Source organism: Pseudoalteromonas sp. NZS71 (assembly GCF_015864715.1).
Taxonomy (GTDB): domain Bacteria; phylum Pseudomonadota; class Gammaproteobacteria; order Enterobacterales; family Alteromonadaceae; genus Pseudoalteromonas; species Pseudoalteromonas arctica.
The window spans coordinates 1-104,394 of the sequence record NZ_JADYWS010000020.1 but is presented as its reverse complement, the minus strand read 5'-3'; the positions used below and the strand labels follow the sequence as shown (position 1 = coordinate 104,394).

93 protein-coding genes and 1 pseudogene are annotated in these 104,394 nt (G+C 39.1%); 60 read left to right on the top strand and 34 right to left on the bottom strand.

What is annotated here, in order from left to right; genetic code table 11:
• Positions 1 to 153: 153 nt before the first annotated feature.
• Positions 154 to 759, bottom strand: coding sequence for a TIGR04211 family SH3 domain-containing protein (locus I6E85_RS14240; RefSeq protein WP_007584830.1), 606 nt, complete (start codon positions 757 to 759; stop codon positions 154 to 156).
• Positions 760 to 1,053: 294 nt separating this feature from the next.
• Here I6E85_RS14240 and I6E85_RS14235 point away from each other — a divergent pair, with 294 nt between their 5' ends.
• From I6E85_RS14235 to I6E85_RS14220, 4 genes are all read left to right on the top strand, one after another.
• Positions 1,054 to 2,577: a CYTH and CHAD domain-containing protein gene (locus tag I6E85_RS14235; protein ID WP_197237037.1), complete on the top strand. Its 1,524-nt coding sequence runs from the start codon at positions 1,054 to 1,056 to the stop codon at positions 2,575 to 2,577.
• A complete protein-coding gene (locus tag I6E85_RS14230; protein ID WP_024589295.1) occupies positions 2,578 to 3,243 on the top strand; it encodes an START domain-containing protein in 666 nt (221 codons plus the stop codon). It abuts the gene before it with no gap.
• An 87-nt stretch (positions 3,244 to 3,330) separates the two neighbouring features.
• A complete protein-coding gene (locus I6E85_RS14225; protein WP_024589294.1) occupies positions 3,331 to 4,140 on the top strand; it encodes a phosphate/phosphite/phosphonate ABC transporter substrate-binding protein in 810 nt (269 codons plus the stop codon).
• The gene (locus tag I6E85_RS14220; RefSeq protein ID WP_024589293.1) at positions 4,127 to 6,358 is read left to right on the top strand and encodes an ATP-binding protein; all 2,232 of its coding nucleotides are present in this window, start codon (positions 4,127 to 4,129) and stop codon (positions 6,356 to 6,358) included. Before I6E85_RS14225 ends, I6E85_RS14220 begins: the two co-directional genes overlap by 14 nt.
• Before the next feature lie 39 nt (positions 6,359 to 6,397).
• Here I6E85_RS14220 and I6E85_RS14215 read toward each other — a convergent pair whose 3' ends face one another.
• Entirely contained in the window at positions 6,398 to 7,915 is a 1,518-nt protein-coding gene (locus tag I6E85_RS14215) for a S10 family peptidase (protein WP_024589292.1), read from the bottom strand.
• Between the two features lie 365 nt (positions 7,916 to 8,280).
• Between I6E85_RS14215 and I6E85_RS14210 the strand changes: the two genes are divergently transcribed.
• The 4 genes from I6E85_RS14210 to mrcB all read left to right on the top strand — a co-directional run bounded on the left by I6E85_RS14210 (position 8,281) and on the right by mrcB (position 13,795).
• Entirely contained in the window at positions 8,281 to 9,504 is a 1,224-nt protein-coding gene (locus I6E85_RS14210; RefSeq protein ID WP_024589291.1) for a response regulator, read from the top strand.
• A gap of 220 nt (positions 9,505 to 9,724) precedes the next feature.
• Positions 9,725 to 10,063 carry a P-II family nitrogen regulator gene (locus I6E85_RS14205; protein ID WP_004587162.1) on the top strand — a complete coding sequence of 113 codons (339 nt, stop codon included), beginning with the start codon at positions 9,725 to 9,727 and terminating at the stop codon, positions 10,061 to 10,063.
• Between the two features lie 9 nt (positions 10,064 to 10,072).
• Complete coding sequence (locus I6E85_RS14200; protein ID WP_010555509.1) at positions 10,073 to 11,302, top strand: ammonium transporter; 1,230 nt, start codon at positions 10,073 to 10,075, stop codon at positions 11,300 to 11,302.
• Between the two features lie 150 nt (positions 11,303 to 11,452).
• Positions 11,453 to 13,795 carry a penicillin-binding protein 1B gene (mrcB, locus tag I6E85_RS14195; RefSeq protein WP_197237036.1) on the top strand — a complete coding sequence of 781 codons (2,343 nt, stop codon included), beginning with the start codon at positions 11,453 to 11,455 and terminating at the stop codon, positions 13,793 to 13,795.
• Between the two features lie 65 nt (positions 13,796 to 13,860).
• On the opposite strand, the gene I6E85_RS14190 is transcribed toward mrcB, so the two are convergent.
• The 5 genes from I6E85_RS14190 to I6E85_RS14170 all read right to left on the bottom strand — a co-directional run bounded on the left by I6E85_RS14190 (position 13,861) and on the right by I6E85_RS14170 (position 20,620).
• Positions 13,861 to 15,702 carry a methyl-accepting chemotaxis protein gene (locus tag I6E85_RS14190; protein WP_197237035.1) on the bottom strand — a complete coding sequence of 614 codons (1,842 nt, stop codon included), beginning with the start codon at positions 15,700 to 15,702 and terminating at the stop codon, positions 13,861 to 13,863.
• 178 nt (positions 15,703 to 15,880) lie between these two features.
• Complete coding sequence (hemL, locus tag I6E85_RS14185; RefSeq protein WP_024589288.1) at positions 15,881 to 17,161, bottom strand: glutamate-1-semialdehyde 2,1-aminomutase; 1,281 nt, start codon at positions 17,159 to 17,161, stop codon at positions 15,881 to 15,883.
• A gap of 33 nt (positions 17,162 to 17,194) precedes the next feature.
• Positions 17,195 to 18,211 (bottom strand): aspartate carbamoyltransferase, encoded by a 1,017-nt coding sequence (locus I6E85_RS14180; RefSeq protein ID WP_007584862.1) that lies wholly within the window; start codon positions 18,209 to 18,211, stop codon positions 17,195 to 17,197.
• Positions 18,212 to 18,487: 276 nt separating this feature from the next.
• Positions 18,488 to 18,922: a CopD family protein gene (locus I6E85_RS14175; protein WP_024598293.1), complete on the bottom strand. Its 435-nt coding sequence runs from the start codon at positions 18,920 to 18,922 to the stop codon at positions 18,488 to 18,490.
• Between the two features lie 15 nt (positions 18,923 to 18,937).
• Positions 18,938 to 20,620: a chloride channel protein gene (locus tag I6E85_RS14170; protein ID WP_076925158.1), complete on the bottom strand. Its 1,683-nt coding sequence runs from the start codon at positions 20,618 to 20,620 to the stop codon at positions 18,938 to 18,940.
• A gap of 322 nt (positions 20,621 to 20,942) precedes the next feature.
• On the opposite strand from I6E85_RS14170, the gene erpA reads away from it, so the two are divergent.
• Positions 20,943 to 21,281, top strand: coding sequence for an iron-sulfur cluster insertion protein ErpA (gene erpA / locus I6E85_RS14165; protein WP_002958911.1), 339 nt, complete (start codon positions 20,943 to 20,945; stop codon positions 21,279 to 21,281).
• Between the two features lie 49 nt (positions 21,282 to 21,330).
• Here the strand turns inward: erpA and I6E85_RS14160 are convergent, their stop codons facing one another.
• Complete coding sequence (locus I6E85_RS14160; RefSeq protein WP_024598292.1) at positions 21,331 to 21,519, bottom strand: hypothetical protein; 189 nt, start codon at positions 21,517 to 21,519, stop codon at positions 21,331 to 21,333.
• 451 nt (positions 21,520 to 21,970) lie between these two features.
• On the opposite strand from I6E85_RS14160, the gene I6E85_RS14155 reads away from it, so the two are divergent.
• On the top strand, positions 21,971 to 22,210 hold the full coding sequence (locus I6E85_RS14155; RefSeq protein WP_007584874.1) for a helix-turn-helix domain-containing protein: 240 nt from the start codon (positions 21,971 to 21,973) through the stop codon (positions 22,208 to 22,210).
• Between the two features lie 68 nt (positions 22,211 to 22,278).
• On the opposite strand, the gene I6E85_RS14150 is transcribed toward I6E85_RS14155, so the two are convergent.
• The 4 genes from I6E85_RS14150 to I6E85_RS14135 are packed head-to-tail and all read right to left on the bottom strand — an operon-like array spanning position 22,279 to position 26,034.
• A complete protein-coding gene (locus I6E85_RS14150) occupies positions 22,279 to 23,658 on the bottom strand; it encodes an MFS transporter (protein WP_170072009.1) in 1,380 nt (459 codons plus the stop codon).
• A 49-nt stretch (positions 23,659 to 23,707) separates the two neighbouring features.
• Positions 23,708 to 24,328 carry a peptidylprolyl isomerase gene (locus I6E85_RS14145; RefSeq protein ID WP_024598289.1) on the bottom strand — a complete coding sequence of 207 codons (621 nt, stop codon included), beginning with the start codon at positions 24,326 to 24,328 and terminating at the stop codon, positions 23,708 to 23,710.
• Positions 24,329 to 24,330: 2 nt separating this feature from the next.
• Positions 24,331 to 24,891, bottom strand: coding sequence for a YajG family lipoprotein (locus I6E85_RS14140; RefSeq protein WP_197237034.1), 561 nt, complete (start codon positions 24,889 to 24,891; stop codon positions 24,331 to 24,333).
• Positions 24,892 to 26,034 (bottom strand): methyltransferase, encoded by a 1,143-nt coding sequence (locus I6E85_RS14135; protein WP_024598287.1) that lies wholly within the window; start codon positions 26,032 to 26,034, stop codon positions 24,892 to 24,894.
• A gap of 42 nt (positions 26,035 to 26,076) precedes the next feature.
• Between I6E85_RS14135 and I6E85_RS14130 the strand changes: the two genes are divergently transcribed.
• The 17 genes from I6E85_RS14130 to cyoE all read left to right on the top strand — a co-directional run bounded on the left by I6E85_RS14130 (position 26,077) and on the right by cyoE (position 42,757).
• Positions 26,077 to 26,688, top strand: a complete 612-nt coding sequence (locus I6E85_RS14130) for an alpha-ketoglutarate-dependent dioxygenase AlkB (RefSeq protein ID WP_076925155.1) — start codon at positions 26,077 to 26,079, stop codon at positions 26,686 to 26,688.
• Positions 26,689 to 26,750: 62 nt separating this feature from the next.
• On the top strand, positions 26,751 to 27,062 hold the full coding sequence (locus tag I6E85_RS14125) for a BolA family transcriptional regulator (protein WP_024598285.1): 312 nt from the start codon (positions 26,751 to 26,753) through the stop codon (positions 27,060 to 27,062).
• A gap of 107 nt (positions 27,063 to 27,169) precedes the next feature.
• Positions 27,170 to 28,363: an enoyl-ACP reductase FabV gene (gene fabV, locus I6E85_RS14120; RefSeq protein ID WP_024598284.1), complete on the top strand. Its 1,194-nt coding sequence runs from the start codon at positions 27,170 to 27,172 to the stop codon at positions 28,361 to 28,363.
• Between the two features lie 629 nt (positions 28,364 to 28,992).
• A complete protein-coding gene (locus tag I6E85_RS14115) occupies positions 28,993 to 30,336 on the top strand; it encodes a Na(+)-translocating NADH-quinone reductase subunit A (protein ID WP_010555190.1) in 1,344 nt (447 codons plus the stop codon).
• A gap of 4 nt (positions 30,337 to 30,340) precedes the next feature.
• A complete protein-coding gene (locus I6E85_RS14110; RefSeq protein WP_007584889.1) occupies positions 30,341 to 31,543 on the top strand; it encodes an NADH:ubiquinone reductase (Na(+)-transporting) subunit B in 1,203 nt (400 codons plus the stop codon).
• Positions 31,536 to 32,288, top strand: coding sequence for a Na(+)-translocating NADH-quinone reductase subunit C (locus I6E85_RS14105; RefSeq protein ID WP_007584890.1), 753 nt, complete (start codon positions 31,536 to 31,538; stop codon positions 32,286 to 32,288). The genes I6E85_RS14110 and I6E85_RS14105 overlap by 8 nt, the downstream gene beginning before the upstream one ends.
• Entirely contained in the window at positions 32,288 to 32,920 is a 633-nt protein-coding gene (locus I6E85_RS14100) for an NADH:ubiquinone reductase (Na(+)-transporting) subunit D (RefSeq protein ID WP_007584891.1), read from the top strand. Before I6E85_RS14105 ends, I6E85_RS14100 begins: the two co-directional genes overlap by 1 nt.
• Before the next feature lie 10 nt (positions 32,921 to 32,930).
• Complete coding sequence (gene nqrE / locus I6E85_RS14095; RefSeq protein ID WP_007584892.1) at positions 32,931 to 33,539, top strand: NADH:ubiquinone reductase (Na(+)-transporting) subunit E; 609 nt, start codon at positions 32,931 to 32,933, stop codon at positions 33,537 to 33,539.
• A gap of 19 nt (positions 33,540 to 33,558) precedes the next feature.
• Positions 33,559 to 34,788 (top strand): NADH:ubiquinone reductase (Na(+)-transporting) subunit F, encoded by a 1,230-nt coding sequence (gene nqrF, locus I6E85_RS14090; protein ID WP_007584893.1) that lies wholly within the window; start codon positions 33,559 to 33,561, stop codon positions 34,786 to 34,788.
• Between the two features lie 109 nt (positions 34,789 to 34,897).
• Positions 34,898 to 35,929, top strand: a complete 1,032-nt coding sequence (locus tag I6E85_RS14085) for an FAD:protein FMN transferase (RefSeq protein WP_024589279.1) — start codon at positions 34,898 to 34,900, stop codon at positions 35,927 to 35,929.
• 101 nt (positions 35,930 to 36,030) lie between these two features.
• Positions 36,031 to 36,243: a (Na+)-NQR maturation NqrM gene (gene nqrM, locus I6E85_RS14080; protein ID WP_007376137.1), complete on the top strand. Its 213-nt coding sequence runs from the start codon at positions 36,031 to 36,033 to the stop codon at positions 36,241 to 36,243.
• A 950-nt stretch (positions 36,244 to 37,193) separates the two neighbouring features.
• The gene (locus I6E85_RS14075; RefSeq protein WP_007581161.1) at positions 37,194 to 37,613 is read left to right on the top strand and encodes a hypothetical protein; all 420 of its coding nucleotides are present in this window, start codon (positions 37,194 to 37,196) and stop codon (positions 37,611 to 37,613) included.
• Positions 37,614 to 37,933: 320 nt separating this feature from the next.
• Positions 37,934 to 38,893, top strand: a complete 960-nt coding sequence (cyoA, locus tag I6E85_RS14070) for a ubiquinol oxidase subunit II (RefSeq protein ID WP_024589278.1) — start codon at positions 37,934 to 37,936, stop codon at positions 38,891 to 38,893.
• A 2-nt stretch (positions 38,894 to 38,895) separates the two neighbouring features.
• Complete coding sequence (cyoB, locus tag I6E85_RS14065) at positions 38,896 to 40,884, top strand: cytochrome o ubiquinol oxidase subunit I (RefSeq protein ID WP_007581166.1); 1,989 nt, start codon at positions 38,896 to 38,898, stop codon at positions 40,882 to 40,884.
• Positions 40,881 to 41,507, top strand: coding sequence for a cytochrome o ubiquinol oxidase subunit III (gene cyoC, locus I6E85_RS14060; RefSeq protein ID WP_024589277.1), 627 nt, complete (start codon positions 40,881 to 40,883; stop codon positions 41,505 to 41,507). Before cyoB ends, cyoC begins: the two co-directional genes overlap by 4 nt.
• Positions 41,507 to 41,863, top strand: a complete 357-nt coding sequence (gene cyoD / locus I6E85_RS14055; RefSeq protein ID WP_024589276.1) for a cytochrome o ubiquinol oxidase subunit IV — start codon at positions 41,507 to 41,509, stop codon at positions 41,861 to 41,863. Before cyoC ends, cyoD begins: the two co-directional genes overlap by 1 nt.
• A 9-nt stretch (positions 41,864 to 41,872) precedes the next feature.
• Positions 41,873 to 42,757 carry a heme o synthase gene (cyoE, locus tag I6E85_RS14050; protein ID WP_007581172.1) on the top strand — a complete coding sequence of 295 codons (885 nt, stop codon included), beginning with the start codon at positions 41,873 to 41,875 and terminating at the stop codon, positions 42,755 to 42,757.
• 60 nt (positions 42,758 to 42,817) lie between these two features.
• Here the strand turns inward: cyoE and I6E85_RS14045 are convergent, their stop codons facing one another.
• Entirely contained in the window at positions 42,818 to 43,405 is a 588-nt protein-coding gene (locus I6E85_RS14045) for an FMN-binding negative transcriptional regulator (protein WP_024589275.1), read from the bottom strand.
• The gene (locus I6E85_RS14040; protein WP_024589274.1) at positions 43,405 to 43,980 is read right to left on the bottom strand and encodes a GNAT family N-acetyltransferase; all 576 of its coding nucleotides are present in this window, start codon (positions 43,978 to 43,980) and stop codon (positions 43,405 to 43,407) included. Before I6E85_RS14040 ends, I6E85_RS14045 begins: the two co-directional genes overlap by 1 nt.
• Before the next feature lie 106 nt (positions 43,981 to 44,086).
• Between I6E85_RS14040 and I6E85_RS14035 the strand changes: the two genes are divergently transcribed.
• Entirely contained in the window at positions 44,087 to 45,544 is a 1,458-nt protein-coding gene (locus I6E85_RS14035; protein ID WP_024589273.1) for a PLP-dependent aminotransferase family protein, read from the top strand.
• On the opposite strand, the gene I6E85_RS14030 is transcribed toward I6E85_RS14035, so the two are convergent.
• The 5 genes and pseudogenes from I6E85_RS14030 to ettA all read right to left on the bottom strand — a co-directional run bounded on the left by I6E85_RS14030 (position 45,545) and on the right by ettA (position 49,997).
• Complete coding sequence (locus tag I6E85_RS14030) at positions 45,545 to 46,210, bottom strand: hypothetical protein (RefSeq protein WP_024589272.1); 666 nt, start codon at positions 46,208 to 46,210, stop codon at positions 45,545 to 45,547.
• 85 nt (positions 46,211 to 46,295) lie between these two features.
• Positions 46,296 to 46,774: pseudogene (locus I6E85_RS14025) on the bottom strand (TlpA family protein disulfide reductase).
• 62 nt (positions 46,775 to 46,836) lie between these two features.
• A complete protein-coding gene (locus tag I6E85_RS14020; protein WP_024589271.1) occupies positions 46,837 to 47,745 on the bottom strand; it encodes a histone deacetylase in 909 nt (302 codons plus the stop codon).
• Positions 47,746 to 47,798: 53 nt separating this feature from the next.
• Positions 47,799 to 48,167, bottom strand: a complete 369-nt coding sequence (locus tag I6E85_RS14015; protein WP_007581201.1) for a PilZ domain-containing protein — start codon at positions 48,165 to 48,167, stop codon at positions 47,799 to 47,801.
• A gap of 156 nt (positions 48,168 to 48,323) precedes the next feature.
• A complete protein-coding gene (ettA, locus tag I6E85_RS14010) occupies positions 48,324 to 49,997 on the bottom strand; it encodes an energy-dependent translational throttle protein EttA (protein ID WP_007581203.1) in 1,674 nt (557 codons plus the stop codon).
• 333 nt (positions 49,998 to 50,330) lie between these two features.
• On the opposite strand from ettA, the gene I6E85_RS14005 reads away from it, so the two are divergent.
• The 9 genes from I6E85_RS14005 (at position 50,331) to I6E85_RS13965 (ending at position 64,042) form a co-directional block, all read left to right on the top strand.
• The gene (locus tag I6E85_RS14005) at positions 50,331 to 50,978 is read left to right on the top strand and encodes a porin family protein (protein WP_024589270.1); all 648 of its coding nucleotides are present in this window, start codon (positions 50,331 to 50,333) and stop codon (positions 50,976 to 50,978) included.
• Between the two features lie 214 nt (positions 50,979 to 51,192).
• Positions 51,193 to 52,140, top strand: coding sequence for a homoserine O-succinyltransferase (gene metA, locus I6E85_RS14000; protein WP_007376156.1), 948 nt, complete (start codon positions 51,193 to 51,195; stop codon positions 52,138 to 52,140).
• Positions 52,130 to 53,203 carry a homocysteine S-methyltransferase family protein gene (locus tag I6E85_RS13995; protein WP_197237033.1) on the top strand — a complete coding sequence of 358 codons (1,074 nt, stop codon included), beginning with the start codon at positions 52,130 to 52,132 and terminating at the stop codon, positions 53,201 to 53,203. Before metA ends, I6E85_RS13995 begins: the two co-directional genes overlap by 11 nt.
• 9 nt (positions 53,204 to 53,212) lie before the next feature.
• Complete coding sequence (gene metH / locus I6E85_RS13990; RefSeq protein WP_024589268.1) at positions 53,213 to 55,843, top strand: methionine synthase; 2,631 nt, start codon at positions 53,213 to 53,215, stop codon at positions 55,841 to 55,843.
• Between the two features lie 199 nt (positions 55,844 to 56,042).
• Positions 56,043 to 56,669: a DUF2971 domain-containing protein gene (locus tag I6E85_RS13985; protein WP_024589267.1), complete on the top strand. Its 627-nt coding sequence runs from the start codon at positions 56,043 to 56,045 to the stop codon at positions 56,667 to 56,669.
• A 10-nt stretch (positions 56,670 to 56,679) separates the two neighbouring features.
• The gene (locus I6E85_RS13980) at positions 56,680 to 57,435 is read left to right on the top strand and encodes a hypothetical protein (RefSeq protein WP_024589266.1); all 756 of its coding nucleotides are present in this window, start codon (positions 56,680 to 56,682) and stop codon (positions 57,433 to 57,435) included.
• 210 nt (positions 57,436 to 57,645) lie between these two features.
• Positions 57,646 to 60,744, top strand: a complete 3,099-nt coding sequence (locus tag I6E85_RS13975) for an Ig-like domain-containing protein (protein WP_197237032.1) — start codon at positions 57,646 to 57,648, stop codon at positions 60,742 to 60,744.
• Between the two features lie 542 nt (positions 60,745 to 61,286).
• Positions 61,287 to 61,784, top strand: a complete 498-nt coding sequence (locus I6E85_RS13970; protein WP_002958127.1) for a (2Fe-2S)-binding protein — start codon at positions 61,287 to 61,289, stop codon at positions 61,782 to 61,784.
• Complete coding sequence (locus I6E85_RS13965; protein ID WP_197237031.1) at positions 61,781 to 64,042, top strand: xanthine dehydrogenase family protein molybdopterin-binding subunit; 2,262 nt, start codon at positions 61,781 to 61,783, stop codon at positions 64,040 to 64,042. The genes I6E85_RS13970 and I6E85_RS13965 overlap by 4 nt, the downstream gene beginning before the upstream one ends.
• A gap of 69 nt (positions 64,043 to 64,111) precedes the next feature.
• Here the strand turns inward: I6E85_RS13965 and I6E85_RS13960 are convergent, their stop codons facing one another.
• Positions 64,112 to 64,309: a CsbD family protein gene (locus tag I6E85_RS13960; protein ID WP_007581220.1), complete on the bottom strand. Its 198-nt coding sequence runs from the start codon at positions 64,307 to 64,309 to the stop codon at positions 64,112 to 64,114.
• A 280-nt stretch (positions 64,310 to 64,589) separates the two neighbouring features.
• Between I6E85_RS13960 and I6E85_RS13955 the strand changes: the two genes are divergently transcribed.
• The 5 genes from I6E85_RS13955 to I6E85_RS13935 all read left to right on the top strand — a co-directional run bounded on the left by I6E85_RS13955 (position 64,590) and on the right by I6E85_RS13935 (position 70,425).
• Positions 64,590 to 65,003: a group II truncated hemoglobin gene (locus tag I6E85_RS13955; RefSeq protein WP_024589263.1), complete on the top strand. Its 414-nt coding sequence runs from the start codon at positions 64,590 to 64,592 to the stop codon at positions 65,001 to 65,003.
• 83 nt (positions 65,004 to 65,086) lie between these two features.
• Complete coding sequence (gene hrpB, locus I6E85_RS13950) at positions 65,087 to 67,513, top strand: ATP-dependent helicase HrpB (RefSeq protein WP_024589262.1); 2,427 nt, start codon at positions 65,087 to 65,089, stop codon at positions 67,511 to 67,513.
• 91 nt (positions 67,514 to 67,604) lie between these two features.
• Positions 67,605 to 68,069 (top strand): nuclear transport factor 2 family protein, encoded by a 465-nt coding sequence (locus I6E85_RS13945; protein WP_024589261.1) that lies wholly within the window; start codon positions 67,605 to 67,607, stop codon positions 68,067 to 68,069.
• Positions 68,070 to 68,117: 48 nt separating this feature from the next.
• Complete coding sequence (locus tag I6E85_RS13940; protein ID WP_024589260.1) at positions 68,118 to 68,462, top strand: hypothetical protein; 345 nt, start codon at positions 68,118 to 68,120, stop codon at positions 68,460 to 68,462.
• A 397-nt stretch (positions 68,463 to 68,859) separates the two neighbouring features.
• Complete coding sequence (locus I6E85_RS13935; RefSeq protein ID WP_231388418.1) at positions 68,860 to 70,425, top strand: diguanylate cyclase; 1,566 nt, start codon at positions 68,860 to 68,862, stop codon at positions 70,423 to 70,425.
• Positions 70,426 to 70,474: 49 nt separating this feature from the next.
• Here I6E85_RS13935 and I6E85_RS13930 read toward each other — a convergent pair whose 3' ends face one another.
• Positions 70,475 to 70,690: a hypothetical protein gene (locus tag I6E85_RS13930; RefSeq protein WP_197237030.1), complete on the bottom strand. Its 216-nt coding sequence runs from the start codon at positions 70,688 to 70,690 to the stop codon at positions 70,475 to 70,477.
• Between the two features lie 170 nt (positions 70,691 to 70,860).
• On the opposite strand from I6E85_RS13930, the gene I6E85_RS13925 reads away from it, so the two are divergent.
• The 4 genes from I6E85_RS13925 to I6E85_RS13910 all read left to right on the top strand — a co-directional run bounded on the left by I6E85_RS13925 (position 70,861) and on the right by I6E85_RS13910 (position 76,130).
• Positions 70,861 to 72,768, top strand: coding sequence for a DUF1800 family protein (locus I6E85_RS13925; RefSeq protein WP_024589258.1), 1,908 nt, complete (start codon positions 70,861 to 70,863; stop codon positions 72,766 to 72,768).
• A 9-nt stretch (positions 72,769 to 72,777) separates the two neighbouring features.
• Positions 72,778 to 74,118: a DUF1501 domain-containing protein gene (locus I6E85_RS13920; RefSeq protein ID WP_010555167.1), complete on the top strand. Its 1,341-nt coding sequence runs from the start codon at positions 72,778 to 72,780 to the stop codon at positions 74,116 to 74,118.
• Between the two features lie 108 nt (positions 74,119 to 74,226).
• Positions 74,227 to 74,940 carry a DUF1499 domain-containing protein gene (locus tag I6E85_RS13915; RefSeq protein WP_024589257.1) on the top strand — a complete coding sequence of 238 codons (714 nt, stop codon included), beginning with the start codon at positions 74,227 to 74,229 and terminating at the stop codon, positions 74,938 to 74,940.
• A gap of 143 nt (positions 74,941 to 75,083) precedes the next feature.
• Positions 75,084 to 76,130 carry an NAD(P)-dependent alcohol dehydrogenase gene (locus I6E85_RS13910; protein ID WP_007581239.1) on the top strand — a complete coding sequence of 349 codons (1,047 nt, stop codon included), beginning with the start codon at positions 75,084 to 75,086 and terminating at the stop codon, positions 76,128 to 76,130.
• Positions 76,131 to 76,206: 76 nt separating this feature from the next.
• Here the strand turns inward: I6E85_RS13910 and I6E85_RS13905 are convergent, their stop codons facing one another.
• Complete coding sequence (locus I6E85_RS13905) at positions 76,207 to 77,412, bottom strand: MFS transporter (protein ID WP_024589256.1); 1,206 nt, start codon at positions 77,410 to 77,412, stop codon at positions 76,207 to 76,209.
• Between the two features lie 357 nt (positions 77,413 to 77,769).
• Between I6E85_RS13905 and I6E85_RS13900 the strand changes: the two genes are divergently transcribed.
• The 3 genes from I6E85_RS13900 (at position 77,770) to I6E85_RS13890 (ending at position 82,553) form a co-directional block, all read left to right on the top strand.
• Positions 77,770 to 79,068 carry a PAS domain-containing methyl-accepting chemotaxis protein gene (locus tag I6E85_RS13900; protein WP_024589255.1) on the top strand — a complete coding sequence of 433 codons (1,299 nt, stop codon included), beginning with the start codon at positions 77,770 to 77,772 and terminating at the stop codon, positions 79,066 to 79,068.
• A 154-nt stretch (positions 79,069 to 79,222) separates the two neighbouring features.
• Positions 79,223 to 81,379: a TonB-dependent receptor gene (locus I6E85_RS13895; RefSeq protein ID WP_024598260.1), complete on the top strand. Its 2,157-nt coding sequence runs from the start codon at positions 79,223 to 79,225 to the stop codon at positions 81,377 to 81,379.
• Between the two features lie 211 nt (positions 81,380 to 81,590).
• Entirely contained in the window at positions 81,591 to 82,553 is a 963-nt protein-coding gene (locus I6E85_RS13890) for a TDT family transporter (RefSeq protein ID WP_024598259.1), read from the top strand.
• A gap of 2 nt (positions 82,554 to 82,555) precedes the next feature.
• On the opposite strand, the gene I6E85_RS13885 is transcribed toward I6E85_RS13890, so the two are convergent.
• A complete protein-coding gene (locus I6E85_RS13885) occupies positions 82,556 to 82,747 on the bottom strand; it encodes a DUF2986 domain-containing protein (protein ID WP_024597023.1) in 192 nt (63 codons plus the stop codon).
• A gap of 249 nt (positions 82,748 to 82,996) precedes the next feature.
• On the opposite strand from I6E85_RS13885, the gene I6E85_RS13880 reads away from it, so the two are divergent.
• The gene (locus I6E85_RS13880) at positions 82,997 to 84,484 is read left to right on the top strand and encodes a dipeptidase (protein WP_024597024.1); all 1,488 of its coding nucleotides are present in this window, start codon (positions 82,997 to 82,999) and stop codon (positions 84,482 to 84,484) included.
• Between the two features lie 70 nt (positions 84,485 to 84,554).
• Here the strand turns inward: I6E85_RS13880 and I6E85_RS13875 are convergent, their stop codons facing one another.
• On the bottom strand, positions 84,555 to 85,340 hold the full coding sequence (locus I6E85_RS13875) for a putative porin (protein WP_024597025.1): 786 nt from the start codon (positions 85,338 to 85,340) through the stop codon (positions 84,555 to 84,557).
• Between the two features lie 114 nt (positions 85,341 to 85,454).
• A complete protein-coding gene (locus I6E85_RS13870) occupies positions 85,455 to 86,222 on the bottom strand; it encodes an EAL domain-containing protein (RefSeq protein WP_197237029.1) in 768 nt (255 codons plus the stop codon).
• A 218-nt stretch (positions 86,223 to 86,440) separates the two neighbouring features.
• On the opposite strand from I6E85_RS13870, the gene I6E85_RS13865 reads away from it, so the two are divergent.
• A complete protein-coding gene (locus I6E85_RS13865; protein ID WP_081709133.1) occupies positions 86,441 to 86,620 on the top strand; it encodes a 2TM domain-containing protein in 180 nt (59 codons plus the stop codon).
• 404 nt (positions 86,621 to 87,024) lie between these two features.
• Here I6E85_RS13865 and I6E85_RS13860 read toward each other — a convergent pair whose 3' ends face one another.
• From I6E85_RS13860 to I6E85_RS13850, 3 genes are all read right to left on the bottom strand, one after another.
• Entirely contained in the window at positions 87,025 to 87,465 is a 441-nt protein-coding gene (locus I6E85_RS13860) for an OsmC family protein (protein WP_197237038.1), read from the bottom strand.
• Between the two features lie 124 nt (positions 87,466 to 87,589).
• Positions 87,590 to 87,730 (bottom strand): DUF2256 domain-containing protein, encoded by a 141-nt coding sequence (locus I6E85_RS13855; RefSeq protein WP_081709132.1) that lies wholly within the window; start codon positions 87,728 to 87,730, stop codon positions 87,590 to 87,592.
• A 2-nt stretch (positions 87,731 to 87,732) separates the two neighbouring features.
• Entirely contained in the window at positions 87,733 to 89,256 is a 1,524-nt protein-coding gene (locus I6E85_RS13850; RefSeq protein ID WP_024589248.1) for a cryptochrome/deoxyribodipyrimidine photo-lyase family protein, read from the bottom strand.
• A 120-nt stretch (positions 89,257 to 89,376) separates the two neighbouring features.
• On the opposite strand from I6E85_RS13850, the gene I6E85_RS13845 reads away from it, so the two are divergent.
• From I6E85_RS13845 to I6E85_RS13825, 5 genes are read left to right on the top strand one after another with little or no spacing between them, the layout of a single operon-like run.
• Positions 89,377 to 89,985: a flavin reductase family protein gene (locus I6E85_RS13845; RefSeq protein WP_024589247.1), complete on the top strand. Its 609-nt coding sequence runs from the start codon at positions 89,377 to 89,379 to the stop codon at positions 89,983 to 89,985.
• Positions 89,986 to 90,017: 32 nt separating this feature from the next.
• Positions 90,018 to 91,685, top strand: coding sequence for a YHYH protein (locus I6E85_RS13840; RefSeq protein ID WP_024589246.1), 1,668 nt, complete (start codon positions 90,018 to 90,020; stop codon positions 91,683 to 91,685).
• 9 nt (positions 91,686 to 91,694) lie between these two features.
• A complete protein-coding gene (locus I6E85_RS13835) occupies positions 91,695 to 92,225 on the top strand; it encodes a hypothetical protein (RefSeq protein WP_024589245.1) in 531 nt (176 codons plus the stop codon).
• The gene (locus tag I6E85_RS13830) at positions 92,225 to 93,670 is read left to right on the top strand and encodes an ATP-binding protein (protein WP_024589244.1); all 1,446 of its coding nucleotides are present in this window, start codon (positions 92,225 to 92,227) and stop codon (positions 93,668 to 93,670) included. Before I6E85_RS13835 ends, I6E85_RS13830 begins: the two co-directional genes overlap by 1 nt.
• A 39-nt stretch (positions 93,671 to 93,709) precedes the next feature.
• Positions 93,710 to 94,384 (top strand): response regulator, encoded by a 675-nt coding sequence (locus tag I6E85_RS13825; RefSeq protein ID WP_024589243.1) that lies wholly within the window; start codon positions 93,710 to 93,712, stop codon positions 94,382 to 94,384.
• A gap of 27 nt (positions 94,385 to 94,411) precedes the next feature.
• Here the strand turns inward: I6E85_RS13825 and I6E85_RS13820 are convergent, their stop codons facing one another.
• Positions 94,412 to 95,269 carry a PA4780 family RIO1-like protein kinase gene (locus I6E85_RS13820; protein ID WP_007376869.1) on the bottom strand — a complete coding sequence of 286 codons (858 nt, stop codon included), beginning with the start codon at positions 95,267 to 95,269 and terminating at the stop codon, positions 94,412 to 94,414.
• A gap of 311 nt (positions 95,270 to 95,580) precedes the next feature.
• Between I6E85_RS13820 and I6E85_RS13815 the strand changes: the two genes are divergently transcribed.
• Both I6E85_RS13815 and I6E85_RS13810 read left to right on the top strand, forming a co-directional pair.
• Entirely contained in the window at positions 95,581 to 95,856 is a 276-nt protein-coding gene (locus tag I6E85_RS13815) for an EF-hand domain-containing protein (protein ID WP_007581281.1), read from the top strand.
• Between the two features lie 12 nt (positions 95,857 to 95,868).
• Positions 95,869 to 96,330, top strand: coding sequence for a hypothetical protein (locus I6E85_RS13810; protein WP_024589242.1), 462 nt, complete (start codon positions 95,869 to 95,871; stop codon positions 96,328 to 96,330).
• 88 nt (positions 96,331 to 96,418) lie between these two features.
• Here the strand turns inward: I6E85_RS13810 and I6E85_RS13805 are convergent, their stop codons facing one another.
• From I6E85_RS13805 to I6E85_RS13785, 5 genes are all read right to left on the bottom strand, one after another.
• Positions 96,419 to 97,798 carry a VCBS repeat-containing protein gene (locus I6E85_RS13805; RefSeq protein ID WP_024589241.1) on the bottom strand — a complete coding sequence of 460 codons (1,380 nt, stop codon included), beginning with the start codon at positions 97,796 to 97,798 and terminating at the stop codon, positions 96,419 to 96,421.
• A gap of 520 nt (positions 97,799 to 98,318) precedes the next feature.
• On the bottom strand, positions 98,319 to 100,259 hold the full coding sequence (locus I6E85_RS13800; RefSeq protein ID WP_024589240.1) for a bifunctional diguanylate cyclase/phosphodiesterase: 1,941 nt from the start codon (positions 100,257 to 100,259) through the stop codon (positions 98,319 to 98,321).
• 262 nt (positions 100,260 to 100,521) lie between these two features.
• The gene (yghU, locus tag I6E85_RS13795) at positions 100,522 to 101,367 is read right to left on the bottom strand and encodes a glutathione-dependent disulfide-bond oxidoreductase (protein ID WP_024589239.1); all 846 of its coding nucleotides are present in this window, start codon (positions 101,365 to 101,367) and stop codon (positions 100,522 to 100,524) included.
• Positions 101,368 to 101,444: 77 nt separating this feature from the next.
• Positions 101,445 to 102,026 (bottom strand): rhomboid family intramembrane serine protease, encoded by a 582-nt coding sequence (locus I6E85_RS13790; protein WP_010555361.1) that lies wholly within the window; start codon positions 102,024 to 102,026, stop codon positions 101,445 to 101,447.
• Positions 102,027 to 102,142: 116 nt separating this feature from the next.
• Positions 102,143 to 102,826, bottom strand: coding sequence for a type 1 glutamine amidotransferase domain-containing protein (locus tag I6E85_RS13785; protein ID WP_024589238.1), 684 nt, complete (start codon positions 102,824 to 102,826; stop codon positions 102,143 to 102,145).
• Between the two features lie 157 nt (positions 102,827 to 102,983).
• Here I6E85_RS13785 and I6E85_RS13780 point away from each other — a divergent pair, with 157 nt between their 5' ends.
• Together I6E85_RS13780 and I6E85_RS13775 are read left to right on the top strand one after the other, a co-directional pair.
• Positions 102,984 to 103,907 (top strand): LysR family transcriptional regulator, encoded by a 924-nt coding sequence (locus tag I6E85_RS13780; RefSeq protein ID WP_010555363.1) that lies wholly within the window; start codon positions 102,984 to 102,986, stop codon positions 103,905 to 103,907.
• A 106-nt stretch (positions 103,908 to 104,013) separates the two neighbouring features.
• Positions 104,014 to 104,394: helix-turn-helix domain-containing protein (locus I6E85_RS13775; protein WP_197237028.1), on the top strand; the 381-nt coding region annotated here is incomplete at its 3' end.

The following is a 104,394-nucleotide window of genomic DNA, read 5'->3' as shown; positions in this document are numbered from 1 at the left end:
TTCGTTAATCATAATGTGCCCTCAAACAAGATTTGAAGATCTGATCATGACATTGAGATTTAGTTCAAAAAAATCCCCGCTAATTTCTTAGCAGGGATTTGTGTATAAGAGACAGCTATAAAGCGGCTTTTTTGTATTCAATAGAAAGGAGGATTATGCCCAGCCTTCGTAGCGCTTACGACGCGACAACACTATCGTTAATATAATACCTAAAAACAGGCCTAAAAACGCAATAGCACCACCGTAAGTAAGTAGCTGACGTTTCTCTTTTGAGCTAGCAGCTTCTTTTTGGGTGCGCTCTTGTTCTAGTGTCGTTTTAAGCTTAGTAATTTGGGCCGATAACTGCAGGTTTTGATCAGTTAAAGTTTGGTTTTGCTCTTGTAGCTGCGGAAGTTCTATTTGAGCTTGGCGCAGGTTTTCTTGCATAGTGCTCATTTCGCTACTTAGTGTTTTGTACTGTTGGTGTAAGCCTGCCGTTTTGGTAACAAACTTAGTTTCTATCCAACCTTCGCGGTCTTTATCATCTTTAATTTTAATAAAGCCGTTTTCTTCAGCAGATAACAAGGTTAACTTTGTTCCAGCATCTACAGAGCCGAGTAGTCGATAATTCTTACTCGCACCAGAGCGCATAAAAGTATATAAATTATCGATAATATAAGCGGTGTTTGCATTAGTTGAATTTGCAGGTTTTGCTTCTTCTGCATAACTCATAAATGTGGTGGCTGTTAAAAGTAGCCCTAATAAACAATGTTTTAGCATTTATCTACCTTGTTGATCTAACTGCGTCCGTTATGAACGTGATTTTCATTTCACATAAGTAGTTAGATAGTATGGATTAAATAGCTCAATAGCAAGACTGATATTGTAACCCAGTAGCAGTTACCTAGCCCACTAGGTTACAAACCTCGCCCCGCGATTAAATTGCCTCTAGATAGAACGAATTTTAATCCACAAAGGTCAACAGGCACTAAAATAAGGCTAAAAAATTTGCATTGTTAGTGTGCTTTGTTTATTTTGAGCACTTATTTATTTTAAAGGTAATCCGCAAACCGAATGGATACTGAGATAGAACTGAAATTTTTGGTATCAGATGCCGTTATTCCACTGATCCCCTCGTTAATTACTCAATTTGCAAAAACGGTGAAGAATAAACCGTCACGCAGCTTACAAAATGCATACTACGACACGCCAAGCCGAGAGCTTAGAGCGCTTGACATAGGTTTTAGAACTCGCTGTTCTGACAGCGAATGCGAGCAAACTATAAAGCTTGCCGGTGAAGTTGTAGGTGGTTTACACCAACGTCCAGAGTACAATTTACCAATTGAATCAAGTCGCCCTAATTTAATGGCGTTTGATGCTGATATTTGGCCTCATGGCATGCAAATAAGCGCAATCTCAAAAAACTTGTATCCAATATTTAGTACTAACTTTATTCGTCGTACTTGGTTAATTGAAACCGAAAGTGGCGCTAAAATTGAAGTTGTACTCGATAAAGGTGAAATTGCGGCTTCGGGTAAAATTGAAATTATTAGCGAGCTTGAAATTGAGCTTGTTGAGGGCAGTCGTAATGAGTTGTTTGCGTTTGCAGATGTACTGGTTAGCCAGAACTGTATCCGTTTAGGATTATACTCTAAGGCCGCGCGTGGTTATCGCCTTGCAGATGAAAAACCTTTAACACCAAGCAAATCTATTGGTTTTGTTCAATTACCAAAGTCGACTACCCAAGAGCGTGCTTTAGTTGAAGCCATGAACTTTGGTATTCGCTTTGTGCAAAAGCATGAGCAATGCTATTTCGATAAGCCAAGTTTAAAAACGCTTAAACGCGTAACTGACGGCATTAGCCTAATACGCCATACTTTTTGGCTGTACGACGATATAGTATCCAAAGAAAGTACAGAACATTTACGTACAGAGCTTAAATGGTTATTAAGCGAATTAGCGTGGGTAGAAAACGCGATTCAATTAAAAACGTACACGTCTAAACGCCATGCTTTTTATAAAAAAATTAATGCAGCTCCAGCACTTACTCAAGTCATTGGTGATTTAAAAGAGTTACAGCCAAGCATTAACGATATAAATGCACTGTTTCATAGCGCGCGTTATAATCGTTTATTACTGTCGTTAACTACGTGGTTAATTGATAAACAGTGGCGTAAAGATTGGGGGCAAATAGAGCTTCAAGCGGCTGAGCAAAACGTGTCTTCCATTGCGAGTAGGCTTTTTAATAAAGACTGGAAAAATCTGCACGAATTACTCCCTAAAGAACAAACACTCGATGTCGCTTCGTATTTAAACCTGCGCACTCAACTTGAAAATAGCCTACTGAGCGGTAACTGTTTAGGATCGTTATTTGATAAAGAAGAACGCCTAGAGTTTAGATTGCCTTGGCTTGATATTTCTCATGGTATTTATGAATTAAGTACGCTTGAGTATTTAAAGCAATTATGTGCAGGGCAAGAAGACGAACAGCTTGCTAAAATCCAGTCATGGCTTGAACAAAAGTCTGAATATTTGGTCAGTGCCATGGAGCAAAGTCGCCTTGCTTCACTTGACATAGAACCTTACTGGCAAAAATAAATGATGCGCTTTTGTAATAAAATTCAATTGCAAAAGTGTTTATTCGTTATTTTTTTATTAGTTAGTTTTAACACTTACGCTGAGCCCATGTGGCATTTGTATAAAAACAAAAATGGCGTAAGTGTGTATTATCAAAGCCACAGTGATAATACCTTTGAAGTAAAAGCGCAGATGAGCGTGACAGGCGTATCCACCAATGAGTTTTTAGAATTACTTAGTGATACCGATGCCGCACCCCAATGGCTCGAAAATATATCTCAGGTAAAGGTTATTAAGCACATAAGCCCATCAGAAAATTTAGTGTACAGTTATTTTAATTCTCCTTGGCCTGTTAGAGATAGAGATAGCATTACTTATTCTTGTTATTCACAGTTAACTGCAAATAAAAGCCAATTGCTTATTAATGCTCGCCCTAATAAGCTGCCCAGAAATAATGGCGTTATAAGAATTACTACTTTAAATGCACGCTGGCTACTGAGTGAGGACAAAGGCCGCCTTGATATTGAGTACCAAGTATATGCTTTGCCTGATGGGGCAATACCTACTTGGCTAAGCAATAAGGTCGGATTGAAAAGTACTTACACCACATTTATGAACTTGCATCATATGCTCACAGATAAAAAATACACTCCAAAACTACCTGTAATCAAAGCAGGTCAATGCTAAATATCGAATATATAATAATTTAATGGTGTGTTGAGTAGTCTTTAACTACGCTTAAGCAATAATGACACGCTATTATTTGGAGAATTGATGAAGTATTTAGTGGCTATATTATGTTTGATACACAGCTCATTCTTATTAGCTCAAGAATATACCTTTGGTGTAGTGCCGCAATACGAGCCGCAAAAGCTAAATACTATTTGGCAACCTTTGTTAAAGCAAGTAAGTAAGCAAACGGGAGTAACAATAAAGCTAATTACAGTTGAGTCTATTCCTGTATTTGAAAAAGCCTTTGCTAATGGCGAGTACGACTTTGCATACATGAACCCATGGCATAGTGTTGTAGCATACGAAAAACAGGGATATTTACCATTAATAAAAGATGCAGGGCGAAAGCTGCAAGGTATTTTGCTCGTAAACAAAGACAGTGATATTGATAATTTAAGTCAACTAGAGGGCGCCGAAATAGCATTCCCTGCACCTAACGCATTAGGTGCGTCATTATTAATGAGAGCTGATTTAGCATTGTTATACGGGCTAACAATAAAGCCTGTATATGTCCAAACTCATCCATCGGTATATTTAAATGTTGCACTGCACTCAACAATGGCGGGCGGTGGTGTAATGGGCACATTTAAACAACAACCAGAAAGCTTACAAAATAAACTCAAAATTCTTTATAAAACGCGTGAAATTAGTCGCCACCCAATTGTCGCCCACCCAAGGGTTGATGCTGCAATACAGTTAAAAGTGCAACAAGCTATTTTAGATATAGGGCAAAGCCCAGAGCATAAACATTTGCTTGCAGGTATCCCAATTATTAAACCTAATATTGCAACTTTAGCTGAGTATCAGCAGTTAACTCAGTGGGGCTTACGCTCTTTTTATGTTGAAAATTAGAGGGTTTCGTAGCCTAAGGGCGCAAAGCTTTATTGTGGTATTGCTTTGTGGCTTGCTTATGGCCTGTCTTTTTATGTTTTACGCCTTACCTGAGCAAGCGCGTTGGGTAAACGATGGCCTTTCAAAGGCTGCTCAGCGTTCTTTAGCGCAGTTGTCGACTTCTATAACGACTCCGTTGTTAACTAGGCAATATGCAGAGCTATATGAAGAAATAGACAGTCAACTTCAAACTCGCCCTAATTGGAAAAGTATTAAAATTGTTGATGTTGATTCAAAAAACCAATTGTATCCGCTTGAGAATTGGGTTGGAGCAAATGAAAACGGCGACATGCTGTTATCTCAACAGGTGGAGTTTTTAGACAAACCGCTGGCTAATATTAGCTTGGTTGTTAATTTTACGAATGAAATTAACGAATCTTCAAAACTTCATTACACCTTAATATATATACAATTTATTATTTTAGTTATCGTTTTTATAGGTTTAGCTTGGCTGGTGGATTACAGGGTTACATCGCCTTTGAGGACGCTAAAACTTGGGTTTTCACGTTTAGCCAAAGGCGACTTTGATTGCCATATAGACAAACAACAACAAAATGAAGTGGGCAGTGTAATAAATGCATTTAATAATATGGTTGATGAGGTTGCGAATAACCATCAAAAATTAAATGCATTACGAATTCAAGCTGAGTCTGCAAGTAAAGCAAAGTCAGATTTTATGGCCAGTATGAGCCACGAATTAAGAACTCCATTAAATGCAATTTTAGGCTTAGCCCAGCTGTATGGATATGATGAGAATGCTAATAAAGTACAAAAAGAAAACGCGAAAAGCATTTATCAAGCTGGAGAGCATTTACTATTACTCATAGACGATGTGCTTGATTTAACGGCTATTGAGTCGGGTAATATGCAGTTTAGTTTTTCTTATGTGCCTATTAAAAGCATATTAGAAGAGTCAGTAGAGCTTGTCACTGAGCTTATTAAAGGGCAATCAATAACACTGCAAACTCACGGTTTTGAGTCCTTAGAAGGATTGAGTATTTATATTGATCAGCGCCGCTTTAAACAAGTGATGCTTAACTTGCTTTCAAATGCGATTAAATACAACAAACCAAATGGCAGCATTAATATTAATTGTCGGGTGTTAAGTAATAAACAATGCGAAATAGATGTAATAGATACCGGATGTGGATTTTCTCCAGATGACATTTCTCGCCTATTTAAACCTTTTGACCGCTTAGGCGCTGAAACCAGTAAAGTAAATGGAACCGGTATTGGTTTAGTGATAACTAAGCAGCTGGTAGAGCGTATGCAAGGGTCTTTGAGCGCACAAAGCGAGCAGCACAAAGGTTCTTGTTTTACGCTAAACTTTAACAGTTTTGATCAAACTGACTTGCCAGCACAAGTGCAAGCCCCTCAAATAACACAGCAAAGCTTAAATGCGGTAACGCTTCCTACGCTTGAGGTTTTAGTGGCAGAAGATCAAGTTACAAATCAGCAAGTGTTAAAACAGCAATTAACTATGCTTGGAGTGTGCTCTACTTTTGTAAGTAACGGTGAGCAAGCTTGGGAGGCCATACAAAATAAACGCTTTGATTTTTTACTAACCGACATTCAAATGCCCTTACTCGATGGGTTAGGGTTAGCCAAAAAAATACGCGAAAACACTCATTTTGATGAACTGATTATAATTGCAATTACGGCCAACATTACCAAAAACAACATAGATAATTGTTATGCTTGTGGAATGAATGGCTTTTTAACAAAGCCCATTGAGCTTGTTAAATTAAAGTCGTTATTGATGGAGCATTCTCAAACTATGGTCAATACACGTTCAGAAAAATCAGATGGTGAAAATATAGCTTCAGATAGTTTTGATCAATTAGATATTACGCTACTAAAAGCAATGCTTGGTGATGATCCTAGCGTACATTGCATGGTATTTAATGCGTTTTTACAAACAGCAGGGGAGCAAATTAAATTAGCTAACGCGTATGCTAAGAGTAAAAACTATGTTGATTTAGCTTTTCAGGCTCATGCATTAAAGTCGTCTTCAAAGTCTGTGGGGGCTATTGAGTTGGCAAATATATGCCAGCAGATAGAAACACAGGCAGAAAACGAAACAGTCAAAAATGAATATATACAGCAGCTGGAAGAGCGCTTTAACGATGTAGTCACACAACTTAAAAGCTATTGTTTACGATATGAAAAACGCACATAAAAAATGGCTCTTAAAGAGCCATTTTTTGTTTTAGGTATATTAGTATTTAGCCGCTTGCCCTTTTTTGGGTAAAGCGTGCTGTATAAAGTCACGTAAATCGTTATTAGAGCTTTCTAAATCAGCGTGGCGAAGGTACATCATGTGTCCGCTTCTGTAGCCTTTAAAGCTCAAACGGTCTTTCATTTTACCGCTTGGGTCTAATTGCCATAACGTATATTTAGCGTCAAAGTAATTGGTTGCGCCATCAAAGTATCCTGATTGGATCATCACGTTTAAGTAAGGGTTTTGCGCCATTGCTAAACGTAGATTTTCGCCTGTATTATTACCGGTTCTATCCCATGGATGGACATTACCAAATAAGTTATATTTTACATCAGTTTTATAGTTTAACTCTTCACGTAAGTAGTGATTAATTGCAGGAGTGAAAGAGTGTAACCAAGAGGTAAGTTCAGCCCAGTAGTCTGGGGACTCACCTGCGTCGCGTTTATCCATTCCTAAATAACGAGAATCTAAGCGACCTATAGTTTGACCACGTTCACGTAGTAGCTCTTTCCAGAAAAACTGAGTTGGAATATCTAAGTTATTTTGTTCAACAAATTTTTCTGATAAGCCAGCGTAGTGCGCCATTTTTGTAATTATGCGTCGCTTTTCATCAGCATTAATAAAGCCACCTTTAGCAAGCGCAGGGATTAACTCATTTACAGTAAACTCTTCAACTTCAGGTAATAACTCATCAAGATCTTTAGCTTGTAAATCGGCGTTAAGTGCTTTGTGATACCAAGCAGTCGCTGCAAAGTAAGGTAGGCGGTTAGCGGCTTTAATCGGGCCGTCGCGCTTAATACCAATATCAGTAGGTGATACGAGAACAACACCGTTTATGTACATCCATTGACTATTTTGAAGCTCATGAGCAAGACCTGATACACGTGTTGTACCGTAGCTTTCACCAATTAAAAATTTAGGCGATCGCCAGCGCTCAGCTCTATTTACAAAAGTATTTAACCACTCAGCAAGGTATTTAATATCGGCATTAACACCAAAAAATATCTCTTTTTGTTTTGCTTTAGAAGGAAGTTCGCCTTTTTCGTTTTCAAGTACGCGAGAGTAGCCTGTATTTACAGGGTTTACGTAAACAATATCGGCAATATCAAGTACAGAATATGGGTTGTCTTTTACGCCATAAGGTTGAATTGGATAGCCTTCGTCATCAATTTTTAATACGCGAGGGCCAGTATAAGCAAGGTGCATCCATACAGAAGCCGAACCTGGCCCGCCATTAAATGAAATAAGTAATGGGCGAGTTGTCCTGTCGTCAACTTTGTCGCGTGTATAGTAGGTGTATTGCAATGTCGCAACCGCGTCGCCTTTATCATCCCATACAGGTTGTGTGCCTGTGGCAACGGTGTAATTAAAGCGTTGACCGTTGATTTTAGCTTTATGTTGAGTAACAACTTTGCTGTCTACATCAATACGACGTTGGTTATCGGCAAGCGTGCTTGTACTGATTATTAATGCAATAACAGTTATCGGTAAACTGATAATACGACTAAGCTTCATTAGGTGTCCTTATTATTGTTGATACACCATTAAAGACATTAATGAGTTAAATAACAAAAGTATTGAGACTAGTGGCCGATAATACTAGTTAAGTAAGGTATTAATGCGCTTAGAGACGCACGCTAACCACTTTTATAGTTATTTGGGATTTGGTTTCTTTATTTAGTTAATCACAGAATTCAGGTATATTGCGGGCCTACTTGTATTGATTTTATATACAGGCTATCACCAAAAAAATCTAATGGATTACGCTTTCAAGCACATAAGTGCACTCTACACCGGATGTTTATGACTAATGCTATTGCAGTAATAGCGTTGTATTTGTCGTTTTGTTACAAAATTAATTAAAGGTAAAGAGAAGCTTTATGCAAAGAGTATTAGTGGTTGAAGACAGTAAAGTAGTGCAGCAGGTGCTTCGCCACTTAACTGCACAATACCTTGATGTAGCAATTGATTTTGCTTGGTCTTTAGCAGAATGCGCTACGTTCGTAGAAAAGCACGATTATACGCTTGCGTTAGTTGATTTAACTTTGCCAGATGCTCCGCACGGTGAAGTTGCAAAATATACTTTATCTAAAAAAATTCCTACGGTTGTTTTAACCTCAAAAATAGATGAGTACAAGCGCCAACAAATGCTTGAATTGGGCGTAGTTGATTATGTTATTAAAGATAATCGCGATTCTTACCATTATGCCGTTAAGCTCGTTGCGCAATTACTCAGAAATCAAGGCTGTAAAGCACTAATAGCAGATGACTCATTACTTAGCCGCTCGTTAATGAAGCAAATGCTAGAAAAGCAATTGTTTGATGTAACAGATGCCCATGATGGACAACAAGCACTCGAAATATTAAAAGCTAACCCTGATATAAAGCTACTTATGACCGATTATGCTATGCCCTCTATGGATGGCTTTGAACTAGTCAAAGCGGTACGTAATTTTAGAGGACGAGACGACTTAGCAATTATTGGCTTGTCGGGCGCGGGAAAGCATGGCCTATCAGCACGATTTATTAAATATGGCGCCAATGACTTTTTAACAAAGCCATTTATGAATGAAGAGTTTCATTGTCGAGTACTTCAAACAATGGAGCAACTGTCGTTAATTTCAGATATTAAAGAAAGCGCACATAGGGATCACTTAACAGGGCTTCATAACCGACGCTACTTTTATCAATATGCAGAAAAGCTCCTTAAAAGTAAAAACCAGAAAAATACTTTGGCATTGCTTGATATCGATTTTTTCAAAAACATTAACGATACATTAGGCCATGAAGGCGGCGATCAGGCTTTAAAGCAGGTTGGTTCATTAATACGATCTACGTTTTCAAAGTTTACGGTTGCACGGGTTGGCGGGGAAGAGTTTGCCATAATATTACCTGAAATAGAGCTAGAACGCGGTCGTGAATACTTTGAAGCATTTAGGAAAAAGATGGCTAGTTACGATTTTTCTATTAGCGATAAATCAATTAAAATTACCACCAGTATAGGCTTGGCTGACTTTCAAGACACTAGTCTAACGCAGGCTATGCGTGTTGCTGACAAAGCATTATACGAAGCTAAAAACCAAGGCAGAAACTGCGTGGTATAACCCTTCTTAAACAAAACTAGGTACGTGATAAATATATAGAGATATAGCACGCACCAATGTAGCTGACTTGTTAAATTAACGCACCTAATTGGTGCGTTTTTTTTGATCTTGAGTTTGTATTTTTTACTAAGTGGCTGTTTTTAATTGATATAAAATAGTGGCACAAAGGTTGGATTGTTTAACCCAATAGGATAACAATAAAGAGTCCGAGGGGGCCGCTATGAAAATGATTAGTGCAATCATAAAACCATTTAAATTAGACGACGTGCGTGAAGCACTCGCTGATTTAGGAATTGAGGGGATGACAGTAGTTGATGTTAAAGGTTTTGGACGTCAACGAGGTCATACTGAGTTATATCGTGGTGCAGAATACCAAGTAGATTTTATTCCTAAGATCAAACTTGAAATTGCAACTCGTACTGAAAATTGTCAACGCGTTGTTGAAGCAATCACTAAAATTGCATCAACAGGTAAAATTGGTGACGGTAAAATTTTCGTGTACGACTTGGATCAAATTGTTCGTATCCGTACTGGCGAACTAGACGAAGAAGCAATTTAAGGGGGTCTCATGGAAAATACAATAATAGAACTAAAGTTTTCACTCGATACCTTCTATTTTTTAATATCAGGTATATTAGTAATGTGGATGGCAGCAGGTTTTGCCATGTTAGAGGCGGGCTTAGTTCGCTCTAAAAACACAGCTGAAATTTTAACTAAAAATGTCGCGCTATATTCAATTGCATGTACGATGTTTTTATTAGTTGGCTACAACATTATGTATGTAGACAATGCCGAAGGTGGTTTTATTCCTTCAATAGGCGCTTTAATTGGTACACAAGCTGCCGATGCTGACCATTCTTTAGAATCTGACTTTTTCTTCCAAGTAGTATTTGTTGCAACCGCTATGTCGATTGTATCGGGTGCTGTTGCTGAGCGTATGAAACTGTGGGCTTTCCTAGGTTTTGCTGTAGTACTAACTGGTTTTATTTACCCTATTGAAGGTTACTGGACATGGGGTGGTGGTTTCTTATCTGAAATGGGCTTTGTTGATTTTGCAGGTTCTGCAATTGTGCATGGCGCAGGTGCAGCGGCTGCACTAGCTGGTGTATTAATCTTAGGTGCTCGTAAAGGTAAATATGGTAAGAACGGTGAAATATACCCAATTCCAGGTTCAAACTTACCACTTGCTACACTAGGTACATTTATTTTATGGATGGGTTGGTTTGGCTTTAACGGTGGTTCTCAATTACTACTTTCGGATAAAGAAAACGCAACTGCAGTAGGCCAAATATTACTTAACACCAATGCAGCAGCTGCAATGGGTGCTATTGCAGCACTGTTTGTATGTAAAGTACTTTGGGGTAAATCAGATTTAACCATGGTTTTAAATGGTGCATTAGCTGGCTTAGTTGTTATAACAGCAGACCCTCTATCTCCATCACCATTAATGGCATGTCTACTTGGTCTACTTGGTGGTGCACTTGTTATATTTAGTATCATAGCACTTGATAAAGTTAAGATTGACGATCCAGTGGGTGCTATCTCTGTTCATGGTACGTGTGGCGCATTAGGTATTATGTTAGTACCGCTAACCAATGGTGACGCAAGCTTTGTTAATCAGTTAACGGGTCTAGTATGTATTCTTGCCTTTGTATTTGTAGCATCATTTATTGTTTGGACTGTGCTTAACAAAACAATGGGTATACGAGTAACCGAAGAAGAAGAACTAAACGGTATGGATCAACACGATTGTGGTATTGAAGCCTACCCAGAGTTTGTTTCTGTTCGAAATAGCTAATAGTTTATTTAAATAATAGTGTGTTTACACAAAGCCCTACTTCGGTAGGGCTTTTTTTGTTTCAGGGGGGGTTAACTTTTCGGATGTTACGATATACCCAATATGCTAAGCTCACACTCGTGAATAACCCTTGGAATAAATTACACTTAAATGGCCGACAATAAAAAAACACCTACCAGTAAACCTGCAGTTAAACGTGCAAGTAAATCGTCAAGCAAGACAAAAAAAAGCACCTCAAAGGGCAGTAAAAAAACAGTGCAAACCACTGTTAAACGCTCTTTTATGAGAAAAACATGGTCAGTGTTTTGGAAACTAAGCTTGGCTGTTTTTATTGCAATGGCAATGTATTTCATTTATTTAGATTCAAAAACAACGCGTATATTTGAAGGTAATAAATGGCAACTTCCAGCGCAAGTGTATGCTCGTTCTATGGAGTTTTATCCGGGGCAATTTTTATCAAGCCAGGAAGTAGTGTTTGAGCTAGAGCGTTTAAATTATTCATCGGTTAATAGATTAAGCCGCACAGGACAGTTTGTTAAAACAGCAGATAGCATCAAGATTTATCGTCGTGATTTTGAATTTTATGATGGCCTTGAAGAATCACATATTATTGAACTTCGCTTTGCAGGGCAAAAAGTTGCGACCATTAAAGATAAGTTTGGTAGGCGTTTAAATTCTGCTCGTCTAGAGCCTGTGCAAATAGCGCGTATTGGTAATGACTCTAAACAAGATAGAGAATTTGTACCACTAGATAAGTTTCCAGCAATGCTAAAAGATACGCTATTGGTGGTTGAAGACCGTGATTTTTACGAACATCATGGTGTATCAGTGTTTTCTATTTTACGCGCGCTTTATTCTAATATTAAAGCAGGGCGCACCGTTCAAGGTGGTAGTACGCTTACTCAGCAGTTAGCTAAAAATATTTACCTAACACGTGAGCGCTCTTTAGTACGAAAAATAAATGAGGCATTTATTGCCCTTATTTTAGATTATCGTTATTCAAAAGATCAGATATTAGAAGCTTACTTAAATGAAGTATACCTAGGGCAGTCATACAACCAAGGTGTGCACGGTATGGGGCTTGCTGCTGACTTTTACTTTTCAAAGCCGGTAGATGAGCTTGAGTACGATCAAATTGCTTTGCTGGTGGCAATGGTTAAAGGTCCATCTTATTACAACCCACGTCGCTATAAAGAGCGCACAATGGAGCGCCGAGACTTAGTGCTTCGCCTTATGGTTGAAAACAAGCTACTTAGCACAAAAGAGTACCGTGCATCGCTTAATCGCCCAATTGATATTGCGCCAATGAAAGCGAGTTTACAAAAATCATATCCAGGTTATTTAGAGTTAGTAAACAGAGAACTAAATGAATTATTGCCAGATCAGCAAACACTTGATGCAGGCGTAAGAGTATTTACTTATTTTGACTTACAAAAGCAAACAGCAATGGAAGAGTCTATTGAAAAGAGCTTACCGTACCTGGAGAATCGTCCTAGAACCGAAAAACTAGAAGCAGCCATGATCTCTGTTAATGTAGAAAAGGGCGGTGTATCTGCACTTGTTGCAGGGCGCGATGTTCGTTATTCAGGGTTTAACCGTGTTTTAGATACAAAACGTAATATTGGCTCGCTGGTAAAACCTGCTGTGTATTTAACCGCATTGCAATTACCACATTATAATTTAGCTACTTTGCTTGATGACTCGCCAGTACAGGTTACAAATGAGCAGGGAAAAGTGTGGCAACCAGAAAATTTTGATCATCAATACCGTGGTGCAATACCTCTTTATAAAGCATTTAGTAACAGTATTAATATTCCAGCGGTTAATTTAGGCCTCGATGTAGGTGTTGATAAAGTCGCGAATACACTAAAAGGATTAGGCGCTAAAGGGGCGATAAACGAATACCCATCGTTGCTTTTAGGGGCTGTTGAAATGTCGAGTTTTGAAGTTGCTCAGCTTTATACGACAATTGCTGCAGATGGCGAATATAAAAAGCTTACTGCAATTTCGGCATTAACTGACTCGGTTGGTAAAGTACTTTATAAGCATGAAGTAAATGCAGAGCCTCGTTTTGATAAATCTGCAATGTATATGACTAAATACGCGATGAAACGCGTAACGAAAGACGGCACTGCTAAACGCTTAAATTTACACTTCCCATCAATCCAACTAGCAGGTAAAACAGGAACTAGTAACGATTTACGTGATAGTTGGTTTGCAGGCTTTGATCAAAATACAGTGACTGTTGCGTGGCTTGGTCGAGACGACAACAAAAGCACGGGGTTAACAGGCAGCGTAGGCGCATTAGAAGCGTATATTCGTTACTTAAAGCCACTTAACCCACAAGCAATAGCTGATACGCGTCCACCATCAATACGCTGGGCATTTGTAAATGAGCAAACGGGTAAGCAGGCACCACCAGGATGTGGCAAGGTGATTCAGCTACCGCTTAGAGCGAGTGAGTTCGAGCCAAGACCACAATGTATTCGTTAATTTAAGATTACTTTAAACAACAAAGCCGCTTATTTAGCGGCTTTTTTGTGAGTTGTAGTTAACGCTTAAGATTTAAAAAACTGCATTGATTTGGTTAAATCATTAGATAAGCGACTTAGCTGCTGTGCATCTTGCAGCGTTGATTGAGCTGATGTTAGCGTTTGATCTGCTAAATTGCTCACCTCTTGCGAATCATTCAATGCCTGTGTTGTCGCATTTGACTGCTGTTTAACACGCTCTGCAATAACTTCACCTTGATGTTTAATGTCGCCCATACTTTGCTCTGCGCTTTGCAATACTTCATTGGTTTGATTGGCTGCTTTTACCGATTGCTCCATTTTTTCAACACTTGAACGCATTTTTTGCTGAGTGTCGTCAGATGCTTGTTGTAAGGAGCTAATAATTTGGTGAATTTCTTGTGTTTGTGTTTGTGTACGCTGAGCAAGAGTTCTTACTTCATCAGCTACAACGGCAAAGCCTCGGCCATGCTCGCCAGCTCGTGCAGCTTCAATAGCGGCATTTAGTGCAAGCAAGTTTGTTTGATCGGCTATTTCACTAATACCTTTGCTAACTTTGCTAATTTCTTGGCTATCTTGTGCTAGCTTATCGAGCGCTTGTTGGCTCTCTGCAAATTCAATTTGTAGATCTTGCATATATTTAGCAAGCTCCATTGTATTGTCTGAACCTTGTTTTACATGCGCAGCAGCATCTTGCGCGGTAAGCGTTGCTTGATGGGCTGACTCTTCAACTGCAAGTGCGTTTTGAGCCATTTCGCTTAGTGCATTATAAATGGCATTTACTCGAATTTGCTGTTTTGAAACATCATTGCTTGTTTGGCTACTCGCATGTGATAGCGATTTAGTTGCGCCGCATAGCTCTTCTGTACTTGTTTTAACATCAAATAATAAATGTGAAAATGCATTAAGTAATGCATTGTAGCGCGATGCAATAATTCCCATTTCATCATTAGTGTTCGAATCGATAGTAGCATTTAAGTCGCCATTCGCGGCTCTATTAGCCGCATCAGCAAAGCGATTAATGGTATCAACAACTGCAAAATAAAAACCAATCATTAAATAAAATGCAAATAACAAACTAATCAATGAAGCGGCTAAAACAAGATTTCGAGTCCACTGTTGAGTTTGCAGTTTTGCTTCAATAAGGCTCTCAAGCGTTGGAATACTCTTACTAACAAGTTTATTAATACTGCTGTGAACATTGTTTGTTAGTTTAGTAAATTCTGATTGAGTTAACAAAATATCGTCTGGCTCAAGTAGTTTTTCATCTATCGCTTTTTTAAATGCACCAACAGCACTGTGTAAATTATCTAACGAGGGCATGAGCGCTTTATTTACTGATTTGTCTGCATTGGTGGCTACATTGAGTATTTTATCGAGTTGTTTTTCGTATAAAGGAAGTGACTTACTAAAATTTGAAAGTGCTATAAACGTATCTGGCGTAAAACGATTACTTGCCAAAACAGTGTTTGCGCTTTGCGCTGTCGAGTTTATTTGCATTATAAGTGCAGGAACTGGCGTGACTAAAGAGCGGTTTACATAAGCACTGGCTAACTGGCTATCTAATGCTAAGTTAGACTGAATAGAAACAAGTTCAAGTACATCATTTGCTTGATCGTCTTTTATATCAAAACCGAGTGAGCGAGCTATTTTTATATTTTGATTTGCTTCCCCCTGCATTTGATTTGAGAGTATTGACCTGTAGCCTTTTAAACCTTGTTGCTGCATTTTTGAAACAGCGATACTTTCACTTAATAATGAGACTAAAAAAAACAAACTAAGTGCAAGAGGAACGAGTAAAATTCCAAACATTAAGCTGATTTTAGTTTTGTATTTTAAATTTGCCATTAGCTGGATAGCGGGAAAAGAAAATTGGCGTAATCCTGACATAAGGCTCTCTTGTATTTTTGTAATTAGGGTAAAGGTGAATAGACCTTGTTATGCTTAATTATCATTCATTTATAGTACTTTACAAATAAAAAAAGCCCTTTCGGGCTTTTTTCAATCTTTAGTCTTAATTACACACTGTAAAAACAAGCGCTTATAAAATATAAAAAGTAATTTTAACTTAAAGTTTAGCAAACGAGCGTTCTGCTGCCGCTATTGTTTCTTTTACTTCTTGCTCAGTATGCGCAGCACATACAAAACCAGCTTCAAATGCTGATGGAGCAAGGTACACACCTTCTTCAAGCATAAGGTGGAAAAAACGTTTGAAGCGCTCTAGGTCGCATTCAGTAGCTTGTTTGTATGTCGTTACTTTTTCAGCATCAGTAAAAAAGAATCCATACATGCCGCCAGCATAATTAGTTGTTAATGCAATGCCTGCTTTTTTAGCGCCAGCTTCAAAGCCTTCACAAATTGCTTTAGACGTTGCTTCTAACTTATCGTGTAGACCTGGCTCACATAATAGCTCAAGTGATTTTAAACCTGCAGCCATCGCAATAGGGTTACCAGAAAGAGTACCCGCTTGGTAAACAGGGCCCACAGGCGCAATGTAATCCATTATTTCGGTTTTACCACCAAACGCGCCAACGGGCATGCCGCCGCCAATGACTTTACCTAAACACGTAAGGTCTGGTTTAATGTTGTAATAAGCTTGAGCGCCGCCAAGTGCAACACGAAAACCCGTCATTACTTCATCAAAAATAAGTACTGATTTATATTCGTCACACACATCACGCAAACCTTCTAAAAAGCCTGGCACTGGTGGAATGCAGTTCATGTTACCGGCTACTGGCTCTACAATAATACAGGCAATTTCGTCAGCGTATTTTGCAAAAATAGCTTTTACTTCATCTAGGTTATTAAACGATACAGTAAGTGTATGCTTAGCAAAGTCCTCAGGAATACCAGGAGAATTAGGTACGCCCATTGTTAGTGCACCAGAGCCTGCCTTAACTAATAACGAGTCAGCATGGCCGTGGTAACAACCTTCAAATTTTAATATTTTATCGCGGCCGGTAAAGCCACGTGCTAAACGAATTGCACTCATCGTTGCTTCAGTGCCTGAGCTAACCATGCGTACTTTTTCGATTGATGGTACCAGCTCTTTTACTTTTTCAGCCATTAATATTTCGGCTTCAGTTGGCGCGCCATAGCTAAGGCCATTTTCTACGGCTTCGTGCACGGCTTGTTTAATTGCAGGGTGGTTATGGCCCATGATCATAGGCCCCCAAGAGCCAACATAATCAATATAACGGTTACCGTCGGCATCAAATGTAAACGCGCCTTCTGCTTTTGTAATAAATAGCGGCGTACCGCCTACACCATTAAAAGCACGAACAGGCGAGTTTACGCCACCTGGAATAGAGGCTTGAGCGCGTTCAAATAAGTCTTGGCTAATTGTCATGAAAAATCCTATAAATTGTCACTTAAAGAGGGTTTAGCTGTCGCGTTTGCGGCTAAACCAAGGTACGTCCACTTCATACTTATCGACTTTATTTTCTACGCCGAGTGTTAAAGCAAACAGTGCCATACGAATTAATACGCCATTTTGTACCTGGCGGAATATTGCTAAATTATCGTTACTGTTTAAGTCGTTATCAAGCTCGTTGGCTTCTAAGCGACTATCACGTGGTAACGGATGCATTAACACAGAGTTAGGTTTGCAATGAGCGCTGTAAATAGATTGGCTAATTCTAAAACCGCCACGGTATTTATTTGCTTCTTCTTGTGAAGGAAAACGCTCTTCTTGAATACGTGTTTGGTAAACAATATCGGCTGCTAAATTACCTTCCATCTTGTTTACTAGCTCAATTTTGTGTCCTGCATTTTCTACGGCATCTAAAATGCTCGTTGGCATTTGTAGGCCATCAGGCGCGACCATCGAAAACTTTACGTTTTTATAATGGCACAATAGCTTTGATAGAGAATGCACTGTGCGACCATATTTTAAATCACCCACAAGCGCTATATGCATGCCATCAATATTTTGATCAAAACGGTGTAATTCACGCTCAATGGTTAATAAATCAAGTAATGCCTGGGTCGGGTGCTCATTTGGACCGTCGCCGCCATTAATAACCGGCACAGTACAGCCATCAGCAAATTCACTTACTGAGCCTGCGTCAGGATGGCGCATAGCAACAGCATCGGCGTAAGCTGAAATAACGCGCGCAGTATCGTAAAGAGACTCACCTTTAGCAAGAGCTGAGCTTTGCATACCTGTAGTTTCACGTACGCCACCGCCTAGTAAGTTAAAGGCTGTACCAAAGCTAACTCGTGTACGAGTGCTTGGTTCAAAAAACAAATTAGCTAAAATAGCGCCTTTAAGCACCGTTGTTTGCTTTTGCTTTTTAGCATAAGGCTCCATTTTTTTAGCTACTGCAAAAATACGTTCAATGCAGTCTCTGTCTAGCTGATTTACAGACAGTATATGTTCGCCTTGGAAACTTAACATGGGGTAATTCCTAATCAATCAAATGGGCGCGATAATCCATAAACGGAGCACGCAATCGCGCGTGTTATAGCAAGTATTGTAAATTGCAGCGCAGTTTAACATGCGCTACAAAGCTTGTACCAACCGACATAAATATTTGAGCAATTTAACGCACTAAATTTCACTATAACGTCGTTAAAAATTTTTAATTTAGAACAACTAGATACAAAAGTTTTTGCCTAGTTCTAGCGTAATTTTCTTAGCGTTAAATAGACCCCATATATAAGCCGATTGGTATTATAAATTAGGTTTTATTACCGCAAGTGCCACTATGATGAGCAGCGCAATAACAGGGAGCTCATTAAAAATACGGTAGAAGCGGTCTGTTTTAGTGTTTCGGTCATGTTTAAAGTCACTCAATAACTTAAAACAGTAGCCGTGGTATACGTATAAAATAATTACCAGTACAAGTTTGTAATGTAACCACATACTGTATCTAAACCAATCACGACCATATTCAACAATGGTTAATACACCAAATACAGCCGTTAAAACAGCAAATGGGGTTACGAAATAAAGTAGTCTGCGCTCCATAACTTTAAGCATAGAGTTGCATGATCTTTCTTCGCTCATTGCGTGATATACAAATAATCGTGGTAAGTAAAAAATACCGGCAAACCACGCAATCATAAAAAATATGTGCAGTGTTTTATAAATCAATAATGCGCTCATAATAATCCTTATTGCTTAAAGTAAGCTGTTACGAATGGTTAAAATATGATGAATTTGATCCCAGCGTAATAGCCCCATAATTTGTTGATTATCTAAAAGGTTATAAACGTAAAGTGCGCCACTTCTTTTATCTTTTAGTATATCGAATGCATCGGCTAGGGTGGCTTGGCTGCTGATGCCCTGTAAGCTAATGTAATTTATATTTATTGCTTCGTCAGACATTAGCGTTAAATCGTATTCAGCGAGGCGATAGCCATTTTCTTCGTCAAAAACAATCAAGGGTGTTTGACTATCCATCGCATCAAGCGTGTTCTTTATTTGTTCTTTATCGTCTGAATAAAGCAATTTAAAGTCTTCATCCATATCATCCATTATTCCCACTTTTTGCAGTGCTTCTGTTGCAGGGGACACATGGTACGGCAAACCTTGAAAATCTAATTGCTGTAAAAATATGGAGCGATTTCCAAAAAATTGTAATGCAGTTACATAAGCAGTGGTTATTACTATCATCGCAGGAACAATTATTTCAGGTGATGATGTAAGCTCCATTACTGTTGTTAATGCAGCAAGTGGTGCATGCAGTGTAGCCGCTAATAACCCAGCCATACCCAAAACACCATACGTACCCGCAATATCAGTACCCGGGCTAATGTATTGGGCAAAAAAGGCCATTAATGTCCCAATTAATACGCCAAGCCCAATTACCGGACCAATTAAGCCACCGGGAATACCCAAACCAATAGCAAACAATGTGGCAAGTAGTTTAGCGATTAAAATGGTGGTAAGTAGCTTTACGTTATCAGGGGATTCAACCGCGATAGTAATTGCACTCATACCAGAGCCCATAGCGTGAGGAACCGCGTAAGCTATTAAGCTGGCAATACAGCCTGCGATTAGTAAACGAGGAAACATACTTAAAGGTTTAAATGTTTTAATAATTAGCATTAAGTTTTGATTAAAGCTAAATGCTATAGCGCCCAGCGCCATACCGCATAATATTAAATAAGGGTAATGCCAGCCGCTCAATGGCGCTATGGTAATGAGGGCAAGCTCAGAGCCTTCACCAAAAACAAACTGTGTAGCTAATGCACCAGTAACAGCGGCAAGCATGATTGGCACAAATATGTGTACTTTATATTCTCGAAGTACCACTTCCATTACAAAAATAACGGCTGCAAGTGGGGTATTAAATGAAGCCGCTATACCTGCGGCAACACCACAACCACTTAAAGTGCGCATGGCGTTATGCGGTAAATGTAGCTTATCTGCTAAAATACTCGCACCTGTTGCGCCCATATGAACGGAAGGCCCTTCTCGACCGACCGAAAAACCGCTAATGAGTGCAAGTGCGCCACCAACAAATTGATTAACCGTATTGTATAAAGGCATTTGCCCATAATGGCGTTTAATACGATGAATAACAAAAGGAATGCCTAAACGGTAATGTTTAAACCCAGTAAAAGCAGCAAACGTGGCTATTAGTAATGCAGCAATTAAAGGCATGAGTACACGTTCAAGTGTAGGTAGAGTAGTAAAGTCGTCAGGGGTTTCTAAAAATAAACTTTGGAAAAATAAAATAGTTAAGCGAAATAAAATAATAAAAAAAGCAGCAATTAGTCCGGCAACTACGCCCAGTAAGCATAATTGTACAGATGTTTTAGGTTTTGCCAGCCGACGTCTGAGTTGCTCAAGCCACATGCATTATTTCCTCGCCGCATTTTTCAGCAGCATTTTAGCAAAAGAGTTTAGCTAAGTCGTTGTGATTTTGAAATTTTTGTAATTTATATTAACAATTTGCAGTAAAGATTAAGACCTATTATTTATAACTAAAATTTTTAACGAACTTATAGTTTACAAGGGTCGCTTTTAGTTTGCTTAAGTATTATTTTAGTGAGCTAACGTTTAGCCACTTTTTTACTTATTTATAGGTATAACTTAGAGTAAAGAGTTGTTTTACTATACTTGATTAAAACACTCGGGTATTAGATAATCACGCCATTGCGATATTGAGGGTTTTAGAATGTCTGAAGAATTACCAATTAAGTTCAGCGATGCAGCTGCTGTTCGCGTTAAACAGTTAATCGACGAAGAAGAAAATCCAGATTTAAAACTGCGTGTTTACGTAACAGGTGGTGGTTGTTCGGGTTTTCAATATGGTTTTACTTTTGATGAAAAAGCGAATCCTGGCGATTTAGAGATTGTAAAAAATGGTGTAACACTCGTTATCGATCCAATGAGCATTCAATATTTGGTTGACGGTGAAGTTGATTACACAGAAGGATTAGAAGGCGCACGCTTTTTTGTATCTAATCCTAATGCAACAACAACCTGTGGTTGTGGTGCAAGCTTTAGCGTTTAACAGCCAAACGCTAAATAGAATGAAGCCGCTTTTGCGGCTTTTTTAATGCCTACAAATCGGTTGGGGCGTATTCGGTTATTTGCATTATCAATACAAAAAAGCCAAGTACAAAAGCAGAAAACGCTAAAATGTATATGAAGCCTTTTTTGCCTTGCTTAATTGGTACGCCGTTATGGTGCAAAAAAAAGTACCAACTCAGGCACAATACGATAGGTAATAAAAAAAGAAGTCTGAACATTATTCGGCCTTTTTGGTGCTAATTATTGCTTAATCATAAACATATGACGATAAATTGGAACAAAATTGTTATAAATATTCCTTTAAATATTTTATAACTAGAAATAATTTATTAATATTTTTTGAGTACTTAGGTCAGTATTCAGCGTTTATAAATATTCACTCGTGTTCATATTTGTACCGAGTATGTAATTAGTTATTTAACCAAAGTGTTAATAGTATATAATGTATCCAAGAATGAGACGGGCAAAATTTCATTCTCAATAAAAATAAATCTTTACCATATTATTAGCGTAGTGCTTTTAGCTATATTGGTGGAGTGAGTAGCAACACATGCTTTGTTAAGCAATAGCTTGCTATTGAATGTAAGTATGACTACTTACTTGCCTACAGCTATTGATAGAGACTACTGCTTTAATAGGTACGTCAAATCATCTAGTAGGAGATGTAAAATGATGGGCAAAACAGTTTCTTCTGAAGAAAATGCAAAGCTAACAAAGTGGCTTAAAAGTAAACGCCACGAAAAGGGTCATACAATGCGAAGCCTAGCACAAGTGCTTGGAACGCCTCATTCGTTTATCGGCAAGATTGAAAATCAAGAACGCCGTTTAGATGTAATTGAGTTTGTTCGTTATTGTACAGCTCTTGAAGTTGATCCACATGAAGCACTTAGCTTGCTAAAAGTAGATTAACTCAAAAATTGCTTAGTACACTTAAGGGGCACTTATAGTGCTAAGCAATATGTTAATGCAGGGATGCATTAAATATTTTGATGATAATTTCTCTCAAGCTCATACAACTTATGCCTAATCAGATATAAAAATATCAGTGAAGGTAAAACCATTAAGGCTGTTAAAACAAAAAACAGCGACCAATTCCCCATTAACCAATCATCAATGACGACACCACTGTAGCTCGAAAGTAATGTTCGTCCTAAATTTCCTAATGATGCCAGTAATGCATAGTGCGTTGCACTAAATGCTCTATCGCATAACATCGATATAAAGGCGACCATAGCCACTAACGACCATGCTTGCGTAAACCCATCAATAACAATAGCAAAGGCATATAGCCTTAAATCAGGGCCAACTAAAGCGATCCACGAAAAGGCTAAGTTTGAAGCAGCCATTGCAATGCCACTTATAAATAAACCTCTAACAATGCCATATTTTTGATTAAATAAACTACCAACAAAGGTAAATATGATTGTAAGCACCGCCGTACCTACCTTTGAGAATGTTGCTATGTCGCTATTACTAAAACCAATTTCTTTATAAAACACAATCGACATACGCCCTAAAAACGCTTCGCCTATCTTAAATAAGAAAATAAACGCAAGTAATGCCAATGCTGTTTTAACGCCGTTTTTAGTAAAAAAAGCTCTAAAGGGGTCAATAACGGTTACTGCAAGCCAGGCAACCGTTTTGGTAAGTGGCGTTTGTTTTGCTGATGAGAGCTTTTCAAGGTACACACGTTCAAGTTCGGCATGTACTGCTTCGCGGTTAGATTCAGGCTCTTTTGCAAACAGTGCTCCACTCATTAGCAGCAGCATTACAGCAGCTAAAAAGTAATAAATTTGTGGCCAGTCGAGCGAGGGGATATCGGCCATATAAAACGGAATGGCACCTAAAAGCGCATAACCTGTCCACCAACCAGACGTTGCCATAGCTGCAGCTGCTGTTGCTTTGTGCGATTCTTTTTCGCTTAGTGTATCTATTCTAAATGCATCAATTGCAATGTCTTGTGTCGCAGAAGCAATGGCGATTAATAAACAAATTGCAGCAACAATTGCCAGATTAGCTTTTAAATCAAGGCCAGCTAGTAGCAGGGTGCCAATAAAAATAAAGCTTTGGCAAAATAGTATCCAACTGCGGCGTTGGCCTAGCCATTTATATAAAACAGGGAGTTTTGTACGGTCAATGAGTGGCGACCATAAAAAGTTGATACTGTAGGCGCCAAATACAATGCCAAATAGGCCAATCATACTGCGGCTTAGCCCTTCATCCTTTAGCCAAGCCGACATAACAGAGCCAATTAGTACCCACGGAAAACCGCTACTCATACCAAATATAAAAATATGGATTAAGCGTTTGTCTTTAAAGTAAGAAAAATATTCGCTAATAGAGAGTGATTTGCTCATAGGGCCTTCATTGGCTTAGATGCAGAGCAGCTAAGCTGCTCTTAAAAAATTACAGTGGGACTTGCTCAAGCATTTTTATGTTTAAAATAACCACTGGTTTTACAGGTACAAAATCGTAACCAATTTTTTCATTAAAGCCCGTTTCTACAGCCATAATTTTGTCTAGTGTTTCGTAGCCTTCCATCACATTACCAAAAACAGCAAAACCCCAATCTTTACCTGGGTTTAAGTGATCGTTGTTATCCATATTAAAAAAGAACTGACGAGTACCAGAGTGAGGCTCACGGTCCTGATACGCCATAGCAATGCTATACATATCGTTTTTCATACCGTTACCGCTTTCATTAAAAATAGGGTCATTTTCGTGTAGGCCGTCGTAATCTTTATCGTAGCCACCACCTTGAATAACAAAGTCGCGCTCGTTTTCTACATCACGTTCAATACGGTGAAAAACACTACCTTGATAGCTTTTATCTGACACGTAAGTTAAAAAGTTATTGACTGTGATGGGTGCTCTTGAACGATCAAGTTCAACCACTATACTACCCATAGTCGTTACAATTTCGACGCGTGGAAAAATATTATCCTTTTGCACAAAGCGGCCTTCTTGGGCTGCTAAGCTACTTACACTAAAGAATAGGCCTAAGCAGATTAAAAAAAGTCGTTTCATAGTTAACCTTCTAAAAATTCTATTAATTCAGGGTCAGATACAATGCGGGTAATAATTTGCTCAGTCAACTTATTGAGCTGACCTTCTATTTTTGCTCGCTCGTGACTAAATGGCCCTTCTAAATTAGCACTACCTCTATACACTTTACTAAAGTTACTTGAGGCGCGAATAACTCGCACGCCAAGTTCTATATGGGCTTCACTGGTATGGCTCACTAGTTTTTCGGTTACTACCGCTTGTAGTGCATGAATATCTACTTCAAAGCGTACACTTGCCAAATTAGAAATACTGGCGCCATTGCGGCTAAGTGCACTATCTAAAACACTTTTAATAGAGCTAGTAATACCTTGGCTTGCAAAGGTTTTAGTTTTGTCTGACCCAATAAGTTTAAGTGTTGATGTATCACCTCGTAAATCAATTACACTAGTACTTAAGCTACTATTTATAGAGCTTATTTGGCCGCTTTTATAAACAGGGTTAAGTATTACTTGGCTAGGCTGATTTGCACAGCCACCAAGTATTAGTAATACACAACACCCAATTATAATGTTTGTTAATTTCATTTATAGCATTCCACTATTTTTAGTTGCACTTAGAACGACAAACTTTTTGTTTGACCCTAACAACTTACAGTTTCCGAACATGCGGTTCAATTTATCATGATAATCTAAATGACGATTACCAATAATGCGCAGTTCGCCGCCTTCTTTTAAAGTATCTTTTGCTTGCTTGAACATTTGCCAAGCAATGTGATCGGTAACAGCTTGAGCTTGGTGAAATGGAGGATTACATAGCACCATATCCACACTGTCTCTTTCAAAGCCTGTTAAACAGTCGTTTTCGATGAACTCACAGTTATCAAACTTATCGCCTAGGTTAATCTCTACATTTAACCGAGCCGACTCCACAGCCATGTAAGACTCATCAACAAAAGTAACTGATGCATTAGGGCAGCGAGCCAGCGTCATTAATCCAACAACGCCGTTACCACAGCCTAAATCAATAATGCTTTTAGCTTTTGGTGTTTCTGGTAAGTAGTTAAAAAAGAAGCGCGCACCAATATCTAACGAATCACGCGAAAACACATTTGCATGATTTGTTATATTAAACTCAGTACCTTCAAGTTCCCATGTTGTAGGGAAGTCTGCTGCTTTATATCCGCCTTTGGCATTGCTTAATATTAGACGTGATTTTTTAACTGCTAGGCTTGTTGTTGTTTCACCAATAAATTGCTCAAATGATTTTATTGTTGAATTATGAATTTCTTTTGTTTTACCTGCGGCAATTACTGGTGTACCAGGTGCAAGTACTTCACTAAGTTCACTTAATTGGAACTGTAAAAAACCCACATTACGAGGGATTTTAATAAGTACTAAATCTACATCCTCTGGTAATGCCGACAAACTATCTACTTGCGTAAACTCTGCTGTAGGCAGCTTGTTTTCTTGTAAGTTATAAGCCGCAGCTTGGTGGCTAATATAAGAATCATTAACTGAACAAACCGTTAACTTATTAAAATAACAAGCAAGCGCACCAAAGCTATCGTTTAAAATAAGCAATGAGCGACAATCAGGGTGATGTTCGTTAACATAATTGATAAGGTACTCATCTGCCGAATCCCACGCTTGTAAGCTGCGGTTTTTTTGATCCAATGGAAAGCGTTCAAGAGTAAAGGTTTTATCGCCTAGCTGGGCTTGCGTCGTCATAATGGTTCGTTGATCAGTAATCTAATGTAGGTAAATTCTAACATGCAACGGCAAAACGCCAACCCCCAACAGTTACCAAATGGCTTTTCTTATCAAAGTAGGGCACTTAGTGCGCAAAAAAGCCTCGATCTATTTTATTATTTGCAAAAAAACCTACGTTGGCAGCAACCCGATGTAACCGTTTACGGCAAAACGGGGCCTATTCCACGACTGCAATGTTTCATGAGTGATTTAAATATTGAATACGGGTATTCAAGTAGTAAGCAAATAGTAGAACCATGGGATGAATTGTTACTTAATATGAGAAAGCGTTTAGAAGCACATTTAAACCAGCCTCTGAACTCATTGCTCGTTAATTATTACCGAGATGGTAATGATACGATGGGATGGCATAGTGATGATGAAATAGAGCTTGGTGATAAACCAACAATTGTGTGTGTATCTTTAGGAGCTGATAGGGTTTTAAAGTTAAAGCACAAGGCAAGCAATAAAGTAACTGACTTAAAATTACAAAGTGGCAGCTGCTTAATAATGAATGGGCATAGCCAACGAGACTACCAACATGCAATACCTAGGCAAACAACACTTGCGCATCCGCGAATAAGTTTAACTTACCGATTTATTAAACACATTAAGCAAAAGCAATTTAGTTAGCCAATCGCTGCGTTAAATTGTTATAGTAAGTGTATAAATTAGCTAATTAAAACGGTCTTTTTATGTCAATGCAGCAACAGATCCAAGAAAAAATAAGCAACGCCATTGCGTGTAAACATTTAAACGTAATCAATGAAAGTCATATGCACAGTGCTGGCACTGAATCACACTTTAAAGTAGTAGTTGTTAGCGAAGGTTTTGCGGGTAAGCGTTTATTACAACGTCATCGCGAAATTAATGAAATTTTAAAAGATGAGTTAGCAAATCATATTCATGCACTCGCTATTCATACATATACACCAGATGAGTATACAGAGCAGGGCGGCGAAGCGCCTGATTCACCTAATTGTATGGGTGGCTCTAAAATTAGCTAAGTAATGTTTTAGAGTATTTGATGAGTGTTTAACTGATCAGATCAGTGTTTTTAGTATTAGCCTTTAAACTAGCGCTAATTTTTATTGTAAAAGATATAGGATGATCAATGGTCATTAAGCCTAAAATTCGTGGATTTATCTGCACAAACGCACACCCAGCTGGTTGTGCAGAGCATGTTCAAGAACAAATTAACTATGTAAAACAACAAGGGGCATTAAAAAGTGCACCAAAAAATGTATTAGTTATTGGCGCATCAACAGGCTACGGCTTGGCATCGCGCATTACTGCTGCGTTTGGTGGTGGTGCTAAAACATTAGGTATTTTCTTTGAAAAAGAAGGTACCGATCGTAAAACAGGTTCTGCCGGTTGGTACAATACGGCTGCTTTTCAAGAAGCTGCAGACGAAGCGGGTCTTTGGTCTAAAAATATTAATGGCGATGCGTTTTCTAACGAAATCAAGCAAAAAGCAATCGATACTATCAAAGCCGATTTAGGTAAAATAGACTGCATTATTTACAGCCTTGCATCGCCTCGTCGTACTGATCCAAACACTGGTGAAGTGTTTTCTTCTACCCTTAAACCAATTGGCAGTGCCGTTACTACTAAAAACCTAAATACATCAAAGCGTGAAATTGATGAAATTACGGTAGAAGCAGCAAACCAAGACGATATCGACAACACTATTAAAGTAATGGGTGGTGAAGATTGGGAAATGTGGATTGACGCTTTAAAAGAAGCCGATGTACTTGCTGATAACTTTAAAACGACTGCTTATACGTATATTGGTAAAGAACTAACATGGCCAATATACGGACACGCTACTATTGGTAAAGCTAAAGAAGATTTAGACCGTGCAACGGCTGCTATTAAAGAATCAACAAAAGATTTAAATGGTGAGGCGTATGTTTCATCACTTAATGCAGTAGTGACACAAGCAAGTTCTGCTATTCCTATTATGCCGTTATATATTTCTGCTTTATTTAAAGTTATGAAAGCAGATGGCACATATGAAGGCACCATTGAGCAAATTCACGCATTATTTAGTGAAAACCTTTACGGTGAATCACCTCGCTTTGACGACGGTGGGCATTTATTCCAAAATTATAAAGAGCTAGAAGACGATGTGCAAGCACGCGTTCAAGCTGTATGGGATAGTGTTGATACAAGCAGCATTGATGAGCTAACAGACTATGTTGGTTACCATAATGAGTTTTTACGCTTATTTGGTTTTGGTATAGACGGTGTTGACTACGATCAAGACATAGATTCAGTTAAGCCAATTGCTAATATGATTGACTAACAGAACTTAGGGCCTGTTTATCTTTCGAGGTTAAATTTGCAGCAGCCTGTTTGGTATTTAGGCAAGGCAGAGCCTATGTAGTGTGGTTATTCCCCATAAATGGGCGATAACGTGGAATAAATGCCAAACATGCGCTGCCCAAAGGGTTCTGCCTAGGGGCTATTTACTCTTTGTTGCTCGGTTTTTACTTAGCCCACTAGGTTACAAACCTCACGCCGCGATTAAATAGCCCCTAGATTGAACAAATTTTAATCCTGAAAGGTCAACAGGCCCTAGTTATTAAAAGCCGCAATAGCGGCTTTTTTTGTATTATGCGATTTGTTTAATTTGCGATGAAATCAGGAACGATAATTGCTTAGGCTACCACTTTGGTCTACCTTGATTTTTATTTAAATCACTTAACAAAACTAAATAAGTGTTTCTGTCGTATAATTTTCATAAATACACTCGCATAGTCATCTAAAATGATGTTAAAATCTCGACAATATGTGATGAGTTTTACTACGTTGCTTGTTTGATATTTCTAGCAAGCTGCTCTTTTGTACCTTGATATAACTTGGAATAACTCAAATGGCGACGTGGTTGATACGATTTTTCAGTTTCTTTCCTTTAATGTAATGCAAGTGCGTATGATCAATATAAAAAAAGGTCTGGATTTACCCTTAGAGGGCGCGCCACAGCAAGTTATACATGACGGTTCTGCTGTCAAACGTGTAGCTGTGCTTGGCGAAGAGTTTATCGGTATGCGTCCAACCATGCATGTTCGTGTGGATGACCAAGTCAAAAAAGGCCAGGTACTTTTTGAAGATAAAAAGAACCCAGGCGTCCTATTTACTGCTCCAGCTTCTGGCACAGTAAAAGAAATAAATCGTGGTGCTAAACGTGTGCTGCAATCTGTTGTTATTGAAGTAGCAGGCAGTGAGCAAATCACCTTTGACTCTTTCAAAGCAGACGAGCTTGCGAGCTTAGAGCGTGAAAAAGCCAAAGAAGTACTTATCCAGTCTGGTCAATGGACAGCACTTCGTGTTCGCCCATTCAGTAAAGTAGCGGCTGTGGATGCAAATCCTAGTTCTATTTTCGTGACCGCAACTGACACAAACCCATTAGCTGCAGATCCTGCAGTAATAATTGCAGAAAATGCGCAAGCATTTGAAGCGGGTCTTGCTGTTATTTCGCGTTTGACCGATGGCAAAGTATTTGTGTGTAAAAAAGCAGGTAGCCAAGTTCCTAGCTCATCTATAGCTCAAGTAGAAGTACATGAGTTTGGTGGTGTGCATCCGGCTGGCCTCGTTGGCACTCATATCCATCATCTTGATGCAGTTTCTGTTAGCAAACAAGTTTGGCATATTGGTTACCAAGACGTTATTGCGTATGGTCACTTATTCCTTACTGGTGAAATTTACACAAATCGTGTTATCTCGCTTGCAGGTCCTCGCGTTAAAAATCCACGTTTAGTGAAAACACAATTAGGTGCTTCATTGGATGATTTAGTGGCTGGTGAACTAGAAGACGGAGATAACCGCGTTATTTCTGGTTCTGTTCTATCAGGTTCTATTTCAAACGGTGTTCATGCATTCTTAGGTCGTTACCACGTTCAAGTATCTGTTTTACTTGAAGGTCGCGAAAAAGAATTGTTTGGCTGGATTGCACCAGGTAGTGATAAATTCTCTGTAACGCGTACATTCCTTTCTCACCTTGCGCCGAGTCGTTTATTTAAAATGACAACGTCAACAGGTGGTTCAAAACGTGCCATGGTACCAATTGGTAGCTACGAGCGCGTAATGCCGCTAGATATTTTGCCTACTCTATTGTTACGTGACTTAATTGCACGCGATTTAGACAGTGCAATTTCATTGGGCGCGCTTGAACTTGATGAAGAAGATTTAGCGTTATGTACCTTCGTTTGTCCAGGCAAATACGAGTATGGTTCTATCCTACGCGATTGCTTAACTACGATCGAGAAGGAAGGCTAGAGAGATGGGTTTAAAAAAATATCTAGAAGATATCGAGCCGAATTTTGAAGCCGGTGGTAAATATGAGAAGTTTTATGCACTGTATGAAGCAGCTGCAACTATTTTTTATACACCAGGCTACGTAAATAAAGGCGCGACACACGTACGCGATAATATCGACCTAAAACGCATGATGATTTTAGTGTGGATGGCGACGTTCCCAGCTATGTTTTTTGGTATGTTCAATATCGGTCATCAGGCCGCAGGTGCTTTAGCACAAGGTTTTGAACTAGCAAACACGTGGCAAGTTGGTTTGTTCCAGTTATTCGGTGGTGAATTAACCGCTGATGCAGGCTGGGGCGCTAAGATGTTCTATGGAGCATGTTTCTTCCTACCTATCTACGCGGTAACATTTGCAGTAGGTGGCTTTTGGGAAGTAATATTTGCTTCTGTGCGTAAGCATGAAATTAACGAAGGTTTCTTCGTTACTTCAGTATTATTCGCACTTATTTTGCCTGCAACGATTCCTTTATGGCAAGTTGCGTTAGGTATTACGTTTGGTGTAGTAATCGCTAAAGAAATCTTTGGTGGTACTGGCCGTAACTTCTTAAACCCTGCTTTAGCCGGTCGTGCGTTCTTATTTTTCGCATACCCAGCTCAAATCTCGGGTGACACAGTATGGACAGCAGTAGATTCTTTCTCTGGTGCAACTATGCTAGGCCAAGCTTTCATCGGGCAACTAGACTTTGCAAACATGGAATTATGGTGGAATGCGTTTTACGGTTTCATTCAAGGTTCTGTAGGTGAAACATCTACACTTGCATTGTTAGTAGGTGGTTTGTTCTTAATTTACGTTCGTATCGCTTCTTGGCGCATCGTACTAGGTGTATTCCTAGGTATGGTAGCAACTGCATTTTTACTAAATGCTGTTGGCTCAGAAACTAACCCTGTATTTGCAATGCCTTGGTATTGGCATTTAGTACTAGGTGGCTTTGCGTTTGGTATGTTCTTTATGGCTACTGACCCTGTATCAGCTGCATTTACTGACAAAGGTAAATTGGCATATGGTCTATTAATTGGCTTTATGGTGGTTATGATACGTGTTGTGAATCCTGCTTTCCCAGAAGGTATGATGCTAGCAATCTTATTTGCTAACTTATTCGCTCCACTGTTCGATCACTTTGTAGTGCAGGCTAATATTAAGCGGAGGTTGGCACGTAATGTCTAGTAATAACGAATCAATCGGTAAAACGTTATCAGTTGTTGTAGCACTATGTTTAGTGTGTGCAATCATTGTATCGTTTGCTTCTGTACAGCTTCGTCCTTTACAGCAAGCTAATAAAAACAAAGATATTCAAAGCAATATCTTGGCTGCTGCGGGTATCGATAAAGTTGAAAATGTTTTAGAAACATTTGATGCAAAAATCGAAGCGCGCGTTGTAAACATGACTACAGGTGAGTTTGTAGATACAGACCCAACAATTTTTGATTTTGAAAAAAGCAAATATGATGCAGCGCTAAGTGTTTCTCTTCAAGAGAAAGGCGTTAAAGATATTGCTGGTATTCAACGTGTGACTAAAGAGTCGCCGGTGTATATCTCTAAAAAAGAAGATGGCTCAGTTGATGCAATTATTCTTCCTATCCAAGGCTACGGCTTATGGGGCTTAATGTACGGTTTTATCTCGCTTGAAAGCGACGCTGAAACAGTTAAGAGCATTATCTTTTACAAGCATAATGAAACCCCAGGTCTAGGTGGCGAAATCCAAAATCCACAGTGGACTGCTACATGGGAAGGTAAAGAACTTCCAATTCAAATTGTTAAAGGTACTGCGGGCAATGATGAGCATAAGATCGATGGTCTTTCAGGTGCTACATTAACGTCTAACGGTGTTGATCATGCAGTTGACTTTTGGACTGGCGAAAATGGCTTTGGCCCTTTCCTTGCGAAAGTACGTAAAGGAGCATTGAAATAATGGCTGATACTAAAGAAATGAAGGCGGTCCTATTTGGTCCGGTTTTAGCTAACAACCCAATCGCACTACAAGTACTTGGTATTTGTTCTGCGCTAGCGGTAACGTCTAGCTTAAAAAATGCGTTAATCATGTCAATCGCATTGACATTAGTAACTGCATTTTCGAGCTTCTTTATCTCGCTTATTCGTAACCAGATCCCATCATCTGTTCGTATCATCGTACAAATGACAATTATTGCATCGTTGGTAATCGTTGTTGACCAAGTATTACAGGCATTCTCTTACGCTACGGCAAAAGAGCTTTCTGTATTCGTTGGTCTAATTATTACTAACTGTATTGTAATGGGTCGTGCTGAAGCATATGCGATGAAGTCGCCACCAATTATGTCTTTCCTTGACGGTATTGGTAATGGCTTAGGTTACTCTGTAGTACTACTTACTGTTGGTTTCATTCGTGAGCTATTCGGTAAGGGTTCACTATTCGGTGTTGATATTATCCCATTAGTACAAGATGGCGGTTGGTATCAGCCTATGGGTCTATTGATCTTACCACCGAGTGCATTCTTCATCATTGGTTTATTCATATGGGTACTTCGTACTTATAAGAAAGACCAAGTAGAAGCTAAAGCGTAAGGGGCAAATAGTGGAACATTATATTAGTTTATTTGTAAAAGCCGTTTTTATTGAGAACTTAGCGTTGTCATTCTTCTTAGGCATGTGTACTTTTTTAGCAGTATCTAAAAAAGTAACTACATCAATTGGCCTAGGTATAGCGGTTATAGTTGTATTGGGTATTTCTGTACCTGTTAACAACTTGGTTTACCATGCGGTACTTGCACCAGGTTCACTTACTTGGTTAGGTTATCCAGATGCGGATCTTAGCTTTTTACGTTTCTTAACTTTCATTGGTGTTATTGCAGCACTTGTGCAAATTCTTGAAATGGCATTGGATAAGTTTTTCCCTGCACTATACAACGCATTAGGTATCTTCTTGCCACTTATCACAGTTAACTGTGCAATATTTGGTGCGGTATCTTTCATGGTTGAGCGTAACTATGACTTCGGCGAGTCTGTTGTCTATGGTATAGGCGCTGGTGTTGGTTGGGCGCTTGCAATTACATTACTTGCAGGTATCCGTGAGAAACTGAAATATTCAGACGTACCAGATGGCTTACGTGGTTTAGGTATTACCTTCATCACTGTTGGTTTAATGGGACTTGGCTTTATGTCATTCTCTGGTATTTCACTGTAAAGGGTAGCGAGGATAAATCATGGATTATCAGATTTTCTTAGGCGTTGGTGTTTTTATCGCTATCGTTGTACTACTAGTTTTAGTGATCATTGGTGCTAAATCTCAGTTAGTTGCAAGCGGTGACATCATCATCGGTATTAATGGCGATAAAGACAAAGCCATTACTACATCAGCAGGTAATAAGCTTTTAAGTGCATTATCTGAGTCAGGTATATTTGTATCATCTGCTTGTGGTGGCGGTGGCTCTTGTGGTCAATGTCGTGTACACATTAAAGAAGGTGGTGGTGATATCCTGCCAACTGAGCTTGATCACATTTCTAAAGGTGAAGCCCGTGAAGGCTGTCGTTTAGCGTGTCAGGTAAATGTTAAAAACGACATGGAAATTGAGCTTGAAGAGTCAATTTTCGGTGTTAAAAAATGGGACTGTGAAGTTATCTCTAACGATAACAAAGCAACCTTCATTAAAGAACTTAAACTGCAAATCCCTGGTGATGAGTCAGTGCCTTTCCGTGCGGGTGGTTACATCCAAATCGAAGCGCCACCTCACCATGTTAAATATGCAGATTTCGATGTTCCTGAAGAATATCGCGGCGACTGGAATCATTTTGGTTTCTTCGACCTGGAGTCAAAAGTAGACGAAGAAACAATTCGTGCATACTCAATGGCTAACTACCCAGAAGAAGAAGGCATCATTATGCTTAACGTGCGTATTGCTGCTCCGCCTCCAAGAAACCTAAGCTTGCCATGTGGTAAAATGTCTTCGTACATTTGGTCACTTACAAAAGGCGACAAGGTAACTATTTCAGGTCCATTTGGTGAGTTCTTTGCTAAAGACACAGATGCAGAAATGATCTTTGTTGGCGGTGGTGCTGGTATGGCGCCAATGCGTTCACATATCTTTGACCAACTTAAACGTTTGAACTCTAAACGTAAGATGAGCTTTTGGTATGGTGCACGTTCTGAACGTGAAATGTTCTACGTAGAAGATTTTGACGGCTTAGCCGCTGAAAATCCTAATTTCGTATGGCATACAGCACTTTCAGATCCACAACCTGAAGATAACTGGGAAGGCTACACTGGCTTTATCCATAACGTGTTATTTGAGAACTATCTTAAAGATCACGAAGCGCCGGAAGATTGTGAGTACTACATGTGTGGTCCTCCAATGATGAACGCGGCAGTTATTACTATGCTTAAAGATTTAGGTGTTGAAGACGAAAATATCTTACTAGATGACTTCGGTGGCTAACACTAATACCAAAACAGTTTAGTTTTGGTTAAAATACCAGCCTCGTAGCACTTGTGTTACGAGGCTTTTTTTATTCTTTAATTTTATCAATCTATTAAGTAGAGCTGTTATGAATCGAGTAAGTACTTCACAAGGCATAATGGCCTTTTTACTAATCACACTGACCTTATTACTGTCTGGGTGTGGCGAAAAACCAGAGTCGAGGGAAACCTTTTTAGAAGGTAAGACTATGGGCACCACTTATCATATTAAATATTACGATGAGCAGGGCCAGCTATCAGCTTCACAATTACAGCTGCAAATAGACGCTGTTTTAAAAGATGTGAATCAGTCTATGTCTACTTACATAGAAGACTCTGAAATAAATATATTTAACAGATTACCAGCAAATCAAGTTATGCCAATTAGCGAAGATTTTAGGGCTGTTATCAGCGAGTCTATTCGCTTAGGCGAATCAACTAAAACACTCGATGTCACTATGGGGCCTTTAATTGATTTATGGGGCTTTGGTCCTGATAAAAAACCAACCAATCGCCCAAGTGATGAAGAGCTTGCAACTATGGTCGAAAAAATAGGTATTGATAAACTTATTTTAGATGAGCAAGGACTGTCTAAAACAGTTAATGGGTTAGAGCTTTCGTTTTCGGCAACGGCTAAAGGCTATGGTATTGATAAAGTAGCGCAGTTATTAGAAAGCCACAGTATTACCAATTACATGGTTGAGATTGGTGGAGAGCTGCGTATAGCAGGTGAAAAGCCAAATAATCAGGATTGGAAAATTGCGATTGAGCAACCAGATGCAGCGCCAGGTGAGCGTAAAGTACATCGTGTTTTATCGCCAGGTACAAATGGTATTGCTACGTCGGGTGATTACCGTATTTTTTATAAAATGGATGGCGAGATCTATACTCATTTAATTGATCCCGTGACCGGCATGCCTATTAAGCACGACTTAGTGTCGGTAACTGTGCTTCATCCAAGCGCTATGACGGCAGATGGTTTAGCGACTGCACTTACTGTGATGGGTATGGAAAAAGCGCAAGCATACGCTCAGCAGCACGATTTACCGGTATACTTAATAGGTAAATCAAATAAGGGTTTAGTTACTTATTCAAGCCCTGCATTTAAACCTTATTTGTAGTATGGTGCTGGCTTGTTTATTTTCGCGTTATTTGGGTATATAATAGCAGTCGCTCAAAAATTTTTGAGTTTAATTAATTGCTGATCAATAGGGGCTAAGCAATGTCACTTTTTCTTCTTACTTTTGGCTTACTAATTTTGATAGTTTCGGCTATGGCCGTTGGTATGATCGTGCAAAAAAAATCTATGGCGAGTAGCTGTGGTGGTTTAGGTTCGGTTGGTATTGATAAAGCCTGTGATTGCGATGATCCATGTGATAAACGCAAAAACCGTTTAGCAAAAGAGCAAGCCTGGAAAGAAAACCAAATTATTTAAGCCCGCCTTAAATATTAAAAAGCGCTTTATAGCGCTTTTTTTGTGTCTGTAAAACTGCTTAACTCGATAGCTTCTAAAGTAATCCAATCTTAATGTATTAGACAAACGTCTATAGTTTAGTTTTTTTCACCTATTAGGTTTATTTTTCTCGTTTGTCAAATTGGAGCTAACACTCTAAAGTTTAACCATAGACACAGAGCAAGGCTCTCGTCATAAGCTTGAGGCAAGTTAGCCTCGCTTAAAAGAATCTTTATATTGTGTGTGAAGATGTTGTCAGTGTGAAAGGCGGCTCAATTTCGGTGGTGACTGAATTTGAGCTGTTTTTATTTCCTTGCAATTGCCACGCAGTGTAAACCAAGAATCTTTATATTGTGTGTGAAGATGTTGTCAGTGTAAAAGGCAACTCAAATTCGGTGGATTCACTTCTACAGAAAAGAGTTTGAGTTGTTTTTATTTCCTTTCAATGCCACGTAATGTAAACCAAGAATCTTTATATTGTGTGTGAAGATGTTGTCAGTGTGAAAGGCGGCTCAATTTCGGTGGTGACTGAATTTGAGCTGTTTTTATTTGTGCCACACAATTATTATTCCTTCCAAAAAACCTATAGTTTTATTAAATATTCTGCTTTAAATCATTTTTAATTCAAGCCAACTCATTGTTATTTAAGTTGTTATTTTTTATTAACAAAATAGCTTCGAAAGATTAACTCAAATTAATTGATTTTTAGTTGAACAGAAAATTCTCTTTGTTATACTCACGTTCGAACTTTCAGTAAGTTTTGAAAGTTTGATTGATACGGATCAATTTTCGCTAGGTAAATATGTGCTAGCTGGATTTGATTGTATTTAGCACCTGGTTTTAGGGCTTACAACAGCAATGTTTTTTAAATTTTTCCATTGCAAACTGTATTCCTCTAATTTTGTTATAGTCATTTTAGTAGGTTAATGTTTTTGAACACACTTTCTTTGCATCATACAAATACGGATCTTGCCTCTGGCGAGCCGCAGACGTGTGAGCGCTTGAATAAAGCAGGCAAGGGCGTGTGTGTAGCTATAACTTTATTAGTGTTTAATACTGTAATGTTGCTAAGTGGTGCACTAGAGGATGCCTTCAAGCTTGAAGCGCTATTAAGTGATGGGTTTATTGTAGAGCCGCTGTTACTTACTATTGTGCAATTTTTAGCTCATCCGATCATATCAAGTCAGTTACTTATTGGCCTTTGCTGGCTATTGTTCCATATTTTTCCAGCGCGTCGTGCTGGAATTATCCTCCGTAAAGCAGCCTTTGCTTTTAGCGAGGCTAAAGTTCTTCAGCCAGTGCAAGTTGCACACGGTTGTCGTGCTCCACCTAGCTTTACAGGTTGTCTGTAAGGCTGCATTTTGTTGCTGGTTTTAATTATTTGTTCTTGCTGTAAATAATTAAGGTTAGCTAAAACAAAGTAGCTCAGTGTTTTTTAAACACATTTCAGCCAACCACCACTCACCCAAGTTAACTTTTATTACGTTATATAAATGCGTTTAGAAAGCTGGGTTTGTTGCTAGGTCATTATTGGCATGAGCTTTAGGTTTTGAATAGCCCCCTTATTTTTTATAATTTAATTCCAGTTAACTTGGGTTTTTACCGAAAAATCGTTGCTTTGTTTTTTATTTAAAGCAGCAAATTAGAACTTTTAGGTTTGTAGGATACTCCCTTGTTAATTCGTAACCTTTGTAATATTGCTTTAGCTAGTACAGTGCTGGCGTTGTCAGGCTGTAAAGGCGGGATACTCGATCCAAAAGGGCAGATAGGCATAGATGAGAAAAATTTAATCATCATCGCAACCGTGCTTATGTTGCTTGTAGTCGTTCCCGTTATTGTGATGACTTTGTATTTCGCATGGAAATATAGAAACACGCAAACTCATGAAATTTACGCTCCAAAATGGGCTCATTCAAATAAAATTGAAGCCGCAGTTTGGGCTGTCCCTATTGTTATTGTGATTATTTTAGGTGTTATTACCTGGGTGTCTACCCAAGAGCTAGACCCTTACAAACCAATTGAAGGTAAAGGTAAGCATCTTACTGTTGAAGTGGTTTCATTAAACTGGAAGTGGCTATTTATTTATCCTGAGCAAGGTATTGCTACGGTTAATGAATTAGTGTTTCCGGCTAATGTACCTGTTGAATATAAAATCACTTCAGAGAGCACAATGAATTCATTTTTTATTCCGCAATTGGGTAGTCAAATATACTCAATGGCCGGTATGGAAACCAAGCTTCACTTAATTGCTAATGAGCCAGGTACATTTAAAGGCTTTTCGGCAAATTACAGTGGTGCAGGCTTTACTGGTATGAAGTTTAATGCCATTGCTACACCTACTCAAGCTGGTTTTGATAAGTGGGTGAGTGATGTAAAAGCGAATTCAAGCGCTAATAATCTTACTCATGCAAATTATGTTGAACTTGCAAAAGCAAGCGAAAATAACCCAGTTGCTTATTACGGTAAAGTTGATGACGGCTTATTTCATACCATCGTTATGAAATACATGCAGGCACATGGCGATATGAACAAAAAGCAACATGCAATGGGCGAACATGGGCAAATGAGTAAGAAGCATCAAGCAATGGATGAACACTCAATGCCATCATCTCACAGCCAGGGCGAGGAATAATAATGTCGTTATTAGGTAAACTAACAATAGACGCAATTCCGTTTCATGAGCCAATTCTTGTGTTCACGATGTCGGTTATTGCGATAGCTGGGCTTATTATTGCCGGGCTTATTACAAAGTATAAAAAATGGGGCGTGCTTTGGCGCGACTGGATCACGTCTGTTGATCATAAACGCTTAGGCGTAATGTATATTCTTTTAGCACTAATAATGCTGTTCCGTGGTTTTTCTGATGCCATTATGATGCGTGCTCAGTTAGCGCTTGCTACCAGTGGTGCGCCCGGTTATTTACCACCTGAACACTACGACCAAATATTTACTGCCCACGGCGTAATTATGATCATATTTATGGCTATGCCATTTATGATTGGTTTAATGAACATTGTTTTACCACTGCAAATTGGTGCTCGCGATGTTGCATTCCCATTTTTAAATAACTTAAGCTTTTGGTTTACAGCCAGCGGTGCCATTTTAATTAATATGTCGCTAGTGTTTGGTGAGTTTGCTAAAACAGGTTGGGTGGCCTATCCACCGCTTTCGGAGTTGACCTTTAGCCCTGGGGTGGGGGTAGATTATTATATTTGGGCCTTGCAAATATCCGGGCTCGGTACACTTCTAACAGCAGTAAACTTTTTAGCAACCGTGTTTAAAATGCGTGCACCAGGTATGACCCTAATGAAAATGCCAATTTTCACATGGACATGTACGTGGGCAAACATTTTAATTGCAGCATCATTCCCAATTTTAACTGCTGTACTTGCAATGCTAACGCTTGACCGTTATCTCGATTTCCACTTCTTTACCAATGAATTGGGCGGTAACGCCATGATGTACATCAACCTGTTTTGGGCATGGGGTCATCCTGAGGTATACATATTAGTATTACCAGCGTTTGGTATTTTCTCTGAAATTATTTCTACCTTTGCCGGTAAACGTTTATTTGGTTACAAATCGATGGTTTACGCCAGCGGTGCAATCTCAATTTTAGGCTTTATTGTTTGGTTACATCACTTCTTTACGATGGGGTCGAGTGCTAACGTTAACGCGTTCTTTGGGGTAATGACCATGGTTATTGCTGTACCAACTGGGGTTAAGTTGTTTAACTGGTTATTTACCATTTACCGAGGTCGCTTACGTATTAGCGTACCGGTACTTTGGACACTTGGCTTTATGGTTACCTTTACCGTAGGCGGTATGACCGGTGTATTACTTGCTATTCCTGGTGCCGATTACGTACTGCATAACAGCTTATTCTTAATTGCACATTTTCATAACACCATTATTGGTGGTGCTGTATTTGGCTACCTTGCTGGTTTTGTATTTTGGTTCCCTAAAGCAATGGGCTTTAAACTTAACGAAAAATGGGGCAAAGCATCATTCTGGTGTTGGATTATCGGTTTCTTCGTTGCATTTATGCCGTTGTACGTACTTGGTTTCTTAGGTATGACACGTCGTTTAAACCACACTAACAACCCAGATTGGAACATTTGGTTATACATTGCCGCAGGCGGTGCTGTAATTATTATGTTTGGTATTGTTAGCCAAGTAATTCAATTATATGTGAGCTTTAGAGACCGTGAAGCGCTTGACGATACAACAGGCGATCCATGGAACGGCCATACACTTGAGTGGGCTACAAGTTCACCTCCGCAAATTTATAACTTTGCAACAATTCCACACATCGATGATATTGATGCATGGACCGACATGAAAGAAAAAGGCCAAGCATACCAAGATAAAGCAAACTATAGCCCTATTCATATGCCTAAAAACACATCAGCTGGCGTGTTAATGGCAGCAAGCTTAACAGTATTCTGTTTTGCAATGATTTGGCATATTTGGTGGTTAGCTGTTGTTGGGCTAGTCGGCGCAATTGCCATCTTTATCAAACGTTGTTACACCAGCGATGTTGATTACTATATTCAACCTGATGAAATTGCACGCACTGAAGCTGCGTATAATTCAAGTGGCATTAAGGAGCTAAAAGCGTGAGTACACTTTCTGCAAATTTAGAATCAGTATCGCACGATGATCATGCCCACGTGCATGATCATCACGATACATCGGGTGACACCATATTCGGTTTTTGGTTATACCTAATGACCGATTGCCTATTGTTTGCCTCGTTTTTTGCCACTTACGCTGTGCTCTTTATGAACACAGCCGGTGGTGTATCGGGTAAAGATATTTTTGAACTCGACTTTGTAGCAGTAGAAACTGCTGCACTACTTATTAGTAGTATTACCTTTGGCTTTGCCATGATTGCCGCTCAAGGGCAAAAAAAGGCACTAACACTTACTTGGTTATTTGTTACGTTTTGTTTAGGTGCTGTGTTTATTGGTATGGAAGTATACGAATTTCATCACCTAATTGTGCACGGTAATGGCCCACAACAAAGTGCCTTTTTAACATCGTTTTTCTCATTAGTTGGCTTACATGGATTACATGTAACGGCTGGACTAATTTGGATGACCATAATGATGATTGAAGTTGCTAAACGTGGTCTAGGCAAAGCAACCGTAACGCGTTTAAGCTGCTTAAGCCTATTTTGGCACTTCTTAGACATTGTTTGGATTTGTGTATTTACCGTTGTTTATTTGATGGGAGCAATGTAATGAGCCACAGCGAAACGCATGCGTTAAAACAAGCGCAAAGTGATCATCATGATGAATCTCATGGAAGTGTTAAAACTTACTTAATTGGCTTTGTGCTATCGGTAATTTTAACTGCTATACCGTTTTATATGGTTATGGAAGGTGACTTCTCAAAAGCAACAACGCTTTGGAGCATTGTTACTTTTGCAATCGTACAAATTTGGGTGCATTTAAAGTACTTTTTACACCTTAATTTTACCACCGAAAATGGCCGTGCAAGTACTTTCTCATTCCTATTCAGTGCTCTGATCATCGTAATGGTTGTTGGGTTATCTGTTTGGATCATTTATGAATCTAACGCAATGATGATGTACTAGGAGTTGAAGATGTTTCGTCGTTATTTATCAGTGACAAAGCCGGGTATTATTATGGGCAATTTGATCAGCGTAGCGGGTGGGTTTTTACTTGCCTCGCGCGGTGATATAGATCCATGGTTAATGATTGCCACATTAATTGGTTTGTCGCTAGTGGTTGCATCAGGTTGTGCTATCAACAATGTTATAGATAGAGACATAGACGTAGCCATGGCACGTACTCGTACGCGGGTAACAGTAACAGGCGAAATGTCGGCCTTTGCTGCACTTAGCCACGGTGTTTTATTGGGCGTTATTGGCTTTGGTTTACTTATCGCCTATACCACTCAAGCCGCGGTATTTTTTGCAGCCTTTGGCTACGTAATTTATGTAGGGGTTTATAGCCTCTACATGAAACGTAACTCAGTATATGGCACTTTTGTTGGCAGCCTTTCTGGCGCTGTACCGCCAGTAGTAGGTTACTGCGCCGTAACAGGGCAGTTCGATATGGGCGCGTTAATACTGCTAGTTATGTTTAGCTTGTGGCAAATGCCGCACTCTTATGCTATCGCTATTTTTCGCTTTAAAGACTACCAAGCTGCAGGTATTCCAGTATTACCTGTAGCGCAAGGTATCGACAAAGCAAAACGCCACATTGTACTTTACATCGCTGTATACGCATTAGTGGTGATGTTACTGCCAATTACTGGCTACACAGGTGCTGCTTTTATGGCTGTTGCTTGTATTACCAGCTTTTGGTGGTTGCTAATGGCGCTGCGTGGTTATCGTCGTAATATTGATATGAGCAGTTGGGCACGTAAAGTGTTCGCATTTTCAATTATTAATATTACAGCGTTAAGTATTGCTATGGCTGTTGATTATCATAGCGTTGCTCCACAGCTATTAACGCTGACCTAATTTAAAATTTTTGACTATTCCAAAGTTAATCCAAAGGCTCGAAAGAGCCTTTTTTTATGCCTAAAATAGTTTTGCAATAGAGCGCTTATTGGCAAGTTTTAGGCTTTGTTTTATGCGTGCTCTTACCTCAGGTGATTTATTTTGGCTTAGCTTAAAGTTTCCACTCCAATGAGTGGGAGTAAATTCTATAAAGCTTAATTGTAGATACATTGCTTGGCGATTGCTTTTGGGCACGTCAGTAATCTTCCACATTGGCGTAAAGCCTTGCTCAAAATGGCTCGTTAATTGCCGCATTATTTTGTCTTTCTCATTATCGCTTTCAATAATATTCACATTTGCAGTTACTTGTACTGATGAATAAAGCCAGCTCGGCAGTGTTTTATTATTACTATACGAGGGAGATAGATAACAGTTATCGCCACTAAATAGTAATTTTACTGACTGTTTATCACATTGCGCTAGCGGGTTATGTTTTGCTACGTGAGCCATAAATACATTACGTGAGGACTCATATAATACAGGTACTTGGCATATATTATTTAAGTCACTTTGCGAACAGGGCATTAAAATACTCGCTAGAGGGAATTGCTCAACTAATGTCTGCAAACGTTCAATATTATGTTCTTGAAAATGTATTGGTGGGTACATTAAAGCTTCTCCTCTAACTGTAATTTAATACTCTGCCAATGCTCGTCAATAATGCTAAATTTTGCAGTGCTTCTGTAACTCCCATCACTAAGGAGCCTGTCTTTATAAGCTATACCTTCAAATAGGGCTCCTAGTCGAGTAATTGCATTTCGAGATTTTTGATTTTGTTCGTGAGTATTAAATGTTATTCGCACTAAATTCAACGCGTCAAAAGCATAGCTAAGCAGTAAATATTTAGTGTGAGTATTAATATAAGTTTGCTGCCAGTGATTGCTTATAAATGTATGACCAATTTCAGCACTTAAGTTATGTGCATCTAATCTAAATAGTCGTGTAGTGCCTGCAACCTCTTTGCTGGCTATGTCTATTATGGCAAATACAATTTGTTCTTTTTTATTAAATTGTGCACTTGTAGTAAACCATTCCTTTAACTGTTCGGGTGTTTTTGTATAGTTGCTTAATACCCATTCCCATATTTTTGGATGTTGCCCAGCTTTATATAAGCCTTTTAAATGCTCATAATTTAATGGCTCTAATATGACCTTATTTGTTTTATGTATCTGTTGAGTAAACATGTTGCCTCTAAGCTTTGCTATTTACGAGCAACAAATGTACGCTTATTTGGTTTGGTAAAAACAACCAGAATTGGCTTTTTAGCTATACCAGTTTTAAAGGAATAACATGCAACCGCTTAATATTGAATTTAATAACTCAAACAAAGCTAAGTACTTACAAGTTGCAGATGCTCTGCGCGGTTCTATCGTAAAGGGAGATATTGCACCTGGTACAAAACTAAGTTCTGCTCGAGTTATGGCGCAAACGTATCAGTTAAACCGTCATACAATAATGAACGCATTGCAGTTATTAGTAGCCGAAGGATGGCTAGAGTCCCATGAACGCTCTGGGTATAGCGTCACTCAAACACTTCCAATTCAAAGCAGTGTTAACTGTGAGCACACGCCAGTTTTAACACCAAAACCTTATAAATTTGCTACAGAGTTAGCCGTGCCTGCTCTGGCAATGAATTTAAAAGACTACGTATATAATTTCGCAGGTGGACTTCCTGATTTAAATAGCTTTCCCTATAAAGAATTTAAACGCTCTGTAAGTCATATATTTAATCATTTAGATACCAGTAAACTTCATTATGGCGATATAGCTGGAGTGAGTGAGCTAAAAACTCAGATAAGTGATTACTTACATAAAACTAGAAGTTTAAAAGTATCAGACTTACTTGTATGTAATGGCTCACAAGAAGCTTTATTTTTAATTTCAAAGGCATTTATAAGTAAAGATGACTTCGTAGCCGTTGAAACTTTAGGCTATCCGCCAGCACGTAAAGCGTTTGCTGCTTGTGGCGCGCAATTAATAGATATAAAACAAGATGAATATGGTTTATGTGTTGATGATTTAAAAGCGCAACTTAAACGATATCCAATAAAAATGCTCTACTTAACCCCGCTACATCAATACCCAACTACCGTTACGCTTTCGCCTACACGGCGCATGCAAATTTATCAATTATGTTATGAGTATGGCGTAATGATTGTAGAGGATGATTACGATCACGAGTTTCATTATCGCTGTCAGCCATTACAGCCTATGGCTGGGGACGATCCCGCTGGGATTATTATTTACTTATCTACATTTTCTAAAATCATGTTCTCAGGCGCTAGAATTGGCTACATTTGTGCAGCTCCTGAAGTATTAGCACAGTTAACCGCATGGAAGCAGTTAATGAATCATAAAAATGATGTGGTTATGCAGCTAGCCGTTGCGCACTTTATGCAAGAAGGTGGATTTGAGCGACACTTAAAGCGCATGACTAAACACTATAAACAACGTTATGAAGCAATGGACAACACGTTGGCGTTGCTGCAATCACAGGGGTTACCAATAGAGTATAAAAAGCCAGATGGCGGCATGGCAATGTGGGTTAACTTAAATAAAAATACGAGTAATATAAAACAAGCAATGCAAAGTAAAAGCGTATATTTACAAGCAGAATATGAGTTTTACTTTGCTGATTCAGTGAGAAGTTTAATGCCTAAGCAATATAGTTATGTTCGCTTAGGCTTTGCAGGACAATCAGTTGAGGCAATGAAGCAAGGGCTCAAACTAATAACTGAATATAAATGACTATTTCATAAAATCATCAGCATTGTAATAAAGTGGTTTAAGGGTGCCGCAATTAATAAATTTATAAGTAAGCTCATTTTCAGCTGGGACACGTTTTGAGGTACGAAGCTTTTGCATACACGCATTAACTAAATCGACAAAAATAAGATGGTTATAGCTCGGTGCTTTTTGAATTTTATGAATATAAATACGCTCAGTGCCGCTTAGTGTAATCATGTCGTAGTCTTGCCATTGCGATGATTCACTTAAATCTTTTAGTTCTCTGGCATACAGCTGCTTACTCAAGACCAACTCTTTTTTTGAATAAATTAAACTACCACCTTGTTGATAATCACCCTCGTAAATATCGGCAATAATCGTAATTTCTTCACCACGCATTAAATGCTGAATATTAAACGCTTGTGGCTTTACGGTGATTAACTCGGCATTTCTAACAAAGCCTAAAAATGGAACATCGGGGTTTCCTATTTTATAAACAACTTGCACATCATTGGGTAAATTATAGGTGGGTAAATTCATTGCAATAATAGACGAGCCTTGATTAACCAAAGCCATAGGATGCTCAGCATTGTAAGCGGGGTCTACCGGTGGAAGTTCTGCTTTTTCTTCTTTAGCTGCGGCAAAGCCACTTAAAGTGATTAGTAATAAAGTAAGTAGTAGGCGCATTATAATCTCAATTAATTTATGAGCTTAAATTGTAGTATAAAGTTTATATTACTTATATTTTTAAACTAAATTTAGACCTATATTATTACTCAGATATGGAGTGCAACAATGTTCGTGCCTTTAAATGTAGGTTTGCGTCCTCTGGGTTTGACGTATTAGTCAGCCAAATTACATTGCCTTCTTATTTACAAACAATGTAGTAGGTGTGCCTCGTATACCTAATTGCTGTGCTATTGCATCGGCTTTTACGGCTGTTTTAAAAGTATAACCTCTATCGCTAAGCGCTTTAGCGGGAGTAGCATCGTCATCTTCTTTAAAGCTCACGGCAATAACTTTTAAGCCCATATCATCAATTTTTTGAAGTGCTGGCTGCAGCTTTTTACAGTACGGACACCACGTTGCCCAAAAGTGTAAAACGTAAGGTTGACCTAATAAATCTTGAGTATTGAGTGCAGACCCATCAGCCATTTGTAAATTTAATGTAGGTAGCTTAGGGTATGTTTCTTGCGAATGGCTTGTAAAGCTTATAAAAATTAGTGCGATGGCAATAAATAGTTGTTTCATAATATGTTCGTTCTTATTTTACATATTAAATAAGAACGAGAATTTAACATTTTTATTTCAAACTAAAAGCGAGCGGCTTGCTCAACAACAATAGCATGGCGTTTAGCGAGGCGAAGATGGTCTTTATCATAGCCACCACCTATTACTGTAGCAACGGGTGTGTTGTGTTCAAGGCAGCGTTTTAGCACTAAATGGTCGCGCTTAACTATGCCATCCCAGCTTATATCTAATTTACCCAAGCCATCGCCTTGCCAAATATCAACGCCAGCATCGTAAAGTACCAAGCTTGGGTTTAGCTCTTTAAGTAAATAACTCAAGGTGTCGTCAACTACGGCAAGGTATTCGTCGTCTTTCATATTATCGGCTAAGCCAATATCTAAATCGCTAGCGGACTTTCTAAAGGGGAAGTTTTTTTCACAATGGATAGAACAAGTATAAGCGTATGCTTGATGCTCTAACATTGCGGCTGTGCCATCACCTTGGTGCACGTCTAAATCAAAAATAAGTACGTTAGTTACTTCACCCGATTCAATTAAAGTTTGCGTGGTAAAGGCTAAATCATTAACCATGCAGTAGCCTGAGCCAAAATCAGTATGCGCATGGTGTGTACCACCGGCTAAGTGGCACGCTATACCATGTTTAAGTGCTAAACGAGCTGTTTGCAAAGTACCTTGAGGAGCTGTAAAGGTACGTGCCATAAGCTCTTTTGACCAAGGTAGGCCAATGCGACGCATTGCTTTTTCATCTAAGCGGTTATTCCACAAATCGTGTATGTAATTTTCGCAGTGTATTAGCTCAAGTGGCTCTGGCGTGCCTAATATTGGCTCAACCAGGTTATCGCCAATCAAACCAAGCTCTGCAACATGCTGATATAAATGTGCAAACTTACTCATTGCAAAACGATGCTTTGGATCGAAATTAAACGAGTAGTTAGGGTGATACACCAAAGGTAAATGTGGATTTAAAGTCATGTTTGCACAAGTTAAAAAGTTTGCACTATGGTAATCAACTAATCCAAATGAGTCTATTCTTGCGTGTCGTGAATCAACATAGCGAGTTCGCGATGTAATAGTTCGTCATCAGCTAAGTTTAGCTCTATTAAACGCTTTAAATAAGTAATGCTGTCTATATCAATATGGTGGCATTTTAAACCAATATGATCTGCTTCTATATGGCACACCACAACCTCCATTTTTATTTCTATTTCGCTTTGAGGCAGCGAAAAACGCAGAACAGCTTGGCTATTTTGGTTGCCAATAAAAGCATCACATTTAGTGATTAATGCGCCATGCAAAGATACATCAAGTAATTTACATGGGTATTGGTGATCATTAAAAATCACTTGTGCATCGGTTGAAAATAAAACACGAGAAAACTGACGACGATTTTGCATAACCTAATTTAGCCTTACTGTTTTTATAATAAATTAAGCATAGCGGGTAATTCTCTACATGCTAGCAGGATATGCTCCTGTAATGCTGGTGGCATAAAAAAGCCCCGCATAAATGCAGGGCTTAGTATTACTGTAATAAATTAGCTACAGTAAATATTAACCAATTTTTTTGTACTTAATACGTTTAGGTTCAGTTGCTGCTGCACCTAGTGTCTTTTTAAGCCACTCTTCGTATTCAGTATAGTTACCATCAAAGAAGTTAATTTGACCTTCGTCGCGGTAATCTAAAATGTGCGTAGCAATACGGTCAAGGAACCAACGGTCATGCGAGATACACATTACACAACCAGGAAACTCTAAAATAGCGTTCTCTAGTGCACGTAGTGTTTCAACGTCCAAGTCATTGGTTGGCTCATCGAGTAGTAACACATTGCCGCCAGCTTTTAATAACTTAGCAAGGTGTAAACGGTTACGCTCACCACCTGATAGGTCTTTAACAAACTTTTGCTGATCGTTACCTTTAAAGTTAAAGCGACTTACATACGCACGGCTTTGGAACTCAAAGTTACCAATTTTTAGTACGTCTTGGCCGTCTGATATTTCTTGGAAAACAGTTTTGCTTTCGTCCATACCGTCGCGGAACTGATCAACAGTAGCAAGGTGTACGCTTTCGCCAACGGTAATGCTACCGCTGTCTTGCTTTTGCTCACCACTGATCATTTTAAACAGCGTTGATTTACCCGCGCCATTAGCACCAATAATGCCCACAATGGCACCTTTTGGCATACTAAAGCTTAAATCGTCAATTAAAACGCGATCGCCAAAACTCTTACGAAGATTTGTTACTTCAAGTACTTGGTCGCCTAAACGCGGGCCAGGTGGAATAAACATCTCGTTAGTTTCGTTACGTTTTTGGTAATCAGACTGCTGCATTTCAGTAAACTGAGCCATACGTGCTTTTGACTTAGCTTGACGACCTTTAGGATTTGAACGAACCCATTCAAGTTCTTGTGCAATTGATTTTTGACGTGCTTTTTCAGATTTTTGTTCTTGCTGTAAGCGCGCATCTTTTTGTTCAAGCCAAGAAGAGTAGTTACCTTCCCATGGAATACCTTCACCACGGTCAAGCTCCAATATCCAACCCGCTACATTATCAAGGAAGTAACGGTCATGCGTTACCGCCACAACAGTGCCTTCGTAATCGTGTAAGAAGCGCTCTAACCATGCAACCGACTCAGCATCCAAGTGGTTAGTTGGTTCATCGAGAATAAGCATGTCTGGTTTTTCAAGCAATAATCGACATATAGCAACACGACGACGCTCACCACCTGAAAGGTGCTCAATTTTAGCATCCCACTCTGGCAGGCGAAGTGCATCAGCTGCGCGTTCTAAAACGTTGTCGATGTTATGACCATCGTGCGCCTGAATAACAGCTTCAAGCTCGCCTTGTTCTTTTGCAAGTGCATCAAAGTCAGCGTCTTCCATGGCGTATTCGTTATACACTTCGTCAAGACGTTTAAGTGCGTGTTTAACTTCGCCAACAGCTTCTTCAACAATTTCACGAACTGTTTTGCTTTCGTCTAAAACAGGCTCTTGCGGTAAATAACCAATTTTTGTACCAGGCTGAGGATGTGCATCACCTTCAAAATCTTGGTCAACACCGGCCATAATACGTAGTAACGTAGATTTACCAGAACCGTTTAAACCAAGCACACCAATTTTAGCGCCAGGAAAAAAGTGTAACGAAATATCTTTTAAGATAGTGCGCTTAGGTGGCACAACCTTAGATACTCGACTCATCGAGAATATAAATTTATCAGGTAAAACCATGGAGGAAAGCCTTCAAATAATAATAAAAATTTCAATGTTGTATTGTAGTGGCTGACGGGTGAAACAGTCAACGAATGCTGTATAGAACAATACGCTTACCTAAGCGGTACTTTGTTTTGATTGCTCGTTTAAAACACTACTATTACAGGATTTCTATTATGTAAAATTCTGTAATCTATTGTTTTATATTGTTCAAATACATTCCATTTTTAACAAAAGTGGTACAGTATATTTACAAGCTGTAAAGTATAAGCAAGTTATATAGGCAGGCCACACTTAGTTTGTTGTTAGACATCATATTATTAAATATTACAAAGATTTAAAGGAATGAACATGAAAATAGTTACAAAGTTAGGGGCATTACTTTTAGGTTTATACTCATTTTCGAGCCAAGCAGACATACTCCATGTAAATGGTTATTACCAAGGAATAGGGATAGGGTCTACGCAAATTGATGTATACGAGAGTGATAGCATACAGTTTACAACGCTTTACGGCCGGTTTGGATATCAGTTTTCGCGATACTTTGCATTAGAAGGGCGTATAGGTTTTGGGTTAAATGATGAGTCAACTCCTTTAAACGGAATTGTTTACACTCAGAACCCACAGGACGGTTCGCTTAGCTCAGAATTCATTAAGAGCGAAATCGATTCAAGCCTTGATTTGCAAACAAGTATATTTGTAAAAGCTAATTATCCAATTTCATCTCGATCTGATGTGTTTTTATTTGGTGGCTATGGTAGAAATAAATTAAGTTACAATGAAGGCGACTTAAAAAACCTTGCAGAATCAATAACTGGTACAGATACAAATTCTACGTTAATAACTGAGCAAAACTACGACGAAGGCGGCGTAACGTACGGAACTGGCGTTGACTTTAGGTTAACTCAACGCTGGCAATTAAGCGCTGAATACCAATATTTTGATACAGATGAAGGCGATATTTACGCACTTAATTTATCTGTGGTTTACCGTTTTTAACTGTATATGTGCTACTCGTTTTTAGTAGCGCTACTTCAAAATATTAAAGCAGGTTATTTTATAATAGAGGCGTTTTTCCTCATACATACCACCTCGGTAAATCCTAATTTAATAGAATGAATAAATTTCATTTAGACATCTATACATCTAGAGGTTGATATTTTTTACTTTCAGTTCATAATTAACTTTCGGTTTTTATGAGCAGGAGTAAAGTATGCCAATTACAGTAAAAGACGAGTTGCCGGCAATTGCACGTTTACGTCAAGAAAACGTATTTGTAATGCCAAAAACACGTGCAAAAACGCAAGAAATACGCCCAATGCGTTTGGCTATTTTAAATTTAATGCCTAATAAAGTAGAAACCGAAGTTCAGTTTATTCGTTTGCTTGCCAACTCGCCTTTGCAAGTAAACGTAGAGCTACTGCGCCTAGACACTCACCGCAGTAGCAGTAATTCAGAAGAGCACCTTGATACCTTTTACCGTTATTTTTCTGAGGTTAAAGACAACAATTACGATGCATTAATAGTAACTGGCGCGCCACTTGCGCATTTAGAATACGACGATGTAGCGTATTGGGATGAGCTAAAGGTTATTATTGATTGGGCTGAGCAACATGTTACCTCTACGTTATTTTCGTGCTGGGCAGCACATGCAGCGCTATATCACCGTTACAATTTAAAGCGCGATTTAAAAGACGACAAACTGTGTGGCGTATTTACCCACCAATGTTACTTTGATCACGGCGCACTGACTCGCGGATTCGACGACACCTTTTTGGTACCGCACTCACGCTACGGCCACATTGATATAAATAAAATAAACGCCTGTGATGAGCTAGTTGTACTGGCAGGTTCTGAGCGAGTAGGGGCTTACTTACTTAAAAATAAATCGGGTAGCCAAGTGTTTATAACCGGCCACCCAGAGTACGACGCCGACTCGCTAAAAGCAGAATACGAGCGCGATTGTAAAAAAAGCCCTAATGCACCAAAGCCCGAAAATTACTTTCCGGATGACGATGCAACTAAACAACCTTCAAAAACGTGGCAAAGCCATGCTTTTTTACTTTTTTCGAACTGGTTAAATTACTACGTGTACCAAACCACACCGTATGATATTAATTTAGTTAGCCAAGACGTGAGGACTAACAACTATGCCGAATAACGCTCCTACAAATAATAAGCAAGCCGAAATAAGCGCCGCATTAAAAGAACGCATTTTAATTTTAGATGGCGCTATGGGCACCATGATCCAAGATCATAAGCTAGAAGAAGAAGACTATCGCGGAGAGCGTTTTAAAGACTGGCATGTATTAATTAAAGGCAATAACGATTTATTAAGCCTAACCAAGCCCGATTTAATCACTGATATTCATCGTGGTTTTTTATCAGCGGGCGCCGATATTATCGAAACCAATACGTTTAACTCGACCACTATTTCGATGGAAGATTACGACATGGCAAACCTAAGTCGTGAAATAAATCTAGAGTCGGCTAAATTAGCACGCGCCATTTGTGATGAATTTACGGCTAAAACGCCAGAAAAACCGCGCTATGTAGCCGGTGTTTTAGGGCCGACAGCTAAAACGTGTTCAATTTCGCCAGACGTAAACGATCCGGGTTACCGAAATGTCACCTTTGATAAGCTGGTTGCTGCGTATATTGAATCAACACTTGCATTAATGGAGGGCGGCGCCGATTTAATACTAATCGAAACTATATTCGACACCCTTAACGCAAAAGCGGCCTCGTTTGGCGTAGAAGAAGCCTTTGAGCAAGCAGGGCGCACATTACCAGTTATGATCTCGGGGACTATTACCGACGCCTCTGGTCGTACGCTTTCGGGACAAACAACTGAAGCATTTTATAACTCTGTTCGCCATATTAAGCCTATTTCGATTGGTTTAAACTGCGCGCTTGGTCCTGATTTACTGCGCCAATATGTAGAAGAGTTGTCGCGCGTGTGCGAAACCTTTACATCGGTACACCCTAATGCGGGCTTACCCAATGAGTTTGGTGAATACGACTTAGAAGCGGGCGATATGGCAACCGAAATTATCGATTGGGGTAAATCGGGCTTTATTAATATAGTAGGCGGATGCTGTGGCACCACGCCTGCGCATATTCGCGCTTTTGCAAAAGGTTTAGCGGGCGTTAAACCACGCCAACTACCAGAGCTTGAAGTACGCATGCGTTTATCAGGCCTTGAAGCCTGTAACTTAAATTAAGGAGCCAGCATGACCCAACAAATAGCAGTATTTACTAATGTCGGCGAACGTACCAATGTAACGGGTTCTGCCATGTTTAAACGTTTAATCATGGAAGAAGACTTTGAAGCCGCGCTAACAGTGGCACGCGAACAAGTAGAAAATGGCGCACAGGTTATTGATATAAACATGGACGAAGCCATGTTGGACTCAAAAGCCGCCATGGTTAAGTTTTTAAACTTAATAGCCTCAGAGCCTGATATTTCTCGCGTACCAATTATGGTCGACTCCTCAAAATGGGAAGTAATAGAAGCAGGCTTAAAGTGTATTCAAGGCAAGGCAATTGTTAACTCAATATCGCTAAAAGAGGGTGAAGAGCCGTTTATTCGCCAAGCTAAAATAATAAAACGCTTTGGTGCAGCCGCTGTTGTAATGGCGTTTGATACCGACGGGCAAGCCGACACGGCAGACCGTAAGTTCGCAATATGTGCGCGCAGTTATAAAATATTGGTAGAAGACATTGGCTTTGCGCCAGAAGATATTATATTCGACCCTAATATATTTGCCGTAGCCACCGGTATAGAAGAGCACGATAACTACGCCGTAGAATTTATTGAAGGCACTCGCCGTATTAAGCAAAATTTGCCGCACTGTAAAGTGTCGGGCGGTGTATCAAATGTATCGTTTTCGTTTAGGGGTAATAACCCCGTACGTGAAGCCATTCACTCGGTGTTTTTATATCACGCTATTCAAGCTGGTATGGACATGGGTATTGTAAATGCGGGGCAACTAGCCGTTTACGATGATATACCAGAAGAACTACGTAAAGCCGTTACAGACGTAATACTTAACACCGACTCAGGCGCAGGCGAGCGTTTAGTAGAGCTTGCACCAAAATACTCGGGTATGGCGCAAGCCGAGCGAGTAGAAGATTTAGAGTGGCGCACATGGCCTGTTGCAAAACGCCTTGAGCACGCGCTTGTTAAAGGTATTACTACCTTTATAGATGAAGATACCGAAGAATGCCGCGCCGCAGCAGCTAAACCTATTCACGTAATTGAAGGGCCGTTAATGGACGGCATGAACGTAGTAGGCGACTTATTTGGCGCAGGTAAAATGTTTTTACCACAAGTTGTTAAATCGGCGCGCGTAATGAAGCGAGCCGTAGCCTACCTAGACCCATACATTGAGCTTGAAAAAGAAGAAGGCTCAACTAACGGTAAAATAGTGATGGCGACCGTAAAAGGCGACGTACACGACATAGGTAAAAATATTGTAGGCGTGGTACTACAGTGTAATAACTACGAAGTTATTGATTTAGGCGTAATGGTACCTGCCGATAAAATACTCCAAACCGCCATCGACGAAAAAGCCGATATTATTGGGTTGTCGGGCTTAATTACCCCATCGCTTGACGAAATGGTACACGTAGCAAAAGAAATGAAACGCCGTGGTTTTGAACTGCCGCTGTTAATTGGTGGTGCTACTACTTCTAAAGCGCACACCGCAGTAAAAATTGAGCCGCAATATGACAAAGGCGTAGTGTATGTAAGTAATGCCAGCCGTGCGGTAGGTGTAGTATCTAATTTATTATCAAAAGAGCATAAGCCTGGTTTTTTAGAAAAAACCCAAGCTGAATATGTAAAAGTACGCGAGCAACAAGCGCGTAAAAAACCTCGCTCTAAGCCTGTTACAATCCAGCGCTCACGCGATAACGCAGCACAACTTGATTGGGATAACTACACGCCACCGGTGCCTAAAAAGCTCGGCGTGATCGAGTTTAAAAACGTATCAATTGCCACTTTACGTAAATACATAGATTGGACGCCATACTTTATGACGTGGTCAATCGCCGGTAAATACCCGCGCATAATGACCGACGAAGTAGTAGGCGAGCAAGCGCAAAGCTTATTTAAAGACGCTAACGACATGTTAGACGACCTTGAAAAAGCAGGCAGTTTGCAACCACTTGGCGTAATAGGTTTATTCCCTGCTAACCGCGTTGGGGACGACATAGAAATATATACTGACGAAACACGCAAAGAGCTGTTAACTACCTCGTGCCATTTACGTCAGCAAACCGAAAAAACCGACTTTGCTAATTACTGCCTAGCCGACTATATAGCACCCAAAGGTACACCAGACTATTTTGGCGCGTTTGCAGTAACGGGCGGTTTAGAAGAAGACGACTTAGCGAATGCGTTTGATGTACAGCAAGACGACTACAACAAAATAATGATTAAAGCGGTTGCCGACAGGCTCGCCGAAGCGTTTGCAGAATACTTACACGAAAAAGTACGTAAAGAGTATTGGGGTTTTGCACCAGACGAAAACCTAGCAAACGATGAGCTAATACGCGAAAACTACCAAGGTATTCGCCCAGCGCCAGGTTACCCAGCGTGCCCAGAGCACACCGAGAAAAAGAAAATTTGGCAGTTGCTCGACACCGAAAAACGCATTGGCATGCAGCTAACCAGCTCGTACGCCATGTGGCCAGGTGCTGCTGTTTCAGGTTGGTACTTCTCACACCCCGAAGCAAAATACTACGCAGTAGCGGCGGTACAACGCGATCAGGTAGAAGACTACGCTAAACGAACCAATATGACGCTTGAAGAAGCTGAAAGATGGCTGTCACCTAACTTGGGGTATGATCCGGAGTAAAGCGAAACGGTTAGTTTCTAGCTATCAGTAAAATAAAAACGAGCCAAGATAGGCTCGTTTTTTATATAATTGAAAAGATGTAAAAATTGGTTCATATGTATTCAGTGTTTATTTAGTATAAGTAGTAATAAAAAGCTGAGCAACGTGATTTTTATTCAGGAAAATATTCTTTTCTAAAAATAATAGGATTATAGATTAAATGAAGCTTTATCATTACATGGATGAGGTATTTGGCTTAAAAAATTTATCAAATAGGAGGATTAAGGCCTCAACTTTCGATAATTTGAATGACCCTTTTGAGTTATTAGGTATTGAAACTAGTACACCTAATATACGTGCAAGCTTAAATAAGATGAAACTAGATGTTTCAAGAAAATTTGGAATATTGTGCTTTAGTAAAATTTGGTCAAACCCTGTTCAGTGGGCTCATTATGCTAATAATCACAAGGGCATATGTGTGGAACTTGAGCTATCTAACAAAGAGGGTGCTCAAGAAGTAAAATATTATTCTGAAAGGTTTAAAAGTAATTTAATAGATGATCGAAACTTCCCACTAAAGTTATTACTTTCTAAATTCAAACATTGGGGATATGAAAAAGAATATAGAACAATTCGGGACCTTAATAATTTTGAAAAAGAAAATGATCTTTATTTTCAGCCATTCAATGAGGATATGAAACTATCTAAAATAATTATTGGATGCCAGTCAAAATTAACTCGAAGCGAGCTAGAAAAGTCCCTCTGCATTCAGGATAGAGGTGTTGAAATTATATATGCTAGAGCTGCTTTCAAGTCATTTAAGATTGTTAAGCATCAGAATAAATAAAGGACTATAAATGAAGCGTCTAAACCACATCCTACTGTGCCTATCTCTACTTTTCACATCTAGCACATTTGCTCTTGAGAAAAAATATCACGAGTTCATTTCACCTGTTATTGCTGCCTTTGAAGGTAACGATAAAGCAGCTATTGCTTCGCTTGTTTATTACCCACTAAAACGACAGTACCCCATACCTGACATTAAAAATGAAGCTGAGTTTATTAACCGCTTTGATGAAGTGTTTGACGATGAACTCGCCAAAGTTATTGCCAGTTCAAACATTGATATCGATTGGGATAAAGTTGGTTGGCGCGGCATTATGCTAAATAACGGCGTTATGTGGGTAGATACTGACGGTAAAATTATTGCTGTAAATACACAAAATACTAAAGAGCAGGCACTTGCTAAAAGCTTAATCGAACAAGGTAAGCAATCCTTGCACGCAAGTATTAATACTTTTGAAAAGCCAGTACTCGATTGGAAAACGTCTAGCTACCATATTCGAGTTGATGATTTAGGCGATCATAATTATCGGTATGCAGTGTGGGGTATTAATAAAAAACCAAGCGACAAGCCTGATATGGTTTTATTAAATGGCGATATTACATTTGAAGGTAGCGGTGGGAATCATCATTATACCTTTAAAAATGGTCGCTATAGTTATGTGCTACAAGTAACTATTATTGGCTGTGATACATCGCCGCCAGGTTGGCTTGAAGTTTATAAAGACGATGAGAGGTTGTTGTCTGAAGATGTTATAAGCACTCAATAATCGCTTTTTATTAGTAAGTATGCGGCTAAAATTTCTATAAAAGTAGCTTTAGCTGCAAGTTAAATGTTATTACTTTATTTCTTCTATCTCTTTGTAAAACTTTGTTAATCGCCTCTTTATTTCCGGTTGCTACTCTATATAATGCCGTGTTAATGGAACGTTGCAGTTGTAGTGACGTGATTAAATAAAGAAATACAAAGGATTATGGAATTGATTAAACTATCTTGCCTTACGTTGCTCATGATGAGCGCGTATTCAGTGAATGCCAATACTCACGCTCAGCCTATAAAAAACACTCAAGAAAATACTTACGGTGATGCTGTTTTAATTAACGATCAAAAAATAAATTTTGATAAAGCTCATTTTGAAAGTTTATCTAAAAAACCTCTACTCGCGCCAATTATAAAAAATAATAGCTTTACTCAAGCTGCCTTAGACGAGGAAAGCATAGAGCTTAGCAGCGTATTTCGTGAATTTTCGTTAGGCAACTCAACAGGTCGAAAAGGCTTGTACGTGGCACCTTTGTCGGGTGTGGGTAGTAAGCACATTATATCCGCCCAAGAGAGCAATTTTAATATTATAGAATATGTGAAAGGTGCGTATGAAGTAACTGCTCGCTACGACTTTGATGACTATATTGAAGATACCACGCTAATTAAAGATACAGTGGCAGATACATACTACTTATATGTTTTAGAAAATAACGCAGTACATAAAGTTAATTTAGTCACTCAAGAGATAGAGCTAAGTAAAGAGTTTTATTACCCAAGAGCAGCAGATAAGTTTGATATAAACAACGATGGGCAAGATGAGCTTTTTGTTTATCAAAGTAGTAAGCTTTTTGTACTTAACTCGCTCGATTTGTCTGAAATTGCGGTACTTGAAAACGTACCACAAAATTTTGTGACAGGCTCGTTTACTGAGGCTAATGCAAAAGAAGTTTTATTTAGTGATGGTGCGGTTTATAGATTCGAAAATTCAGAATTTGTACTGCATAAACAACTTAGTGTGAGTCTTAATGGCGAGCATTTAATTGCTGTTGATATTAATAACGATGGCTTAGATGAAGTGATTAATGGGCAAAGTTGGTACAGCATAGAAATGCTAAGCCCAAGCACTGAAAGCATTTTATGGACAGCCCAAAGCGACTTAGATATTGATAAGGTAATAGTTGCAGACATTGATAACGATGGTACCGACGATTTAGTTTACGGCGATGGTCAGTGGGGAAGTTTATACGCGCTTTCACTCACAACAGGCGTTGAGTTTTGGAGTATTAATAATCCAGAGCATGGTGTATCGGGTATTGTTGTAGATGACCTTAACGGTGATGGTAAGCAAAATATTGCTTGGGGCTCAGGTTATTCTTCATCTGGTGAAGATGGTTTTTATATTCACAACACCGATGATAAATCGCAGCAGTGGGCTAAAGGTATCAAGTACTATTCAAATAAAGCGTTAGCACTTGCTGATATTAATAATAACGGAAGCTTAGATATACTTTATTCCGAGCGTGACAGTAACGCTTTGCATATTGTAGATACACAAACTAATGAAAAAATCCTTACAAACATAAACGTTAATAACGATTGGGATAATAACAATTTAGTTGCTACTGCTCAGCTGTTTGATGATGGTAAGAATTATATTATTGCTGGCAGCTCTGCTATATACGATGCGAATGTGCAGGTGTTTTCACCTGAAACGGGTGAAGAGCTATTTCAAACATATCTTGGCGGCGGAGACTACATTAGTACCTTAACAACGTTAGATATTAATAATGATGGCAAGCTGGAAATAATAGTAGGTAATGGTGCTGAGCATACAGGAAGTGAAGGTACCTTTTTTAAAGTATTAAATGGGCAAACTGGAGAGTTATTAAAAACATCGCCTCGCTTAGGGTTTTATTGGGGTGGCATGAGTTCAATAGTAACGGGAAGCTTCCTTAATAACGAAAATATAGATGTGGTTAGTCTTGTTAGTGATTACCTCATCAGTTATGACTACTCTGAAAACACGATCTCTAAAGTTGCTTTAGAACAAAGCTTTAACGGTTTGGTTAATACTGTAATTAATGGAGAAGAAACTTTAGTTGCATCTACCTATAATGGCTCACTTTATAAAGTGGCTTTAAATGGGCAGACAACATTAATTAGTGAAGTGTGCCAAAACTCTTTAAATAACATTGTGTCTGTAAGAGCTGGGTTTGTGCAGTATTCGTGTTCAGATCAGTTTGGTGAATATAACCTAGATAACAATGTGGTTTCATACACTGTTGAGCGTAATAATAATGACAGTTGGTTAGCAACGTCTACGTATAATAATGTTGATTATACCTTGTTGGCGGGTCGGTCATTGGAGGTGTTTTCTAATCAAGTTACTGAGCCTTTAGCTAAGCCTGAAGCTGTAAGCTACTCTGATCATGTTTTAAAAAGCATACAAATAGATTTACCTGTATCAGATGATATTGATTATGTAGTTTTAAATAAGAGACCAACTCTGGGTAGGGTCGAGTTTACCGACAGACAGGCGGGTCTACTAACTTATATACCTTCGGGGACTGTAGGCATTGACGAGCTTAGTTACTACACAGTAAAAGATCGTTCACGTTCAGCGTTATCAAGCTTAACGTTAGAGCTCACAAATACAGCACCTACAGCAAATAATATGACACTGCAAACTCATTGGAATACACCGCTTAACTTTAACCTAGAAGGTGTGGATGAAGACGCTGAGCCATTAGTATTTCAAATTAAAAATTCGCCTGCTCATGGGCAAATTCAGTTAATGGACTCTGCTTTAGGTGGCGTGACCTTTTCACCAAGTGGTGACTCGGTTGAGCCAGTATCAGTTAGCTTTACAGTGAAGGATTCTTTAGTTGAATCTGAGCTTCATAATGTTGTTATTGAACTAACAAATACAGCCCCACAAGCTCAAAATGTAACATATAACACCTCTTATAAGAGTGAAGTGAATGGTCGCTTTTCAGCATTAGATAGCGACAACGATACACTTGAATTTGAAGTGGTAACTGAGCCAAATTCAGGAACTTTAACATTTGAGCCTGATACTGGATTGTTTAAACTAACTCCTACGAGCGAATCTGATCATGTAGTAACGTTTAGTTATGTAGCTAAAGATAAATTTGATAGTTCAGCAGTTCAAACCGTGACTATAAACGTTGAAGGTAAGCAAGCTGCTGCGGTAGCGACTCCTTCATCTGATTCAGGCTCTAGCTCTGGTGGCAGTATTTATTACTTACTTACGCTGCTATCAGTGGTTTTATTTGGTAGACGCCGTTTTAATTAGTAGTTAAAAGCTTATTTACACTATCTAAAACCGCCAAATGGCGGTTTTTTATTTATTAATAATCTTTTTAAACTCAACGATTTATTGCTTACTTTTGTCATAGGTGTTCGTATAACCCTACACTTTGCTAATAACGATGTGGTTACTTAATACGATTTTTGCTTAAATATATTGTAAGTTTTAACTTGGATGTTTTTAGGCTTTTATTTAGGGCTGTTTATCTTTCGAGGTTTAACATGCACTGCCCCGAGGATTCTGCATAGGGGCAATTTACGCTTTGTTGTTTACAAACCTCCCGCCGCGATTAAATCTCCCCTAGATTGAGTGAACTTCAATCTAAAAAGGTCTGCAGTCCCTAGTCTAATACTAATAATCAGACGTTAATAATTTCAATGTGGTTTAAACGTTCTAATAATTAGTATTTTTATAAAACAGATCTAAGTGGTAGGCTAAAAGTAGTAAGTATAAAATAGTAAGTAATTAAAAATAGTTCTCGCGCAACAAGGAACCCTCCTGTAAAGCGCTTTGCCAAGGAGTTTAGTATGATCACGCTTACCATTAATGGTAATAAACATGAGTTTTCTGGCGATCCGTCAACGCCAGTATTATGGTATCTCCGAGACGAATTGAATTTAACTGGGCCTAAATTTGGCTGTGGTATGGCTCAGTGCGGTGCGTGTACCGTGCATATTGATGGGGTAGCTCAGCGCTCGTGTGTATTGCCTGTAGCGGCAGTAGCGGGTCTTTCAATTACAACAATTGAAGGGTTAAGCGAGCAGGGCGATCACCCAGTGCAACAAGCATGGGTTGAGCATAAAGTACCGCAGTGTGGTTTTTGCCAGTGCGGCCAAATGATGCAAGCTGCAAGCTTATTAGCTGCAAACCCAACCCCAACCGACGATGAAATAGTAAGTAATATGTCGGGAAATATTTGCCGTTGTGGTACATACCCGCGTATTCATAAAGCAATTAAATCAGCTGCTAAAACAATGGCGAGTGTTCAGTATTTTGACCCAAATGAACAAGGGGAAGAAGTATGAACCAAGATAACAAATACTTTGATTTAAACCGTCGTAAGTTTTTAAAAACCAGTGCGATAGGTGCGTTAGTACTCGGTACTTATTTTGTAGGCAGTGCGCCAAGAGCATTTGCGGGTGTGTTAGAGCAGCCATCTGAGCTGGCAAAACGCGCAAACTTATTTATTGCACTGCGCCCAGACGGCATGGTTGAAATAACGTGCCATCGCTCTGAAATGGGTCAGCAAATTCGCACCGCGATTGCACAAATAGTTGCCGATGAAATGGAAGCCGCGTGGGATAAGGTTATTGTTATTCAGGGTAAGGGCGATCCTAAATACGGCGATCAAAATACCGATGGCTCGCGCAGTATTCGCTACAACATGCAGCGCCTGCGTGAAATGGGCGCAAGTGTGCGTTACATGATGCAGCTTGCTGCCGCTAAGCATTGGGGTGTAAAACCAGAAACATGTACCGCAGTACAGCACGTTGTTACTCACAGCTCAGGTAAATCACTTACTTATAAAGATTTAATCGACTTAGCATTTACAATAACGCCACCAGAAGCTGACAAACTAACACTTAAAACACGCAAAGAATGGCGCTACATTAATACCGGTATGGCGCACATAGATTTAGCCGATTTAGTAACAGGCAAAGCTATATTTGCAGCCGATGTACGCGAACCACAAGCGCTGGTGGCTATAATTGAACGCCCGCCGGTAGTAGGCGGTGTTGTTAAGTCGTTTGATGCTAGTGCTACAAAAGCGATAAACGGCGTTATAGATGTTATTGAAATTCTTGCACCAAAAGGCGCGCCGCAGTTTCAGCCAAAAGGCGGAATTGCGATTATAGCTAAAAACACATGGGCTGCATGGCAAGGGCGTAAAGCATTAAAAGTAGTGTGGGATGATGGCAAAAATGGCGATTACAATTCAAAAGAATTTAAAAAGTCATTACTAAAAACAGTACAAACTCCACAGGCAAACATACGTGATAAAGGCGATGCCATGGGCGTGTTGGCTAAATCGAGCAATAAACTCGTAGCTGATTATTACGCACCGCACCTTGCTCAAGCACCAATGGAGCCGCCTTGTGCAACAGCTATGTACAACAAAGATAGTGTTGATATATGGGCTGCTACGCAAAATCCACAAGCCGATATGAAAACAGTGGCTGCAATGCTTGGCATGGACGAGAGCAAAATTAACGTTAACGTTACCATGTTAGGAGGCGGCTTTGGGCGTAAGTCAAAACCTGACTTTTCAGCAGAGGCAGCTTACCTTTCAATGAAAGTAGGCAAGCCTATTCGTGTGCAATGGACGCGTGAAGACGACATACAACATGGTTTTTACCATGCAGTTTCGGCTCAGCACATTGAAGCATCACTAGATAAAAATGGCGCAATAGAATCGTATTTACATCGCACCGCGTTTTCACCTATTACCTCTACCTTTTCAGAAGGGGCGACTACGCCAGGGAGCTTTGAACTGCGCTTAGGATTTACCGATAACCCTATTAACACACCTAACATGAAGTTAGAAAACGGTGATGCGCAAGCCAAAGCACGAATTGGTTGGATGCGTTCTGTATCAAATATTTTTCATGCCTTTGCTATTCAGTCATTTATTGGCGAAGCAGCGCACAAAGCCGGTCGCGACCAAAAAGACTATTTACTAGACACGATAGGTCCGAGTCGTATTGTTGATGTAACCGAGCAAAATGCCACATACGATAATTACGGTGGCGATAAAGCGGTTTATCCTTTAGATATTGGCAGACTGCGCCATGTTATTGAAAAAGTAGCTGACATGAGTAAATGGGGGCGAGAGCTTCCTAAAGGTCGAGGTTTAGGCATAGCAGCACACAGAAGCTTTTTAACTTACGTAGCTACGGTAGTTGAGGTAGAAGTGTCGGATGCTGGCGATTTAAAAGTGATTAAATCGTGGGTTGCCATTGACGCGGGTACTGTTGTAAACACCGACACCGTGAAAAACCAAACCCAAGGTGGCTCTATTTATGGGATTACAACTGCAATCAGCGATGGTATTACCTTTGATAAAGGGCGCGTACAGCAAAGTAATTTTCATGATTATCGCGTACCGCGTATGAGCGACGCACCTCTTGAGATTGACGTTGAAATTGTACAAAGTGATGCACCACCAGCAGGAGTAGGCGAGCCGTCTACACCAGTTTATGCGCCAGCATTATGTAATGCTATTTTTGCAGCGTGCGGAAAGCGTATTAGGCAGTTACCGATTGGTAACCAATTAAAAGCGTAGCTAAATAACCTACAGCTTAAACAAAAAAAACCGCCAAATGGCGGTTTTTTTAAAAGCGGTTAACGCGGTTTAACGACCTTTTTCAAACTCATCAACTTCACGCTCTGCTTCTTCTTTAGATTTACCGTATTGCTGCTGGATTTTACCAACTAGCTCTGTACGGCTACCTTCAATTTTATCTAAATCGTCGTTGGTAAGATCGCCCCATTTTTGTTGAGCCTTACCTTTAAGTTCTTTCCAATTACCTTCGATACGATCGCTGTTCATAAGTTTATCCTTACTTTAGGTTAGTGAATTAACTGTCAGTTATAAAGTAGCAAGCCTTGTACCAATGAATAATAATGGTTTTATTGCTTTTATTATCAGTTGGTTATATTTTTATGTTGAGCGATTTTGTTTTTAATATTGCGCTTTTTATTAAAAAATATACATAGCAGCCTGTAATTATTGCTGACATAAGATACGCCGCTTTGATGTAACTCATTCTTAAATTTTTGTTTTAAGCTAATATGCAGGTATTAAATAAAGTAGTTAACCTGAGTGAGTTATGAATACAAAAACGTGTGAATACGGAGTGGGTGACTGCTCATACAAAATGGCAGGTGAGTTAGCAGGTATTACACAATTGGTGAATGCGTTTTACGATAATATGGACGCTTTAAAAGAGGCTGAACATATAAGGAGTATGCATTCAAAAGACTTATTGGCATCGCGTAAAAAACTTGCTTACTTTTTGTCGGGCTGGTTAGGTGGTCCTAAATTATACGCTGAACATTTTGGCAGTATTAACATTCCTCAAGCGCACAAACATCTACATGTAGGAATTGAGCAAAGTGACGCATGGCTTTTGTGCATGCAAAAAGCGGTTGATGAGCAACCTTACGAAGCACCATTTAAAATTTACTTAATGCAGCAATTACGAGTGCCTGCAGATCGAATTAGAATGGTATCGGGTAGTTAATAGCAATTATTAATAAACATCAACCGCAGCTAGGCTTTGGTTTTTTGTTACAATGCCTGCAAAGTAATTTAGAGTAAATAGCTGTGCTGCCGGTTCAAGACATATATCAACAACTCGTTACTACATTACAAAGTAATCCTATTACGTTATTACAAGCGCCACCTGGTGCGGGTAAATCTACGTGGTTGCCGCTGCAACTAATGCGCGATGGGCATTTTAAACGTATTGTAATGCTAGAGCCACGCCGAATAGCTGCACGTAATATTGCCAGTTACTTAGCAAAGTGCCAAAACGAAAGTGTTGGGCAAAGTGTAGGTTTGCGGATTAGGGGCGAGAGTAAAGTAAGCGCGAATACGCGCCTCGAGATAGTTACCGAAGGCATGCTAACGCGCATGCTGCAAAACGACCCCGAATTAAGCGATATAGATTTACTTATATTTGATGAATTTCATGAACGTTCAATTGCAGCCGACACCTCACTTGCCTTTGCGCTCGAGACCCAAAGTGCGCTGCGTGAAGATTTAACCATTATGCTTATGTCGGCAACGCTTGATACTGAGCGTTATACAGCGTTTTTTGATTGCCCTGTAATTCAATCAAGCGGTCGCAGCTACCCAATAGACGAAGTATACATACCCATAAAAGATGAAAGCCGCTGGCTTGATGCAATTCCTAGCATAATAAAACAAGCACTTAATGAACAAACAGGTAGCGCATTGGTATTTTTACCTGGGCAATTTGAGATACTACGTGTACAACAAGCACTCACCGATCTACCGAGTAACTGTATAGTAGTAACGCTATTTGGCGAGCAAGATAAAGCCAATCAGCAAGCTGCTATTGCTCCCGCGCCAAATGGCATACGCAAAGTAGTGCTTACCACCAATGTAGCCGAAACCAGTTTAACTATTGAAGGCATACGCATTGTAATTGACAGCGGCAAGCGCCGTGCAGCGACCTTTAATTTAAAAACAGGGGTTACTGAGCTCACAACACAAAGTATATCGCGCTCATCTGCTGTGCAGCGTGCAGGGCGTGCAGGGCGAATAGAGCCGGGCATTGTTTATCGAATTGGCTCAAAGCAAACTTTTGAACGACGTAATAGCCACGACAATCCCGAAATACTCACATCAGACATAAGCCAACTTATGCTTGAGGCAAAGCAATGGGGAGCCAGTATTGATGAGCTAACCTTGCTCGATAAGCCCACTGAGCAACAATGCGAGCAGGCAAGTAACCTGCTTAACATGCTAGAAGCTATTGATAGCAAAGGTAAGCTCACACCGCTTGGCAGTAAAATGTTAGGTTTTGGTGCTGATATTCGTTTGGCGCATATGCTACTAAAAGCCCAAATACTTGATGACCAACTCCCTGGTACTTATCGCCTTGCTATTTATTTAGTGGCATTACTTGAGAGCCGAGTAAATAGTCCAAACGAGTTGAGTTTAGCGCTGCATAGCCAACAGCAACGTCCGCATCCGGTATTTAAACAACAGTTAAAATATTGGCAAAGCCGCTTAAAAGTAAAAGACGAAAACAGCGAATTAAATACGCATTATATTAGTTTGCTAGTGGCATTGGCATACCCAGATCGTATTGCTAAAAAACGCGGTAATGGTTACCTACTTGCCAACGGTGCAGGTGCTGAGTTAAATGCCGATTACTGGCACAACGACGATTACTTAGCTATAGCAACCATGGGCGGGCACAAAGGAGGGCGTATATTTGCTGCCACCGCGCTTAACCCATTTGAGTTACAAGAATTTTTACCGCATTTATTTAGTGAACTTACTCGCTGTGAGTTTGACGAAAAATCAGCACGTTTTATTCATCAAGATGAAGTAAAGCTTGGTGCTATAACGCTCACCAGCCAGCCTAGTAAACAAAAATTAGATAAGGGCGAGCGTGCTAAAGCGTGGCTTAGCTTATTTGCTAAACATGGCTTTGCATTATTTAACGAGCAACCTGATGCGCAGCAATTGCTGATACGTATGAGCTTAGCAAGTAATTTAATGCCTGATAAATTCCCACAAATAAATGAGCAACAACTTATTCAAAATGCAGCGCAGTGGCTAGGCGTGTTTTTAGAAGATATTAAAACCCTCACACAGCTTAAAAAGTTTAACTACCTTGAGGCATTACAAAACTGTTTTGATTGGCAACACCAAACAGCTTTAAAAGCACTGTTACCACTGCGCTTAACAGTGCCCAGTGGCTCAAATATAAAAATAGAATACCAACTTGACGGCCCCGCAAAGCTAAGCGTGCGTATGCAAGAAGTTTACGGCTTGACCAGTACGCCTATGCTTGCCAACGGTAAATTGCCACTGCTTATGGAGTTGCTATCGCCGGGTAAACGCTCACTGCAACTTACTCAAGATTTAGCGCACTTTTGGGCTAGCAGTTACCGCGACGTGCAAAAGGAAATGAAAGGCCGCTACCCTAAACATTTTTGGCCAGACGATCCTGCCAACAGCGTTGCAACCAACAGAGTAAAGAGCAAAATGTAGGTGATAATTCACTTAAAACTGATTTTGTTTGATTATTGAACTTACTAATGTAATGTACCTATAAAATATTTTTAGCTACAGGGAATAGTCAATGAGGTTACTTTTAACGTTAGGCTTGGCTCTAGTAACTGCTTTTTCGGCGTATGCTGAAAAGCCACTCGACTTAAACGCGTTTGCGCAGCAGTACCATAAAACAATGACCGCCACACAAGCACCTAACGCAGGTATTAAAGAGCTTGAGGCTTATCTTGCATTGTTAACCGATGATATTGGTAATCAGCATATTCCGTATCAACCGGATGACTTACGTACTCCTGATGGCAAAGAGCAGATGCGCAAAGGTATGAGTTTTTACTTAGGTGCGCACACGTTGTTTGAAAGCACACTGCTTAATACATTTGTGTTTAATGATACAGGCTTTGCTATTCGTTATAAGAGTCATGCAAAGGGCATTCACCCGCAAAGTAAGCAGCCAATAGAATACACCTCCACAATGATGGAAGTGATTGAAATTGAAAACGGCAAAGTGGCGATGATCCGCAAGTATCACGAATAAACGAATAAACGAATAAACGAATAACTAATAAAACAAATAAGGATATATATGAAACATTTACTTATCGCACTATCAATATTAATGCTTAGTGCATGCGCTAGTACAAAAAGTGATTTTAGATTTGATGGCTCTACACCTGAGTCAACTCAGGCGGGAGTTAATAAAGTTTTAAAGACATTAAAATCTCAAGATTTAATGCGCTTTATAGGCGCCTTAATTACAATTCAATTTTCTGAGGTGCAAAGCGCAGAAGATGTTTTGGGCGACCCGACCATGATGAACGAAATGAATTACTTTATTATTGGCAAAAAAATAGATGGTTTAAATTATTACGAAGTACTGGAGCTTGCGAGTTCGTCTCCATCAAAAGTTGAATTTTCTGTAGTGGAATAATTTCAGCTTTTTGTACTACTTTAAATGTGTAATACCAATCCGCAATAATACTTAATCATTTTGCGGGGCTAAACGTGTCGCTACCTGCGTTAAAAAATTCTCATTTAGAACAACTAAATAGCGAATTTTTTGCCTAGCTATCAACACGTTTTTCCGCCCTCAAAATAGACCACTTAATTAAGCGAATTGGTATGATTTTATGTCTATATTAAATATGTTATTGAAAGGGCTAAAGTTTTAACGCTATAAAATTTAATAGTAAACTTTGTTTATTCCTGCTCATGAATTTATACTACGCTTTAGTAAGAAGCTAATTATTTATTATTTAGGTACAGGGAGTCTAAAATATAAAAATGTAAGCTGCTTTGACTTAATTTCACACGATTAGATAGAGACTATGACATTAAGATTTTTTGTAATAATAGGTACTTTGATTTTAATGTGCTTTGTAACAAGTTTATTAGTTGGGTACCGCTATTTCTTTAGCCTGCCGACCATAAACACTAGTATTGAAGATTATCAAAATCGTGAATTATTAAGTCTTAAAATTGCGCTTGATAGAGAGTTTATATTTTTAGAAACACTCAATTATGACTACGCCGTATGGGACGATACCTATAATTACATGGCTGATTTTGACGTAGAATATGTAGATTCAAACTTTGTAGGTGACACCTTCTACTCTCTCAAAATTGATGGTGTGTTTATTTACGATATAAACTTTAATATGGTTTACGGGCAAGCGTATGATTATATTAAACATACTGAGTTTGATGCGCCTGATTTAGATTTACAGGTTAATAAATTAAACCGCTCAATTATTCCTAATTCAAAAGCCTCTGAAGACGACAACAGTTTAAGCCATTCTGGTTTTTTGCAAACAGCGGACGGCCCTGTCATGTTTGCATCGCATGTAATAAAGCGAACAGATAAAACAGGTGAGCCTGTTGGTAGTATTGTTTTTATAAAAAAAGTAAGACCGTCGTTGATCAAGTCCTTAGCTGAGATTGCACAAGTGGAGCTTAGCTACTCACAAATAGAACAGGCTAGTTCTTTAAACGATATTGCGACGCTTAAAGGGAGCCTCCAAGGAGAGGACATTGCCACTCAAAGGAAAAGGGTGATTCTAGATATAAACGGTAATCCACTTCTTGCTTTGAACATTAAGCACCACCATCAAACACTGCCAGTTTTATTTGATCACTATTTAAAACTTATTTTGTTAATGTTTTTTGTAATGTCACTTTTGAGTTTCTATATTGTAAATCGTTACTTTATTGAACCACTTATTAACGGTGCGTCCGCTATTAATTCAATGTTGGTTAAAAACGATTTGCAGCCTTTGAGGTTCACTAATCAATTTTTAGAAATGCGCGTTTTAATTAGCGGGTTTAATGCGTTAATTAAACAAGTAAAAGAGCAAAACTCTAAGCTTGAAAAAATAAGTAAAATTGATGGATTAACCCAAATTTATAATAGGCGTGCCTTTGATGAAATTATTGCAATGCAATGGACACAGGCTCAACAAGACCAAGGCTCTTTTGGGGTGATGTTAGTTGATGTAGATCACTTCAAAAATTATAACGACTTTTATGGTCATCAAGAGGGAGATGCCGTTTTACAAGCTCTTGCCCAAAAGCTAAAGCAAGTAGCAAAGCAAAACACAGGTACAGTGGCGCGCTATGGCGGCGAAGAGTTCATATTATTCTTTAAACAGCTTTCTTATGAAGAGTTTGTAGATATATCTCAGCAATTGCTTTTGACGGTTAGGGAATTAAATCTATCTCATGAAGCGTCGCCTGTACGTAAATATTTAACAATTAGTGCTGGGTGTGTATTTGCTACAAAAGAAACCTTAAGTGGTAATAATGTGTCTATGCAATCACTAATTAAAGAAGCTGACATAATGCTCTACGAAGCGAAAAACTCAGGTAGAGATAAAACATCAATCAAATCTATATAATTCAAGTGAATTATTAAAGGTGCATCAGCTGTTTTTTATTATAAAACGCTTAAACCTCTTTCCCGCCATGGCTCTGTGCTAGGTCGTCAAGTTCGGCGCAAGTGTAATCAAAACCACTTTCGTCGTATTCGTATGTCACTTTTACACTATCGCCGCCATTAAAAAGTCGTGTTTTTACATCGTTAACCGGCCAGTTTTTCAGCTCGTGTAAAAACCGGTTAGCAACTTGTGAAGATTCAAAACAATAGCGAATTTCTGTTTTCATAAATAATAAAGCTCTGGCTGTTTACCCCTGCAGCTAATGCATTATTAATGGGGCGTTCATGATTCGGTTACAAAAAATAAAGAGTTAAATTGTAAATTTTGTGTTTCAATAAATGCATCAAACTCGGTACACAATAGCGTACTTTAATTAACAAATGATGACGACTTTACATGCATTATAAATTTGCTCTGATCGCAAGCTCGGTTTTTATACTAAGCGCTTGCGGTGGTTCAGGCTCCGATAATACGCCAACCGTTAACGGAAATAAAATCCCCATTTTGTCAGTCGCTGATATTCCTAGTGAATTAAGTAAGGGCCAAACAATTGAGCTAACAGCAACAGCCAGTGATAAAGACGGCACTATTACATCGGTTGTGTGGCAACAAACGCAAGGGCCTGAACTAATTAGCGGGCCTTTAGAGGCAGTAACCACCTCAGTAACACTGCTAAATGCGCAAAGTTATAAGCCTGTTGATTATGCTTTTTCGGTCACAGCAACCGATAATGAAGGGGCAAGCAGTGTAAAAACAGTAAGCTTTACAGCACGTAATAATATGGATGAGATTAGCGCCGCACGGTTGCTACACCAAGCAACAATGGGACCTAAGCTCAGTGAAATACAAAACGCACAAGGTTTAAGCGAGCAGCAATGGCTTGATAAGCAAATAGCGCTACCGATTAATTATCACCGTGATTATTTAGTAAAGTTAAATGACGATGATGACTTTAAATACATAAGCCGCATAGACGCATGGTGGAAGGCAGTAATGCAAAGTGACGATCAACTTCGTCAACGTGTTGCGTTTGCGTTAAGTGAAATATTAGTAGTGTCAGATGAAAACAGTGCCTTAAGAGGCCAACCTGAGGGCATGATCACTTATTACGATTTATTACTAAAGCATGCCTTTGGTAATTATCGTGACTTACTCGAAGATGTGACGCTTTCGCCTATTATGGGGACTTATTTAAGCCATTTGGGTAACGAAAAAGCAGACGATACACTTAATATTCGCCCAGACGAAAATTACGCACGTGAAGTAATGCAGTTATTTACTATTGGCCTTGAAGAGCTAAACCTAGATGGCAGCGCCAAGCTTGATGCACAAGGTAATACCATTGCCACTTACGGACAGTCAGAAATAGAGGGTTTTGCACGCGTATTTACAGGTTGGACGTTTGCCGATAGTGAAACATTTAAGCGCAAAAGTCGTGATTATATTAAGCCAATGGAAGCATTTGACGAGTACCATTCTAGTAAACAAAAAACCTTACTAAACGGTGAGGTTATACCACAAGGTTATGTAGCAGAAGAGTCATTGCAAATAGCGCTTGATAACTTATTTAACCATCAAAATGTTGCGCCGTTTATTAGCAAGCAGCTTATTCAGCGATTAATTACCTCAAACCCAACACCCCAATACGTTGAGCGAGCAGCTAATGTATTTATTGATAACGGCGCTGGTGTACGCGGCGATTTAGCGGCTGTAGTAAAGGCTATATATTTAGATGATGAAGCGCGGCATTTTGGCTCAGTGCTTAATTACCAAGGTAAAATTAAAGAGCCTATTTTAAAAACTGTACAGTTTTGGCGAAATCTAGATGCTAAATCGCCAGCGGGTTATTATAAAACATGGAATTTAATAAATAACTACGGGCAAGGGCCCATGCAGTCGGCTTCGGTATTTAACTTTTTTAGGCCTGATTATCAAACCGCAGCTTTGCGAAATGAAGGTATTGTTGCGCCAGAATTACAAATAGCAAACGATGCAACACTGATTGGCACCATGAACGCGCTTTACGCAAGTTTAGTGTGGAGTACCGCTGAAGCGCACAGTGATTTAAATTCAAATGGTATTTATGTTTATATTCAAGACGACATGAATGTTTTAGAGAAACACGGTGTTAGCGCGCTATTAACTCAGTACAACACGCTATATTTTGCAGGCGCAATGAGCAGTGACACACGCCAAGCATTACTTGATTTAGATGCCTATTTTAATGAAGAGCAATACCGTGAACGGGTTTCGTATTTATTATATATGATTGCTATTTCACCTGAATTTAACGTGCAGTATTAGGATCGCATAATGAGCATTAATAGAAGAGAGTTTTTGTCGTTATGTGTAAAAGGAAGCGTATCGGCTGCCGCGTTAACGAGCCTGCAATTACAAGCATTAACTGGAGCGACTAATGCTGTTGAGCTAGGTGATTACAAAGCATTAGTGTGTGTGTATTTATACGGGGGGAATGATTCGTTAAATATGCTCGTTCCGCTTGAAGGCGAGCAACGTAGTGTTTACGAGCAAAGTAGGCAGAACCTAGCGGTAGAGAGCCCACTTGAGTTAAGTATTAAAAGCCAGTTTGCCGGTGGAGTCGGTATTCATCCCTCACTTGAACCTATACAAAATGTGTTTGAATCTCAAAATTTAGCATTTATAGGTGGGGTAGGTACTTTACTCGCTCCCACAACATTGAGTGACTATAAAAATAAAACAATAGGTTTGCCTAAGCATTTGTTTTCGCATAACGATCAGCAAGCTGCGTGGATGTATGGTCGAGAAAAACAATCACTTAATAGCGGGTGGGGCGCACGACTTTTAGAACGTTTAGAGCTACAAGATGAGTTTGCAGCTAATGTATCACTCGACGGTACTAATTTATGGCAAACGGGAAGTGCTAGCAATGCATTTGCGCTTAACAAAAGTGGCATTAGTAGTATTAACGCGTTTGGTGGGTATCAACCTCGTAGCGAGCACGTAACTTCTATTATGAACCGCTTACTAGGTAATACGAGCCATCCGTTAAGTACAGCTTATGCCAATGGCTTAACAAGTGCGATAAATAACACTCAAGCAATGAACAGCGCGTTAGAAAGCGCGCCTGCACTTATTACCCCATTTAGCGATAATAGCCTTAGTGAGCAATTTGCAGCAGTCGCTAAAACAATTAGCGTACAGGCAAAATTGAGCACTCAGCGCCAAGTGTTTTTTGTTTCTATGGGGGGGTATGATACGCACGATAACCAATTAACAACGCACCCTGCTTTATTAAATACGTTAGCTCAAGGGTTAAGTGAATTTGATAGCGCGATGAAAGAGCTTGATATGGCAGATAAAGTGACTGCGTTTACTATGTCTGATTTTGGTCGCACGTTGACCTCAAATGGCGATGGCACTGACCATGGTTGGGCAGGAAACCAAATAGTAATGGGCGGCGCAGTAAAAGGCGGCAATATATATGGCGAGCTACTAACTCAACATTTGGATGGCCCACAAGATACCGGTGGCGGGCGTTTAATTCCAAGTGTTGCTAATGAGCAGTACTTTGCCACATTGGCTCAGTGGTTTGGTGTGCCAAGCTCTGAGCTTGTTGATATTTTTCCAAACTTGAGTAACTTTGATCACACAACATTGGACTTTTTTGTGTAATTAGTCGCTAATAGTAATCTAAAAGCACTTGTTAGTAGTATAAGCTACTGGTTAATAGTGCTTATCTGTTTTAATAATAAAAATCACACACAATATAGGAATCATAAAATGAAAATTTTAGTGAGCTTAGTTAGTTTAATCGCTTTTTTACTCGTCATACTGCCAGGGCCTTTGTATAAATTTGGTATTGTAGAATTAGGCGTTGCGTTTGCGGGCTTTAAATATGGCGTTTATGCTGGTGGCGCTGCATTGGTGCTACTTATAGTACAAGCGTTATTTATGCGTAAAACGTTAACGCTAAGCAGTGGAGTTATTGCACTTGTATTTTCGGTTGTGGCTATTGCTATGCCACTTAATATGATGAACAAGGCTGAAGGCGTACCGGCAATTCATGACATTTCAACTGATTTAGTTAATCCACCAAAATTTGTAGCAATCGCACCACTACGTGCAAATGCATCTAACCCAGTAGAATACGCGGGTGAAGAAACGGCAGTACAGCAACGCAAAGCATACCCTGAGCTGGTAACTTTAAGCTTTGCACAATCTAAAGCCGATTTAATGACAGCAAGCGAACAAGCAGTTAAAAATCTTGGCTTTGCAGTGGTAAGTGCAAATACGGCTACAGGTATTGTGGAAGCTACCGATACAACAACGTGGTTTGGTTTTAAAGACGATGTGGTAATTCGTATTAAAGATGAAGGCAGCCAACGTTTTGTTGATATTCGTAGTAAGTCGCGAGTAGGGCGTAGTGATTTAGGAAAAAATGCAGAGCGCATTCATTCAATTATTAATGAATTAAACAGCTTACTTGCAAAATAATTAAATTTAGCTCCCTAGCCCTAACGATTAAGCCCAAACACTGTTTGGGCTTTTTTTGTGCCTATTTTATATTGTCAGGTTCTATTCACAGGCTATGCACTATGCTGTTGATGATTTAAATTTTTAACCACTATGGAGTTATTATGAAAACAGTAGGATATGCAGCAAAAAGCCAAGGTTCTGAATTGACAGAATTTTCTTTTGAGCGCCGCGATTTACGAAATAACGATGTAGAAATTGAAATTTTATACTGTGGTGTGTGCCATTCAGATTTACACGCCGTGCGAAACGATTGGGGTGGCAGTGACTATCCATTAGTGCCTGGGCACGAAATTGTTGGTAAAGTTATGTCGGTAGGTAGCGACGTTAAAAAGTATAAGCAAGGCGACACGGTTGCTGTTGGTTGTATGGTTGATTCGTGCCAAAGCTGCGACCAATGTGATAACGACGAAGAGCAATTTTGCCGCGAAGGCATGATTGGTACTTACGCAGGTAAAGACCGCATTAGTGGTGAAATGACCCAAGGTGGGTATTCTAAACATGTTGTTGTACGCGAAGAATTCGTACTTTCCGTGCCAGAAAATTTAGACCTTTCTCGCGTAGCACCGCTACTTTGTGCAGGTATTACTACTTACTCGCCACTTCATAAATGGGGCGTAAAAAAAGGTAGCCGTGTTGGTGTTGTTGGTCTAGGCGGACTTGGCCACATGGCTGTTAAAAATGCAGTTGCAATGGGCGCAAGCGTTACGGTAATTGGCCGTAGTGAGTCTAAAAAAGATGATGCGGTTAAATTGGGTGCTCAGCACTACTTAGTGTCATCTAATGATGACGAAATGAAAGACTCGCAATCTGCCTTTGACGTCATTATAGATACGGTACCTGTAAAACATGATTTATCTATTTACACACCGCTACTTGATGTAGATGGTACTTTAGTTATTGTAGGCCAAGTTGGTCCTGTAGATGAGCTAAGCACGGTGCCATTATTAATGGGTCGTCGTCGTATTGCAGGCTCACTTATTGGTGGTATTGCACAGACGCAACAAATGCTCGATTTTTGTGGTGAAAATAACGTGCTACCTGAGTGCGAAATGATCAACATAGACGAAATTAACACTGCATACGAGCGTATGGAAAAGTCTGACGTACGATACCGCTTTGTTATTGATATGGCATCGTTAAACGCTTAATTTACTAGGTAAATTAAAAATAAAAGAGCCGCTAATTAGCGGCTCTTTTTGTATTTTAAATTAATCTGAACTCAAGTTAATTAGTGGCTTGCGCTGTTGGTTGCTGTTTATTTAGTTGTAAGTAACTTAGTAGCCACATACCCAAACCACCTAAAAATAATGCAGCTGCTACGTAACCTGTTTGATTAGGTGCAGCACCCTGTGCTATTGCAATTCCACCGACCCAAGGGCCTATAGCATTGGCAGTATTAAATGCGCACTGTACTAAGGCACCAATCATAGCGTGGCCTTCGGGTGCAACGTCCATTAAAAGCGTTTGAATCAGCGTAGCCAAGCCCACACTGCATCCAATAAAGAAAATTACTGCATAAAGAGCCCAAATATTATGGCTTGCCGTTACATAAGCAAAGGCAAATACAATGGTACATACAAGCGCAATGCCAGTCGTTTTAATTGCTGATTTATCGGCTGCTTTACCCAGTACATAGTTACCGAGCGTACAACCAATACCAAACATTACCATTGCGATAGAAATAGTATACGGAGCTGTTTTTGTTACCACTAAGATGGTGTCGGCAATGTAAGTATAAATACAAAACACCCCGCCAAAGCCAATAATTACAATACCCAAAATAGACCAAACCAGTTTATTTTTAAGTACGCCAAACTCGTTTAGTAAGTTAGAAGGCTTAGCGTTATCTATGTTTGGAACTACTTTGTAAACAAAAATAAAAGCAATAAATGCAAGCACTGCAGCGCCGGCTAAACAATACCGCCAACTAAGGTTTTGACCCACAAGTGTTACAACAGGCACACCAACAATAGTAGCCACAGTTAAACCCATAAACACCTTAGACATAAAGCTAGCACGCTTACCTTTTGGGGCAATATCCGATGCTAATAAAATAGCCGCGCCAAAATATGCACCATGAGGTAAACCACTTAAAAATCTAAATATTACAAGCTGCTCAAGCGACGTTGCCATCGCGCTTAATCCGTTTGAGACAAACATTAAGCTTATAAATATGAGCAATGCTTTGCGCTTTCTCATATTAGCAGTGGTAAGCATTAAAATAGGCGCACCCACTACAACACCAATGGCGTAAGCACTAATTGCGTAACCACTTTGTGAGGGCGTTGAGCCAAATGTTTCGCTAATTAGTGGCAGCATAGGCATCATCGAAAACTCAGATAATCCTAAAATAAATGTGCCAAGCGCTAATACGAGTAAAATAGCAGTTCTGTTTAGTTGACTAGATGCCGACGTTACATCTGATGTCATAGATGATCCCTTAGGTTTAATTTAAAAATGAAATTGCACAATGAATCCTGAATAGGAAATATCATGTGTATGCTTAAATTTGGTGTGAGAGGGTAGTCAGTGAGAACGTTATTTTAATTTAAAAAAAGTACAGAGTCATGCATAAATTAGTGTTTTTGTTAGGTTTTTAAAATGTTAATTAGAAGAAAATACTACTTAACATTCATAAAATAAAAAAACTATTTATAAAGCAGGCGTCTACAGGGTATTAAATATTAGCCGAAAGGTTATTTAAAGCTTATATTTACAGTACAGCTACATATTGATATCACATTAATTTGCTAATTTTTGTACTAATTTACTCCTTAAGGTTTTTATATGTTTGGTATTTCTAAAAGAAACGCAAAAATTGAAGAAATGGAGCTTCAATTAATTCAAAAGCAATCTATTTTATCGGCAATTAATAAGCACGTTGCTTATATAGAGTTTACACCTGATGGAATAATATTAGACGCAAACCAGTTGTTTTTAAAAACGATTGGGTATAGCAAAGAGAAAATAATTGGTAAGCATCATCGTATGTTTTGCGAACCTGAATATGCAAAGTCAAACGAATATAGTCAATTTTGGCAAGCATTAAAAACAGGGAATTCTAAAGCAGGCTCGTTTTTAAGGTACAAAGCTAATGGCGATAAGCTTTGGCTTGAGGCAACTTACTTTCCTGTAGAAGAGCGCGGCGTAGTCACCAAAGTTATTAAAATAGCCTCTGATATTACGACCAGTTACATACAAAGAAAAGCGCAAGAAGCTATTGCAAATGCACTCGACAAAGCCTTGGCTACAATAGAGTTTACCCCAGAGGGTAATATTTTAAAGGCGAACCAAAACTTTTTAGCAACAATAGGTTATAGCTTAAAAGACATTGTAGGCAAGCATCATAAAATGTTTTGTACTAAAGTGTTTTATGAGAAAAACCCACGCTTTTGGAGTGAATTAGCGCTGGGGCAGTTTAAGTCAGGAAAATTTAAACGTATTGCCGCCGACGGTTCAGAAATTTGGTTAGAAGCAACTTATAACCCAATTTTAGATAGCAAAGGTAATGTAATTAAAATAATTAAGTTTGCATCAAATATTACCGATCGAATTAATAATAACAGTGCAGTGACAGAAGCCGCTGCAATAGCACATGAATCGGCGGTAGCTACTGCTACAACCGCTAAAAAAGGCTCTGAAATACTACAAAGCTCTATAGCGAACTCCGACGCCATTGTAAGCCAAGTACTTAAATCGGTAGATTTAATAAAAAATCTTAATGAACAGTCTGCGGTCATAGGTTCCATTGTTTCGACAATTAGCAGCATTGCGGATCAAACTAATTTACTGGCACTTAATGCCGCAATAGAAGCAGCGCGTGCTGGTGATTATGGTCGAGGTTTTGCTGTAGTAGCTGATGAAGTAAGGCAGCTTGCAGCCAGTACGAGTCGATCTACTAATGAAATAGCAAGTGTTGTTAAAAATAACCAAGAGCTCACTAATGATATATCAAAGCAAATAACGTCAGTTTCAGACTCATCAAAACAAGGAAGAGAGCTTATTGCTAATGTGTCTGAGGTTATTAAAGAGATTGAACGTGGAGCCGATATTGTTTCTCAAACGGTAGCTAAGTTAAATACTTAGTTAATTGCATGTTCCTATGTTTAAAGCTGCCTTCTTATGTGCTCAAACACACCTAACAACATTTTAAATTGATAAAGTGCGACAATATGTCGCGCTTTTGCTTTTGCAGTTCACACTATAATTACGCCAATTATTACAGTGGCATAAATTAACAATGGTTTATAAAAGCAAAACTCAAAAAACTTACTTACTTTCCCCTGTCGCACTTTTTATTAGCGGTGTGCTATCTACTTTTGCATTTGCCGACGATACGTCTTTAGAAGTAATTGAAGTACACGGACATGCTCAAAATAAGCACTTAGCACTTGGTTCGTCAGAATCGTTATTAAGTGATTTAGGTGTCGACTTTTCAGCTGCGGGCGGCGTATCTAACCTACCTATTTTAAATGGTTTAATGGGCGACAGAGTTAAAGTGTTAATTGATGGCGCAGATGTAACCGCTGCATGCGCTAATCATATGAACCCGCCACTTTCGTATATCTCGGCTAATCAAATTACGTCTTATAATGTGGTTGCAGGCGTGTCGCCAGTGAGTGCGGGCGGCGATAATATTGCTGGCGTAATAAGCGTTAATTCTATTTCACCACAGTATAGCGATAGCAATGAATTAGGTTGGCACTCAGGTTATGTGTCAGCAAAGTACAGTAGTGTTGATAACGGACGTAAGCTTGGCGTAGGTGCACGTTTAGCAAGTGACAAGTTTAGTCTTAATTACCAGGGGTCGTTTAGTGATGCAGGTAGTTATGAAGACGGTAACGGCGATGTAGTGTTAGATACATTGTATCGAGCACAAAATCATAGTTTAACCGCAGCTATGCGCGATGATAAACAGCAATTAGTTATAAAGCTAACGCATCAAAAAATCCCATATCAGGGATTTGCAAATCAGTATATGGATATGACCGATAACACCAGCTACGGTGCAATAGCTCAATACAAACGCTCCTTTGAAAACAGCGAGCTTGAAGGGCAAGTCAACTGGCATAGCGTAAAGCACGAAATGGGTTTTTTCAGTGAAGAAAAAACAGGCATGATGCCAATGAAAACTGATGCACAAGATATAAGTTCGCAGTTAAAATGGCGTATTGCGCTAGATAAAAACAGCAGTATTTTACTCGGCCAAGAATATTACAATTACAGCGTTGATGATTGGTGGCCAGGTATTGAAGGCTCAACCATGATGGGACCAAACGATTACGTAAATATAAATAATGGCAAACGAGAGCGCATAGCAGCATTTGCTGAATATGAGAACCCAATAAATACAAAACTGTGGTTAAACGCAGGCGTACGTATTGAAAGTATTAATACCCAAGTAGGTGAGGTTCAGCCTTACAACGACGGTATGAGCATGATGGATATGGACGATATGAGCAGTATGGATACTATGACCATGAGCGATACGTCTACAGATAATACAGTTGCTGCACAGAACTTTAATGCTGGCGACAGAGATAAAACCGACACTATAGTTGATGCTAACTTATTAATTAACTACCAAATAACAAATTATGATGAGCTGCAATTTGGTCTTGCCCGTAAAAACCGCGCGCCTAATTTATACGAGCGATACAGCTGGGGCGTAAGTAATATGGCAACCACCATGATTGGTTGGTATGGCGATGGTAATGGCTATATTGGTAACCCTGATTTAGACGTTGAAACAGCGCATACTTTAAGTGCTACTTATATTAAATCGGCTAAAGATGACCGTTGGCGATTAAGCACCAATGTTTGGTATACCGATGTGAATGATTATATTGATGCTGATATTGTAAGAAGCTTCAATAGTTATGACTTGGACAACACTGCGCGTAACATTTTGCAGTTTACTAATGTAGATGCCATTTTATATGGTGCTAAAATAGATTTAACAGCCAATATTTATGAATCTAAGGATTTAGGTAACTGGCAGTTACACGCTAATGTTACTAATACGAGAGGCAAGCGCGACGATACTAACCAGCCGCTTTATCAAATTAAACCACTGCAAACCCAGCTAGGTATTAGCCAGCAAATAGGTCGGTTTGAAAACGCATTATCTTGGCAGTGGGTAGATACTAAAAGCCGTGTAAATAATAATCGTTTTGAAAACCAAACAGACAGCTACAGCTTGGTTAATTTAAGCTCAAAAGCCACATGGGATTCATTAACGCTAAGCGCAGAAGTGAGTAACGTGTTTGATGAGTACTACCAACTCCCACTAGGCGGCGTAAGTATTGCAGCACTTAAACAAGATAGCAGCAACGGGTTTGAACAACTTGCTGGGCAGGGGCGTTCATTTAATGTAAGCATTAGTTACGCGTTTTAACTAAATTAAATTTTAAAATAAAGTAAAAGCCATAACTGTGTTATGGCTTTTTTCATACGCTTTAATATGTAAGCCGTAAACTTATTTTTATGAAATATTTGTACGCAAAAAGCGTTCTATTAAGCACGCTTGTACTAATTTTACAGCGTTATTTTAAGGCAATGCAGTAAAAAGCAGTAACTTGTTCATCACCCAATGATTAGGAAATACAGTGTTTAAGCAATTTAAAAATAAAGTGATGGGTGCGCCAACAGCTATGGCCGGTTTAGCTTTGGGTATTGCCAGTATGGGGGGGACATGGGAAAACGTTTTTAATTTAAACTCCCAAGGGCAATTTTTGGGAGCGGTATTAGCTGGCGTATTAGTTTTACTTTTGGCTGCTAAGTTTTTACTACACCCTCATTTATTAAAAGCCGATTTAGCACACCCAGTTGCAGGAAGTGTGATCCCTACATTTGCAATGGCTAATCTTGTTATTTCAAACTCAATTGGGCAATTTAACCCATTGGCTGGTGATATTATGTGGGTTTTAGCTTTTGTGCTGCATCTCACATTTTTGGTGAGCTTTTTATACCAGCGAGCAAAAAAGTTTAACTTTGAGGATATGGCGCCCAGCTGGTTTGTGCCACCAGTAGGGATAATTATTGCAGATGTTACTTTTTCGGGAAATCCGACATTAGCGTGGTTAGCTTATAGTGCGCTGGTTATTGGTATATCAACGTACGCGATAATGCTGCCAATTATGTTTTATCGTTTTTTATTAGCCTTAAAAAGTGACTACGAAATACAGCCAACACTTGCCATTTTAGCTGCGCCTGCCAGTTTAACATTAGCGGGGTATTTTCATATTGTAGCTAATCCATCACTTGTTATAGTGGGGGCATTATTTATATTAGCGATAATAAAAACACTGATTGTTTATGTGTTATTTATAAAGTTATTAAGCAGACCTTTTACGCCGAGCTACGCTGCTTTTACATTTCCAATGGTTATTGGGGCAACTGCATTATTTAAAATGGCTGATTGGATGCAAAGTATAAACCTCGCAATGCCATATGTAGATACAGTTAATTACTTAGCTACGTTTGAACTTATAGTTGCCACGACAGTGGTATGTTATGTAAGTGGTCGCTACTTTTGCCACTTTAAATTATCAAAGCAACAGGTAACATAAAGCTACTCTTGGGTTGCCTGTGGCTCATTACTTTCTTGTTCAGCTAGTTTTTCGCGCTCAGCTTTTGATACATAAGACGGTTTGTTGCTTTTATGCAATTTAGCGTTAGTGCGTTTATCTTTTTTTTGAAATTTAGTGACGATTTTTTTACGACGGTTCACAATTAAATACCCTGTTAATTTTAAGTCGCGCATTATACAGTCATCCTCATAAAAGCTGCTATATAAATATTTAACATGAACTCTGGGCAAGAGATTTACTTGGCCTATTGCAAGTAAGTTCAACGCAGTTAGCGCTGAAAATAGCTGCTTGAGATAGATTTATTATCCAGAGTTCCGGTTATTTACCTTAAGTTACCTGTGTGTTTGGCGTAAAGAGCTATAAGTAGGCACTTCATAGCGTTATAATTACCGCTCTTAGTTATTAATTAAATGGGAATTGTTTTGAAAAAGTTAGCTTTAGCCAGTATTGCTTTATTTGCATTTGGCGCTCATGCGCAGTTAAATAAAAATATTGATAGCGTTGCCGATTACGCAGTAAATACCTACCAAAATGCTCAAATACACACACTAACTAACTTAGTGGCTTTTCCGACGGTTAATAAAAGCGACATTAGCACTCCTCAAAATCCCGATTTTATTGGCTTTAAAGCACTTTTAAAAATGAAAGCCGCAGAGCTTGGTTTTGACTACCAAGATTTAGGCTACACCGTATTAATTGGTATGGGCGAGCAAAGCGAAAAAGTAACGGTAGTAACCCACGGCGACGTGCAACCTGCTAATGCAAGCAAATGGAAACAAAGCCCTTTTATTATTGATACATCTGAACCGGGTAAATTAGTTGGTCGTGGTACTGAGGACGACAAAGGTGCAATAGCAACAGCGCTTTACGCCATGAAAGCAATTAAAGATAAAGGCATAGAGCTTGATAACCGCATAGAGCTGATGATTTACCTAGCTGAGGAATCTGACTGGGGCCCATTGACCGAGTTCATGAAAACTTACGATCAACCAAAGTATGCCGTAACCATTGATGCATCATACCCTGTAGTGGTTGCCGAGAAAGGCTGGAGCTTAATTGCACCTACTTTTAATGCAACATCACCACAAACGGGTTTATATGTAAAGGATGTAACTGGTGGTGCGTTTAGAAGTCAAATTCCAGAAGATGCCAGCTTAGTGCTTCACAATGCAGACGCGGCACTTATTAATACATTAAAAGCAAAAGCTAAAACATTAAATAAAGTTGAATTTAACTTTAGTGAAAAAAGTAATGGCTTAGCAATAAGCGTTAAAGGTATGTCGGCGCATTCATCTGAGCCGGAGTCGGGTATAAATGCTATTGCTTATTTAGCTGAGTTATTTAAAGGTGTGGAGCTTGAAAATAACAGTGACGGCGAGCTAATCGACTTTGTGAATCAGTTAATTGGTTTAGACATTCACGGTAAACAATTTGGCGAAATAGCTTACAAGCACGACTTTATGGGCCCAATGACAGTGGCACCAACCGTTATTGAGCGCGATGGTAATGCGCTAACACTTGCTGTAAATGCACGTCGTCCAATGGGTAAAGATGAAGCTGTATTACAAAAGCAAATTGATGATGCACTCGCTAATTGGCAAGCTACTAACAATGTAACACTTGCTAACATAGAAACAATTATTGGCACACCTATGCTACTTGATGGCGCGCCACATGCGCAAAAGCTGCTTGATATTTTCAAGCATTTTACGGGCGACGAAAAAGCTGACTTTGTATCAATAGGTGGTGGCACTAACGCAAAGCTGTTTGATAATGCGGTATCGTTTGGCCCTTCAATGCCGGGTAAGCGCTACACAGGTCACTCAGAGCATGAATTTATGACACTTGAGCAACTTGAACTGAATTTACGTATGTACACAGCAATGATGATAGAGCTTGGTAATATGTAGTTATAGTTGTTTAGTAAAAGCCGCCTTGGTTAACTGAGCAGACCCAGCAAGGCGGCTTTTTTTGTGTTTATTAAAACTGGGCTACAAAGCTAAGGTTGTATACATCGTAGTTATCATTATCAGTGTAATTAGCTGTGAAGTAGTAGCTATCATTAATAAAGTACTTACCTTCAATAACTAAATCAGAGTCGTTTGAGCCAATACCGACTGCAACATGTTTATTGAAGTAATAGTTTGCGAGCACATTAAAAACTGAGTCGTCGCCAACATCTAGATAGTCAACATTTACAGCAAAATAGCTGTCATCATAAAGATGGGCAAAGTAACGTGATGATAGGTCCCACGACTCTGTTTCATCATCTGTTTCAACAGTAAAACCAATGTAGTCGGTGTCGTTAATTTCATGATTATACTGAGCTTTAAACAAATAAACTGTATCGCTATATTCATAATCTAACATACGTACAGATACTTTTAGTGAATCAGCAAATAAGTAACCTAAACCTAGTGAATAGTTGTCGGCATCACCAATATTAGGTAGTTCAAAAGTTGCAAAAGCATTGCCGTAAAAACCTTCTCCAAAAATACCTTTTCCACTATAACCATCTGAATTAAAATAATTTAAGCCTATATTGCTATCTGTATCTAAGTAGCCAAAATCATCCCACACACCTGAATTTTGCTGCTTCTCAAAGTAATAGTGAGTTGATAACCCGTACACATCATCGTTGTAATAATCAGAATCAATTTTTGCGTAGTTTATAGAGTTAAACCATTGTTTTGATTCTGACTGCTCAGCGTTTACAGACGCTGTGCAGCTAAGTGTGAGTAAAGTGAGTGGCATTAAAAAGCGCATAAGTATCCCTTCTTATAATTGAGTAAACTTGTTACTAAAATGGGTATTATATTAATGCAGTTTTATAAGGAAATTAAATAATTGTAATAAAGTGTTTGCATATTGTAGGTTTTCCTAATTAAAAACGTAGGTTACCTCAGGCAAGTTTTCGAAGCTTGGTTTGGCAAATAAATACCCTTGCATAAGCTCAACACCTGCGTTTTTTAGCCACTTATATTCTTCTACTGTTTCAATTCCTTCAGCCAGTGCGGTAATGTTTAAGTCGCGAAACATATTTAAGCAATGAGTTACTATTAATTGGCGTTTTTTATCGTTGTTAATATTGCGTATGAGCGCCATATCAAGCTTGATAATATCTGTTTGAAAGTCAGCCAGTAGATTTAAACCAGAATAACCTGCACCAAAGTCATCGGTAGCCGTTTTAAATCCGAGAGACTGGTAGTAATCAACAACGCGTTTAATGTGTGCGGTGTCTTCTATTTTTTCTACTTCAGTAAATTCAAACATAATATTTTGAATAGGAAAGTTATACTTTTTTGCAGCTTCTAGTGTGGTGCGTATACATCGTTCTGGTTTATAAATAGCATTAGGTAAAAAATTAATACTTAGCATTGATGTTATGCCCAGCTTTGCGGCTAGTTGAATGGCTTTAATACGGCAAAGCTGATCAAATGCATAGCGGTTGTCTTCATTCACTTTTGAAATAATTGAATAAGCAGACTCGCCATTTAAACCTCTAACCAATGCTTCATAGCCATAAATTAGGCGAGTTTTACAGTTTATAATCGGTTGAAAAGCCATAGAAAAATCAAATTCAAGATCGTTGGCGTCAGCACAATTACTACATGTCACTTTTTCACAATCTTTTGATTTTTCGCTCATTTAGGTCATCCTTTTATGTTTATTTGTTTAGGTTAGTTGAGATTAGATTCTAACACAAATAGATTAAAGTATTGTTTTTTATGTTTTTATACATAATAAATAACTATGTAATTAAATGAAAAGTGATGACTAATGTCAGATCACTTAGTGACATTTAGCAGGTGTGTACGTTGCTTATTAAAACAATAATAGCGACATACATTACTTGGAGAATATAAATGAGCAATACAGTGACATTAGGCAAAAAAATTAAAGGATATTTACTTATTTTAACTTTGCTAAGCGTTATAAATTTGCTAACTTCGCCTAGCTATATATGGGTAGTATGGCCAGCAATTGGGATGGGAATAGGGCTTGTAGTAAGTACTTTGAGTTGGAATAAACCTAGGGCGTGTTGATTTTTGTGGATTGAAATTTGTTCAATCTAGGGGCGATTTAATCGCGGCGTGAGGTTTGTAACCTAGTGGGCTCGATAACTGCTCCTGCGTTATTCTACTGGCTTACATCCATGTAAGAATAAGTAAAAACCGAGCAACAAAGAGTCAATCGTCCCTAGAAAGAACCCAAAGGGCAGCGCATGTTTGGCATCTATGCTGCGTTATCGCCTATTAATGGGGAATAACCACACAACATAGGCTCTGCCTTGCCTAAATACCAAACACACTGCTGCAAATTCAACCACCAAATAACAACACGCCCTAGAGATATTTCTTTATAATAAGCAAGCCAAGTAATTACTTACTTGGCTTTTTTAGTAAGGAACTGTCTAAATAGTTAAGTCTAAATAGTTAAGTCTAAATATTTAAAATGCTGATTGAAGTGTCGCATCTAGTGATATTTCGGTATTTAAGAGTTTTGAAATAGGGCAGCTCTTTTTGGTTTGCTCACATAAGGCTTGAAACTGCTCGTTTTGAATATCATCAATACGCGCTTTTACCTCAAGGGCAATATGCGTTACCGAAAAGCCATCATCTACTTCATCAAGGCTTACGGTGGCTTTAGTATCAATTTTATCTGCTGTAAAACCTGCATCACCTAATACAAGCGAAAGCGCCATACTAAAACATGCACTGTGCGCCGCACCTACTAATTCTTCAGGATTTGAGCCTGCCTCATCTTCAAAGCGAGTATTAAAGCCATAAGGTTGTTTATTAAGCGCACCACTTTGAGTTGAAATGCTACCTTTGCCTGTTTTAATATCGCCAGACCATGTTGAGCTTGCCGTCTTTTTAATCGTCGTCATCATCTTCTCCTTGCTTGATTGTAAGCTTTTCAGGTTAGCTAAGCGTTATTTACAAAATAAGCTTACATAAAGCCTTAAAAGCAATAATTACTGATGATGTTGCAAAATAGACGCCAGTTAATTGTTATCTCTGTTTATTTCGCTTACAGCGCTCTGAACAGTAAATAACGTTATCCCAGTCGCGTTGCCATTTTTTACGCCAAGTAAAAGGTTTATTGCAAGTGGGGCATATTTTTTGAGGTAAGTTTAGTTTTTTGTGCGCCATACTTACTTAGTCTCACAATTACTTTTAGTATCCGTTTTATTTTTTGCTTGGCTTGTTTTTGGTGTAATTGCTACGTGCCTTCTAAGAATCCTCCCTATGGCGCTTTTAACATCGGCTCGCTCACGATATTGCCATAAGCGCTCGCGTGCTTCTTTTGAGGCCGCTGTTAAATCAAGTATGGGTTCGGGATAATCCTCCCCTAACTTAAAGTCGTTAAAGAGTGCTTCCATCGCAGTTTGCTCCCAAGGTTGATGTAAATATTCAATAGGGAGTTTTTCAAGCTCGGGGCACCACTTTTTAATAAACGAACCTGTTGGGTCTTGATCTTCTGATTGTTTAATTGGATTGTAGTGCCTAATGGTATTAATGCCTGTTACCGAGGCTTGCATTTGAATTTGCGGGTAGTGAATCCCTGGTTCAAAATCTAAAAAGTAATTAGCGAGCGGAAAGCTTGCTTGCTGCCAGCTTATATTTAAATGATGCGTTACAAAACTTACAAGCATGGCGCGCATTCTAAAGTTTATGTAACCGGTGGCTTTTAAGCAGCGCATGCAAGCGTCAATAATGGGAATACCTGTTTGACCTTGCGCCCAGCGTTCAATATCGTTTTTAACATGTTCATCATCGCGATACGGAAATACGTGATAACCCGGATTAAGGGCTAAAAACTCCATAGAACATTCGCTCTCAAACTTTTGCATAAAGTGGCAGTGCCAATGCAAGCGCGATACAAACGCAGCAAGCGGGCGCTTCCAGCCTCTTTTATCAGGGTGTTTTGAATGATATTCATCAATGGCCATTTGATACACTTGCCTAAGGCTAATGTTCCCCCATGCTAGGTACGGCGAAAGTCGGGAGCAATGTGTTTGGCTTAAACTTGGGCTCGATATTCCTTTTTGATAACCTTTACCGCGCTCGGCAAAAAAGCTCTGCATTACAGTTCGCGCATGCAGCGGGCCACCTTGTTGAAAGCTGTCGTGATCTTGCGTGTAAGCGCTTGGTAGCTCAGGTGTTTGGTAGTTATTGAGGGTAATTGTTTTTATACTCTTCCAATTAGGAACAGCAATAGGTGCTTGCATTGTTTGCTGCCAGCGTTCGTTCCAATTATTACGATTTTTTTTGCCGCGAATAACCGCGCCTGTTTGCGACTCTTGCCAGTTAATGTGGTTATGCTGGCACCAGATTTTAATAGCTTTATCGCGCTCAAAGGTATTGTTTAAACCTATTTCTTGATGGCTAAAAATATTAACTATTTCAAACTGTGCCTTTAACGATTCAAGTAAATCGTTCATATTTAAATTAAAGATATAAACACAGGCGTTAAAACGCGCTAGCTGATTATTTAACTCAACTATTGATTGATACACAAAGCGCCAGTGCCGCTCATTGTAGTGTGCATCTTCGAGCAATAATGGCTCAAAGTTATAAAGTAATAGGGTAGGTAAGCCATTACTGAATGCATTTTTTAATGGTTGATGATCGCTAAGACGCAAATCACGTTTAAACCACACGATGTTTATTTTCATATAATTTGTTTATTGCTTTAAATAGAGATAAAAATTAGCTTGTTATTTAACTGAGTGAGCCAAACCTATACGTAACTAACTTGAATTAAGATTTAGTTTTAATGTATTAAAAGGAAAAGTATGTTTTTAGATTTAACTGTAAATAAAGAGCTTAATGTTTATTCGTATTTAGTTGGCGGGATCAGCCCTCGTCCAATTGCATGGATAAGTACATTAAGTAGCGACGGTGTGGCTAATATTGCTCCTTACTCATTTTTTACAGTAGCGAGTTGTAACCCACCAGTATTGAGTGTGACGCAAGTAAATCCACGTGATAAGCCAAGTAAAGATACATTAATTAACTTATTAGCGACTAAAGAATGTGTGATTAATATTGTGAGTCATGAGCAGGTTGAAAAAATGAATCAAAGCTGTGCTAATTACCCTAGTGATGTTAGTGAGTTTGATGCTGCAAATATAACTAAAATTGATAGCCAAATGGTCGCAGTGCCGAGTGTTGCTGATTCAAAAGTACGCTATGAGTGTAAGCTACGTGAAGTTATTACTATTTCAAGCGAGCCTGGCGGCGGACAAATGATGTTGTTAGACATAGTGGGTATTTGTGTTGACGATGAGATGTTTGTTGACGGTTATATTGACCCAACACTTTTAGATGCGGTAGGTAGAATGGGTGGGGATTACTATGCAACCACTAAAGACAAATTTGTACTTAAACGACCACAAATCTAGTTTTATGTTTATTCTTCCTTAGTTTGTGCACATTGTTTGCACTTTTACTTGTTAACTTTGTTTTATTAAACGTTAAAGTAAAGGTTCAAGCATTGAAAACACTTCTTAAAACAAAAGCCTCTAATGTAACTAAGTTATTTGCGTTAAGTGCGCTTTGTATCGCTTTAAGCGCATGTAACAGCGATTCTACAAGTACTACAACAGACGGCGAAACGGTCAGTAATAGTGCTCCAACGGTTGACGCCGGTATTGACCAAACTGTTAATGCAGGCGATACCGTTTATTTAATTTCAACAGTTGAAGATGATGGCGAAGTATCTGTTAGCTGGTCACAAACATCAGGCACTTCAGTTAGCTTATCTTCAAGTACTGCAACTTCTACTGAGTTTGTTGCCCCTGAAGTATTAACCGATGAAGCACTTGTATTTGAAATCAGTGCAGATGACGGCACAAACGATGTCGTTGTAGATACAGTTATAGTTAATGTTATTGCTTCATCAGGCTCGGGCTCAGATACTGGTACAGTTGATAATAGTGCAAAACTTACCAGCTGGTTAATTAATAACGATACAACCTCTACCTACATACAAAATAATGGTGCAGTGGTTGAAGACGTGCAATCGGTTGAGGTTGTTACTGTTGCACAAGACGATGCTGACGTTGAATACATGTACGTGCAAACTACTGACATTCCTAAATATGATGTAACGCTTACACAAGACCAAGTAGACGCGTTAAATAACCGCCCGCGTGCAGCTACCGATTTTTATAACGGTGTAACCTCAGCAGCAGTAGGGCAAACCATTTCGTTTGGTGAAGATATTGGCTATAACAGTAGCACTGAAAACTGTGATGACACAGGCGGTGCAGGCTATTGGCCTCCAGGACCAGGTTGCCCGACAGAACAAACAGTTGAGGCGTATTTTCCGATAACACCTACCGATTTATCTGACACTGAAACTTGTGAAACAGGTTTAGGTACAGTTGGCTTAATGGTTAATGGCACCAGTATATTTAACTGGGGCGATGGTATGAGCTACGGTAATAATATTTGGTATACATTAGCGCCCATTGCTGAACAATATGATGTTGATGTGTGTGGCGGACATGCTGCTAACGGTGAATATCATCACCATTTTTATACTAGTTGCTTAGCTGATTTACTTGAAGATGATGGCGATGCGCATTCACCTATTTATGGGTTTGCAGCTGATGGTTATCCGCTTTATGGTCCTTATGAAAGTAACGGTCAACTTGCATTAAGCGGCTGGGAAATGCGTGATTATGGCGCATCAGAAAGTGAAGGTGGTTGTGGTACTGAAGGTGAGCGAAGCTGTACTTTAGTCGATCAATACGATGTTAGCCAAGGTACACAAACAAGTGATGCAGGTCCTGCTATTGGCGCAGAAGTAACGACGCTCTCTGGTAATACATTAAATGCCGACGATGGTTATTATTTTGAAGATTTCTACTACGCACAAAAAACAGTAACCGGTGCTCAATTAGATGAGCATAACGGCCACGATACTAACGATGGCAAGGGTTATCACTACCATATAACACTAACGTTAGACAGCGATGGTAAATTACAGCCTTCTTTCCCTTATCAAATAGGGCCTCGTTTTAAAGGTCAATTAGCCGATAATTCAATTGGTCGCTGTGATACGGGCGAAACAATGGGTCCACCACCGGGAATGTAAGGAGTAACTATGCGTTATTTTAAATACGCATTGATCCTAACTACTGCTGCGCTATTGAGCTTTAAGCTCTTTGCGCAGCAGGAAATGATGGATCATAGCCATATGCCTATAGCAGTGCCAAGTGATACGCCAATCCCGGCATTGAGCCTTAAGTTATTAAAAGATAGTATGTCGGGTTATAACTTAATTTTAGATACGCAGCGCTATGATTTATCTGTACCCCCTGAGGGCGCAATGAACATGCAGCAAATGATGAGCGTTACTACAAACGATGACACGGGCTTTTTACAAGGTCATGCTCATTTATATATAAATGGGGTTAAAATACAGCGAATTTACGGACATGCATTGCATTTACCTGCTAACTTATTTAAAAGTGGTATAAATACCGTATCGGTTACTTTAAATAATCATGGTCATATGTATTGGACCGCTCAAGGCAAAAAAATAGTTGCTACATTGTATGTTAACGATCAAACCAAAGAGTTTATAACATACCGTTTTGAAAGCTTTCCTAGCAAGGTTGAAAACACGCATTAATGAAAATTCATAATAAACTTTTTTTAATACTATTTAGTTTTACTTTTAGTGTTATTGCAGGGCTGGTGGTACTTATACAATGGAGTATAGGCCAAGGCGTAATTGATTTTGTTAATGCAAAAGAGGTAAAAGCGCTAGAACCACTTGTTGTGCAACTTGCAAAGCAATACGAAAAAACCCCATCATGGGAACGTGTTGTCGGCAATGGCGAAAATTTTAGAAAACTTGTTGAATCGCAGTTAGAAAACAGCCAGTTTTTACCTAGGCCACCAGAAGGTCCAGGCCACAGAGGAGGAATGATGCGACGCCCGCCACCCGATCATATTCGTTTAGGGGGAGAGCGCCGCCTACCACCTGAAAATATTGCTCACTACGCTTTGCTTGACGAAAATAAGCAGCGAGTAGTGGGTAGATACCTCAGCGATTTAAAATATATAACAACCCCAATTACAGTGGGCGATAAAACAGTGGGTTACTTAGCTGTTTCCAAAAGAGATAGCTTGGTCGATGGTTATGAGCTTGATTTTTTACAGCAGCAAACTAACTATTTATGGTTTATTGCTTTAGCTGCGGTATTGCTTACATTGCTAGTTACCTTTTTATTGTCTCGCCACTTAGTTAGCCCAGTAAAGCAAATTGCTAACGGTATGCATCGCTTAACGCAAGGCAATTACGAGACCAAACTTACGCTTGAGCGAAAAGACGAATTAGGCCAGTTAAGTGAAGATTTTAATATCCTTGCATTTACACTCGCTAAAGATGAGCAAGTACGTAAACGTTGGCTAGCTAATATTTCTCATGAGCTTAGGACGCCAATGAGCATTTTACTCGGTGAGCTTGAAGCTATGTTACTTGGCATACGCGAGCCTAATGCAAAAAATATTAATTCGGCTAACGATGAGGCTTTGCATTTAAAACGCTTGATTGATGATTTACATATGCTTAATAGCGCAGAGTTAGGGGGTATGCATTACACTATGCAACCTACTGATATGGCTTTATTATTAAATACTATTGAGCAAAAATATCAGGTTATACTTGAGCAGCACAATATAAAAATTTACTTACTAAATAGCGCTAAACACATAACTGTACAAGCAGATAAAACACGCCTTTTGCAGCTGCTCGATAATATTTTAATGAACGCGGTGCATTATGCACAATGCACAACTATTTCATTAACGGCTAATAATATAAGCATTAAAGGGCAAACCTACTTAGAGCTTATAATTGAAGATAATGGCGTAGGTGTAGAGCAGTCGCATTTATCGCATTTGTTTGAGTATTTATACCGAGTAGATAGTTCGCGTAATCGTCAAGAGGGCGGTTCGGGCTTGGGCTTATCTATTTGCCAGCATATAGTTAAAGGCCATAATGGTGAAATAGCTGCTGAAAAAGCCACTTTAGGCGGTCTTGCTATTATTATTAGATTGCCAACTATTTAGTTTATAAAAATAAAGTTGAGGTTACTTACAGAGATGCCTATGAGTGAACAAATACTGATTGTGGAAGATGAAGTAAAGCTGGCTAACTTAATGAGTGACTTTTTAAGTAGCCATCATTTTGTTACTCATCAAATACATCACGGAAATGAAGTATTACCTTGGCTTGAAATTAACAGGCCGAGCGTAATTTTGCTCGACATAATGCTACCAGATCAAAGTGGTATTGAACTATGTAAAGCAATCAGGCGCTTTTCAAATGTGCCTATTATTATGGTATCGGCAAAAGTAGAAGAAATAGATAGGCTGCTTGGACTTGAGTTAGGTGCAGATGATTATATTTGTAAGCCGTTTAGTTATGCTGAGCTGGTGGCGCGAGTTAAAGCTATATTAAGGCGATTAAGTAGCGCAAGTGATGTTACAGAGTCAACAATGAAGCTTGACGAGAGCACCTACAGCGTAAAATACAAATCAAGCAGCATAGAGCTAACGAACTTTGAATTTCAGCTATTTAAACCTTTGTTTAACAACCCAAATCGTATTTATTCGCGCGATAGTTTAATGGACACTATGTACGCCGATCAGCGTATTGTGAGCCATCGTACTATTGATAGCCATATTAAAAAGTTGCGTAAAAAACTAGATGAAGTGACACAAACTGAAAGTGTTATTCAGTCTGTTTATGGGGTTGGCTACCGATTTGTGCACCCGCAGTAAGAGGTATTAGTGAGCTATGACGATGAGTTACTCATCATCGTCAGCATTTTTAATTCGCTCTAAACGGTCAAACTCTTCGTATTCGGCAGCTTGAATTTCATCAAGAATAGAATCTACATCAGCAAGTTCATCGCTGTCTTCAAATTCACCTGTAAGCGTTGAATTAGGCGTTAAATTGGCCTCTTCAAATAATGCCCACATTTCTTTAGCGTATTGAGTTTTTAGTATGCTTGGCGCAAATTCACCATAATAGCGGCGTATGTTATTTACATCGCGTGCAAACATAGCTTGTGCACTGTTATTTGCTGAAGCGTTAACTGCTTGCGGTAAATCTATAATTACAGGGCCGTTATTATCTACAAGTACATTAAATTCAGATAAATCGCCGTGTATTATACCTGCGCAAAGCATAAGCTTAATGTAATGCATCATGAGTTTATGCTGCTCAATCGCTTGCTCTTCACTAAAAACGACATGTCCAAGTTGAGGGGCTACGTTACCGTCCTCGTCCGACACGAGTTCCATAAGCAGCACGCCATCAATACAAAAATAAGTATCAGGAACACGTACACCCACGCCAGCTAAACGAGATAACGCATCAACTTCGGCATTTTGCCAAATCTCTTCTTCTAATTGACGGCCATAGCTAGAACGTTTACCCATAGCACGCGCTTGGCGTCCACCACGTACTTTTCGGCCTTCTTGGTATTGTGCCGCTTTTTTAAAGCTACGTTTAACCGCGTCTTTATACACTTTCGCACAGCGAATATGCTCACCACAGCGGACAATAAATACATCGGCTTCTTTACCGCTCATTAGTCGGCTTATAACTTCGTCAATAAGGCCATCATCAACAAGGGGTTGTAGGCGTTTAGGTATTTTCACAGATTGCCTGCTAAGTAGGGTTGGTTATTAATCATTATTTATGAAAGTGCTCTGTATTTGTTTGTTTAATTGGCTCAAGCAGTATATCAGCTTTGAGAATTAAGGGCAGTAACACTACTGCCTGAGAGTAATTAATCGTATTATTTTATTAGCTTATATATTGATTGCAAAGCAATCAACCAGAACTTTTTAAATAAGTATTTAGATTACTATTTTTTATCCAAATAATTTATTACTTCCTTATTATTTGCACATTGTTTGCGTTTTTAAAGCGTAAGCTTAGTTTAATTCTTAAATACGAGGTTATTACTATGAAGCATTTTTCAACTCTTGCCACTGTGGCAATATTATCTATTGCTTTTTCAGCTAATGTAGCTGCTCGAGGCGGTGACAATCCTCCTGAAAAACCTGATTTTTCAACTATTGATACTGATGGTGATGGCGTAATTAGCTTTGAAGAGTTTAGTGCTAAAAAACCGCCACACGGCGATGCACAAACAATTTTTGATTCTATAGATGCCGATGGTAATGGCGAAATTAGTGAACAAGAACTTAGCGATCATAAACCACCTCGTCGTGAACGCTGAAAGGATACTAAAATGATTAATAGTATTAACAGTAGTTCTGCGAGTTTTATGCCGCAACAAAGTAGTCAGGCTGCAAAGCTAACAACAGAGCAAAGCGATTTTGTTAAAGAAACGCTTGCAGAGTTTGACGCTGAAAACTTAACCGAAGAAAACGCGCAAAGTATTCAAGCGGCATTTAAAGAACAAGGTATTGAACCAACAAAAGAGCTTGCTGATTTAATGAGCGAACTTGAGTTTGATGCTAAAAGCATTGGTGATGCAGGACGAGTGGAAGGTCAAAGACCGCCACCGCCACCGCCGCCACAGAACTCATTAGAATCAGTAGATACAGACGAAGTAGTCAGCTACTTAGATGAGCTATTAACTGAGTATTCAAGCCAGTTGTCTGATGAAGATAAAGAATCAATCCTTGCATCAGTGCAAGAGAAGTTTGGTTTAAGTGAAGGCGATTCACTGCTAAATGTAACTGCTTAGGTGTTATAACTTAGAGTAAAGCTGACTGTTACTCGAAAGTCTTAAGTCCAAAGCCCAACGGTTAACTCTGTTGGGCTTTTTTATTGGCTTAATTTAAGCGTGTTTCTATTTTGCTGGTGCCATCTTCTTCGGTAAATTTAAATACAAAATCTTTTTTACCGTCTTGGTTTATATCTACTAGAAGAATATCTTTATTATTTTTAGGCAGCGTTAGTTTTAATTTTGTACGCTTATCATTTAGCAGTGAGTCTTGCTCTCCGTAATAAATATACAGCGTTTTTTTACTGTATTTGTATACTGCGTCAATATAGCTGTCGCCGTTAATATCACCTAAATATAGGGCTGGCTCGGAATCATCGCCGTTCATTCCCACTTCCATTTCTAAATCAAGTTCTATACTCGATTTATTGGCAAATGAGCCGTCGGGTTGCTGCTTATAAAGGTTCATTTCTACATCTACATCAGTACTGCCACCGCCCAATGCCATAGACGCGATAGTACCTAAGCCAATATCTAAATCCATTTTTTGTAAATCAATTAAGCCATCATTATTAAAATCAGTTTTGAGCAATAACTCACTAGGGCCCTGTGTTTCAAATAAGGTAATGGGCGTATTAGTAAAGCCTTTAGCACTTCCTAGGTACAAAGTATGTGCTATTTTTATATCTAGCGAGTCCATACCTTGCGTAGGCTTAAACTGTCTGGTTGTAAAATCTAGAAATCCGTCGTTATTAATATCAATAATTTGCTTTATTTTGCGAGTTTCGCCATTGCTTAGCTCGCCTAATTCGATGTTAAAATCAATTGAGGTGAGCTTTTGCTCAAAGCCTTCTGAATTAGCAAGTAGTACATCCGCTCCAAAGTCATTTGAAAAAACCAAGTCGTTCAACCCGTCGTGGTTAAAATCAATAACAACGGGTTTATTGTTAATATTAACTTCCAGAGAAAGTCCTTTTCCTGAAAAGCTACCTTCATACATAGGTGTTTGTTTAAATTTGTTAGGCTTAAAGCTGCCATCTTTATTTTGAATATATAAAGTACTGCTTGCTAACCCAGGGATGAAAATATCGCTTAGACCGTCATTGTTTGCATCGAAAACGAAGTCTACTTTTTCAAATTTATCTATTTTTAATTGATTTAGAACCGACTCATAATTAAACAATAGTGTTGGTTTACCAGCTTGGGCTTTGTATACGCCATCACTTGTTAGTACGAGTGCTTGTTTATCGGTAATGTTAACAAGTGTAGCCACATCAAACCCGATGGCATTTTTTGGTAAAGCAAGTTCACTACTTAGTGATGTGAGTAAATTAATGGCTTCTAATTGTTTTGATTCTTTATTATATGCAAATAAAATCTCTGAATCGGTTGATACTAATTCATCCGTTGTTTTTATTGCCATTGTTTGAGCTATAGCGCTAATGGGGGTAAGTAAAGTGATGAGTGAATAGCAAAGTGGTTTTATCATGCAAATTCCTTTTTTATATTTAGTTGTATAGTTACATTTATATCATTCACTTATATAAGCAGCGTCAGCGCGTAACTTTACGTATTATCCAGCGCTGGCGGTTTGCTAATTAGCGTAAATTTAAACGTAATATACATATGTAAGTTGGATTATATTTAGCCTACGCTAATTACTATGTACAGGGTGTAAGTAATTGTAAGATTATGTTTTAAGGAGGGCTTGTTGACCTTTAAGGATTGAAATTTGTTCAACCCAAGGAAGATTTAATCGCGGCGCGAGGTTTGTAACCTAGTAACAAAGAGTCAATCTCCCCTAGGCAGAACCCTTCGGGCAGCGAATGTTTGGTATTTATGCTGCGTTATCGCCTATTTATGGGGAATAACCACACTACATAGGCTCTGCATTGCCTAAATACCAAACAGTATGCTGCAAATTTAACCTCGAAAGATAAACAAGCCCTAATAAGAAAGGTAGTGCAAAACTCATATGGCAGTTAAGCGCTTTTAGCGGGTTTTGGTTATCAAAGGCACAGCTTATTTTGCTCATTTAAATAAGCATCTACAAAATCTACTTCTATCGGTTTTGAAAAGTAATAACCTTGCAGGTGAGATACACCAATATTAGTAAGCGTGTTTGCTTGTTCAATAGTTTCAACGCCTTCGGCAACAACAGTAAAATCTAAAGATGAGGCCATTTGTACAATTGCATGAATAATACTTAACCCTCTTTTATCCATATTTTGAATAAAACTTCTGTCTATTTTTACTATATCTACACCAATATCAAGCATGCTTGATAGTGATGAGTAGCCAGTTCCAAAATCATCAATTGAAATACAAAAGCCTTGTTTTTGTAGTGCTTTAACGGCTGTCAAAAACGTGAGTTTATCTTCGGCAAATACTGATTCGGTAATTTCTATATGCAGATCTTTAGGCTCTACTTGATGATTTTTTACTATTTTTAATACCTTAGTTACAAAATCTGGATCTTGTAATTGGATTACCGATACATTCACGCTTACTGCAATTTTCTCCGGTAAATGATTGAATTTTTTTGCTTGTATACATGCTTGATTTATCACCCAGAGGCCCATTTGGGTTATTAACCCGTATTGCTCGGCAATAATTATAAACTCATCAGGGAAAATATTTTCACCGTCTAATTGCCAACGTAATAATGATTCGAAAGAGGTTACTTTTGATGTTTTGCTATCTATAATTGGCTGAAATACTAGCCTTAAACTGTTTTCTTCTATAGCACTGGCTAACCGTCGACTCAACAGGTACTCTCTTTCTTGTTTTAATTTGAGTGAATCGTTATAAATATTGATGTTACCTTTAGCTATGCGTTTTTGGTGATACATCGCAGTATCAGCAGAGCGAATTAAGGTATTTAAGTCGTTCCCGTGCTCAGGGTACATGGCAATTCCAATAGTTGCTGATACCCATTTTTGATATTTATATGTTTCATGCTCGGCACCAATGCTTTGAAGCACTTTATTAGCAAACTCGATAAGCTCAGCTTGATTTTGATAGGTTGCTAAAATTAAAAACTCATCTCCGCCCCAACGGCATTTATAGAGTTGTTGGTTGCATACATTACTAATTCTCAGTGCTATTTCTTTTAATACTTTATCGCCTACTTTATGACCCAACGAATCGTTGATTTGCTTAAAACCATCTAAATCTACAAATAATAAAGCAAAGGGTTCTTTAGGATTATCTGCTAGTTGTTTGTTTGCATTTTTTAAAAATGCGGTACGGTTTAATAGATTTGTGAGTGGATCGGTATTCGATAAGCGGTAAATTTCTTCAGTGCGTTGCTCGACCTTGTTTTCCATTTCATTAAGCAGCTCTCTGTTTTGGTTTTTTAGCTTGATTGCACTGTGTGTAAATGTGGCTGATTTGTACGAAGAGGCAATCATAATTGTGGCAAAAGTTAAACCTAATAGCCCCAATATGTGATGGTAGTGATCGTTTGAAAGCGTTAGCAAAAAAGAGTAGGGGGCCAATAAAGTAAAGCTATATAAAACAGCTGTAAAACGACTACCAGACAGCAAATTTGCAGAGCCACCGGCAAGCGCTGATAAAATAGCAATGGTCGTAGTAACTTCCACCGTAGATGAAGTGCTATGAAACCAAAGAGCATAGCCACACCAAGACACGGCTGTTGATATACAGCCAATAGCAAAGCGATTTAGATAAAAATGTGTGTTGTAAGGTTGGCGAGAATTTTGAGCTTTCAAAAAAAGCCCTACATCAATAATGCGTAAAGTAAGCACGCACATCATTATACCTAACCAGACTACTTTATCGTGGTTGGTTTTCTCATTAGTTATATCAAAAGCAAATACCAAAGCAACGCTGACTAGTACAGAGACTGCAATTCCGGAAATAGCATTCGAGTATAAAATTTTGAGCGCTTCTTTTCGCTCATTATTACTTAAATTGTTATATGGCACTAATTAAAACCTTTTTCAAAAACAACCCCTAGGAAATTAAGTAAACCATTTAGCAAATTACACTAATGCAATACTGGTAATACAAAGAGCTTAATAAGCCTTTACGCAGCTAAATAAAACTTTAATGTAAAAGTAAATATAGTTTACGGGAGGGATAAAAAAAGTTTAAAAAGTAAAAAGGCCCAAAATAAATATTTATTTTGAGCCTTAAAATTATCAAGCAGGTTAAAGTGTTAACGACTTTACTTGCTGTTCTATAGATTTAACCTTCGAAATCGCTATCGTTATGGCGCTCTGCCATTTGCTCTTCTTCAGGACCCCATGTGCGATTTACGCGACGACCACGCTTTACAGCAGGGCGCTCTGATACTTGCGTAGCCCAGCGTACAACATGGGTGTATGAGGCAACATCTAAAAACTCTGCTGCATCATATAAAGCTCCAAGCACTAACGATCCGTACCACGGCCAAATTGCAATATCGGCAATTGAGTATTCATCACCTGCCATGTATTCATTTTCGCTTAAATGGCGATTTAACACGTCAAGCTGGCGTTTAGTTTCCATGGTAAAACGGTCAATAGGGTATTGCATTTTACTTGGTGCGTAGCTATAAAAATGCCCAAACCCACCACCTAAGTAAGGTGCTGAGCCCATTTGCCAAAATAGCCAGTTACGACACTCTGTTTTAGCTTTTAGATCTTTAGGTATAAGTACATCAAATTTTTCAGCTAAATACTGTAAAATAGAACCAGATTCAAAGATGCGAGTAGGCGGCGTGGTTGAATGATCCATTAGCGCTGGGATTTTTGAGTTTGGATTAATATCAACAAAGTCAGATCCAAACTGATCGCCATCACCTATGTTTATTAAATATGCGTCATAGTCTGCATCGGTGCAACCAAGCTGTAAAAGCTCTTCAAACATGATTGTAGCTTTTTGGCCATTAGGTGTCGCAAGAGAATAAAGCTGAAATGCGTGCTCACCAATAGGTAGAGTTTTGTCATGAGTCGCGCCTGCGATTGGGCGGTTAATGCTGGCAAACTTACCGCCACTTTCACTTTCCCACGTCCATACTTTTGGTGGCGTGTATTCGTTTTTATCACTCATAAATAACCTCTGTTAGATGAAATACATATATGGTAAATGTGGCCATAAAAAATTAATTAAAGGCCCTAATACTTAATTTACCGACCTTTTAATTTATCGGCTTTTGCTAATCTATAACCTAAAAACAACCCGCTTAGCGCTCCAAATAAATGGCTTTCAAACGATACATGATAGCGCTGAGGTAAAACACCCCATATAAAACCGCTATAAAGTATAGCCACTACAACTGCAATTATAATTGATTTTAATGAGCGTCTTACTAAGCCGTAGCATAGAATAAAGCCCCATAAACCATATATAACACCGCTTAAACCAACATGTATGTTACTGCGCCCAAATGCCCAAACTAACAGTCCACCAACTAGAGCGGTAAAAATAAATACGTTATAAAAACGTTTTACGCTGTACTGGCAAATTAGCCAGCTTAATACTACAAATGGGATCATATTACTGGCAAAGTGCCACCAGCTACCATGTAAAAAAGGTGCGCATAGTATGCCAATTAATCCTTGGATACTGCGTGGATATATGCCTAAACCATTAAGATTTATGCCAGGTAGACTATTGATCACTTGTAGTACGAAGCAAATAACAACAATACTAAATATTGCGAAACGGGTACTCGTTAGTAATGACAGTGTGGTTGGCTTGGTTGCCATATAATCGCCCTAATTGACTTTAAGAGTTGCCAGTATAGGAATTGTATTTGCTAATGAAAAGCAATTAAAAAAGCACAGCATAAAATGCTGTGCTTAATTTTAATTATTACTCACTATTAACCTAATTTAGTTAATAGTTTTTTTGCAGCTAGTTCAGAGCTTGCTGGGTTTTGGCCGGTAATTACTAAACCGTCTTCTAGTGCTAATACACCCCAGTCGTCAGTTTTTTGATAATCGCCACCTTTTTTAATTAGCTCGTCTTCAACTAAAAATGGCACGATATCGGTAAGTTGCACTGCAGCTTCTTCAGAGTTAGTAAAACCAGTTACTTTTTTACCCGCTACTAATGCATTGCCATCGGCATCTTTAACATTTAAAAATGCAGCACTTGCATGACATACCGCAGCAACAGGCTTTTGCTCTTTTACAAAGCTTTCGATAAGTGAGATTGAGTCAGTGTTATCAACTAAGTCCCATAATGGACCGTGACCGCCTGGGTAAAATACAGCGTCAAAATCGCTAGATTTTACTTCACTCAACACTTTAGTGTTTGCCATAAGTGTTTGTGCTGCGCTATCTGCGTCATAACGTTTTGTTGCATCTGTTTGAAAATCGACAAGCGTACTTGTCGGATCAATGGGTGGTTGACCGCCAGCTGGAGACGCTAATGTTACTTCAACGCCTGCATCAACAAATGCATAATAAGGGGCTGCAAATTCTTCTACCCAAAAACCTGTTTTTTCGCCAGTGTTACCAAGTTCTGCGTGAGATGTAAGAACCATAAGTATTTTTTTAGACATTGAATATATTCCTTCTGATGATTTGAATTAGTTTATCTTGCTTACCAATTACTATATGCACTAAAAGAGCTTTAAACAACGATGATAAATTTAACTTTATTGGTTTAATAATTGATACAATAGAGGGGTTGAATTTAAAACACGCTACGGAGCACATATGAAGGTGTCGTTTGAGCAGTTAAAGAGCATGGTCGTATTTGCGCAAATTGTAGAGCAGGGCAGCTTAACCGCTGCGGCTAAACAGTTAGGGCTTACGCGAGCCGTAGCAAGTTATCATTTAAAAAAGTTAGAAACCCAGCTTGAAGTCACTTTATTAAATCGCTCAACTCGTACCATGGCGCTGACTGAGGCGGGCATTGCTTATTATGAGCGTTGTAGAATAATTACCGAACAAGCTAATGCAGCTAATCAGCAAATAGAAAATATAAAGAGTGAGCCACAAGGTTTACTTAAAATTAGCTGCCCTGTGAATGTGGGAATGCAGCTAATTGTGCCCGCAATAAATACGTTTAAGCGCCAATACCCTAAAATTAAAATAGACTTACAGCTTACTGACGATGTGGTTGATATTATTAAAAATGGGTTCGATTTTGCAATTAGGGGTGTGGCACTGAGTGACTCCAACTTGCAAGCAACCAAGCTTACTACAATGAGCACTTGTATTTGTGGCGCGCCGGATTACTTTACACATTTTGGTAAACCTAAAACGCCTTTAGAATTGGCAGATCATCAATGGGTGGTTTATCAGCTAGGAAGTAAAACGTTAACACTTTCAAAAGATGGCAAAAAACACGACATTGCAATGCAAGGCGCCTTAAGTACTAATAACGCAGCTGCACGTACTGCCTTTGTAGAAGCGGGGCATGGCATTGGGCGTATTCCGCTTTACGATGCGTGGCCTAAAGTACAAGCTGGGCTACTTGAAATAATATTAGATGATTATAAAAGCAAAGATATTGAACTGTACGGGGTATTTCCGCCAGGAGCTGCGGGATCTAAAAAACTACGATTATTTATTGATTACTTAAAAGCGTATTTTGTAAAACAGCATACCGCCTTAGGTATGCTGAAAAGTGTTTAATTATTTTCGCCTAGATTCAAATTGTAAGTGCATAACTTGTTTTGGCTAGATTAAGTGGTCAGTTGCTCATAAGCTAACTGCTTTTTCTCCGGCAAGAGATTTTACAATGAGACATTACAAACAACTGACCTATGCGCAAAGATGCCAGATCGCCGTTCTAAAGAAAAGCGGTTTTACGCAACAAAGTATTGCTGAGCTAACTAATTTATCGCAATCTACGATTTCAAGAGAGCTTTCTAGAAATACAGGTAAGCGAGGTTACAGACACAAACAAGCTCATGAGCGGGCTTTGTTTCGCCGAAGAAGTGTAAGAAAACCGCTTAAGATGACACCTGAAATGATAGCTTTAATTACCCAGAAGCTTAATGAGAAGTGGAGTCCTGAACAAATAACGGGATGGTTACGCAAAGAAAGTGAACGGTCTGTCAGCCATGAATGCATTTATCTGTATATCTGGGGAGATAAAAAAGCAGGTGGTGAGTTATAC

Excerpts from the sequence above, each read along its gene's own strand:
- I6E85_RS14235 (WP_197237037.1), top strand. The coding sequence starts at position 1,054 with ATGGATACTGAGATAGAACTGAAATTTTTGGTATCAGATGCCGTTATT.
- I6E85_RS14100 (WP_007584891.1), top strand. The coding sequence starts at position 32,288 with ATGGCTGATACTAAAGAAATGAAGGCGGTCCTATTTGGTCCGGTTTTA.
- I6E85_RS13895 (WP_024598260.1), top strand. The coding sequence starts at position 79,223 with ATGGTTTATAAAAGCAAAACTCAAAAAACTTACTTACTTTCCCCTGTC.
- I6E85_RS14140 (WP_197237034.1), bottom strand. The coding sequence starts at position 24,891 with ATGAAATTAACAAACATTATAATTGGGTGTTGTGTATTACTAATACTT.
- I6E85_RS14015 (WP_007581201.1), bottom strand. The coding sequence starts at position 48,167 with ATGCAAAATCGTCGTCAGTTTTCTCGTGTTTTATTTTCAACCGATGCA.
- I6E85_RS13865 (WP_081709133.1), top strand. The coding sequence starts at position 86,441 with ATGAGCAATACAGTGACATTAGGCAAAAAAATTAAAGGATATTTACTT.
- mrcB (WP_197237036.1), top strand. The coding sequence starts at position 11,453 with ATGGCCGACAATAAAAAAACACCTACCAGTAAACCTGCAGTTAAACGT.
- I6E85_RS14125 (WP_024598285.1), top strand. The coding sequence starts at position 26,751 with ATGTCAATGCAGCAACAGATCCAAGAAAAAATAAGCAACGCCATTGCG.
- I6E85_RS13830 (WP_024589244.1), top strand. The coding sequence starts at position 92,225 with ATGAAAATTCATAATAAACTTTTTTTAATACTATTTAGTTTTACTTTT.
- I6E85_RS14170 (WP_076925158.1), bottom strand. The coding sequence starts at position 20,620 with ATGTGGCTTGAGCAACTCAGACGTCGGCTGGCAAAACCTAAAACATCT.
- I6E85_RS14190 (WP_197237035.1), bottom strand. The coding sequence starts at position 15,702 with ATGTCAGGATTACGCCAATTTTCTTTTCCCGCTATCCAGCTAATGGCA.
- I6E85_RS14020 (WP_024589271.1), bottom strand. The coding sequence starts at position 47,745 with ATGACTTTAAATCCACATTTACCTTTGGTGTATCACCCTAACTACTCG.
- I6E85_RS13985 (WP_024589267.1), top strand. The coding sequence starts at position 56,043 with ATGAAGCTTTATCATTACATGGATGAGGTATTTGGCTTAAAAAATTTA.
- I6E85_RS13790 (WP_010555361.1), bottom strand. The coding sequence starts at position 102,026 with ATGGCAACCAAGCCAACCACACTGTCATTACTAACGAGTACCCGTTTC.
- I6E85_RS14105 (WP_007584890.1), top strand. The coding sequence starts at position 31,536 with ATGTCTAGTAATAACGAATCAATCGGTAAAACGTTATCAGTTGTTGTA.
- I6E85_RS14160 (WP_024598292.1), bottom strand. The coding sequence starts at position 21,519 with ATGTTCAGACTTCTTTTTTTATTACCTATCGTATTGTGCCTGAGTTGG.
- I6E85_RS13835 (WP_024589245.1), top strand. The coding sequence starts at position 91,695 with ATGCGTTATTTTAAATACGCATTGATCCTAACTACTGCTGCGCTATTG.
- I6E85_RS13910 (WP_007581239.1), top strand. The coding sequence starts at position 75,084 with ATGAAAACAGTAGGATATGCAGCAAAAAGCCAAGGTTCTGAATTGACA.
- I6E85_RS13780 (WP_010555363.1), top strand. The coding sequence starts at position 102,984 with ATGAAGGTGTCGTTTGAGCAGTTAAAGAGCATGGTCGTATTTGCGCAA.
- I6E85_RS14030 (WP_024589272.1), bottom strand. The coding sequence starts at position 46,210 with ATGCGCCTACTACTTACTTTATTACTAATCACTTTAAGTGGCTTTGCC.
- I6E85_RS13885 (WP_024597023.1), bottom strand. The coding sequence starts at position 82,747 with ATGCGCGACTTAAAATTAACAGGGTATTTAATTGTGAACCGTCGTAAA.
- I6E85_RS13805 (WP_024589241.1), bottom strand. The coding sequence starts at position 97,798 with ATGATAAAACCACTTTGCTATTCACTCATCACTTTACTTACCCCCATT.
- I6E85_RS14225 (WP_024589294.1), top strand. The coding sequence starts at position 3,331 with ATGAAGTATTTAGTGGCTATATTATGTTTGATACACAGCTCATTCTTA.
- I6E85_RS14145 (WP_024598289.1), bottom strand. The coding sequence starts at position 24,328 with ATGAAACGACTTTTTTTAATCTGCTTAGGCCTATTCTTTAGTGTAAGT.
- I6E85_RS13930 (WP_197237030.1), bottom strand. The coding sequence starts at position 70,690 with ATGAAAACAGAAATTCGCTATTGTTTTGAATCTTCACAAGTTGCTAAC.
- I6E85_RS14035 (WP_024589273.1), top strand. The coding sequence starts at position 44,087 with ATGCAACCGCTTAATATTGAATTTAATAACTCAAACAAAGCTAAGTAC.
- I6E85_RS14180 (WP_007584862.1), bottom strand. The coding sequence starts at position 18,211 with ATGTTAAGTTTCCAAGGCGAACATATACTGTCTGTAAATCAGCTAGAC.
- I6E85_RS13855 (WP_081709132.1), bottom strand. The coding sequence starts at position 87,730 with ATGGCGCACAAAAAACTAAACTTACCTCAAAAAATATGCCCCACTTGC.
- I6E85_RS14230 (WP_024589295.1), top strand. The coding sequence starts at position 2,578 with ATGATGCGCTTTTGTAATAAAATTCAATTGCAAAAGTGTTTATTCGTT.
- I6E85_RS13955 (WP_024589263.1), top strand. The coding sequence starts at position 64,590 with ATGAATACAAAAACGTGTGAATACGGAGTGGGTGACTGCTCATACAAA.
- I6E85_RS14040 (WP_024589274.1), bottom strand. The coding sequence starts at position 43,980 with ATGTTTACTCAACAGATACATAAAACAAATAAGGTCATATTAGAGCCA.
- metA (WP_007376156.1), top strand. The coding sequence starts at position 51,193 with ATGCCAATTACAGTAAAAGACGAGTTGCCGGCAATTGCACGTTTACGT.
- I6E85_RS13905 (WP_024589256.1), bottom strand. The coding sequence starts at position 77,412 with ATGACATCAGATGTAACGTCGGCATCTAGTCAACTAAACAGAACTGCT.
- I6E85_RS13940 (WP_024589260.1), top strand. The coding sequence starts at position 68,118 with ATGAAACATTTACTTATCGCACTATCAATATTAATGCTTAGTGCATGC.
- I6E85_RS13915 (WP_024589257.1), top strand. The coding sequence starts at position 74,227 with ATGAAAATTTTAGTGAGCTTAGTTAGTTTAATCGCTTTTTTACTCGTC.
- I6E85_RS14005 (WP_024589270.1), top strand. The coding sequence starts at position 50,331 with ATGAAAATAGTTACAAAGTTAGGGGCATTACTTTTAGGTTTATACTCA.
- I6E85_RS14130 (WP_076925155.1), top strand. The coding sequence starts at position 26,077 with ATGCAACGGCAAAACGCCAACCCCCAACAGTTACCAAATGGCTTTTCT.
- I6E85_RS14205 (WP_004587162.1), top strand. The coding sequence starts at position 9,725 with ATGAAAATGATTAGTGCAATCATAAAACCATTTAAATTAGACGACGTG.
- I6E85_RS13965 (WP_197237031.1), top strand. The coding sequence starts at position 61,781 with ATGAACCAAGATAACAAATACTTTGATTTAAACCGTCGTAAGTTTTTA.
- I6E85_RS14210 (WP_024589291.1), top strand. The coding sequence starts at position 8,281 with ATGCAAAGAGTATTAGTGGTTGAAGACAGTAAAGTAGTGCAGCAGGTG.
- I6E85_RS14115 (WP_010555190.1), top strand. The coding sequence starts at position 28,993 with ATGATCAATATAAAAAAAGGTCTGGATTTACCCTTAGAGGGCGCGCCA.
- I6E85_RS13945 (WP_024589261.1), top strand. The coding sequence starts at position 67,605 with ATGAGGTTACTTTTAACGTTAGGCTTGGCTCTAGTAACTGCTTTTTCG.
- ettA (WP_007581203.1), bottom strand. The coding sequence starts at position 49,997 with ATGGTTTTACCTGATAAATTTATATTCTCGATGAGTCGAGTATCTAAG.
- I6E85_RS13920 (WP_010555167.1), top strand. The coding sequence starts at position 72,778 with ATGAGCATTAATAGAAGAGAGTTTTTGTCGTTATGTGTAAAAGGAAGC.
- I6E85_RS13980 (WP_024589266.1), top strand. The coding sequence starts at position 56,680 with ATGAAGCGTCTAAACCACATCCTACTGTGCCTATCTCTACTTTTCACA.
- hemL (WP_024589288.1), bottom strand. The coding sequence starts at position 17,161 with ATGACAATTAGCCAAGACTTATTTGAACGCGCTCAAGCCTCTATTCCA.
- I6E85_RS14220 (WP_024589293.1), top strand. The coding sequence starts at position 4,127 with ATGTTGAAAATTAGAGGGTTTCGTAGCCTAAGGGCGCAAAGCTTTATT.
- metH (WP_024589268.1), top strand. The coding sequence starts at position 53,213 with ATGACCCAACAAATAGCAGTATTTACTAATGTCGGCGAACGTACCAAT.
- I6E85_RS13825 (WP_024589243.1), top strand. The coding sequence starts at position 93,710 with ATGAGTGAACAAATACTGATTGTGGAAGATGAAGTAAAGCTGGCTAAC.
- I6E85_RS14175 (WP_024598293.1), bottom strand. The coding sequence starts at position 18,922 with ATGAGCGCATTATTGATTTATAAAACACTGCACATATTTTTTATGATT.
- I6E85_RS13845 (WP_024589247.1), top strand. The coding sequence starts at position 89,377 with ATGTTTTTAGATTTAACTGTAAATAAAGAGCTTAATGTTTATTCGTAT.
- I6E85_RS14045 (WP_024589275.1), bottom strand. The coding sequence starts at position 43,405 with ATGTACCCACCAATACATTTTCAAGAACATAATATTGAACGTTTGCAG.
- I6E85_RS13860 (WP_197237038.1), bottom strand. The coding sequence starts at position 87,465 with ATGACGACGATTAAAAAGACGGCAAGCTCAACATGGTCTGGCGATATT.
- I6E85_RS13870 (WP_197237029.1), bottom strand. The coding sequence starts at position 86,222 with ATGAGCGAAAAATCAAAAGATTGTGAAAAAGTGACATGTAGTAATTGT.
- I6E85_RS13810 (WP_024589242.1), top strand. The coding sequence starts at position 95,869 with ATGATTAATAGTATTAACAGTAGTTCTGCGAGTTTTATGCCGCAACAA.
- I6E85_RS13970 (WP_002958127.1), top strand. The coding sequence starts at position 61,287 with ATGATCACGCTTACCATTAATGGTAATAAACATGAGTTTTCTGGCGAT.
- I6E85_RS13785 (WP_024589238.1), bottom strand. The coding sequence starts at position 102,826 with ATGTCTAAAAAAATACTTATGGTTCTTACATCTCACGCAGAACTTGGT.
- I6E85_RS13995 (WP_197237033.1), top strand. The coding sequence starts at position 52,130 with ATGCCGAATAACGCTCCTACAAATAATAAGCAAGCCGAAATAAGCGCC.
- erpA (WP_002958911.1), top strand. The coding sequence starts at position 20,943 with ATGTCTGAAGAATTACCAATTAAGTTCAGCGATGCAGCTGCTGTTCGC.
- fabV (WP_024598284.1), top strand. The coding sequence starts at position 27,170 with ATGGTCATTAAGCCTAAAATTCGTGGATTTATCTGCACAAACGCACAC.
- yghU (WP_024589239.1), bottom strand. The coding sequence starts at position 101,367 with ATGAGTGATAAAAACGAATACACGCCACCAAAAGTATGGACGTGGGAA.
- I6E85_RS14085 (WP_024589279.1), top strand. The coding sequence starts at position 34,898 with ATGAATCGAGTAAGTACTTCACAAGGCATAATGGCCTTTTTACTAATC.
- I6E85_RS14155 (WP_007584874.1), top strand. The coding sequence starts at position 21,971 with ATGATGGGCAAAACAGTTTCTTCTGAAGAAAATGCAAAGCTAACAAAG.
- cyoB (WP_007581166.1), top strand. The coding sequence starts at position 38,896 with ATGTCGTTATTAGGTAAACTAACAATAGACGCAATTCCGTTTCATGAG.
- cyoE (WP_007581172.1), top strand. The coding sequence starts at position 41,873 with ATGTTTCGTCGTTATTTATCAGTGACAAAGCCGGGTATTATTATGGGC.
- I6E85_RS14240 (WP_007584830.1), bottom strand. The coding sequence starts at position 759 with ATGCTAAAACATTGTTTATTAGGGCTACTTTTAACAGCCACCACATTT.
- I6E85_RS14150 (WP_170072009.1), bottom strand. The coding sequence starts at position 23,658 with ATGAGCAAATCACTCTCTATTAGCGAATATTTTTCTTACTTTAAAGAC.
- I6E85_RS13850 (WP_024589248.1), bottom strand. The coding sequence starts at position 89,256 with ATGAAAATAAACATCGTGTGGTTTAAACGTGATTTGCGTCTTAGCGAT.
- I6E85_RS14215 (WP_024589292.1), bottom strand. The coding sequence starts at position 7,915 with ATGAAGCTTAGTCGTATTATCAGTTTACCGATAACTGTTATTGCATTA.
- I6E85_RS13925 (WP_024589258.1), top strand. The coding sequence starts at position 70,861 with ATGCATTATAAATTTGCTCTGATCGCAAGCTCGGTTTTTATACTAAGC.
- I6E85_RS13960 (WP_007581220.1), bottom strand. The coding sequence starts at position 64,309 with ATGAACAGCGATCGTATCGAAGGTAATTGGAAAGAACTTAAAGGTAAG.
- I6E85_RS13935 (WP_231388418.1), top strand. The coding sequence starts at position 68,860 with ATGACATTAAGATTTTTTGTAATAATAGGTACTTTGATTTTAATGTGC.
- I6E85_RS13815 (WP_007581281.1), top strand. The coding sequence starts at position 95,581 with ATGAAGCATTTTTCAACTCTTGCCACTGTGGCAATATTATCTATTGCT.
- I6E85_RS14135 (WP_024598287.1), bottom strand. The coding sequence starts at position 26,034 with ATGACGACGCAAGCCCAGCTAGGCGATAAAACCTTTACTCTTGAACGC.
- nqrF (WP_007584893.1), top strand. The coding sequence starts at position 33,559 with ATGGATTATCAGATTTTCTTAGGCGTTGGTGTTTTTATCGCTATCGTT.
- nqrM (WP_007376137.1), top strand. The coding sequence starts at position 36,031 with ATGTCACTTTTTCTTCTTACTTTTGGCTTACTAATTTTGATAGTTTCG.
- I6E85_RS14200 (WP_010555509.1), top strand. The coding sequence starts at position 10,073 with ATGGAAAATACAATAATAGAACTAAAGTTTTCACTCGATACCTTCTAT.
- I6E85_RS13900 (WP_024589255.1), top strand. The coding sequence starts at position 77,770 with ATGTTTGGTATTTCTAAAAGAAACGCAAAAATTGAAGAAATGGAGCTT.
- cyoD (WP_024589276.1), top strand. The coding sequence starts at position 41,507 with ATGAGCCACAGCGAAACGCATGCGTTAAAACAAGCGCAAAGTGATCAT.
- I6E85_RS14110 (WP_007584889.1), top strand. The coding sequence starts at position 30,341 with ATGGGTTTAAAAAAATATCTAGAAGATATCGAGCCGAATTTTGAAGCC.
- I6E85_RS13875 (WP_024597025.1), bottom strand. The coding sequence starts at position 85,340 with ATGCGCTTTTTAATGCCACTCACTTTACTCACACTTAGCTGCACAGCG.